The organism is Chitinophaga sp. HK235, assembly GCF_018255755.1.
Taxonomy (GTDB): Bacteria; Bacteroidota; Bacteroidia; order Chitinophagales; family Chitinophagaceae; genus Chitinophaga.
Genome location: NZ_CP073766.1, coordinates 2,422,203 through 2,537,545 on the forward strand (window position 1 = coordinate 2,422,203; position 115,343 = coordinate 2,537,545).

A 115,343-nucleotide genomic window follows, 5' to 3' on the forward strand; every position below is an offset into this window, starting at 1 on the left:
TCTTAGGCACTTTTCAATAAAGAATTATATGGTTAGTTACAACAGGCGATATGGTTATTGACGGCCTACTGTCTTATACACTGTTGCCAGGTTTCCTGCCATCCGTTCGATGGTAAAATTTTCCATTACAAATTGCTGCGCCTGCGCTGTTACCTCTTCTCCTATGCTGTTGGTACGAATATGGCGAATAATGTCTTTCAGTTTATTGCTACCATCTGCTACATCATACGGGTCAAAGAAATACTGATGATAATATTCGTGCGTGGCTTCATGATGTGGCTGCAGGCCCGAAGCACATACCGGCACTTTCATGTATTGTGCTTCTATCAGTACATTTCCCAATCCTTCGTAAATAGAAGGGAAGAAAAACAGATCAGCTATCAGCAGATATTTAGTGATATTCTGATCTACGCCGGCGAAGAATACACAGCTTTCGAGTCCTTCCAGGGCCACCTTTCGTTTCACCTGTTCAAACAGGGAGCCGTTGCCGACGAGTATCAGTTTATACTTTTCCTTTATCGGGTTCAGGGATTTAAAACAATCGATCAGATAAAGATGGTTTTTAGGTTCCCTGAAACTGCCGATATGCAGGAAGGTGCAGTTGCTGTCTGCCACAAACTGTGCCACTTCATCGCCCAGTTCCGGCGAGTTGCCTGCCAGTTTCGAAAAATCGATGCCGTTGTATATCAGCTGAAACTTATCGGAGGCGGGCCTGTTGGCCGTATAGTACTGCAGGTTTGTTTTGGAATGCCCGATGATTCTGGTGGCATAACGCAACGTTAGTTGTTTGTGCAATGCCAGCCAGGCCCTGGTGGCGGCAGACAGTATAAACGAATTTTCCCTTTTAGGTTTGGCGAAATAACGTTCGCTGTGTACTGACACGATAAATGGTATAGACAACCATTTGCAGGCCAGTGCAAAAGCTCCCGAAGTAAAACCAAACCTGCTGTGTACTACATCATACTTTCCTTTTTTCAGGATTTTGTAGAGTTGTACGGCATCGTTGAAGGGTATCCTGCTTCTTTTAAAATAAATGATTTCTGCACCGGTTTCTTTATACTGCTGTTCCAGCAGCCCACCTTTTGCATAACAGCAAACGGTGAGCCGGATGGCAGCGTTATTCAGATAGGGCAGGCATGAAAGCAATGTTTTTTCGATGCCTCCCATATCCAGTTTACTTACGATGGTCAATACTCTCATAGCCTGGTTATTTACACTGTATTGTTACGGTACCAGTCCATTGCTATGTGCAGCCCCTGCAGCACGGTGAAAGCAGGCTGATATCCGATCAGCTGGCCGGCCTTGCTGATATTGGCCAGGCTGTGTTTCACGTCGCCTTTGCGTTCTGGCTGATAGCCGGGTTTTATATCGATACCACCGATAGTACAGATATGTTGCCATAACTGGTTGAGGGTGGTGCGTTCACCAGCGGCAATGTTGACGATTTCACTTTGCCGGATATTGTCTGCCAGCAAGGCTTTCACATTAGCTTGTACGGCGTTCTCCACAAAAGTGAAGTCCCTGCTCGTTTCCCCGTCACCGTTAATTACCGGTGCTTCGTTACGGATAGCCGCTTCCATGAACAAGGGAATCACGGCAGCGTAAGGTCCGCGTGGATTCTGGCGGGGACCGAACACGTTGAAATACCGCAGCCCTACTGCATGAAAGTCGTATACTCTCGAGAATACGTTTGCATACAGCTCATTTACATATTTGGTAACGGCGTAAGGCGACAAAGGATTACCTATCAGCTCCTCTACCTTAGGCAGACCGGGATGGTCGCCATAGGTGCTGGAACTGGCCGCATATACGAAACGTTTTACCCCTGCATCCCTTGCTGCTACCAGCATGTTAAGAAAACCACTGATGTTGACTTCATTGGTGGTGATCGGGTCGTTGATGGAGCGTGGTACTGATCCCAGCGCGGCCTGATGGGAGACATAATCCATTCCTTCAACAGCCCTGCGGCAGTCATCCAGGTTACGGATATCTCCTTCTATCAGTTCAAATGCAGGATCAGTAAGGAACGGGGCGATATTTTCCCGGATGCCGGTAGCAAAATTATCCAGCACCCTTACTTTCTTCGCTTTGTATTTCATCAGGTATTCCACCAGGTTGGAGCCGATGAAACCGGCTCCCCCAGTGACGAGGAAACTGTATTGAGACAGTTCTTCCTTATGATAAGGTACTTCGTACATACAATTTTTTAGGGAGTTATTATAATCTGGCGTCTACTGCTTCTTTTGGCAGCATGCCTTTAACATCATAAATAACCCTTGTTTGCTTACATATTTTATCGAAGGTCAGGTCTTTAAACTGATGATGGGCCACCGCCAGGACTACTGCGTCATAGTTGCAATCCCCGTCGAGAGACTGTACAGAGCGCCATCCGTATTCGTGATGTACTTCTTCCGGATTAGCCCATGGATCGTATATGGTAATGTTGGTCTCATAATCCTTCAGGGTGTTGAGGATATCTACCACTTTGGTGTTGCGTACATCGGGGCAGTTTTCCTTAAAGGTGATACCCAGTACCAGTATGTTTGCATTTTTAACGTTGATCTCTTTCTTCACCATCAGCTTCACCACTTCATGGGCTACAAATTCGCCCATACCATCGTTGAGGCGGCGTCCGGCGAGGATAATCTCCGGATGGTAGCCGGCTTCCTGTGCTTTTTGTGACAGGTAGTAAGGATCTACACCGATACAGTGTCCGCCAACCAGTCCGGGGCGGAATTTCAGGAAGTTCCATTTAGTGCCGGCGGCCTGCAATACTTCATCTGTATCGATTCCCAGGCGGTTGAATATCTTAGCCAGTTCGTTGACAAAAGCGATGTTGATATCACGTTGTGCGTTTTCAATCACCTTGGCTGCTTCAGCTACCTTGATGCTGGCAGCTTTGTGCGTACCGGCGGTGATGACGGCTCTGTAGAGCTGGTCCACTTTTTCAGCCACTTCCGGTGTGGAGCCGGAAGTCACTTTCAGTATTTTGGCTACCGTATGTTCCTTATCGCCCGGGTTGATCCTTTCAGGAGAGTAGCCAGCGAAGAAGTCTTTATTGAACTTCAGACCGGAAACCTTTTCCAGTACAGGCACACATTCATCTTCCGTTACACCGGGGTATACCGTTGATTCATAAATCACAATATCTCCTTTGCTGAGCACCTTGCCTACTGTTTCACTGGCTTTGTACAGTGGTGTGAGGTCGGGCCTGTTGTGTTTGTCCACCGGCGTAGGTACCGTAACGATATAGTAATTACAATCCCTGAGTTCTTCAATGTTGTTGGTACAGTATAAGCCGGTAGCTGCCTGTGCGTCTTTTGCCAGTACGCCTTTCAGGTCATCATCGGCTACTTCCAGCGTATGGTCGTGGCCACTTCTGAGCGCGTCGATGCGCGCCTGGTTAATATCGAAACCTACAGTTCTGAACTTTCTGGCAAACTCCACTGCCAGCGGCAAGCCTACATATCCCAAGCCTATAATTGCTATTTTGGTATCCACAGCCATAGTATTATTTTGTCTTAAAATGATTTTTAGTTATTGATAAGTGATTTTAATTTTTTGATACCTTTCTTTTTTTGTGTGTTTTCATGCCCGTAACCATAACCATAGCCGTAGCCATAACCACCGTAACCCGATGACCTTGAGGCTTTTACATCATTTATGATTAGATTGATTTTGGGCATTTTACCGTATAAATATAAGTCTTTTGACACTTCCAGCTGCTGACGGAACGTATAACCCTGCCTTACCAGGTACAACGTAGCGTCTGCAAAACGGCCCAGCAGCTGGGCATCTGTCACCAGTCCTACGGGGGCGGTGTCGATGATGATATAGTCGAAATAGCGGCGCAGCTCTGTGAAGAGGTGTTCGGTAGACTCCAGCAGCATCAGTTCTGCCGGATTGGGCGGTATGGGCCCTGAAGAAATGACCTTCAGGTTTTCGTGTATGCCCGAGGGTTGTAAGATCTCGTTGATGCTGGCCCTTCCGATGGAATAACTGCTAAAACCGGTGTGGTTGCTTAATCCCAGCCCTTCTGAGATCTTCGGTTTGCGGAGGTCCATTTCCAGGAGCACCACCTTTTTACCGGAGTAGGCCAGTACAGCAGCCAGGTTCACGGCTACAAACGATTTGCCTTCACCACTCATGCTGGAAGTGAGCAGTACGACTTTATCCTGTTTGCCCGACAAGATAAATTGCAGGTTGGTCCGGAGAGCGCGGAACTGTTCGGCCACATGGGTACCGCCGTCTTTGCTCACTACCAGTGACTGCTTATCAGTGCAGTGGCCTATTTCGGCCAGTACCGGCACCGGTGTCAGTGCTTTGATATCTTCCCTGCTCTGGATACGGGTATTGAGCAAGCCACGCAGATAGATCCATAAGGCCGGGATACCGGCGCCTGCTATCAGTGCCAGCAGGTATACCATTATCCGTTTAGGCTTGAACGGTAACGCGTCGCTTTTAGCCGGATCGATGATCCTGGCAATGGCCAGGTTGGATGTTTTGGAGATAGCCGATTCTTCCCGCTTCTTCAGCAGGAACACGTACAGGTCCTGTTTGATGGCCTGCTGGCGGGAGAAGTCGAGGAACACCCTTTCTGCAGCAGGTACCTTGCGGATACGCTGGGAGAGGGAGTTGCTGTTGCGTTGCAGTTCTTCGATACTCAGCTCCACTCCTTTCCTGAAAGATTGTATGTTGCTCGCCAGGTCGCCGCGGATGCCGGACAGCTGGCGATCGAGGTTTACCACTACCGGGTTGGAAGGTGTGCTGGCCAGCAGCTGCCTTTCCCTTTCGAGCTGCAGGGTGTTGTATTTCTCTACCAGGCCTACGAAGGTAGGGTCCTGAACGATCATGGAAGAAGGGACTACTCTTTTGTTGTTTTTTTCGTCGCGGATATATTCTTCCATGGAACTGATCACATTCAGTTTTACCTGTGCGTCTGTCAGCTGTTTCAGGTTGTCGCCGGTGCCGGACACCAGTAGTTTGGATTGTTCGGTGAGATCGGCCAGCTGGTTGTCTTGTTTAAACTGCTGGATGTTTCTTTCTACGCCCAGTAGTTCAGTGCTGACAATCCGCAGTCGTTTGTCAATAAAATCGATGGTACTGTCGGCGATCCGGTTTTTATCTTCCACACTGGCGTGACGGTAAGCATCTATCAGTGTGTTGAGGATCTCCTCCCCTTTTCCCGGGATGGTGGTTGTCAGCGCCAGATCGATGGTACTCACCTGCTTATTGGGAATACTTACGTTGAGCTGTGTCATCAGATCGGCCACTGCATTGTCTATAGACACTACGTTCACATCGTATTCTGCTTCGAGGCTATCAACCGTATGGTGTCTTGTGAGCGTCATAACGCCTTCGGGTAAACGAATTGTGTCACCCCAGGCACCGCGGAGACTGAGGTCTTCCCGGTGGAGGGCAAAACTATCGCGGCCTTGGGGCCTCAAGGTATAACTCACCGCTGTGAGTGTATCTTTGAGCGACAGCCAGTGCATGGAAAAAGGCCGTTTATTAAACACTTCGGTCTTCTTCACCCTTCCTTCGGTGAAGTAGCGGACATTCAGTTCGAGGCTATTCACTACCTTTTCCGCGAGGGAACGGGACTTCAGTATTTCCACTTCATTGTCGACGTTGCTTTTATTGGAGAACAGTTCCAGCTGTTGAAAGAGTTCTTCACCGGGGATATTACCTCCTTTCTGCTGATCCTGTACCAGTATTTTCGCATTGATGAGATAGTTGGGCGTAGCATACCGGAGGTATACCCATGCCAATGCGATGGTTAAAATGCCGCATAACACAAACCAGTACCAGTTGGACAATACCTTGTCCAGGATGCTGCGCAGGTCCAGTACACGCTCATTTGACTCCTGTGGTCTACTGTGACCATTGGCAGAATGTTGTCCTTTAGAATAAATGTTCTCGTGCTGCATGCAAATGTGTTAAGATATTAGAATTTTATTCGTGTCAATAATACAATCAATACAGACAGGGCAGATGAAACGATGGTGATGTTTCTGAGTCTTGCACCATCTGTGGATGCGATCTTTGACTTATTCGGTTCAACATATACCACATCTCCCTGTTGCAGATAGTAATAGGGAGAAGTAAACAGATTGGTATTATTCAGGTTGAATCTTACAAACTCTTTCTTGTTATCCTTTTCCCTGATGAGCAGGACATTCTCTCTTTTACCGTAGATGGTAAGGTCTCCGGCCATGCCTATTGCATCGAGCAGGGTCACTTTTTCATTGGGCATCACGTAGGTAGATGGCCTTGCCACTTCTCCCAGTACGGTCACTCTGAAGTTGGCCAGTCTTACGTTTACCACCGGGTCTTTGTAGAACTCGGCGGCTTTGGCTTTTATTTCATCCCGGACCTGGCTGGTGGATTTGTCTTTCACCAGCATTTTACCGATCAGTGGAAGGGTGATATATCCTTCTTTGTCAACCAGGTATCCGCTAACGCCGCTGCTGTTGACAGTAGCACCAGTACCAGGTGTGCCGGTTACCGGCCAGCTGGCGGTGTTCTGCTGGTTGAGCAGTACGGTGGCTGCGGGGTCCAGTGTCTGGATGCTGACCTGCAGGATATCATCTACCTGGATGACAGGTGTTTTATACATCGCCTCAGCCACTTCCTTGTTGGGCAGTGAGTCTGGCACATCTTTAAAATAAGAGATGTTCTTTGGCGTTGCACAGGAGAACAGGCAAATGCTGACAATGCCTGCCATCAACCAGTCTGCCCATCCACGTTTCTTCATAAAACAGAGCATTGCTCCTTGTTCCCGGGTGAAAAACTTCATATTGACTCTCGTTTTTTTCAGGCAATAAAGGGCCGGTCCAGGCAACGGAGTGCACTGGCGGTGTAACCTTCACTGCGCAATGATTACATTTTTATTTTGTCCTTATCCAATTCTTCGTAGGCCGAATTTTTACTAATAAATTCCGGCACCAGCTTTTTCATTAGTGCTACCGTTGGCGTCAGGTAATGTTGTTGGGCAGATGCGATCAGTTGTGTAACTTTTTCATCTACCTCTGCAAAAGAATAGCTACGTACTTTTGCGATCATAATTTTTTCGTGATAGGTAGGTAAAGTATTTTCTGCATTGTTCAACAGTTCTTCGTATAACTTCTCTCCGGGCCTTAATCCTGAGTATACGATCTGGATATCCCTTCCTGGCTCTTTACCGGCCATACGGATCATTTTCTTTGCCAGATCGGCCACTTTCATGGGTTTGCCCATATCGAAAACAAATATCTCGCCACCTTGTCCCATAGCGCCGGCTTCGAGTACCAGCTGGCAGGCTTCAGGGATGGTCATGAAATAGCGGGTGATTTCCGGGTGCGTTACCGTAAGTGGTCCGCCGCTTTCCAGTTGTTTCTTGAAGCGGGGTATTACGGAGCCGTTGGAGCCCAGCACATTCCCAAAGCGGGTAGTGATAAACCGGGTGGGAGGCAAACCAAATACCGGTCCTGTTTTTTTAAAGTGCTCGTTGATTTTATTACTAAAGGATTGTGTGAAGATTTCGGCGATGCGTTTGGAGGCGCCCATCACGTTGGTAGGATTGACGGCTTTGTCTGTAGACACCATCACAAATTTCTCCACGCCAAATTCTGCCGCTAATTCCGCCATGATCTTGGTTCCCAGCACATTGTTCATCACGGCGATGGAAGGATTTTTTTCCATCATGGGCACGTGTTTATATGCGGCCGCGTGGTACACGACAGCAGGAGCATATACTTCAAACAGCTGCTGCATGCGGCTTCTGTCACATACATTACCAATGAAGGGTATGATTGGAACATTGGTCCCTGTCTCTGCCATCTCGAGTTCCAGTTCATGTAAAGGTGTTTCGGCCTTATCACAGAGGATGATTACCGCAGGTTCGTAGCGGATCACCTGTCTTACTATTTCGCTGCCAATAGAGCCGGCAGCACCGGTTACCAGGATACTCTTATGTTTGAGTTCATGGTTCAGCTGTTCATTTTTAATATCGATCACAGATCTTTCCAGCAGGTCCTCAATATTGATATCTTTCAACTGTATACTGTTTTGTGTACCATCGATCCATTGATTGACAGGGATGATTTTCTGTACTTTAATATTCAGTGCTATACATTCTTCCACCAGTTCATTCAGGTGCAGTGGGTCGAGATGTTCATCGGGGATGAGCAGCAGGGATACTTTCCCTTGTTTGACCATTTTAAACAGCTGTCCTTTGCGGGAAACGTATACAGGCGTACCTTCTATGGATTTTCCTGCATGTGCGTTGGTATCAGCCAGGAATGCAACTATTCGTATATCCGTTTCCGGATTTTCGTTGATGGCTTTACGTAACATCAGGCTGGTAAGGCTGGTATGATAGATAGCAGCCCTTACTTTATTGACAGAGCGGAAGTTTTTATAGTATTTAAATATCCACTTCACCAACAGCCGGTATGACAAGAGGAGAAAGGAAGTGATAAAGAAATTGATCAATACAACGGAGAGGGGGAAATAATTCACTTCGGGGTCGAGCACATGGCTGTATCCAATAGACAGATAGATACAACAGCTGATGATATTGAGGCAGGCGATGTTGCCAATATCAGCCAGGCTGGTATGTCTGACGATGCCGCGGTATGTACGCAACAGCAGCGACAATACCAGATGAATGCCTAATACAATAAGGGAGATCTTTTCCAGCGGATAGGGAGTGAGGGCCTCCATATCAAAGTTCAGCCTGAGCAGAAAGGCAAGATTAATGGCGAGGACGGAACACCCGAGGTCCAGCAGCAGGATAAGCCATGACGGGGTAATCCATGATGATCTATACACCATAGGTTTCAATAATAGATACGGTTAAAAAATATTGCTCGTCCAATCGGGCAGAGTCGCGCAGTATAGGTTTTCATAGAAGCGCTCTACTCTCCTGTCAGATCAGCTAAGGTTTGGTTCGCATTTATCGGTTTTCAACTTTTGCAAAGTAAATATTAAATTTTGATTTCTACTCATTATGAAAAAGTAAACAGCAAAATTTTTTTAATACTGCACACATTGCGATCCAATCGACTCAAACGACAGGATTATAAAGGCAGGTATAAAAACCTTACCTGGACTGTAATATGTATCCGGGGGCCTGTTCGCATACAGGTTTAAAAATTCGGACAGCTAACATTACAGATAACAGAAAAAAAACTACATCAGCAACAATAGTTGCTATACAGATAAGACAATCTCAATACCTTCTCAAATGATTTATTGTTCAGATGACAGTCATTTCCGTTCGTTAGGTTTTCCTGCGCTAACACGCTGAATAAATGATACATGGTCTTTAGATTTTTCCTGGTTAACTAAGTTCGCTATATGGTTAAAATAAGTTCTTTTTCTAAAGTTGCTTAGTGACGGCGGAGGGAACAAACACCATACCAAACTTTCACAAAACAATGCATTTGTGTTTGTAAACCATCAATTTATTCATAAAAGTAAATGATTTTTTGAATAATCCCTAAAGAGAAAATGAAATTAACCTACAACAAACACGACGAGGCTCTTTGCGCCGTGGGCGCCTAATACGAGGGATTGCTCTATGTCAGCGGTTTTAGAGGGGCCGGCAATGAATACACCGAAGCCGGATTGGGGGGCACCAATTTTTTCATAGGCCTCGTGCATGGTTGCCAATATCCGTTGCCGTGGTAATATAATAGCGAGGTGCTGACAGATAAAAGGTAACACTCTTATATGTATATCCTGTTCCGTTAGCCAGATGGCTCCGTTTTCAGCCACGCCCCATTGCCCGGGCACGATGGCCATGTCCACATCTTCCAGCAGATGCGGATCTTCGTTTATCCATTCCCGTGAATCAGCAGCAGCTGATATTACCCTGCTGAGATGGGGGTAATGCTGGGCCAGCAAGGCGGGAATCTCAGCAGTATCACTGATCTCAAACAAACTGCCACCCAGTCCTTCCAACACTTTGCGATAAGCATCCAGCGTTGCCGGCATAGAGCCTGACAGCCCATCCAAAGATGGCAATGCGGAAGATCCTGGTTGATTTTCTCTTACGGCTCTGAGTATCTGTTCCCTGCTGCTCATATCAATATCTTATTTGCTAATGGTTATTTTTTGTTTTTCTTGTTTTGTGCATACCATTCGGAGAATGATTGTGCCGGCGGTGCGGGCAGCTCCCGTTGTTTATACCAGGGGTTCAAACGATTGTTGACCATACCCGGGAAGGCACGCATTACCCAGCGACCCATTTTACCGGCTTTTTTGTAGTTGCCTGGTTGGGACAGCACTGCGCTCATAATCTTCATACCTGCTGATTTCATACCGGTAGTATGTCCTTCCTGTACCAACACCTGCCGCCATTTATACAACTGCTGATGAATATCAATTTTTACAGGGCATACATTGGAGCAGGAGCCACATAAGGTAGAAGCAAAAGGCAGGTCCGCATAATCCTTCATATTGAGGTTAGGTGCCAGGATAGCCCCAATAGGGCCTGCTACCGCCGTGTGGTAACTATGACCGCCACTACGCCGGTATACCGGGCAGGTATTCATACAGGCACCACAACGGATACACTTTAATGAGTTACGGAAATCCTCGCGTCCTAATTGCCGGGAGCGTCCATTATCCACCAGAACGATGTGCAGCTCCTGGCCGGGGGCCGGTTTTCTGAAATGGCTGGAATAAGTGGTGATCGGCTGACCTGTGGCACTGCGTGCCAGCAGCCGCAGAAACACGCCCAGGTGCTTACGCTGCGGGATGATCTTTTCGATACCCATACAGGCAATGTGCACATCGGCCAGATGAGCACCCATATCGGCATTACCTTCGTTGGTGCATACCACCATTTCTCCGGTTTCGGCCACAGCAAAATTAACACCGGTAATAGCGGCCTTTGATTGAAGAAACTCCTTACGCAGATGCTGGCGGGCCGCTGCTGTGAGAAACTGCGGATCAGCATTGCCGGCAGGTGTGCCCAGGTGTTCATGAAACAGCTCCCCTATCTCCTCTTTCTTTTTATGGATACAAGGCAATACAATATGACTGGGTGGTTCTTCCGCCAGCTGTACAATCCTCTCTCCCAGGTCGGTATCTATTACTTCGATACCATTGGCCATGAGATGCGGATTGAGGTGACACTCTTCGGTGAGCATGGACTTGCTCTTCACCATTCGTTTTACACCATGTTTTTGAAGGATGCTTGTCACGATGCGGTTATGCTCCGCCGCATCTGCCGCCCAGTGGACGATAGCACCATTCTGTAATGCCTGTTGTTCGAACTGTATCAGATAGTCGTGCAGGTTACCCAGCACGTTTAATTTAATCTGTGAGGCTGTTTCCCGGAGCAGCTCCCATTCAGGGATACTCCAGGCCTGGCGGTCACGCTTGGCTCTTACCCACCACAATGTTTCATCATGCCAGTTTACTCTTGGCTCGTCTTCATTAAACTTGTCCGCCAGTGTAGCGTGATCAGTTGTTGGCCTGTTCATCGGCTGTTTGATTGAGGATTTCAGCAATATGCATCACTTTCACCGGCTGATGCTGACGGCGGAGGATACCTTCCAGGTGCATGAGACAGCTCACGTCTGTACCGGTGATAACGGTAGCACCACTTTTAACGTGATCGGCTACACGATCTTTTCCCATTTTTACGGAGACTGCTTCTTCTGTTACACAGAAAGTTCCGCCGAAGCCGCAGCACTCGTCTTTTCTGCCCAGTTCCACCAGCTCCAGGCCGGCCACCATACGCAGCAGCTGTTCCGGTTTGGAGAAAGGGGCCGCCACCAGTTCACTCATCTGTGCAAGGCCTAGCCCCCGCTGTCCGTGACAGCTCTGGTGCAGCCCTACCTTACAGGGAAAACGTGCCGGCAGCGCGTTCACTTTTAATATATCCGTCAGAAATTCGGTCAGTTCATATATGCGGGACCGTATGTTGGCAGCAGCTGTTTCGCTGGCCGGATCGTGCAGATGTTCCTTTATATGCAGCACACAGCTGCCGGAAGGAGCCACGATGTAATCGTAGGCCGCAAAATTGCGGACAAACAGACTATTACATTGATGTGTCAGATGCTCATATCCCGAATTAGCCATGGGCTGACCACAACAGGTCTGCCCCTGCGGGTATTCCACCTCACAACCCAGTTTCTGCAATAGCTCCAGGGTGGCGATGCCTACCTGTGGATAAAACTGATCAATATAACACGGTATAAATAATCCTACTTTCACAGTCGCAGTGATTTTAATGGTCATTTCCTGATCTGCAAATTTAGCGGCTGCCACGGGAGTATTCCTCCCTCTTTTTTACCGGTTACTAACTTATTTTTCACTGGTAATAAATAAAAAGGCCGGGATGGAATCCCCGGCCTGTCCTATACTTTATGTATTTGCTTTATGGTTGTACCTTGATGGTCGCCTGCACCCGTTGCGCATCGATGTAGGTTATCTTCATAACCCCATTTTTGCCGGCGGCATTCCGGAAGAGTACCACCCCTTTATAGGTCATCGGGAACACCTGACCATCCTGTTTTACAGCCAGGTTATTAAGTGCTGAACCATGCGACAGGGTGTCAAATTTGGCCGGATCATACACTTCTACAGATGGTAAATTCATCACCAGCGTGGTAGTCGCATTGTCAAACGACAGCTGCTTTGCATCAGGACTGCTGAAGAACAGGCCCGCAGGATCTACACCTGCATATACCAGATCAATGGATTTACCATCCTTAGGAAGATTGGTGCGGTTGTACATTTTCCCTTCCTTGGTAGAGAAGGCCACCCCCAGCGTCTGACTGGCACCGGAATTATCAAACTCCAGATCTTTATATACTGTCAGGGAATCCTTTCCTGCAACCACCGGTTGCGGCGCGTTGTCATCATTGTTCTTATCTTTTTTGGAACAGGCGGTCAGTATGGAGGCGAGCACCACTGCGCCAAGGATCAGTTTTTTCATAGGATTGCTGGTTTTATTCTAAAGTAGCTGATATCACTGTCCGTGAACTACTAAAAAAATGACGGCTATGGGTCTATAGCCGTCACAAATATATTAAAATATTTTATATTTTATTTTGTAAGATGGAAAACCTCTGCCAGCAGCTCGTAGGAACGGAGCCTATCGGCATGGTCGCTGGTGATAGTAGCGATCACCAGTTCATCCACATCATAAGCTGCCGCCAGCTGTTCGAGGCGCGCCTTCACCTGTTGTGGTGTACCGGCGATCCTGCGGCCACTGTTAGCTCTTATCCGCAACAGTTCTTCAGGAGTATATTCAATGCCCTTTATCTCCTCATAAGTTGGAAACACATCATACTGGCCTTTTTCAAAGCTCAGCATACGATGGTCCATTACCGCTTCCATTTCTGCTGCTTTTTCTTCTGTATCAGCGCAGAAAACGAAGATGCCTACACTGGCCTGCGGGGCCTGTAAATGAGGAGAAGGGCGGAACTGACTGCGGTAATTGCTGACCGCCTCCGGCCCGCCAATAGGGTAGATAAAGTGGGCAAAAGATAATGCCATCCCGAAATGGGCCGCCAGCATACCACTTTCACCGCTGGAGGTAAGTATCCACAGGTCCGGTGAGGTAGGGATGGAAGGAATCGCTCTTATCTTTTCCTGCATACTCCCGGGCACCGCCTTGTCTGTCAGCCATGCCTGCAGGTCTACCAGCTGCTGTACAAATTCTTTGGGATCAAAGGTGTTGGACGGATTGAGGATACGCGCTGTAAGCCTGTCACCACCGGGAGCGCGGCCGATGCCCAGGTCTATGCGGCCGGGGAATAATGCTTCCAGCAGCCGGAAATTTTCGGCCACCTTGAGGGTGCTGTGATTGGGCAGCATCACCCCACCGGAGCCAATTCGTATGCGCGATGTTTCACTGGCCAGCCTGGCAATCAGTATTTCCGGCGACGCGCCTGCCAGGCTTTTTGTATTATGATGTTCTGATAACCAATAGCGAGTATATCCCAGCTTGTCTGCCAGTTTGGCCAACTGCACACTTTCCTGCAATGCTTCCATGGCATTGCTGCCATTTCTGATAGGTGATTGATCCAATACGCTTAGTTTCATCTTTCGTTGTTTTTTTAATCTTTCATAATCTGCTCTTCCTGTTGTTTTTTAAGATACCATTGCACAGCCCTGATTTCAGCGAAAGTAACGGCAGGGCCTACCCGTTCTTTGATAGGGCCTGCGGCGGTGGCGCCCAGTTCCCGGATGTGAGATACAATCAGTTTGACCGTTGACTCCGACACGAAGCGGTACAGGTCCAGCTCACCGGCCTCTACACATTGCGCCAGATGGCTTTCCACAGTGCTGACAGCCAGTTGCCGCGTCACTGCAATATCCGGGATCGTTTTTCCACCCAGATATAATTCCAGCGTACCACGACGGCTGCTACCGCGTTCCACCTTACCTTTTGCTGCAGGCTTCACCGCTTCCTTCTTTCCATCAGCAGCGGTTTCCCCTTCCCTGAGTTTCAAATAATCCTTCAGCCCTTTGGTAAAATTCAGCTCTGCATAAGATACTTCCCATATCTGCTGAAGTTTGTGCCAGAAGTCGGCTTCCAGCGACATCAGCTGCAGCAGGTACTTCTTTGACTTCTGCTTTTTCACCAGCGCAATATGTTCCTGCAAAGGCTTGATCAGCTCTTCGTATATGCTTTGCGTGAAGTAACCGATCGCTTTGGTCACCCGCTCTTCCAGCTGGTCCGTTTCTCCGGTTTGCACTGTAGTATCGAGCAACAGATGCAGCTGTACCACAAAGCGGTTGGCTACCTCCTGCTGCTGGTCTGTTTTAGCAGACAGCCGGCGGCTTAACTGAAGCGCCTCATCGATATCGGGTACTTTTTTGTCCTGAATCCATACCGCATGGCTTCTTACATTGGCCTGCATCCTGTACCAGTCGAACAGCTGCAGTAGTGAAGTAGCCTGGAACTTCTTCCTTTCCATTTCCAGCAGTACCACCAGTTCGTTTGCTGCTACTTCCTTCTCCGCGAATTCAATCACCTGCCGGTCTGTTTTGATACTACCGTAGGTAATACGGGAATGCAATACCAGCCCTTCGAGCGAAGTACAGCGGCTCAGCGCCACATACACCTGTCCGGGAGCGAATGCATAGCCGGCGTCGATGATAGCCCTTTCAAACGTAAGCCCCTGGCTTTTGTGGATGGTGATCGCCCAGGCCAGCCGTATCGGGAACTGTGTGAAACTGCCGATCTCTTCTTCTTCAATACTGTTGTCTTCCTGGTTATAGGAATAGCGGATATTGCGCCAGGTTTCCTTTTCCAGTTTCAGCTCTTCGTGATTGCCGGACAACACGAGCGTAATCTCAGTATCACTGATATCCTTTACGGTGGCTATTTTACCGTTGTAGTAACGACGGGGCTGTGCCAGGTCGTTTTTCAGGAACATCACCTGCGCTCCTATCTTGAGCTGCAGCACCAGTTCCGTAGGCAGGGCCTTGTCGCTGAAATCACCTTCTATCTTACCTTCAAAGCGATACAGTTTGCCAGGCATATCTGCCAGCCGCCGGGAGTTGATATCGTCTGCCTTGCGATTGTGCGTAGACAATACGATGTATTCCCCCTCTTCTCCCTTAAAATAAGGATCATAGCGGTCGTTCAGCATCATCAGATCTTCCTCCTCGATCTCACTGTTACGAACACGGTTCAGCACATCAATGAAGAGCTGTTCGTTTTGCCGGTATATCTTTTTCAACTCGATATACAGCGGGGGAGCCTGTTCGATTACCTTGGCATCGAAGAAAAAAGAACTTTTGTAATACTCCGACAACAGCTGCCATTCTGCATCCGGCACTACCGGCGGCAACTGATACAAGTCACCGATAAACAATACCTGTACGCCACCAAAAGGCTGCAACGGTTTGTTCCTGAAATGTCGCAGGATAGTGTCTATAGCGTCCAGCATATCACATCTCACCATACTCACCTCATCGATGATGAGTAGTTCCAGTTCCTGCAAGAGGACTTTTTTATCGTTGGTAAAACGGATGTTGCGGAATAAACTGTGTTTGTCTGTGCTGCTGATCTCATCCATACCGAAGCCACGTTTGCTACCCGGAACAAACGGGCCAAACGGCAACTGAAAAAAGGAGTGCATGGTTACCCCGCCGGCATTGATCGCTGCAACACCGGTAGGCGCCACCACCACCGTATTCTTCTTCGTTTGTTCTTTGATATGTTTGAGGAACGTAGTCTTGCCCGTACCGGCTTTACCGGTCAGGAAGACATGGCGGTTCGTCTGGTTAATGAAATCTGCCGCCAGGTGGAAGATGATATTTGTACTATCAGGTTGGGGCATGATATTTTAAAATTGAAACTGCAAATATAATCTATTTTCCCAGGGCTGAAGCCCTGGGCTAAGTTTGTTTGAGGAGGAAGATGAGGGTTTTGCCCCCGGGACTGAAGCCCTGGGCTAAGTTTGTTTGGGGAGGAAGATGAGGGTTTTGCACCCAGGGCTGAAGCCCTGGGTGAAGTTGTTTGAGGAAGAAGACGAGGGTTTAGGAATTGAGAGGGATGTTTTTTATAATGGAGAAATAAAAGCCTGATTATTCATAAAGCCTCGTCTTCTTCCTCAAACAAATTTAGCCCAGGGCTTCAGCCCTGGGAATAAAAAAACTGCCCCGGCACAAAGCCAGGGCAGTCCAACAAAACTAATATCAAAAAAAGTTATGCCAGTCTTACATTAACAGCATTCGGGCCTTTTCTACCTTCTTCCACGTCGAATACTACGCGGTCGTTTTCGCCGATGCTTTCTTTAATTCCAGATACGTGAACAAAAATTTCCTGTCCTGTACCTTCGATTTTAATGAATCCAAAACCTTTAGCTTCATTAAAAAATTTAACTACACCTGTTTGCATTTATATAATATTTAATTGTGAACTCGTTTTCGCCATTATTAAACAGGCGGCTACCTGGGCGACTAGAAGAAAAAATGTAAGAAAAAAGCTGAATGTACCCGGAGATCACTAACAGAATTGAAATACAATATTCTTAAGAAGCGGGACGAAGATAACAGTTTGTCCTGTACTGGCCAAACTTTTTTCGCTGCATGCATCACTTTTCAGGATTTCTTAACACAAAACTGACCGGATAAAAGCCCCATAAATTTATATATTTTTGGCTCCTATATGAAAAATACTGACGCCTGGCGCATAAGGGCCATCCTGACCGGTTCAGCCGGCAATCTGGTAGAATGGTACGATTGGTACATCTACACTACATTTTCGCTGTATTTTGCTCCGGTATTTTTTCCGAAGGGAAATTACACCGCACAGTTACTGAATACGGCCGCCATCTTTGCAGTAGGGTTCCTGATGCGGCCTATCGGTGGGTGGATGTTTGGCCGGATCGCCGACCAGAAAGGCCGTAAAGCCTCCATGACATTATCTGTTTTACTGATGTCCATGGGCTCCATGCTCATCGCTTTTACGCCCTCCTACAACAGCATTGGGGTAGCCGCGCCCGCTTTACTGCTGGTAGCCAGGCTCTTACAAGGCCTCAGCGTAGGCGGAGAATATGGCACATCAGCCACCTACCTCAGCGAAGTAGCCACTGCCAGCCGCCGCGGGTTTTACTCCAGTTTTCAGTATGTAACCCTGATTGGTGGCCAGCTGACAGCCCTCGGCGTACAGATGCTGCTGCAGCGGGTATTCCTCTCCCCTCCCCAATTGCAGGAATGGGGATGGCGTATTCCCTTCGTCATTGGCGCCCTGCTCGCTTTCTTCGCGCTGTATCTCCGCACTCATATGCAGGAATCCGGTTCTTTCGAAAAACATAAAACATCAACCAACAAAGGATCGGTAAAAGCCCTTTTCCAGCAATATCCCCGCGCAGCCTTTACGGTAGTAGGTCTTACGATGGGTGGCACCCTCGCCTTCTATACCTATACTACCTATATGCAGAAATTTCTGGTCAATACCGTACATCTCACCATAGAAAGAGCCACCACCATCACTTTTTATGTGATGCTGATATATGCAATACTGCAACCTTTATTCGGCTGGCTTTCAGATATATATGGCAGAAAACCCCTGCTGATAGGGTTTGGCGTGCTGGGCACCCTGTGCACGGTGCCCATTCTGAGTACCATTAGCCAGACCAGCTCCGAATGGACTGCCTTCTGGCTCATCCTGGCAGCGCTCGTCATTGTAAGTGGTTATACCTCCATTAATGCGGTGGTAAAAGCGGAGATGTTTCCGGCGGAAGTAAGGGCGCTGGGCGTGGGCTTCCCCTATGCTATCACCGTAGCCCTCTTTGGAGGTACAGCAGAACCTATTGCCCTCTATTTTAAAAAGACAGGGCACGAATCCTGGTTTTACTGGTATGTAACAGCCTGTATCTTTATTTCTCTGCTGGTATACATTACAGCGAGAGACACCAAACGCAGCTCCTACCTTGATAAGGATTTTACAGAACCATCTGCATAACCGATAATAAGCCGACTGGCGTAGTGCAGGAACAATCCGTTCTCCACTACGCCAGGGATATCATTTAGTTGCTGGTGCAATCCAGCCGGGTCTTTGATTTTTTCATAATGGCAATCCAGTATGTAGTTGCCATTGTCTGTCACGAAAGTACGGCCGTCTCTGGTACGCAGCACCGGCGCTGCATCCAGGGCTATAAGCCTTTTAAAGGTCAGCTCCCAGGCAAAAGGAATAATCTCTACCGGCAACGGAAAACGGCCCAGGTGTTTTACATACTTGGACTCGTCGGTAATCACGATCATCTGGGATGATGCGGCCGCCACGATTTTCTCCCGCAGCAATGCGCCACCACCGCCTTTGATCAGCCGGAAGTGTTCATCTACCTCATCAGCCCCATCAATGTCCAGATCTATTTTGTCTATTTCACTGAAAGAGATGATGGGGATGCCTTGTTCCTTTGCCAGCTGCTCCGACTGTTCAGAAGTGGCCACCGCACGGAGCGGCATACCATCTCTCACGAGCTTGCCTATACGCATAATCGCATAGTAGGCCGTACTACCGGTACCCAGACCAATGGTCATTCCCGGTTTGACGTATTCGGCCGCTTTTTCTCCAGCGGCCTTTTTTGCCAGGTCCTGTTGTTGCATGCAACAAATATAAGGAATCACATGGAAGACAATACTTCGTCGAGATGGGCCAGCAGGGAGTCTGTATTCTCCTTGTTAAACACCATGGGCGGCTTTATCTTGAGCACGTTATGTAAAGGACCGTCTGTGCTGAGCAGGAAACCCCGCTGTTTCATTGCTTCCACGATGACATCAATTTCAGGGACGGCGGGTTCCAGCGTAGTACGATCACGCACCAGCTCGGCCCCGATAAAGAAGCCATGACCGCGTACATCGCCGATAATAGCATGTTTTCCCTTCAGCTTGCGCAGCCCTTCCATAAAGTAGTTGCCGGTGACCCTTGCATGTTCCTGCAGGCCTTCTTCCTGAATCACCTGCAGCACTGCCAGGCCTGTGGCCATAGAAACCGGGTTGCCTCCAAACGTATTGAAATATTCCATTCCGTTGTTAAAGGCATCTGCAATGGCGCGGGTAGTCACTACTGCCGCCAGGGGATGACCGTTACCGATCGGTTTACCCAGCACGACAATATCAGGAGTTACTTCCTGCAGCTCAAATCCCCAGAAGGCATCGCCTACACGGCCAAAGCCTACCTGTACCTCATCTGCGATGCACACACCGCCGGCAGCTTTCACTGACGTATATACGGCTTTCAGGTATCCGGGAGGCAGCGGTATCTGTCCGCCTACGCCCAGCAATGTTTCGCAGATATAGGCGGCAGGGCCTTTCCCTTCTCCTTTCAGATCAGCGATGATACGGTCTACATCGGCAGCATATTTTTCTCCAGCCTGCGGATCGTCTGCACGATAAGGACCGCGGAACATATCGGGGTTGAGTGCTTTATGTGTATGGGATGGTTTTCCGAAACCACCTTTGCCGTCAAACTTATACGGACTCAGCTCCATGGCTACTGTAGAGGTACCGTGATAAGCATGGTCCAGTACGATGACATCCTTTTGCTGTGTATAGTGGCGGCTCATGCGGATGGCCAGATCGTTGGCCTCACTACCGGAGTTGGTAAAATAACATACTTCCAGAGAAGGCGGCAGTGTGGCGATCAGCCGGTTGGCATAGTCTACCAGGTGATCATGCAGATATCTTGTATTGGTGTTGAGCCGGGCCACCTGCTGCTGTATGGCTTTCACCACCACAGGATGGCAGTGACCTACGTGGCTGGGGTTATTCACACAATCGATGAATGTACGGCCTTTATCGTCGTACAGGTACTGCAGTGCGCCACGCACAATTTTCAACGGTTGTTTGTAGCTGATGCTCAGGTTGCGGCCGATATGGGCTTTCCGGTCTGCCAGCAGCGGCGTATAGTCTGAAGCGTTATCGATCACCGGCGCAAAACCACAGGCGGTACGGAAAGCCTGCTGCATGGCCAGCGGATTGATGGTGATCAGTTTAGTCAACAGTTTCCAGGCACCGTTTTCCGTGATAAAATGGAAATCGTTGTCACTGCCGGCGGCAGCTTTTTCCGCGGAAGTGGTAACGCTGATGCATAAACGTGCGGCTATCAGATAATACAGCAGGTCTGTTTCTGTTTCCGTGAGCGGATAAGCCTGATGATAAGCAGCCACCAAAGCCACTGCGGCCTCCATCGGGTCTGTAGCTTCCAGCATGGCATAAGTACAGGCGATGGCCACATTATTGGCCAGCACGGTGTATACCATATCTCCAAAATCAATCAGACCGCTGACGATGTTATCACGTACCAGTATATTATAATCGTTGGCGTCATTATGTGTATATGCTTTACGCAGGCGATGCAGGTGCGGCAACACTTCCATCTCAAACTGCAGCAGGAAATAAGCGGCCAGCCGTTTTTTCTCCGGATCTTTGATACAGTGCAGCTGGTCGCGGGCATCGAGTGCACGGGCCACGTCCCAACGGATTTCCCGGTGCATGGCCGGATGGGAGAAATGTTGCAGTGCCTTGTCCATTTTACCGAGGAGGCTGCCCCAGGAAGTATATATATCACGTGTACCCGTTACCGTGACAACCGGCTGGCCTTCCAGCCAGGTATAGAGGCGGAGATAGTGTATTTCTTCCGGGAAAATGAGGTGGGTCACCGCTTCGTTCTTCGTATTTTTCACCACCTGCGGGAAATATCCCTTCACCTCACTGGCAGCGAGATGATCAAGGATACGCACCTGAGCATCCAGAAAAGCAGGGGCATGATCATCTCCGGCTATCTTGCAAATCCAGGCATTACCCTGTTCATCCTTTACCAGAAAATTAGCTTCCTCATAACCTTCCAGTTCTTTGGCAGTAACGGTCAGACCGTAATGATCCCTGAGCAGGTTTTCCACTCCGGCTGCTGAAAAAGTATACAACATAACATTCAATATTAAAGTTTGTCTGCCAGCAGCATCAGCACATGTGCTGCTGTCCAGCTGAAATTCCCTGCATTCAGGCCTTTGCCGGTACGCGGGTGATAGTTTTCATGCAGAGGTTTGTTATCGTTCATCCCTTCTGCATGTTGCCACAGTTTTGTTGTCAGTGCCCGGGCTGCAGCTTCTTCCCGGTATTGCTTCAGGCCTGCGATGGCAAAATAAAACTGGTCTATCCATACAGGCCCACGCCAGTAACCCCGTTGCGGATCGAAAGCTTTTTCACTGGCATCCAGCACGGGCAAGGGCACTAATGTATTAAAAACAGTGGTATCCAGCAGGTATTTTGTTATATTTTTCACGTAAGGTTCTGGTGTAATGCCTGCCCATAGCGGGATCCATCCTTCCGGGCCTTTGATGCGTATGAGTTCACCACCCAGCTGGCGGTCGTAATAAAAGCCGGAAGCCTTGTCATAGAATGCACTGTTGATCTGCCTGTTCAGTACACCGGCTTTCTCCTGCCAGCCGGTAGCTTTGTCTGATTGTTGCAATACGGTGCAGATCTGAGCGAGTATTGTTTTTTCTTTAGACAGATAACTGTTGAGATCTACCGACTCCTGATCAAGTGACCAGGCCCCTGGAGTATTCTTCAGCATCTTTGCCTTATCAAAGCGGACCGCATTGTCCATACCGCTTTCCCAGGCTGCCGCGATGCGGGTGCCATCTGTAGCGCCGTATTCACATAACTCATTGTGGTCATGGTCTCTTTCGGCGTACCACCAGGCGTGGTAACGTTCGAGTGCAGGATACATTTCACGGAGGAAGGCCGTGTCCCTGGAGGCTTTATATACCTCCCATACCGCCCAGGCGGCCAATGGGGGCTTGGTATCACGGAAATTGTTTTCCGTACTGTCTGCATATATACAGTCGGGTACCATGCCGGATGCGGCCTGATAATCGAACAAAGAACGGATATTGTCTTTGGCCAGTTCGGGTGCAAAATAGCTGAGTCCTACGGCCTGTTTCCAGCTGTCCCAGGACCAGATGCCGTAAAAGCCCTGGTAGGAAATAGAAGGGAATACGCCATCATGACGAATATCGCCGGAAGCACTACGCCAGTTGGTCAGCAGCGTGATCATGCTTTTTACCGCCAGGCGGCTGCGAAAACGATCTTTAACGGTGAAGGGCATACGAAGGAACAGCTGTTTAACATAACCATTCCAGCGTTGTTCGTTTTGCTGCAGTGCTGTGCTGAATACCGGCTTCACTGGTGATGCCGCAGGTGTTTCTCCTTCCGGCATAAAAGTCTGTGTTTGCAGGTCTTCGAGCTGGCTGCCTGCCGGCAGACTGACCATTTTCTCCGCTATATAGCCCGTGCCGGAGGAACGGATATTCCAGGGCAAGGGTGACCACCATTGCAGTCGGAAACTATGCGGAGTACCGGCTACGGCGACGTTGATACCATTGTCTGTATGGCTGATCTGCGCCCGTTTTAACTTCGGTTGTCCCTGCCACTGTACCAATAAGGACATTGGCGCCTTCCCGGTATTACGAACGATGGTCTGCATCATCGCTTCCCGCTTGCCGGTGAAGATAAGCTGCATCTGCACCTTTACGTCGCCGGCAGTGTACCCCAGCTGCAACAGCCCCGGATAATAATGGGTAGTAGTGCGGTCCTGCTGTAATATCAGTTCTTTTCCTGCTGTGTACAGGTGCAGTTGTGCGATGGCCTCGGACAACCACTCCCCTTTCATGTCCATCAGCAGCGGCCCGGTAAAACCGGTGCCATTACCAGGTTGGGGCAAAGCATAAGCATGCCAGGCTCCCATGTCTGAAAAAAAAGTGCCCGCTATTTTAGTACTGTCTTTTACAGTGTAGTGCAGGTCCAGTACATCTGCAAAGTGGTTCCGTTGTGCCCGGGCAGTCTGCTGTATCAACAGCAGCGCCAGCAGCCATTTTAATTTACTCATATATCTCTTTCGCCTTTTCTGTTGGTTCATCGCCTGACTGCAAAGGTCTCAATATAAAACTATATTGATATGGTTTATATATCAGGGTGTAGGGAGCATGTGGTTTGGCGCCCCAGCTGTTGTCGCCACCCAGGCCGGCCTGCTGGTAGTCAATATTCCACCAGATGAGCGGATCGTTGTACATAGAGCCGCCATGTACATTATGACGACGGTTAAAATTCAGCCGGTCCATATCAAAGTGTAACACCCCCATGTTGAGTAAGGAGTCGCTGCGGGCCATCCAGCCGTTGCCGGCGGCCGTACGCAGCGCCATCCAATGCACGTCGGAGCGGTAACCGCTTTCCTGTGCACGGGGATAGGGATGAAACAGGGAGTCTGCAGGAAGCGTATATACGTCAACGTCAGCCGCATATTTACGGTCCTGGTAGTTATCAAAGGGGCCGCGGCCCAGCCAGGTCACTTTGTCCAGTGCAGGTGCTAGTACCATCCGCATACCCATACGGGGCATCTCCGGCAGTATACTATCTCCGGGCAGGAAACGAACATTCACTTTGATATCACCATTGGCATATATCGTATAGTCTATACCGTAACGGGCATCTGCCAGCGGCAGCCAGTGCATGGCCTGTATCTCCACCTGTTGCTGGTCCTGACGGACAATACGGGCAGACAGCAGACGGGAGCTGTCACCTGCATGTTGCCATACCGCACAACGCATCTGTTGACTGTTACCGATATCGTTGTCGGTGGCGGCGCGCCAGAAGTGAGGTCTTAATGCCTTTTGCATATATCCGGTACCGTTAACAGCAAACTGCTCCAGCCATCCTTCGCGGATGGTGGCGGTAAACAGTCCATTACCAATTTCCCAGCCGTTGGCAGCGGATTTCACCTGGAGGGCCTGGCCTTTCACCTGCCGGGCAGCCACCGGTGTATACCAGGGCAGTTCAAACTGATCGGTGGCAACGATGAAGCCTGCTGGTAACAAGCCCTCTGCATTTTTCAGGGCAGCCTTTACATGCAGGTAGTAATGTATACCCGGCTGCGGGTTGATAACGGGGAGGTCTACACGTAAAGTATCCTGCTGGCGTGGTAACAGATGGCGGTATGGTAGAACTTTGGACGCTATTACTTTTCCATCTCCCTTCAGTTCCCAGCTCAGCGTAATATTGTCCAGCAGGTTAAAGTCGTAACGATTGCGTACCTGCAACAAATTAGCCGACCATCCTACCGGCGCAAACTGTACCGGCTGATATACTTTTCTTACTTCAAAAGCCTGCGGATGCGGAGAGCGGTCGGCAGCCAGCATACCATCTGCACAAAAACTGGTATCGCTGGTAGCACCTACTGTGCCCATATCGGCGCCGTAAGCCCAGATAGCCCTTCCGAGTGAGTCGTGTTGCAAAAATGTCTGATCAGAAAAATCCCAGATAAAGCCACCCTGCAGCTGATCATGTTTTTGCATCAGCTCCCAGTCATCCCGGAGATTGCCTCCGCTGTTGCCCATCATATGGGCGTATTCGCACTGGATCATCGGGCGGTCACGGTATTCCCGCACATACTCCTGCATCCAGGCAATAGATTTATACATAGGTGCCACAATATCCGTCCAGGGCGTATTACGTGCCACTTCATATTGTACCGGACGGGTATTGTCGCGTTGTTTTGACCATTTGTAGGTATCGATAAAATTTTCGCCGAAATCACTTTCATTTCCCAGTGACCAGGTGATGACGCTGCAATGGTTCTTATCTCTTTCCACCAGACGACGGGTACGCTCTATGTAAGCCGCCTTCCATTCGGGTTTATCTGACAGGGTTTTCAGCGGATGCATGCTCATGCCATCGCATTCTATATTTGCTTCGTCTACCACATAAATACCATAGCGATCACAGAGCGCATACCACTCTTCCCTGTTGGGATAATGACTGGTACGCACCGCATTGATATTGTATTGTTTCATGGTGCGGATATCCTTCAGCATACCTTCCATATCAACCACCTTTGCAGTATGCATATCATGCTCATGGCGGTTCACCCCTTTGATGATAATTGGTTTGCCATTTACCAGGAGCAGTCCTCTTTTTATTTCAACGGTACGGAAGCCGATGGCCTGGGTTATACTCTCGACAGGCTTGCCCTGCTTGTCTTCCAGCGTAATGATCAGCTGGTAGAGGTTGGGCTGTTCAGCATTCCAGGCTTTAATACCAGGCAGTAACTGTTGCAGGTGGTACAGACTATCACTGCCAACAGGCAGTGTTTTTGAGAATATGGTATTGCCTTTGTCCTGCAGGGATATACGGATGCGTTTATCCTTGTCCGTGAGGGCCGGCAGTTTATTCAGTGCCAGGCCCAGCTGCAGGGAGCCATCTTTGTAATCATTTACCAGCAGGGGTTTAGCAAAAAAATCGTATATACATAAGGGTGAGCGGGCCACCAGGTATACACTTCTTTCTATGCCGCTGAGTTTCCACATGTCCTGACCTTCGAGGTAGGAACCATCACTGAAGCGAAACACCTGAAGAGAAACGGTGTTGTTGCCGGGCTGTACATACGCAGAGATATCAAATTCGGCCGGGGTTTTACTGTCTTTACTGAAGCCTGCATATTTACCGTTTACCCATACATATACAAAAGCGTTGGCAGCGCCGATATGCAGCCATGTCTGTTTGCCCTTCCAGGAAACAGGCAGCTGAAAGCTGCGGCGGTAGGAGCCTACAGGATTTTCTTCTTTGGGGACAAAAGGAGGATTGGGTGTGAAAGGATATTCTACATCTGTGAAGATGTAGGGGGCATAGCCCTCTGTTTGCCAGTTGGCCGGTACCCGGATCGTTTTCCAGTTACTTACATCATAGTTGGATTGTTCAAATCCTTTAGGGCGGGCGGCCGGATTGGCGGCCATGTGGAATTTCCAGATGCCGTCCAGCGAACGGGTAAAAGGAGAGCTGTCTCCCTTCAGGGCTGCTGCAGCATCCGGATAGGGAATAAAGTGAGCGTGCGGGTATAACGTGTTTTCAGACGGCTTTTGCGGGTTTTCCCAATCGTTGGACTGGGCCTGCAATACCGCTGGTAAAAACAATAAAGCTGATAATAGTTTCTTCATGGTACCGTGGTATAAACCTCCGGCAGCTTGTGAGGCCGCCGGAGGAAATTTTTAACCGTTATGATGCTGTATTGCTATTGAGCCAGTGGGTTGTTCTGTGTTTCCTTGAGTGGCAGCGGGTAATAACTTTTATCCGGTGAAAAAGTTCTTCCTGCGTCCTGCATTTTCTGCTGAAGCATACCCCAGCGGCGAAGGTCGTAGAAACGGCTGCTTTCCAGTGTGAACTCCATCGTTCTTTCATGCACCAGCTGGTTAAACACATCGGTGGCATTGGCGAGGTTCAGGGCCGGCATGGCGGAGCGGGCACGAACCTCGTTGATCTGTATCATGGCCTGGTCGGGGAAACCTATTGCATTTTGCGCTTCTGCGTACAACAGTTTCACATCAGCATAGCGGATGATGGGCATATTGATGGCAACAGGATTGCCCAGCAGGTCGAGGCTGGCCGGAATCCATTTACGGAATGCGACAGTGTTGTTTTCAAACACTTTATCGTAAGTTTTTCCGTATACACGGGGATTGGCAGCATCATTAAAATAGTCGTCCTTAAAGAAAACGGTATTATATACACGATGATCATATAAACCATCGGTAGCTACTTTTCCTTCTTTCAGCATTTCCGTCAGCAGTTTCTGGGTACCATAGATCTCTCCGTAACCACCCAGTTCTGAAGCAGCCATCCAGTCGCTCAGCTGTGACTTGTAGTAAGCGCCGTTGGCTTCGTCCATGGTCTGCTGCAGTTCGAATACAGATTCAGCAGAGTTGGTCAGTGTTCCATTAAACATCCCCAGGTAGTTGTCTATCAGGGTGTATTGTTTGGAGTCGATCACTTTTTTCAGCCAGGCTGCAGCCTCGGTGAAGTAAGCCTTTGCATTGCCGTTGTCTTCTCCGGCGCGGTAGATAAGCACTTTACCCAGGTACGCCTGTGCAGCGCCTTTGGTAACCCGTCCCAACTCGGTAGCTGGTCTTTCACCGCGCAGCGGCAGACCAGGCTCGGCGGCTTTCAGGTCGGCGATGATAGCGTCCCATACTTCATTACGGGAAGAAGGTGCTTTGGGCAGATCATTTTCGCCATTGGGCACCTTATCACGAAGGATCACCTTTTCGAAGTTGGTGAGCAGTTTAAAATTATAGTAGGCACGCAGGAAATGAGCTTCCGCCAGGATCATGCTTTTGCTGGCATCATCTATCTGGCCGTTGTTCATGATCGCTACATTTTCCAGCACCTGGTTGGTAAAGTTGATACCGCGGTAGTTATCTTTCCAGAGCAGGTCTATGGCATAGTTGCCTGAATTATAGCTGTAGTTGTATATCTCCATCCACCAGCTGTAGTTGTAAGCATCGCTGCCGGGCTCCACAAAATCTTCCCGGTAGTATTCGCGGCAGGAACGGGCTTCGATGAAGTTGTCCCATCCGGCAAAGCTCTCTATTCTGGAGTAAGCTGCCGAGAGGCCGGTGAGGGCTCTTTCGCGGGTAGTCCAGAAGTTGTCTGAGGTCAGCTTATCCGGCGAGTTCTGATTTAGCAGCTCCTTTTTACAACCAGTAGAAAATACCATGGCTGCGGATAATAATGATATATATAACAAAGACTTTTTCATAATCGTTTTTTACAGACAAAAAGACTGTTAGAATTCCAGCTGAGCGCCAGCCATCAATACTTTGTTTTGCGGATACATCATACGGTCGAGACCATTGTTCAGCACATCAGTACGGCCGATTTCAGGATCCGGGCCGGAGTATTTGGTGAAGGTGAGTATGTTCTGCGCACTTACGTACAGGCGTAAGCGTGATACCTTGGCTTGCTGCAGCAGCTTCGGAGAGAATGAATAACCCAGGGAGAGCATTTTCAGACGCAGGTAGCTGCCACTTTCGAGGAAACGGGTAGACTCACGGTTGTTATAGTTGGGATCACCCAGTACGGCACGTGGTACGTTGGTATTGGTGTTCTGCGGCGTCCAGGCGTTGAGTGTGCTCACGTCAAAGTTGCGGCCTGCATCCATACCCTGTAATTCGTATTTGTTGCCGTTGTAGAGTTTATTACCACCCACACCCTGCCAGAAGAGCTGCAGATCAAAGCCTTTCCAGGCCACACTCATATTCAGTCCGTATTCGATTTTAGGGAAAGCACTGCCCTGGTAGGTTTTATCGTTGTTGTCAATTACACCATCACCATTGGAATCTTTAAAGCGGATATCACCGGCTTTGGCATCGGGCTGCAGCAGTTCACCTTTACTGTTTTTATACGCCGCTACTTCTGCATCAGACTGGAAGATACCATCCGCCTCGTACAGGTAAAACGCGCCCATTTCGCTGCCTACCTGGGTAGTATTGGGAACAGGGCCGGTGCCGTATTTGAGGCCTACGCCGTAGAGTTTCTGTCCGTCGTTGGCGAGTTCCAGCACTTTGTTTTTCACCTGGCTAACGGTACCGGTTACACTATAGTTGAAGTCACCTTTTTTATCGGCCCAGGTGAGTTCCAGTTCCCAACCGCGGTTAGAGATACGGCCCACGTTCATAACAGGATTATTCAGACCATTGCTGGTTGCCAGTGCTTTTTGGATCAGGAGATCGATGGTGGTATTGTTAAAGTAATTGAAAGCACCGGTAAGTTTGTTATTGATACCGAAGTCGAATCCGATGTTGTGGCTAACGTTGGTTTCCCAGCGCAGATCTTTGTTGCGCAGGTCATAGGCAGCACCGCCAGGCCATGCGGTAGAACCGGCACCCTGTACATAACCACCACCCTGTACATTTTTGATGAGGATCAGCTGTTGATGGTCATAGGCAGTGAGTACATCTTCGTTACCCAGGCGACCATAGCTGGCACGGAGTTTCAGCATGGTGAGCCAGTTAAACTGTTGCATGAAGGGTTCACTCTGCAGGTTCCATCCGATAGAGGCAGAAGGGAAAGTACCATAGCGGCGGTTTTCACCGAATTTGGAAGAGCCATCACGACGAACGGAAAGCTGGAGGAGATATTTTCCATCATAGGCATAGTTTACACGGCCCAGCCAGGAGAGTCGGTTGTACTGCCAGCGAGTGCCACTAGCACTGTAAGTACCACCGTTGGCACCATCCATGGTATTGAAGGATGGGTCCAGAAATCCACCAGGTATCACATTAGATACGATCTGACCATCTACTACAGAATAAACGGTGGTTTTACCGTCTGCCACCGTTGTTAAACTGTTGGAAGTATTTTCCGCCGCCGTATAACCTGCCAGCAGGTTGAGGTTATGTTTACCGAAGCTGCGATCATAGTACAACAGATTTTCCATCAGACGCTCCCGGTAAGTGGTACGTCCGTCTTCCAATCTTGCATATGGGATCAGCGGATCATTGGCATTAGCGCGGTAAGGCGGATGATAGTTATAGGTAAAGTAATTAGAGTTGGCCAGGTTAAGATTGGTAACGAATTTCATGCCTTTCAGCAGTTCCAGTGAAAGCCGGGCATTACCGTTGAAGTACTGGATTTTATTGTTGTTATCATTGTAAAAATTCACCCCAACAGCATTCTCATATTTAGGCAGCTGATTGATCTGCATGGCATATCCATATTTCTCCTTGCTATCAAACACTGGTAACAGCGGAGACTGGAAGAATGCATCTTTTACACTATAAGGAACGTCTCTGCGCTGTGTTTCAGCATATACCAGGTTAGCTTCAACAGTGAGGCGTCCTTTTTTATACTCATTGCGGGAGCGGATGGATTTCTTTTTGAAATTGGTTCCCAGCAAAGTTCCTTTTTCGTTGGCGATGTTACCGCTGAGGCCATAGTTAAAATATTCGCTGCCACCGGTGAGGCTAAGGCTGTAGTTTTCACTGTTACCCTGACCAAGGATTTCATCCTGCCAGTTGGTGTTGGCGGTAACACCCGTTTTGAGATAAGCGGGTCTTTTGGTGCTTGCCGGAGCTGCATCGTACATCATGTTATGTACTTTCAGATAACCATCCGCATCGAGCAGGTGCAGTTTGCCAGTGGGTTTAACAACGCTGTACCAGCTATTGAATTCAATTTTCGGAGCACCTTTTTTCCCTTTTTTAGTGGTCACGAGGATTACACCGTTGGCACTTTTGGAACCATAAATAGACGCAGCAGCGCCATCTTTCAGTACTTCTATGGAAGCAATATCGTTGTTGTTGAGGTAATAGGGATCGCCAGGGCTACCATCGATGATGAAGAGTGGCTGGTGGCTGCCGAAGGTGCTGATACCACGCAGTCTGATATCGGCCATACCGCCGGGAGCACCGCCGGTATTGGTTACAGTGAGGCCTGCTACTCTACCCTGCAACGCATTAACAGGGTTGTTGCTGGCCACGTTGGAAATTTCACTGCCTTTTACAGAGGTGATGGCTGCACTCACATTTCTTTTGCTCTGTGTGCCATAACCTACTACCACTACCTGGTCCAGTACTTTGGTGGAAGCAGCAAGGGTAACAGTCAGCGGTGATTGACCGTTGACAGTTACCTCCTGTTTTTCATAACCGATGAAAGACACTTCCAGCACTGCTCCTGCAGGCAGGTCAGTGAATTTGAAGCGGCCTTGTACATCGGTGAGCATTCCATGTCCGGTACCTTTTACGCGTACACTAACACCTGGCAGTGCTTCTCCGCCGGCGGACTTCACCACGCCTTCCACCGGTTTTTCCTGTGCAGGTTGTACTGCCGCCAGAGAAGTGGCTGGTGCTGCTTTTACCAGAATGATGTCTTCAGTCATCCGGAATTGCAGAGAGGTAGCATGGCTGATCTCCTGGAGCAGACTTTCTACTGTCCGCTCTTTTTTATCGATGGTCACAGGTTTCAGTTTTTCCAGATCATCGAGATTGTACGAAAATTTCAGGCGGGTATTTTTCTCCAGATACTGCAGCACGCTGAGTACTCTTGTTTGCCTAAAACCTACGTCAATCTTATCTTTCAGGCCTTCTGCTATTTGCACCCAACTTAGCAAAAGGGTAGACAGGAGCATGGCACAGCATGCCCTTAGAAGGGATGTTTTCTTCATAACGCATTTTGGTTGTTTAGATGAACCTGTAGGACTATTTACTTATTGGTTGCACGAATAAAGTGTCATTTTTTGTGACAGATTCGAGCCCGTTGACGAAACAAACAGCCACCAGTACTTCCTGCAGTGGTTTGTTGTTGAATACGCCGTTAAAGCGGATAGGTTTGTTTTTTCGTGTGATCACTTTTATGTTGATGCCATACCAGTATTCGAGTGTGGCAGCGATATCTGCGGGAGATGCATTGTGAAAGACGAGACGACCGCTGCGCCATGCTTTTTCCCGTTCCAGGTCGAACCTGTTTTTATTAAAACGAGCGTGTTCCTTGCCGGTGGTGAGCTGTTCGCCGGGCAGCAATTCTGCTACAGCTGTTTCCTGCGCTACCCGTACCTTTCCTTCTACCAGTTTTACAGCAGCTTCTTTATCAAAATGGTATGCTCTTAATTTAAAAGCGGTGCCCAGCGCCTGTACACGGATGTTACCGGCACTCACTACAAAAGGTTTGCCTTCAGCTTTGGCCACCTCAAACAGGGCCTCTCCTTCCAGCTGCAGATTACGTTGCTGCTGATTATAGGAAGCGGGAACTTTCAGTACACTGTGTGGGTTGAGTATCACCAGACTTCCATCGGCCAGTGTTACCTGACGGCGCAGGTTATCCGTAGCCTTAAAAATGGTGTAGGCTTCCTGATCAGCCGCAGGAGCTGTCTGCCGCTGTGTTGTCAGCCACCAGGCGATAGCAGTTAATGGTAATACGATGGCAGCAGCGATCCTTGCGATCTTTTTCCAGGATATTTTTTTCACCGGTGTATCTGCTACTGAGATGGCAGCTTTCAATTTGCCAAACTCAGCATCCTTTTCTTCCGGCGTGAGACGAAGCCCCAGGTGGAACAGCCACTGTCGTGCCTTTTCCGCTTCTTCCTGTTTATGCGGATAACGTTCCAGCCAGTTTTCCCAGAACTGCACATCCGTATCATTGCTGCGCAGGCAATAACGTACGAATGAATCGTTTAAAATAAAGTCTTCCGCCTTATACTGCTGTAAGTCCATTCCAGGCATTTAATATAAAGAGGGAGGGTTGCCTGTTTTTTTACCAAAGAAATCAGGAATTTTTTTCCATATCGATCAAAAGCAGCAGCAGTGCGATAAATGTGGCATCGGTATATACTTCCCGGATGCGTACGAGGGCATTGTGGATGGTATTATAGATGGTGCGGGGGGTGGCGGCTGTTTTCATTGCTATTTCTTCTATGCTCAGGTCTTCATAGAAGCGCATGCGGATAAATTCTTTCTGACGGCTGGTGAGCAGCGCCAGCATTTTTTCCAGTTTATTCTTCACCTGGGCATCGGTTTCCTGGCGTATCAGTACTGATTCATAAGGTAGCTCTTCCGGTTCGGGAAACAGCTGATTATCAGTAAGGGTAATTCCTTTCTGGTTTTTGGTGAGTATCTTATACAACTTCCTTTTAAAGCATATAAAAAGATATGCCTGGATATTTTCCGGCATGTCCAACTGATGGCGCTTCCGCCAGATGTCTACAAAGATGTCATTGATGGCTTCTTTAACGATACCTTTTTCCAGCACAACAGAGATCCCATAGTGGTAGAAGTTATCGTAAAGGTCGTGGTAAATCTTATACAGGCCCTGTTCATTGTCCTGCTGCATTTCATACCAGAAACCTGCATAATCTTTTTCACAATACCTGCCTGTGCTGGTATCAGTAGCGTGATGAGCGTTGAGCATACAACTGAGCGTTTTGGTTGGTCCGTCCAGGGAGCAAAAGTTGGTTAAGTATATCCGGCAGCAAATTAAGGGATTAGATTGAAAGAATTGTTTTTTAAAACAGGAAGCAGGCTCTTTTTTATGTTCAGGATATGACAAACCCCTCACCTGGATTTCGTATTTTTAATTTTACTATTTTTATCAAGCATTGGAAGTTTACCCAATACGGATCTTTGTTTTATCATCAATTGTCTTATTTTGAAAGCACCGTTATTATTCAGTGTGGCCGCTTCCCTGATGCTGCAGGGAGTACAGGCCCAGGACTCATCCGCTATCAAAGCGATCAATGCCAACAGTTTTGCGAAACATATACAGGTACTGGCATCCGATGCCTTTGAAGGTCGCAAACCTTTTACCCGGGGAGAAGACAGCACTATTCAATACCTGGCCCGCCAGTTTAAAGCACTGGGATTGAAACCCGGCAATGGCAACAGTTATTTTCAGGAAGTACCGATGGTATCCATTGCCTCCAAACCGGCCGGCAGTCTGGTTATCAAAGGTGCTGGCGGCGAGGTATCCTTACAATACCTCGATGATTATGTAGCAGCCACCCGCCGCGTGCAGGACCAGGTAAACATCAGCAATTCGGAACTGGTATTTGCCGGCTATGGTATTGTAGCTCCGGAATATGGACATAATGATTACGCAGGCCTCGACGTAAAAGGAAAAACCGTAATCGTGATGATCAACGATCCCGGCTTTGCAGACAATACCCTTTTCAAAGGCCGCACCATGACCTACTACGGCCGCTGGACCTATAAATTTGAAGAAGCATCCCGGCAGGGAGCTACCGGCGTTATCATTATCCATGAGACTGCTGCTGCCAGCTATCCCTGGAAAGTAGTGCGCAGCGGATGGTCCAACTCCAAACTGCACCTGCAGACAGCAGATAACAATATGTCCAGGACCGCGCTGGAAGGCTGGATCACGCAGGATGCCGCCAAAAAAATCTTCCAGCTCGCAGGCATCTCCCCGGATATCCTGGAAAAAGCCAGACAGAAAGACTTTAAGCCGGTTGATCTTCATCTGAAAACATCACTGGTCATCAACAATACCATCAAAAAATCCACCTCCCATAATGTGCTGGCCATACTTCCCGGTAACAAAAGACCGCAGGAATGTGTAGTGTTTTCCGCCCACTGGGACCATTTCGGGATTGGCGAACCAGTGAAAGGCGATTCTATTTACAACGGTGCGGTAGACAACGCTACCGGTACTGCCGGCCTGCTGGAACTGGCCACCGCCTTCAGCAGCCTCAAAACCAAACCGGCACGGTCTGTTCTGTTTATCTCCGTTACCGGCGAAGAACAGGGCCTGCTGGGCTCCGAATACTATGCCTCTCACCCGGTGTTTGCGCCTGAAAAAACCGTTGCCGATATCAACCTCGATGTACTCAATACTTTCGGTCGCACCAAAGACATCACCGTCATAGGCATGGGCCAGTCGGAACTGGATGAATATGCCCGTCGTGCTGCGGCCCTGCAAGGCCGCGTGACCGTACCGGAAGCCAACCCCGAAGGCGGCTGGTTTTTCCGCTCAGATCATTTTAACTTTGCTAAAAAGGGCATACCCGGTTTATACCTTGGCCCAGGCAATGATATTGTGGGTAAAGCTCCAGGCTCCGGCAAGGAAAAAACTGCGGAGTATAACCGTTTACGTTACCACTCCCCTGCTGATGAGTTCAACCCTGATACCTGGGTGATGGATGGCATGGTAGAAGATGTACGCCTCATGTTTAACGTAGGTTATACCCTCAGCAATGAAAGCACTTTCCCGCAATGGAAAAAAGGTTCTGAATTCAAGGCGTACCGAAAATAATTATATATACGCTGCAACATGGTCTTATTCGGATTAATCATGATAGGGTTGATATTGTTCCTTTCCATCGTGAACATGTTCTCCCGCCATAAACTTAGAAAGACAGCCGTCCCTGACAGCTACCAGGAACTGCTGCAGTCTCATGTGCGTTATTATCAGCAACTCAACGCCGCAGATAAATTACGCTTTGAGCAACAGGTACAACGTTTTCTCAAAAGGACCCATATTGAAGGGGTAGGAATACCGGTAGAACCGCTGGACCGTGTACTGGTAGCAGCCAGTGCGATCATTCCTATCTTTGGGTTTAAAAACTGGGAGTACTTCAATCTAACCAATGTGATCCTTTATCCGGACACCTTCGACAGCAGTTACCAGTACGAAGGCCACAACCGCAATATCCTCGGTATGGTCGGCAGCGGCGCCCTCAACGGACAGATGATACTGTCCCGTGCCGCCTTGCGGGAAGGATTCTCCAATACCACTGACAAAAGCAATACCGCCATCCACGAGTTTGTACACTTGCTTGACAAAGCAGACGGCTATGTTGATGGTATGCCTACCAAACTGCTGGAACACAGCTACAGTATCCCCTGGTTAAAGCTGGTACACCAGACCATCCAGGAAATGGCTGAAGGCCGCACGGATATCAATCCTTACGGTGCTACCAATCAAGCTGAGTTCTTTGCCGTCATCTCAGAATACTTTTTCGAACGGCCCGATCTGCTGGCAGAAAAACATCCGGAGCTGTATAAAATGCTGACGCATATATTTCAGCAGGACCCTGCCAAAGGAGCTTCATAAAGCAGGGGCTGACCAACTTAGCGATTGGTCAGCCCCTTTAATTTTTTATAATTGTTATCAGTTAATTCTGATCCTGGAGATCTGGCCGTCCAAGCCATTGTTAGGGATGTGGACCACCGTCACATACTCATCCTCATAGGTTCTTTCAAAACTCTGCACCACATACTCCGGGTTCGCTCTTTTCACCATTATTATACAGAAGTCATCGGCCGTAGATCCATCCGCGGAATCGTACATTTTAATCTTACAGCCTGGTCGTACTCCATATAATTTAGCAGATCTGATGGTATCATTATGGACTGGCTTGAAGTCCTGTCCTGGCACATCTTCTACTGTCTGAACGATGTTTTGTGTAGCATTGTTGCCTTCATAAAAAACAATAATTCCCATAAAATAAAGGTTTTCAGGTGAACAAATAATAATACTAGAGAAAATGGGTTATGATCCGGTGAGAATCCTAATCTGAGACTTCAGGATTACATGGATGTTCAGTAAATGCCAGTTCGTGATAACTGGCTCTTTTAAAGATAGTAGTTTTTTCAATTAAAAAGGGTGATCACATTATTGTATTTTGACAGTCACTACCATTTAACAGTGCTGTTCAGTGATGTCCTGTCCACCGTATTTTTATCTCCCTGCGAATTAATGATAATATAAAATACTGTCCGCCAGGTATATTGTAAGATACGATAGTTTTATGCGCCAAACCCTGATCAGTATTGGGTATATTTAAATTTCACAACGTTAAACTTTACTATTGAAAACCTCAAGCCAATGAAAGAGACCATTAGACTTATCCTAGTTGGAGTTGGCCCTCATTCCAAAAGAGTGTATCTGCCTGCTGTCACCGATCTGAAAAAGAGATACCCGGTTGAGATTTCCCTCGCTATCGATGTAAAGGCTGAAGCAGCCAATGTTGAACAGCATTTTGAAAAGAACGGATATCAGATTCCCACACTTTTTATCGATCCGTTCGGAGATAAGCTGCCAACCGCATTGAAGGCCACCCTCGATGATTTTGTAACAGCAAACAAGATCAATGCCGTGATCATTGCCACAGAGCCTACTGTTCACAAGGCTTATGCAGAATGGGCACTCGGCCTCGGACTGCATATCCTCATGGATAAACCGGTGACTACCCGCAACCATGCCATTTCAGACCTAGCCCATGCCCGGGGCATCCTGGATGATTACCAGCACCTGTTGAAGATGTACAACGAACTGCAACAACGTAAATCCACCGTATTTACGGTAAATGTTCAACGCCGCTACCATCCCGGTTTCCAGCTGGTGATGGAACGTATCCGCGAAGTAGCCGTTGCTACCAACTGTCCTGTCACCAATATCCAGTCTACCCATTGTGACGGCCAGTGGCGTCTTCCCTCAGAGATCGTCACACAGGATTATCATCCTTACAACAAAGGATATGGTAAAATATCCCATAGCGGTTATCATATCTTCGACATTGTCTGCCAGTTGTTCCGGGCGCCGGGCATCGCCTCCAAACTACCCGACAGCATGGAAGTAATATCTTCCATGGTGCAGCCGCGCGGCTTCCTTAAACAACTCACAGAAGCTGACTATATCAACTACTTCGATAAGGACTATGGTAATGTCAGGAAATACAGCCATAGCGAATTACAGGAGATCTACAGGGATTATGGCGAAATGGATGCCGCCATGATCATACGCCTGCTGAAAGAAGAAGAGAACATCGCCAACATCACCATCAATCTGTTGCACAACAGCTTTGCAAGAAGGAACTGGATCATGCCGGGCAGTGACCTCTATAAAGGCAATGGGCGTGTAAAACACGAATACCACCACATTCAGCAGGGCCCATTCCAGAACATACAGATACATTCCTATCAGGCTAAAGACAAACACCATCAGAACAACACTGAAGATTATCTGGTCGGCGGGAACAATCACTTCGATATCTATATCTTCCGCAACATCGGCGTGCTGGGCGGAGAAAAGCCATTGGAGGTCATCAACATGAAAGATATCGCTCATCAACATCATCTGGATGATTCCAAACTACTCACCGAACAATCGAAAACGGCCGTTGTAAAAGAGTTCCTGGACTTCATCCTTGGCAACACTCCCAAAACGCAACTGGTGTCCAACATCGACACCCATCTCGACAGCGTAAAAATGATGTCAGCGGCGTATATGGCACATGTGCAGCGGAAGGAATATTTACGGGTTTAGCATTTTTTTGATGCAGGAATTTTTTCTAAAATTCCTGCATCAAAAAATCAAATAAAAAACAAACTACATTTTATACAGGAATATATTTAATGCGATCAGCAGCCTGTCAATCCTGCCACATTAGTGGCAACTCATAAATTAGTAAGGTAAAATATTTTTCCTCTTTAATACAAATTCATATATTTGACACCATCACTCAGTTAGCCATCCTAACCAAATAAAAAACAAACACACAGTCGCAGGACCCATAATATTTATCACCTCTCAAAATAATCATTATGCACAGGCTACATTCCGAAGAGGCAGCCAATCTACCCGATTGTGGTGCTGACCCTATTGCATCCTTAAAAAACATGTTTATTGACAGGGTTCAGCGTCCCAGAGCGCTGGATGGACAATGCCCCGTGCGGCGTCCTGTATTTACCAAGGCGCATGGCAGCGCAAAGGCCACATTTGAAGTCCATCCTTCCGTACCACCGGAAGAACGTATCGGCGTATTTGCACATCCCAAACTGGATGCCTGGATACGTTTTTCCAGCGACACCAAGCCGGGGCTGGGTGATCTGAAATCCACCATCGGCATTGGTATCAAACTGTTTGATGTACCCGGTCCCAAACTGCTGGACGGAGAAGAAGATGCGCTGACCGCGGATTTTATCCTGCAAAACCATGATGTGTTTTTTGTGGATACCGCAAAAGACATGTGTGAGTTTACTTATGCCGGTGTGGTGCTGCATGACTATGACAGCTACCTGAATGATCATGAGGAAACCGCTAAAATACTGGATGAAATGGAAAAGGAAGTATTAAGTGTGGTAGGCATAGAATACTGGAGCTGCCTGCCTTACGCCTTTGGCAACAAGTATGTAAAATACAAGCTCCGTCCGCTGGAAATTACCGTACTGCCTCCTATACCACCAAACAACCCCAATTATCTTCGGGATGAATTAAAACAACGGCTGCTGAAAGGGCCGGTACGTTATGAGTTGTGTCTGCAGTTTCAGAAAGATGAGCAGAGTATGCCCATCAATCGGGCTACTGTAAGATGGGATGAAAAGGTATCTGTACCAAGACCATTTGCCACCATCACCCTTCATCAGCAGGACATTGACGACCCGGGCCAGATGGCTTATGCAGAAAACCTCTCCTACAATCCCTGGCACACATTGGCAGTACATCGTCCGGCAGGCTCCATTAGTGAGGCCCGCAAAGTAGTATACCAGGCAGGCGCAGCACAGCGGCGTCAACGCAACGGTATTCCGAACTGCGAACCAACAGTTGCACGTTAAAATCATTATTTACTTCCTCATATACTTTCTTCTATGGCTATACCCAACATGGTATCGGTGGCAATATACCCACCTTTAGGCATTGCCCGTATCGGCAATTCAGATGAACATTACTTCTCTTCCGATCTTCCCGGCAAAGCGCCGGAGGCACAAGGCGGTTATAAAGACCAGCAAGGGCGCATCAAAAAACAGGTGGCCCGTTTCCGGATATACGCACTGGACAAAGACGGGAAACCTATCCAGGAAGTTACGGTCGATCCATACACCGCTATTGAATGGCGCGTAAATCTGGCCAACCGGAAAGCAGGATGGTATAATTTTGAAAACGCCCTCGACTTACCACCCGGACAACCTATCACACCAGTGCACAGGAATCTCAAGGCACCAGAACGGAACCAATTAAACATCGTTCCCAGTCCGCAAGTAATCACCGGCATAAAACAAGGCCCCAAAAGTTTTGATGATGGCCAGTTTTATGGAAAAAAAGTACCGCTGGGCGCGATCAAAACAGATGAAGCCGGCAGACTGCTGGTATTTGGCGCAGACGGTAACTCCGCTTCCTTCGATGGTTCAAAACCATACACCTTCGCCAACAACGATGGCTGGCATGATGATGTGGCGGATGGTACCATACATGCCACGGTAACAATCGAAGGCAAGGCTTATCCCGCCAAACCTGCCATGGTGGCCATAACACCACCCAATTATGCACAAGGGCTTTTTCCGGTAGTCAGTATGTACGATGTTGTGGAAGATCTGTTTGCCCGCAACAACTGGATCACACCTCCTTCACAGGTTGTTTTCTGGGACCATATCTATCCTATCCTGGAATACACCGTGCAAACACAATGGGTCAATCATGGCTTTTATATGCTCTTCGGGCAAAACTCACCCAGCGACTTTACAGCGGAAGCAATATTAAAACGGCTGCAGGACCCAAATCCCGACAACAAACCTCACCGGCAGCGGGTATTCCAATGGTACCGTTCTCCAGACATCACTCAGTACGAACCCGTAAAGATCCCTCCTTTTTATGGAGATGCTTTTGGAGAAGACCATTCGGTACCGCCACCCAATCTGGACCTCCCGCTTACCGCCCTGCAATATTCCAGGATGCAACAATGGGCGGAAGGTAACTTTGTGACAGGTACCCGTAACGACAAAACATTCGATCAGCTAACTCCGCTGGAACAAACCAAAGCGCTCGAAAAAGCGCCACTGGAAGAATGTTTGGGCGGCCCTTTTCATCCGGGCATAGAAATCACCTGGCCTTTCAGGAATCTTATTTTCTGGGAAAGTGCTTTCCGCATCAAACAGCTGCCAGAAAACCAGGAACCGGCTGATGACTACGGGCCGCAGCTTACGCCGGAAATCGCACTGGGACCACAAGGTCCGCTGAATGGAAGTGGCCCGGGTTCATTAACCCGCTGGCTGGGCGTTCCATGGCAAACAGATGAAGCCAGTTGCCTGGCAGGTTATGATACCTCCACCTATCTGGTCCTTCCCTCCTTCTGGGCTGCACGGGTTCCCAATGAAATACTGTCTGCTGATGCATTTTCCAGGCTAGCAGACCATACGGTAAACCTTCCACAGCGGCTTAAACACCTGGATTACCGACAGAACTGGTTGCGGGACCTCGGCTCACAATACCTGAATAAAATCAACAACATGGTACACAACTGGCATCATCTCGGCATTGCCACAGAAGTGACCCTGCAGGAAGAAAGCCGCAATCCGGCCCTCCCGGTAAGGTTGTGGGTGGAAACAGGAAGGGGTGGATTTACCTCTACAGATGCGAGTTTTGAGCAAGTCAAAATCGCCGAATTTGCTTCCGCGCCTTTGCTGCAACGCACACAGGAACAGCTGGCGGCTATTTCCGGGGTACTGGCATCCAAGGAAAAATTACGTATACGCAAACCTTTCAGAAGAGACGAAATGTAGAATGGATCATATACCTGTATTAATTGCTGGTGGCGGCCCTGCGGGAGCCGCCACTGCTTTAAGCCTCGCAGCCAGGAAAATTCCCTGCATCATCGCAGAAGCTTCTCCTTCACCACAAGACAAAGCAGGAGAAACAATTCCAGCTAATGCAGCCCCCCTGCTACGCAAACTGGGCATAATGGGTTTACTGGAAGAACCAGCACATCTTCCTTGCTATGGCAACCGCTTTATATGGGGAAGGGAACAGCCTGCCGATAAACTGTATTTCTTCCATATACACCAGCAGGGATGGCATCTTGACCGCCGTATATTCGAACAACAATTACAGGCAAAAGTAACGGCAACGGGTACACGATACCTCAATGGCTGGCGCGTTACGCATTGTAACCCTGATGATGGCCAATGGACCGTCAGCCTGAAAAACGATAACAATGACACCCGGATGATCTCCTGCGACTTTATTGCAGATGCTACCGGAAAAAGCTGCCGGATAGCCAGAATGCTGGGAAGCACCAGACATCATGCAGACAAACTGGTGGGGATCAGCACCTGTTATCAGTTGACCGGCGTGCTGCCTCAGTATACTTTTATTGAAGCTGTACAGCATGGCTGGTGGTATGCCGCTTTACTATCCGGCCAGCGGCTGATGACTACTTTTATGACTGATGCGGACCTGTTGGGGCCGGAGGTACGGCACCCGCAGGGCTACCTTGACAGCCTGCGACAAACAGGGCTTATTGCCCCGCTCCTATCTAACGTCAACGTATGTACTGAAAGCGAACCTTCTGTATTTACTGCCGCCAGTGGTTATTTAAGCGCCTGTTATGGGCAGCGCTGGCTGGCGGTTGGCGATGCTGCATTTTCCTATGATCCTATCTCATCCTATGGCATCACGTCTGCACTGGAGGGTGGCTTCTACGCCGGCCATGCTATAGCAGACACGCTGGCAGGTAACAGAGATGCTTTACCGGCATATGACTGGCTCATCACGCAGGCATTCACCCGTTATACAACCATGCATCAACATCAATACCAACAAGAGCAAAGGTGGCCGCAACAGCCATTCTGGCAAAGGAGGCATTCACTAATTCCTGCGTAAACCGATATGATAATACAACCCTATCTGAAAACCAATCCAAAGGCGGTTGTTCCGTGACTCATCCGGCGAATAACTATTGCTGATCGTATAAAGAGGCTTAAAGTATTTCACACCTTTCAGCGCAACGTCTTCCGCTTTATTCAGTGGCATCGGCATGTCCCGGTTAAAATATTCCGTCTGCAAACTGTTGAGGGAGATACCAGCCTGTAGCCTGAAGTGATCTCCTAAACGGCGTTCCGCATTTAATGACAGCTTGAGTAACTGCATTTTTATTGACTTGGGCCACCCCAAAGAATCATAGGGAAAGACCATTCCATTCATGGTGGTGCCCTGCAGATGCAGGCGCCAGTCTTCCGCCAACCTGACGGAAGTGCCCAAACCATAACGAAATCCTGAAGTAGTGAAGTTTGAGCTCCAGGAAGCGGTGACGTATAAAAAGGGCATCCCGGCCTGCAGGCCCGGATTGGCATAAAATGATTCATCCACTGTAAAACCGACATTGATAAAAGGTATCAACCCTTCTTTCACTGCTTCCCCATCCGTAGTGCGGGGAAAAGAGCGGGTATTGCGTTTGAACAGATTACTCAGAAAAGAGTCATGTGATTTGCCGGCTTTTGTTGTTTGTTTATTTCGTGTAACCGTTGATGTTGGATGATTGTTTTTGGTAGATGTTTGCTGCTTTTGCTGTTGTTGCTGTAACTCTTGCTGGTGTTGCTGTTGCAGTTGCTGTAACTGTTGCTGGTGTTGCAATTGTAGTTGCTGTTGCTGTTGTAATGAATCCAGCTCTTTATAGAGACCCGGTAATCTGATAGCGCCCAAGCTCCACTCCTTTTTATCCGCAGCAGTCATCCAGGAAGCCCGATACCGTAAACTGGTATCCCTACGGAACCTGGGCCATTCTATGGTACCCAGTCCCCATCCCCATCCGCCGTTATCTGCTGTGTGCGTTTTCAAAGACAGGTTCAACAAACCGGTGTCCTTCCGGTATTTCACGGTATCTGCTGTATGTCTTTCCAAAGACAGATTCAGCAAACCGGTGTCCTTCCGGTATTTCACGGTATCTGCTGTATGTCTTTCCAAAGACAGATTCAGTAAACCGGTGTCCTTCGGGGGCTTTACGGTATCTCTTACCACAAATACGGAGTCTATGCCCCTGGCCGGAGCGATGTTGTATATAAGTGATGGTGAAGCTACGGAGGGTGGTGATAAGGGTTTCAGGGCGGGTATAGCTTTTACAGCCGGAACAGAAGCAGGTGTTTTAGTGATTACTTCTTTTTTGGGAGGAGAAGACTCCTTTACCGGTGACGCATCTACGAAAATGATATGTCCACCCAGCAGGCGGTAACTGATACCGGTATGTTGCCGGATATCCTCCAGTAATATGGACAGGGGTTGTACTTTCTTCTGCACATGGATCAGCATGGAAGGGGAAAACTTGCGGGTATTCAGAGAAAATCGGGCACCGGTTTGTTTGCTGACCAGTTGCAACAAAGCATCCAGGCGGATTTCGCTGGTTCCCACTGTAATATTCTGCCGGATATTAACGGCAGCCTGCTGTGCACTGCCTTCCGATATTATTCCCAACAGCAGCAAAACTATCGCTGTGAACCACTGCCGGCCTTTAATTACAGCCGGCGCCGCTGACAAACACCTTGTCCTTTTCAAATCTGCAAGTAACATTCAATGTAACGGATATAACGTCAAAAACGTATTCTATAGGTTTGTTTTCAAATGAGCTGCTCATGGTACAGTTTTCCAGGGCTTTGTTTTCCAGTATCACTTTGATACCATAAGCCTTTTCCAGCTGGGCTACAATTTCTTTCAGGGTGATGTTTTCAAAGTTAAAGATCCGGGTGGCATACCCCATCTGATTTCCGTTGAACGATCCTCCTGTAAGCCCCAGTTCCTTACCGGCAATGTTGTAAATCCCTTCCTGGCCTGCTTTGACAAGTATACTGCTATCTCCTCTCGACATCCTGACAACACCACTTTTCACCATCACTGATATCTTCTCCTCCGATTGCCTTACATTAAAAGCTGTTCCCAGTACCTGCACCCGAACGTCCCCTACCGCTACAATAAACGGTTTATCGGGATGTGAAGTTACATCAAACCAGGCTTCACCAGACAAATTAACCATCCGGACGGTATCCGTAAACCCAAGAGCATAGCGGATAATAGAATGGCTGTTTAATACTACCAGCGAATTGTCCGGCAGGGTATCACGGAGTATATCCGTGACCGTTTGCCTTGATACCAGCGCGATGGCAGTCTTCTCCGGCTGTCGGCGGAGCTGCAGCATCAGGATGGCAGCCACGCCCACCAGTAATGCCAGGCCGGCAGCTATTTTAAGTACCGGAAATGATCTTTTCACAACCGGTGGATTCCATTTGTGCTTTAGCTCCCGTAAAGCGGTTTCCTTGTCGGGCAGCTGATAACGTTGCTGCAATACAGCACTATCCCACAAGGCCGCCACCTGGTCATAAACCTCCCGGTTGTCCTGGTGGGTCCGTATCCAGTCATCGACAGCGATGGCTTCTTCCGGTGTAGCTTCTCCGGAAAAATATCTACCTAACAGCTCATATGGCAGGGTTTCAGCATTGCTCATGATAAAAAAATTATGACTTTAAAAACAGCCAGGCTAACAGTATCATCATTATATCAAAAAGTTTGGCCCTCAATATCTTCAATGCCTTTCCCATCTGTACTTCCACCGTTTTAACAGACAGTCCCATATCGGCGGCTATTTCAGCATATTTCAATCCTTCAAACCTGCTTTTGCTGAAGATAAGTTTACATTGAGGAGACAGCGCTTCGATATGCTCCATAATTTTACGGTGCGTTTCCTTGCTGACCAGTTCATTACGATGTTCGTATACCGGCTGGTGATAAGCCACGTAACTGTCTTTCACCTTCTGGTGCCGCTTAATGTTAAGGCAGTAATGATATACGGCTGTATACAGATACGACTTTACCGACTGTTGTTCATCTATCTCCTTTCTTTTCTCCCATAACTTCAGAAAAACGGCCTGCACAGCATCTTTGGCATCGTCGTTGTCCTTCAGAATTGTAAAGGCATAACGATGCAGCCCTTCGAAGTAGGTTTGAAAATATTCTTCCACCAGTTTATCCTGGTCTTTAGCTTTGCCAAAATATATGTTCACTCGTTAGCTGCTTACCGTGATTATTTCAATAGCTCCCCATAACAATACACCTCACATTTAAAACACCCTTATATCGGCGCCAAAAATAATTTATTTCTTTTTCCATAAGGGAAAAATCTCTCGAGTGTGTATTAAAGCAAAACCAAGGATACCATGAACAAAAAACTTTTCATCGCCCTGATATTACTGTTCGCCGTAGCTGCCTGTAAAAAAAATGATGATGTCCACAAACCCGGGCCCGGCGAAGGGCCATCCAAACCAACGCCGACTACACCGGGTACTCCGGGTACCCCAGGAAACCCTAACCTGCCTGGTACGCTGTACGATTACGTTGGTACCCGTAACAACATGCCACCTTATATACAGGCGTTCCTGGCCTCCCGGTCGGAGCTGGATGTTACCCCTGCCGGCAACCCAATCACCAATGCCGGCGCCACTTTAGGCAGGGTATTATTTTACGACAAAGTCCTTTCTGTCAACAACACCCGTTCCTGTGGCTCTTGCCACCACCAGGACAAGGCTTTCACCGATGGCGTAGCCCAGTCCTCCGGCTTTGACAACGGCGTCACCCGCCGCAACAGCATGCCTGTTGTCAACATGCGCTTCTCTGGTACCAAAGCCATGTTCTGGGACATGCGGGCAGCCGACCTGGAAACACAAACGTTGATGCCTGTACTCGATCATATTGAAATGGGCATGCCCTCACTAACCGCGCTGGAATCAAAGCTTGGCGGTATCTCCTATTACCCTGCCCTGTTTAAGGCTGCTTTCGGCAGTGAGGCCGTTACCTCCGCCAGGATTGCCAATGCCTTATCACAGTTTATACGCAGTATCGTCTCCTTCCGCTCTAAATACGATGAAGGTATCGCCAGCAATTTCAGCAACTTCAGTGCAGCAGAGAAAAACGGTCTGCGCCTTTTACAGGTCAACTTCTGCACTGAATGCCACAGCGACTTTTCTACCGCCAATGCCGGGAAAATACCATCTTTCCTACCCGTGGATAATACCGGTATCAATACAGGCTTCGGTTCCAACAACGGCCTGGAAACCGACTACGCCGACAAAGGCATCGGGGAAATCACCCACAAGCCCACCGACCAGGGCACCTTTAAAATTCCAAGCCTGCGTAATGTGGCACTCACTGCACCGTATATGCATGACGGCCGTTTTGCCACGCTGGAAGAAGTATTGAATCATTATGCGTCGGGGATCAAACAAAATCCGAATATAGGGATACAGCTTATGGCAGCTAAACCCGGCGTTCCGTTATCTGTACAAGATAAGAGTGATATCATCGCTTTTCTGCATACACTGACAGATCAGCAGCTGATCAAAGATCCGAAATATGCGGATCCGTTTAAATGAGTTATCTGACAAAAAAGACGAGGCTATGAAGAAAACCTCATAGCCTCGTCTCTTAAAATATTAGCGCTACCAATAGCACAATTGTCACTATCACCTAAACTATCGGATTCTATCCAGATCCTTATTGTCTGCCAATTCCAGATAACAATTCTTATTGGCAAAGTACAACCTCCCATCTTCCCTGTTTAAAAAACTTATCGGGCCTTTTGCACCTGTACAAGTTGAACACAGGTTATACTTTAATACTGTTCCATCATCAAGCGTAACTAAATAACTACTTTTTCCAAGTTCCTTTATGTTCAGCGCCAGGTCGTCGTCAGGTATATACTGCTGATTGGCTTTAATGGAAACAGTGGGATACGAAACAAATTTCAGCCCTCTGTATATATTGGTTCCATTATAATTTTCCAAAGCGGCAAACATAAAAATAGTATCCTTCCCATTTGCCAGGTAAAGGTGTCTATCTCCGGATTTACGCAATACGGTACAACCTTTAAAATTAAAATTACGTTCACCGTTTCGCAATTCCATGTTTTCAAAGAAAAACGTATCTATTGTTGGCCGGTTACCAACGTAGTGATATTTTACTCTTTGGATATGAGGATACCTGACACCTTTATATATAAGAGGACCCACATGTTCCATCCAGACGTATACCGGAAGTCCATCCTCACCAACATTCTTCAATGTTGCTGAATTTGATACTCCTGCCGGTCTTTTAACAGTATCGGCACTTTTGTCCGATTTAGATTCCTGCTGCTTTAATGTATCCATACAACTTACATTCATCAGGAAGGAAGCAAACAAAGTGACTACAATTATATGGAGCATCATCGCTTTCATAGAACATTTATGGTATCTGAATTCTTTTAACATCATACTCATCCTCAATATCTTTAATATTCCCTATTCCATACAAGGTATTAAAGTTCCAGTCAACACCGCCAGCATCACCAACGGCCCGGGCAAATTTAGCACAATAGGTAGCTTTTTCGCAATAATCATATCCACCTGCGTACCCACCAAAGGGAATATATCCTTCACTTTCAGCCCCCCGTGCATAACGCAACATTGCCTGATAATCCAGCCCCCTGGCAAGTGCACCTACAATCCTCCCATATCCCTTGAATACATCGGAATTATATAATTTCTTCAGAAGAATTGTAACATTTTCATTGTCTGCTTTCTTAAAATCCCAATTGGTCAAAGCTAATTTTTTGTAGTGTTTGCTGGAGCGGACTGCACCTTCATCTTTTCCTCTGACTTTATCTCCCAGATCAGGTCTATCATACCGACCAAAATCAAAATAGCTCGTTTTACCTTCACTATTAATCAATATAACACCTGCATGTCCACCGTCCACCTTGCCATCTCCGTCACTAAAAACTCTATCAACCCATCGAAAAAATCCCTGATTAGTAGGAATATCAGGTTTGGCATCCGGGAATGCCACAAAAACAGCCATTCCATTTTTCTCGATCGCTCCTTCTGACTCCATAGACTTCTTTACAACTTCCCACCCAACTTCTTCTCCATTCTCATCTTCATAGCGACCTGTTTTCCAATTATAGGTATAGGGTGCCATTCCTTCAGGGTCCAGGAATCTTATTGGATTATCGAAACTATAACTATAGGGAGACCATCTCCGCATTTTATCTGCTTTGGGATCTACATGCCACCAACGACCAGTTTGCTGATCATACATTCTTGCACTAAAATCATAAATCTCCAATCCGCTTCCATCACTAAACTCACGCTCCTGTAGTTCCTTACCATTATACTTCATCCGGTTGGCTGGATACGACAGCCCTTTATAGGCGGATGAGGATATCCCGCTCATCGTCAGCCCAAAAGGATAGTAATGAGTTTCTTCCAGCAATGGTCCTCTCACATGTGTCACCTGAAGATTGTCAAAATACACATTGATATTCGGGGTTTCGTTACTGGTATAAATGTACAAATAGCCGTTCTTAGTAATGGGCATATCTGTTTTCAGGTGTGTTTTAAATTCACCGTCGGCACCCACCTGTTCCATGCCACTTCCATTATCTACAAGATTAAAGTGTTCATCAAACAATACCCAGGACACATAAGCCTTGGCCCTGACAGGATTATAACTTCTGTTATTCAGAAAGGACTGTATGCTGTTACCTAAAGTACCTCCTGTTTGCAAGTCTACTGAAGCCACTTTGCCACTAAGTCCACTGATACCATCACTCATTGCCACCAGCAGATTACTCAACGGATTAACAGGGGTTCCCGGTGTATTTCCGCCTGATTGCCACCAACTGCTTACCCGTAGATGGAAACGATCTCCTGCCATTACCTTTAAAGTGATAGATGGACCTATTTTATTTCCATCTCCGTTTAGCCGTGCTACATAGTCGTTAGGACTGGTATAATTATCCGCGGGATATCCTGTAGGTTTGGCTGTCCTGGTCTGGTCAATATTTGCATATAAGGCATTTTCGACTGCGGCTTTGCCTGGCTCCATAGTCGCTGCCGGATAAAGATCTGTCTGCTGCTCATCAGTAAGCACCACTCTCGTATTTCCGATATGATCTTTTACGAAGTAATCATAAGCCCAGGCACCAGTGCTTGCATTGTAACGAATACGCCCTTCCTCCTGCCCCATCGTTGACAGTACGTTGTCTTTATACTCTATTCCACCAATATAAGTGCTGGTTGAATTTTTTTCTACATTACCATTTGCCGCAGAGGCCAGTTCGTGCACTCGTTTTTCCAGCTTATTACCAAGTGCATCGTAAATAAAAGTGACATCACCTTTATTGGGGAAAGTAGTTTTGTATGGGAGATTTAAAAGATTATACCGAATGGAGCCGATTCCCTTATTGTTATCTTTAGTGAGATTACCATTAGGATCATAATCATAGTCATCATCTGTCCTGTTCCTATCTGTAAAATCTCCGAGCTTAAAGTCTTTTGTCCCTATGGAAGGGGCTTCTGTGACTGAAGAAAGCTTATTTGCCAGCTGATTGGTCTGATAACGGTATTGCATATCATCAACAATACTGCTGCCTCCTGCAGGTAACATTCCCCATTGCTGCATCGCTTTTATATTACCATTTTCGTCATAGGCGGTAGCAGGATTGAGACCATCTCCTATTTTCATACTGAAATTTACGGTACTATTCCCCCAATCGCCATTGGCAAATTGTGTAAAATCTCCTTTCAACAGCCTTCCGGAATAATCATAACCATACCCATAAGCACGTTGTTCGCCATCACCTGCACTTTTCCACCTGACACCCGCTATATTTCCATTGAGTTGATTACTACTGAAGCCCCAATCATAGCTGATATCCATACCAAAATAGTGGCCGGTGCCATTAGCACTCACATATCCTGTATTAATCCCTTTTAGCCAGCCTCTTATATTGGAAGTATAGTCGAGGGTTTCAATAGCTGTTGTAGTCAGATTTCCATTTGCGTCCTTTTTCTGGCCTAATTGTTTAAGCTTCAACTGTCCCAGGCTGTTATATTCATTTCTGGCTACCATACGTTCTGTAGCAACATCATCGTTCAACATCTTCTTCACTGTTATCAGTTTACCTGTGGCATCATATAAAAAAGACGTTTTTACCCGAACGGCCGATTGCCCGGAGGAAGGATTACGGAAGACATTGTAGGTGCATACCAGGCTACCAGAAAAATTATATCGTTGTGTTCTTATATCAATCCCACCTTTATAATTATCTGCCTGTTCCTGTATCAGTCTTCCCTTCTGGTCATAATAATCCACCCGTTCCAGCCATGCACCTGTACCAGGGTTATCAGGATCTTCCAGCACTCTTACCCTTACACCCGTTACCTGCCCGTTTACTGCATAACAAGGGTTATCCGGTAACTCATCTGCATAGTTGTTACCTCCCTTATCCAGTTTCGATTTATCCGTGGTTGTATAATTTTTATCGGATGGGGCCCAGTCGTAATTATCATAATAGGTAAATGTCAGGGCTGTGAATATTGCACCCGGTGGAACCGGGTTATTAAGCACTGTTACTGTGCTATTAACAGGACGTGGGGTAGCCGGAACTATTTCTGCAGCAAAGTCGGCATTGATCTCTGATTCAAAACCAACTTCAAATCCAATACTATTGGATGCCTGATAACCGGGCTGCCCAATCTGGCGCTCCCTTATCTGTAAGTCTGATGGAATATCAGATACACGGGCACCAGCATCACTCACTGTTCCGGATGCATTGCCACCTGTACTGGCATCTGTATATTGCTGTAAGGTCTGACGGGTACCGCTATAAGTGGTAATACCTGTAGATACTGGTCTGTTGAGATGATCATAGAGGGTCGTCTTCCACCAGTTTTTTGTACACATATTTCCTTCCTGAGTGAATACCAACCTATCCCGTTGATCATATACTAAATATATCCATTCCGCTCCCGGTACTTTTTTCCCGATCATACGTCCTCTGTTATCATATTCATAACGAAAACAAAGTTCCGCAAGGATATCTGCTGACAGTATCCAATTACCTGCAGACAACATCGTTGCTACTGCTTTGGGAGGAATCACCACTCTCAGCTGATTCAGTCTGTCATAGATATAAAGGGTTGTCAGCCAACCATTGTAGGCGCCAGACGTAGTTGCACTTACCTGTACCTTCTTTGCTACTACCCGGCTCTCTTTATCGGTAAAAGTAATAACCGCACTTCCATCTTCTGTGATCACCGTATTTTTTATCAGCGTACCCGCAGCATAATTAGCTCCTGCTACCGGAGTATTTTCCGTACCATTAACAAATTCCTGGAACCCAATGCTCCATACCGGCAGTTGGTCTGCAGCAGTATTAATATCATAGCTATTTTGCACACCATTATTATTGCCCACCCAGCTGTTACCTGGCGACATTGTCTTCACCACTCTGTTTAATGGCGACGGCTCAAATACCTGTTGTCCATAATAATATTGTTCATTTTTAAGCCCTGGCTCGTTGAGCTGAAAGTTGTTATAAAAGTTTTTTTGCGCAGAAAATGGAGCCAGCTTGAAATTGCCTCCGGTGACATCGCTTTCATAGGCAAGATGCTGGTATATCTCCCTGCTCCATGCATCGTATTCCTGTTGTTCCACCAGGTCCTTTCCATTACCGGAGGCCTGCCAGGAAACCCTTTGCAGTGGCTTACCCAGCCCATCTACATACTGTGTGACCCGCTTGGCATCTCCGGACGACGTCACACCAGTCACGGATGCTTCAGTAGCCAATGGGCGTTGTGGCGCCCATGTCCGGATATAATTTAACTCCACACCACTGGCATAGTCAGTGCCGGTATGAATGGGTGCTGTGCCGGCAGGAACAGTGGTAATAGCCGAGGGCTTGTTCTGCGCGTTTGCACCTATACTGAACAAAAAGAGTATACTTATGATAAATGTAATACGCATGTCTAAGTAGGGTTTTAAACTGTCTGCACTATCCGGGAATAACTTTACTGCACCTGTTTATATTGATATTCTGTCATGCTGACAATATTCCCATCAGCATCCTTTATCTGCTTCAGCCGGCCAAAGGCATCATACACATAATACAGCACATTATTGGCCATATCACATTTGCTTGTTATGCCCACCAGCGGATCATAACTGAAAGTGTTCATGAAAGCATCTTTCGGATACAAGCGGAGTTCATCGATCGTTGTGTTTCCTGAAACACTGACCGTAGTAGTTCCTGAAGGAATGGAGAAAACATATAGCTTCCAGCTGCCGGTAGTACGTGTGATGGCAGACATCAACGTACCTCCGCTTACTGTCGGTTGGGATTTAGCCCATACGGTCAGCCAATAATTTTTGGAGGCGTCCAGAATACCGGTGCTACTACTGATACTGCCATTGACAAGGTTATACACGCTTTTGCCAGTGATAGCAGTATTATCTGTAACAGATACGCCAGCATAGGTCCAGCCACCTTTATCCCCTTCAAACGACGTATAGGCAACATTGCCGGGTAAAACATTCCGAACTTCCGCCACCGCATAGGCCTGATTATAGCCCCATAAATAACTGTTGAGTGCACCATCTCTTTGCGTAAAACTTATAATGTTGCCTTTCGTATCATAACCATTGTACAGTATCATTCTGTCATAGGGATTATTCAACCGGGCTACCAGCACCTCCTGCGGCTTCACCTGTGTTACTCCGTTCCAGAAGTTATAGCGGGTAAAAGTGCTGGCCATCAATTGATTGTTGTTATAGGTCTTTTGTTCTATGAGCGGAGCGATAATATTTCTGTCGATCATAGCATCATAAACAGCAGTACCGGAAAAATCAAACGCATACTTGTTTTCCTGGCGCACCGTCTCATTGCTGCTGTTCGTAGTTTGGGTAACAGTAGGATAAAAATGTTTATTACTGCCATAAGTATAGCTGGTTGTTTTTGTAAGCGCATTGGTGCCTGTAGCATCATAGGTTATTTCATCCGTGCGGGTCATGAAAACAGGTACGGATACAGTATAGTATTTATCTACAATGAACTGTGCAGGATTGGTCCACCCTTCATCTACTTTGGAAAACGACAGCTGGAAATTAGCGATGAGGTTCTGATTGGGATTACAATTTGTATTACCAGCCTGATAACAACCCCAATCATAAATGGCCTGATAGTAGTTTTTTGTACAGGCAATATCCCGGAAAGTATTATTACTGCTGTTAAATGCAGATACTCTTTTTTCCAGCAACATGCCTGCATACCATTCTGAACTGGCGGAATATACCGGATCCGTCAATCCCACATCTCCAATACCTCCGGAGTATTTGTATACCGTTCGCCCATTGCTGCCATCTTCTGCAGACATTTCTGTTACCTCCGTATAACCCATTGTATTATTCAGCGCCCCGCCAGCACGGGTTTGCGCCGAGGAAGAATAAATATAGTAAGGGCAACCATTGGATGGAGGTTGATATACTTCCGCATACCCACCACTGGGTGGATAGATAATTGAGCTGCGGTTAGGATTGTTGAGGAAATTGTAATTATAAAACTTGCTGTCCGCTTGTTTCCCGGATTGATCATAACTTTTGAGCGACCTGATACGCAAACCACCATACACGATCTTAGGGCCGGTAACAGTGCGGGTAATGGGCTTAGGCCAAAACACGCGTGCATAACCGTAATCATTTATATGTGTTCTGCCAATAGAGATCCGGTAGGTATGACCAGTTATCAGCGTCAGTTGTTGTGACCCCTGGCCATTTCCCCCTCTGACACCTGTATTATCAGTTACGTCAAACAAAGTAAAAGCCAGATAGTCATCATAATTAAAGGGCTGCAACAGCCATTCCAGTGTTACAGTTCCTCCGTCAGCCACAAAATCATTCGCCAATGGCGCATTCGGATCATTAGGATCAAGTGATACTCCACCACCACCATAACCCAGTTCTGTAACAGTATAGGTTACATTGTCTATATGCGGTTCGTAAGTAAACATCGTATATCCACCGGTAGGATACTGGAGCTTTGTCAGTGTTCCGCTTTTCATATACTGAAAATCAGCAGACCGGTCCGCTCCATATGGCTTACCCTGGGAAATTGCAGGAGGTATCAGGCTTCCATTGCTTTTGCCGTTGTAATATCCCCATTCATCCTGCGAAAACGACAGGCGTTCCGGCAGGGGGTTTGTTTCATCGTAGGTAAAAACATAGGTAGGCTTACTGTCTTCCTTGGCAGTAAGCAGTTTTAATCTGCTGGTGTTGCCAGTACCAGTACCAAAATAACCATACGTGAAATTCCATCTTTTCACGATCCCTGTATTATTATAGATATCAATCCCTTCCAGATAATTCCCGGCCTGCTGCCCATTATACAGAAGGTCCTGCCGTTTGGCCACACTGTAATTAAATACCACCTGGGAAGGATTATCGTCTGCGTATATACGTTTTACCCTCAGTCCATTCACTGTAACTACGCGCTTGCACAATCTGTCCAGGGGTAATCCTCCGGAACAGGGTACTGTTTTCTGGTAGCTGGCCTCTTCCATATTCTGGTCGTAGGTATAATTATAGGATTCATAATCAAACCTGACCGTACTGCCGTTAGGGCTTACAATTTTCTCCAGAAAAGCAGTCGGCTGAAGCACTCCGGAATACTCCCTTCCACCCATTGTACCGGTAATACAGCTATAGTTATAGGATGATTGTTCCAGCGCAGTAAAATAATATTGAAAACCCTTATCGTCGGTTATCAGGAAGAGTGACTGCGCACCATTTATCCGGGTAATCCTGATTGCAGGATTGGCTGGCACCAGGCGGGCCTTATTCTGCTTATCAAAATAAAACTTGCCCGACTGTCCCATAAAATTAAAGCTGTAGATATCCCTTTCAAGATCCCTGTTATTGTTGATGGCATCCATCGCGAAATAGTAATCATCAGGGAGAGTGGAACCAAGAGATGCATAAGGATTAAAATTCACTTCATCCGCAGGATAAACAGAATTTATTCCATCCGGCAGGCCCATGACAGTCTGTGCAACCATGCCACCTGCATTGAGCGTCCATCCCAGCCCGACATTGGTCGCCAGTTCATCTACTTTTATACCACCCGCATGATAATTTAATCCAACGTCAACGGCTATATCTCCAACTGAATACTTCCATACAGGAATACTGACCTGTGGAACTCCGGTAAAAGTAGAAACCGGTATGTCTCCATACTTTCCAAGTGCCGCAGCTTCCGGCAACGCAGGTATTACTTTGGGATAATCAGCCCGTTGAGCAGTCCCCGCTAATGACAACAGGAGCATTCCGAGCAAACAGCTTATACGCATATGGCATTCAATATTTACATAGGTAAAGGCCTTTCACGGGAAAGACAGTAATCAGAATTTTGGTTGTTTGTATGCTACTCTTTGGTTAACAAAAAATCATCATAGGTAAAAGGATCTCAAAAAAGTAGTCACACAATTAACTAAAAGTAAAACAGCTTTTAAAAAAAGTACATCACATATTTGTGTGAACAGCATACTTGATAAAAAAAACGCTTTGACAATTACATTGCCAAAGCGTTTTTACATGAAAAGAAAACCTTACAGTTCCTTCACCCGGATATTCCGGAAACGTACGATAGATCCATGTCCCAGGAAACCGATATGACCAGTTTCATTTTTCAGGCCGGGATGTTGTTTATGGTCCAGCGTACCTTTCTCACGGGCTTCCGCGATATCACCGTCGAGGATCACAGTACCATTGAGTATCACTTTGATATGCGTACCGTCTACGATCGCTTCTTCATAGTTCCACTCTCCTACCGGTTTGAGATAACCTCTTTTTGCAGGGATCACACCATATACAGAGCCATGATATTGATACACGTGCAGATCTTTATAGATATCTGCTTCGTTGTCCAGGATCTGTAATTCCATGCCCTCATAGGCTGCGTCGCCGGTGAGTGGGGCACGCACACCCAGACCGTTATTGGCTCCGGGAGTAAGCTGGAATTCGAAACGGAAGGAGAAGTTGCGATACTCTTTTTTCGTATAGAGGTTACCATGACCACCATTCGTAGGATAAATCACCAGGTCTCCGTTATCAATTACATAATCTTTGGTGTTGCCGGTCCATTCGTGCATGTTGGTGCCATCGAATAATACTTTGTAACCTGCTTTTTTCTCTTCATCATTTAATACATAAGGTTTTACACGGGGCAATTCCCTGATGTACAGGTTACGGTAAGCTACATAGGTGCCATGTGCCTGCAGTTCAATCTGCTCTTCGGGGAAGATAGGCAGACCGCGGTCCCAGTAGTTTTCGAGGATGGTGTTGTCGGTTACCTGCACGCCGTTGAGATAAACGGTCACACGGTCACCTTTCATAATGATGCGGAAGTGGTTCCATTCACCGATAGCGTTATCGGCCAGTTTGAGCGGTTTGCTTTCGTGTTGCTGGTTGTTGTACAGTCCGCCGGAGCCCACCTGTGCACCTACATCGATGCGGGAAGTGTCCCAGATCTGTACCTGGGGTGATCCGCGGAGATAGATGCCGGCATCGCCATTGGCAGTGATTTTCCAGTCTACCAGCATTTCGAAGTCACCATATTTCTTTTCGGTGCAGAGGTTATCACCCTGACCGTTGAAGATCAGCAGACCGTCTTTTACAGACCAGCCTTTGCGCATGGCTTCATTGGCTTTATCCTGTGCTTTGGCGAGGGTTTTAGCGTCCATTTTGGCGCGGGCGATGGGGTTTTCCACGAGGCCTTTCCAGCCGCTGAGGTCCTTGCCGTTGAACATCGGTACGAAGCCGTCGCCGGCGGGCATTTCAGCGAGGTATTTACGGATCGACTGACGTTGATAATCTGCATCACCGCCTTTCAGCACATTGCTGGTTTTTTCGAGCAGCTGGCGAACGAGGGCTCCATTATAGGATTTATTGGCGAGGGCTATGTTCATGACGGCCATCGCAGCATTCTGTTGTACAGCAGGATTATCCAGGTATTCGCCAGCAAACAGCAGGGCCGGGAAGGTCTTGCATTGTTCCACACCAGACAGGATCTGATTCTGCAAAGAAGCAGAAGGATTCAGCTCCATAGCGTTGCGCAACATCAGCACTTTCTGGTCTGCGGAGTACCCTGATTTTTTGGTGAGGGCAATATAGCCGGCCAGTGCCTGCTCACGATAGTCGCTGTTGGCAGGATCACGGGCTATCTTCAGCAGGGCGGGTGCCGCGGCAGCGTCTTTCCAGTCTGCCAGGGCAGCTATCGCTTCTTTTTTCGTAGCTGCGTTGCCGGTAGTGAATGCATTCATCACCGGTTCCAGTGCGGAAGGCTGACCAATACCGGCCAGTACGCCCAGGTAACGGGACTGGTTGGCAGCGGAAGCCTGTTTCATCAGCGGCAGCACATCATTGCTGGTAGCACCGGCATTAATCAGGGCTGTCTGGATATGATTGATTTCCTGCTGGGAGCCAGCGTTGTTCAACAGCGTGAATAATGCAGGGAGGTTATTTTTGCTGGCCACATCTTTCAGGGCAGCCATGGCAGCAGATTTCACGTCTGCGTTAGTGCTGGTGGTGAGGGCCAGGACATCGTTTACGCGGCTGTCTGCTTTGCGGGCAGCCAGCACTTCAAGCAGCGCTGTCTGTGCAGGAGCAGGCATAACAGCCAGTACTGCGCCGGACTGCTGTACTACTTCATTGCCGGGCATCAGCCGCAGTGCATTTTTTACAGCAGTGATATCCGCAGCGGAACCTGTTTTCATGATATCCAGCAAAGCAGGCAGGGTAGCTGTTTCGCCAATCCTGGCGGCAGCTGCGATAGCAGCAAGCCTTACGGTTTCATTAGCATTTTTCGTATATCCACTTACGGTAGACAGTGCAGATTTCACCTTGTTCTCGCCCAACATGTTGATGATAGCCGCTTTGGTATCATCGGAGGATTTTTTCAGTTGTGCCTGCCAGGCCACAGAAGTGGCCGCAGCAAAGGGAGCAGCAAATTTCAGGGCGGCGTCGCGGTATTCATTGTTTTTACTGGCAACGGCCTGGCTCACCCAGGACATGCTTTTTTCACCCAGGATATCGGTCAGCAGTTTAAGCCCGGCAGTGCGGGTATGTACCTGCGCATCTGCAGTGCATTGTTTTACGAGGGCTTCTGCTATTTTCTGTGCAGCAGCTTTATTACCATTGGCAGCGAGCTGTCCTGCGTAGTACAGATAAGCAGCGGTAGCATCGGTAATATCGTAGGTATAGCCAGCTTTAGCGGCAGCATTGCCCAGCACAGTGGCAGCGGAAGGATCAGCGATCTGCCCTAACGCATACTGAGACACTTTCACCAGTTTTTTATCAGTGTTGCTCAGTTGCGCGGTGATAGCCGGTACTGCAGCAGTATAACGGGCATCCCCCAACGCTTCTGTAAGGGTGATCCGATTGGCCGTACTGGCAGCAGACAGGGTGCCTAACAGGGCCTGCTGAGCAGCAGGTGTATTGATTTTTACCAGCACACGGGCAGCAGGATCACAGAAGCGATCGGCAGCCAGCAGCGGCTGCAGGGTGCTCACCGCATCATTGTCGCCGGTGGTCTGCAGTTGGGTGATCAGGAATACTTTATTTTCCGGATCGGTGGTTTTGTTGATGGCTTTGCAGAAAGCGGCGGCAGCTTCTTTACGTTTGGTTTCCTTACCAGGTTGTGTAACGTAATAAGCATAGCCCGCCAGCGCGTACTGCAACTGGGTATTGTCGCCTTTGCCCTGTGGGGCCAGCATACCGGCGATGGTGGTCACGCCGTCCTGGCCAAGTGCGGCAATCGCTTCCATGTTGGTATTGAACTGCTCTTTATTAGGGGCAGGCATCAGTGCCAGCACATCGGCTATTTTGGTATGAAAGGCTCGCTGGTCTGAAGGGCCCTGGGCCTGGGCCAGGCTGTTCCAGCCCACCAGCAGTGCGATAAGTATGTGTAATATCTTTTTCATTGATGCTGTTTCTTACTTGTAGTATTAGATGGTCCAGGGGCCGCGCATGGGCTGGAATATCAGGGCGTTGGCACCTGCGTCGTTGATGAATTCCTGTTTCACCGGGTCAAATTGGAGGGAGCGGTTCAGGCGAAGCGCTATTTTACCCATGTTGACGAGTGTGCAGGAGCGGTGACCGTTTTCTTCGTTGAGCGCAAACTTCTTACGGTTTTTCACGGCATCTACGAAGTCGGTTTGTTGTGGTGCTGGGTCGGGGAAGGCAGCCAGCTTTTTCTCCAGATCAGGGATATCTGATTTAAAGCCGGGGTACAGTTTACCTTTGGGTCCTTCTATATAAGCCGCTTTTTCATCTTTTCCTTCACCATCGAGAATGATCTGGCAGCCATCGGCGTAAGTGTAGGTGATCCTTCTCCAGGTGCCTACTGCATCGGGATGTTGTTGCGGGGCATCAATTTCCACGCTTACAGGGCTGGTATCATCTTTACCGAGGAAATACTGAACGGGGTCGAGATAGTGTTGTCCCATATCACCGAGTCCGCCGCCGTCGTAGTCCCAGTAGCCGCGGAAGGTCTGGTGTACGCGGTGCGGGTTGTAGGGGCGGAACGGTGCGGGTCCGAGCCACATATCGTAGTCAAGTTCTTTGGGTACGGGCATGGTGTCGAGATTGGTTTTGCCCACCCAGAAGAATTTCCAGTCGAAGCCGGTATGTTTGCTGACAGTGACTTTCAGCGGCCATCCAAGCAGACCGCTCTCCACCAGTTTTTTAATGGGTTTTACCGTGGTGCCCATACCATAGAAGCGGTCTTCGAAGCGGAACCAGGTGTTGAGGCGGAAGATACGGCCATGTTGCTGTACTGCTTCCACGAGGCGTTTACCTTCACCGATGGTAGCAGTCATCGGTTTTTCGCACCATATATCCTTGCCGGCACGGGCGGCATCGGCAGCGATAATACCATGCCAGTGCGGCGGAGTAGCTACGTGTACGATATCTACTTCGGGGAGGGTGATCACTTCCCGGTAGTCCGAGAATGTTTTGACTCCTTTGTCGCCCAGCTGGTCCATGGCTAGTTTGAGGTGATTGCGGTCAACGTCGCAAATGGCTACCACGCGGGTACCGGCATAACCAAAATGGCCACGCCCCATACCGCCGGTGCCAATCACGGCTTTGGTAAGCTGATCACTGGGCGCGAGATAACCGCGTCCCAGCACATGCCTTGGAACAATAGTGAAAGCAGCTAGCGCCCCCAGGGAATTTTTAAGGAACGCCCGCCTTGAATCGCTGTTTTGTTTTGCCATATAGATGTTTGATTGAATACGTGTATAGATCTCCGTTAGATGTTCACTGTGTAATAAGCTCCGGGTCGAATGGTAGTAAGATAGAAAGTCAGTGGGGTATATGCAAGCGGAGCGGCTTGAAATAGTGATAAGCGGCAAAAGGGATATTGACCGCCAAGACAGGCGGCCGGAGTTGGATTAACGTATAAAAATGAGGACCAGTGCGGGCATAACACACTCCTCTCCTGTGTTTTTGTCAGGATTTTGGAAGATGAAAAAGCCCTGTGTTTTTTATATAATTTTTTGAGACGATTTTATGCAGAAGCCCTGTAGCAAAGCGTATTGCGTACGCTTATCCAGCCGCCCAGGACTAAAGTCCTGGGCTATTTTTGATGATGTTATTCATATCAGCTGCTGGCTGCACAGTATTGGTAATCTCCTGAGATGTCATAATAGTGTGATGTTACTAAAGTACTGGACCCAGAGCCCCGAACTTAGCCCAGGACTTTAGTCCTGGGATGATGTTATTCGTACCAGATGCTGGCTGCGCCGATGATCGCCGCTTTTTCGCCGAGGGCGGCCACCAGCAGCGGAGTGTGATAATGCGCCTTTTCCAGTTCCTGGATTACAGCCGGGAAAAACAGTTGAGAAGCCTGGGCGATATTACCGCCGATGACGATAGCTTCGGGTGATTCAGCTTTGATAAAGTCGATGAGGAAAGTGGCCAGGTTATGTGCGAATTCATCGAATACCTGTTGTACCCTGCTGTCACTGTCGATATAGGTAATTAGTTCTTTTACATCTTTTACAGCGGTACCGGACAGTTCCTGGTATCGCTTTACGAACCAGCGGGTAGACAGGTAGTCTTCCGCCATGCCGTCGAGGAAAGGAGAACACCAACGGTCAGCGTCCTGGGCCTGTCCACCGTGGTAGGTAGCAGAACCGAGGCCGGTGCCCAGGGTGAGTCCGATTACATGCTGGTAGTTGCGGGCAGCGCCGCTAAATACTTCGCCTTGAAGGAAGCAGCCTGCGTCGTTGATAAAACGTATCGTGGAGGGATCCAGCTGCAGTTTTGCAGCCAGCATGTTTTTTACGTTCAGGTTGTAGAGGGCATCATATTTATGCTGGTCTTTCATCATGCTGATGCCTGCCTGATAGTCAAACGGTCCGGGCATACCGATACCGATATGTCTGCTTTCTGGTTGGATGTCCCTGAAAGCTTCATTAATCACTGCCGCCCATGCGTCAATTATCTCCGTTGCGGTTCCTTGTGAATTGACACGCGTACGGTTCCAGGAATGGGTATCTATTGTCCTTGTCTCCAGGTTAACTAATGCTGCTGTGATATGGGACCCGCCGATATCAATTCCTAATGCCATGGAACTTTTCATAAATGAATAAAAATAATAGATTTAGGCTAAATCGTTTTAGCTTTCGACAAATATAAGATTGTTTGGTTGACAATATGTCAAATAAATCGTTTTAGCAAAGAAAAAAACAGATAATGTGCCCCAATATAACTTCTTTTTTGATAAATCAAAAGGAAAAATGACAAGAGCAGCAAAGCGAATGAACCTGGTCAAATGGGGAAAATAGACTCAGCCGCAAAGAGCGGATACTCCCTGAAAGAACGTACGCTGCTTTCTCTGCAAAAGAAACTTATCAGGAAAAAACATTTACAAAGCTGATGAACATTTCTTGTTCACGACGCAGGTGTCCTCAGGGGCATTGCCGATGTTCAGCCGCCCATACTTATTTTATACAACAGGTCTGAAGCCCTTGTCCACGGTATGCTTTACGGATATATGACTGCCCCGGATAACCTTCTTCGCCCTGTTCTCCCTGCAATATTATCCTGGTAACGCCAATCATCTCATCGCCCGCAAAAAGGCCAAAAACAGCCTTATCGGCATCTGCTACCTGCTCCTACCATTGTTCATCTGTCAAAGTAATCCCGGGAGGCTACTTACTCCGGAACATGACCGGCTCCTGCTGTAAGGCTTCCAGCCGCATGGTTTTATAAAGTGCCGATTCTGCCGGCAGCAGCTGACGTATATGATATATGCCAGATCCAAATTGTAACATACCAACATGCATTCTATTCCTTAAAAATAACATATCCGTTCGGGTTATCCATGCTGTAAACCCGCGTGCATATGCGGAAAAAAAATATTTATGACTGTTTTTTTGAAAAAATCATCAGTAAAAGCCATGCTTTGTTGATGCCGTAAAAAAAACAATGCCACTGTGTTTATCATTTGATTAATCCTCTGACACCTGCATTATCAGGCTATTTTGACGGATAAAAAATAATATGCACTTTTACATCTCAATTCACACACAATGGACCTCCATCAATCAGGTAGCAGCCTGACCAACTTTATCGCCACCAACTACAACACCTCTCCTCCAAGCTGTTAATAAACTTTCTGTGAAGTAAATGACTGTTAACGGTTTTCGTTAACAGCCTGCTGTTGCGCTGCACTTTTTCTGCTCCGCTGCTGCCTTCCTGTGCACTGCACCTATCACATACAACATACATAAACACTTAACAACTGTAACATGGGAAACTCCTCTGTTCTCACATGGGCACTGCTCATCGGCCTGCCCATCCTATGCCTGGTACTTTACAAGGTAATTCTTCGTATATTCTTCGGCGTTATAATCGTGCCGGAAGACCGTATTGGGCTTGTAACGAAAAAATTTGTACTCTTCGGCAAGCAGGAACTGCCCGAAGGACGTATCCTTGCCACCAAAGGCGAAGCCGGTTTCCAGGCACAGACACTGGCTCCCGGTGTATACTTCTGGAAATGGATCTGGCAGTACAGCGTTACCTTCCAGCCTTTTACCCTTATCCCAACCGGTAAAATAGGCCTTGTAATGGCTAAAGACGGTGCTGAACTACCTACCGGCTCCATCCTTGCCCGTAAAGTACCCTGCGACACCTTCCAGGATACTGTTGCCTTCCTGGAAAATGGCGGCTGCAAAGGCCGGCAGACAGGTATTATCACGCCCGGATCTTATCGTATCAACACCTTCCTGTTTGACGTGGAAATCACCGACATGGTCTCCATCCCGGAAAATGGCGTGGGCATTGTTACCACCCTCGAAGGACAAGCCCTTGAAACAGGCTCCATTGCCGGTAAAACCATCCCGGAACATAACAACTTCCAGGACGTGGACGCCTTCCTCGAAAAAGGTGGCTACAAAGGATTACAGGAACAAGTGATTCTGGCCGGTTCTTATTTTATCAACCCCTGGTTTGCCAAAATGGAAATCGTACGCATGACTGAAATAGCCATCGGCCATGTAGGCGTAGTCATCTCCTTCGTAGGCAACGACGGCGTAGACATCAGCGGTGCCGAATTCAAACACGGCAACATCGTAGCCAAAAGTTTCAAAGGCGTGTGGGCGGAACCGTTAGGTCCGGGTAAATACCCCATCAACCCCTACATCATGAAAGTGGAACTGGTGCCTACCACCAACCTGGTGCTCAACTGGGCTTCCGCAAGAAGTGAAGCACACCAGCTGGATAAAAACCTGTCCACTATTACAGTACGGAGTAAAGATGGTTTTACCTTCAACCTCGACGTATCTCAGATCATCCATATCCCTACAACAGAAGCTCCGAAAGTGATTGCCCGCTTTGGTAACATGAGCAACCTCGTTACCCAGGTACTTGAACCTACTATCGGCAACTATTTCCGTAACTCAGCCCAGGGATCCGATGTGATCAGCTTCCTCACCAGCCGTAAGGAAAGACAAAACGCTGCCAAAGAACATATCGGACAGGTACTGGATCAATACAATGTTTTCGGAGTGGATACCCTCATCGGTGACATCGTACCTCCTGAAAGCCTGATGAAAACACTGACCGACCGTAAAATTGCGGAAGAACAAAAAGTAACCTACGAAACACAACGCCAGGCACAGGAAACCCGTCAGTCACTCGAAAAAGAAACAGCAGTAGCTGAAATGCAGAAAGAGATCGTAAAAGCTGACCAGGGTGTACTGATCGCAGAAAGAATAGCCGACGCCTCTGTGAAGAAAGCTACGGGTGATGCCAACAGTGTACGCCTGCAGGCTAACGCAGAAAGTGATCGTATGAAACTGCTGGCCAGCGGTGAAGCAGAAAAAGTAAGGCTGCTTGCCAGAGCAGAGGCTGACCGCACAGAATGGATCGCCAAAGCGGATGCGGAAAAAATCTCCCTCACCGGTAAAGCAGAAGCGGAAAAAATCCTGGCCATCGGTCAGTCCAGCGCCGAATCCTATAAACTGGCCGTAGAAGCCATGGGTGGCAGCAACTTCACACAATTAAAAGTGATGGAAGCTATCGGTGCACAGAACATCCGCATCATGCCCGACATCCTGATCGGTGGCAACGATGGTGCCAATGGCCCCATCAGCGGACTGCTCGGGTTAAGACTGCTGGAAGAAATCGGTAACAAACAAGCCGCTCAGAGCAGCACACCGGCCCAACAACAACCCGACTTACAATAAACCTTATCATCCCTATCCTCACTTTCGCCATTCATGTTACCCTGATTTAAAAAGGGCTGGCTCAATGCCAGCCCTATCCGTTTTACAAATATTCCGTCAGATCAAATGCAGGATCATATCCGTCAGGCGGACGCTCCTGCTGCATATCCGGACCAGCCATCAGCACACGTCTATGCACTTCCGGATTAGTGGGATGCCGCATAAAGCTGAAGGGCAGCGGTCTTTCTCCCACCGGACCTTCCATCACACTATCAGCCCCGGACATATCCGCATCCCCGACAGCCCTCATGCGTTGTGGTCCGGAGAATAGGTCTACCACAACATTCCAGAGACTGTTCATAATAGCTTCCAGTACCTTTGCACTCACCTCTCCCAGTATATCCTGCAACCTGTTGGGCGCTACCATGATCTCAATAGGCGGTACTACCAGTACATGGTCCTTTATCACCAGAGAAGACTGTAGTTTTAACTCAAACCGTATAGGTTGATTTCTACCGTCTTCCACTTCTTTACGCCTGCGGCCGACCGCCAGCTCACGTTCCCGTAGCTGGCGCAACGCTACCTGATAAGACAGAATCTCTTCTTGCAGATACCGGTACACCCCTTCGTCGGTATTCAGCTGCTCATACGTAGTCTCCTGCTGATGATAATCCCGTGAAAGACCAAATGCATTCGGCAGCATGATTCCTTCGATTGCCTTACTGTCGAACTTCTGATCTTTGTTACATTTATTCAGTACCGCTATTTTAAGCGCTTCAATTTCCGCCAATACCTTCAGAATGATATCATACTCGGGGATATTGCCGGAACGCAGCGCCTCCTGAACATAGGTGCCGTTATATCCCCACTGCTGGTGCCCGAAAACAATCACGTACTCTTTGATCTTATCAATGTAATTCAGTCGGGAGATCATTAGCGTACGTTGTTGTTCACTCTCCCAGCCAACCTGTTCCAGATGAGTGGTATAAGCGTTGATCCGTTCAAAGAGGCCATTCCTGGCCATGTCGTAATCATTCTTCCATTCAGGGTCTGAGCCCTTTTTAGATCTGGCATCAAACAGCCTGGTGAGGAGGCTCATATCTGTTATTCGCTGTTGAAGGGCTACAATCTGCTCATCTTCCTTGTCTGTCGTATAGGCGATACCGTGCTTCGCCAGGTGATCCCGTTTGATATTGTCCGCCATCAGCACAAATTGCAATACGATATCGTATTCGGGGGCATTACGGGATGATAAAACCTCATTGATATTGTACCAACCATAACCCCAGCGGCCAAAGCTATACACCACAATATATTCTATGATTTTATCAAGATAGCGGAGTGCCTCCATATAGAATTTAAGCTGACCACTGGTGGCAAATCCCAGCTCATCCAACAGCCGGAGGTATTCGTCTGTCACCTTCCGGTATGCTTCCACCGCATTGTTATAGGCATAGATCCAGTCAGGATCGGAACCACGCTTGCTCTTCGCCTCAAAGAGCTGGTCGAGGATGTAAAGACTGATAAGATCATGTTGCAGCTCCTGCACCCGCTTTACTTTTTCATCTCTAGTACGCAGCTGGTCCTTCAATGCATTTCTTTCATTGGAAAGCCCGTTCCGTTTGGCATTCAGAGCAGCTTCTTTATCTGCTATTTCTTTGGTGATCTTACCTATCTTCCCGGCAATATCCAGTAGCTCGGCATCATAATCAAAGGTACTTTTCCAGGTCGCGGGGTTGTATACTTTGATATCCAGTAATGCATCGAAAGATCCGCTCCAGTTGAGTCCCTCGAACAATACGATCTCATGCCAGCCAAAGAACCATACCCAGAAGCTGATTTTAGGAATCTGGAACTGCAGTCCCACCCTAAATGAGGCGTCGGCATTCAACCAGGCAAGATCGGGCGCCATGCGGCAATTCAGACGAAACTCCGCTTCCAGCAAATGCTTTATATCGATACCTGCTGCCAGCATAAACTCCCAGTAATCAGGGCGTACATTCACTCTCACGGCAGCATACATACCCAGGAAGGTAATTTTACCATCGAGGTAAAACAGCTTCAGCTGACCTGCTGCTTTGTCTGTAAGAATATAGATCTCCGGTCCCTGCGGATGGTTATCATCCAGACTGGCCGCCGAGCTGGTAAAACGCAGTAGCCGGCCGATGCATAATGCATCAAATTCACCATGCAGCTGGAATTCATTGTTATTGTTGCTGATCAGTAACCTGACCTGTTTGTCGTTAAAATGAAGAACAGTACAAAACAGTTGTTGTTCCCGCGTAATCAGCAAGGTGGTTACAGAGCGGAAGCTGCCCAGTACCGGCAGGGTCAGTCGTGTTTCCGCATTGCTGATACTGAAAGCATCATCACTCCAGCGGCCGTCGATACTGGCTTCTGCCTCCAGTGCAATCGGCATATTCGCCGGGAACAGGCGTATCAATCCACTGAAACAACAATAGTTTTTACCATCAATATGCCGGTAATCAAATACAGCGCGGAGTATTTCGTGATGCTCAAATATCGAAGAGCGGACCAGCACTTGTCCTGAGAGTGCTACGGGGTTGTGATGATCCCGTTTATCTGCCTTTATCTCTCCTGCCAGCGTTACCTGCAACAGGTCTGAGATAGCGCCGTAGAAGCGCATGTTGATAAGGCAGCCATCAGCTCTCGCTGCAATACCAAGTCTGGCATCGAGTTCGAGCGTATCAAACAGTTGCAGTTTTCCTTTAGCCAGGAACATCATTCCATTGGCATCAGGCGGCAACGGATAAGAGAAGAAATGATCTATACTATCATCTGTCAGCTGCAGCGACTGTAGCAGTTGTTTGTTGGCGATAAATTCTCCGGGTGTAGTGAGTGCATAACCCATTCTGAACCGGAAGTCAAGCAGCCGCTGTTCCTGTGCCTGTATGCTGACGATACGGTATTCTATCGGGATAGATTCTATCAGCTTGCGCAGCGAAAAGAATTTGACCGTATTGAGCACCTTGGCGATGATCTTCGCCGCCTTTATCTTCACTAGTTCTCCTTCTTTCTTACCTACCATGGCACCACCGAGATAAGCGGGCAATAAGAGATAACTGTTTTCGAAGGTGAAGACCAGATCAAATCCCTGCGGCAACTTCTCGTCTGTTTCCGGCAGTTCAAAAGCAGGATCCGTAAAGAACCGGCGTAAATTATTCAGCACAGTGAATATCTCGGCTACATCCAGCTCCGGTTTCGGGAAACGGATATGTCCGTGCAAGTGTAGTCCTTCTAATCCATAGTGATCTATACCGATATGTTTATAGAATAACGGTAACGGCACTACGACATATCCTTGTACAATGATGATCATGTACAGTTCGCTGATGGTCAGTGTTTGCTGGAATTTGGTGGTATCCGGTAACAGTTGCCGCACGGATTCGGGCATCCAGCCTGCGACTGCTGCAGCGCCCAGCGAGATGATATCAAACTGATCGAAAGTGGCATCGAGCGAAAGATTAAAAATACTGGCTCCAAACAGGGTACCAAAAGAGAAGCTGCGCAGCTCAATACCTCCCAGGGCAGGCAGTATACCTGTCATGGTGGGATATAGAACCCTGATAGGCTCACTGCCTTCACCAACGCCAACGGATATATTCACATTACAGCCCGTACCGACTGAAATTTCAGCATAAAAACTTTCCGGAAGGGTAAACTTCATATAGTTGTTCACCAGCCTGTCCGGCAGGTATTCCACTGTCTTATTGATCGCATCTATGGCCGAACGCAGCAGGTCTTCTGTTGCTTTATCCGGTGCCAGGGCTGTCAGGAAAGGCCCTATCTGCAAATGTCTGTTTTCATCAAAGAACCTGATATCACTGATAGGAATTTTGTCGGGCAGCAGATTGGCCACCTTCTCCATCTGCAGCTTGTCTTTCAGCAGTTTTTTCAGCAGGCTCACCGGAATGGCCAGCTCCCCTTCCCGCTCCATTTTAATGGAAGCAGCGAATGCATTGCCTTTCAGTGAGAACTGCGGTAGTGTAAAACGGAATTTTCCGAAATCTCCCAGATCGAGTTTCACCCAGCCGTCTTTCATCTGAACAGCCGCCAGTGGAGAGGTCAGCAAGCGTGCATGTACGCTGCTTCCTTGTATGCCCACCTCCAGTTTGACGGTGGTTTCATCCGGCCGGGCCGGATCAAAAGCATTAAAGAATGGGGTAGACGGCTGGCCAAAGATGCGGTCCAGCTCAGCCGGGATTCTCAAACCACCGGTAACAGACAGCCCGAAAGTACGGCCTATACTGAGGTCCAGATCAGTAATCAGTATTTGTGCGGCTCCCAGCGATACTGTTTTGCCATCTTGTTCTATATCGGGAATAGGTATCGTTACCGGGCCTATCAGCCTGTCGAGGTGCAGGTGGAATGCGTTTTTCCTGAGTTGCAGTGTGGTCTTGAAGGTGACCCTGTCTTTCTCACCGAAATAACGGCAACATTGTTCCGGCAACCCTTTGATGCCGAGGTCCAATGCCGCTTCCATTCCCCAGTAGTGTTTTCCTGCTTCTGTCTCCCGGTAAAGGGAGAAGTGGTCGAAACCGAATAGCAGCGCCACTTCCACTCCGGGTACCGGCAAAGACACTTCCAGTGAGGCATTGGTGGCCTTAAAGGAAAGTCCTGAACGATGCGGGGAATTAAACAGTTGCAGCATACCACTGACATGCCCAATATATTCAAGGCTGATATCCGCTGTAGCAGCCATTTCCCAGCTGGCAACATTGTTTGCTGCTTTGGTATAAACGAATACCAGTGTGTTCAGCTGTATGGCCATCACCTCCTCAATGTTCAACAGCTGCAGCGAATGCAGGTCAGCAGTTAGCTGCAGGGAGTGATCTATATATGCCACTGAAAAATCCAGCTCATGATCATACAGCGAGATAGCTGCACTGCCCTTCACGACAGGGGTTTGCTGTTGCCCCAGTGCCATATCAAGATGGAAACTGCGGAAGCTGCAACTGTCGATAATATCAACAGACGTGGTAGCATCAAATTTCAGTGTGCCGCCAAACAGTAGCTTAGCATCTTCTGTTTTCCGTCGTCCTACCTCCAGTCGTGCGGTAGTGTGCAGTGACTGGGTGCCGTTATTAAGCTGCCAGACAGCGGCGGCATCACCGGAGAAAGAAAAGGTGCCTGCAACCGGCATCACTTCAAAGGCCAGGTTGCTGAAAGTGAGCTGGGGCATGGCTTCCGGTAATGGTGTATCACGCAGAAACAGGGCTACCAGTTTTTTCAGTTCCACTTCGCGGAGAGCGCCTGAGAGTCTGGCCTGGCTGTGGTCCTGCGGAATGCTGATATCCAGCATAATATCTGCCCGGGCATCTGTTGGTGCTGTATTGTCCATGTTGGCATGGAAGCCGGCAGTATAGGTTCCTGCTGCATCTTTCCTGAAGATGAGTTCTCCTGTCAGAGAGAAATGTTCCGGTATCTCCAGCACACCTTTGGCCCGCATATCGAATGTAAGCGGTTTTTCGGCTATGGCCCTGCCAATGGTAAAGCTGAATGCCGAACATCCAAGGGTGCCGCTTTCCTTAGCCCCCAGGAGGGGGAGATATTGTTTTCCACCTTCCTGTTCGGCTGACCAGGAAAGTAGTAGTGTATTATGATGGTATCCTGCACCCAGGCTCAGCGTGTAGCCGTACAGGTTAGCCTTCAGATTTCCTTCCACGCCCCATGTTTTATCTGCCTGGACATAAAAAGAGAGGGCCAGTTCCTGCAGATAAGCATCAGCGCCAAAGGCCACCTGTCCTTTTACAGTCGCCTTCACAGTACAGGAAAGATCTGCAGCGGCGTTACGTTCCAGGTCCAGCTGGAAGGTGGCGTGCAATGGAGCACCATTACCAGCGTAGTCCCAATCTGCTGTGCCGGCGGCTCTTATCACAAAAGCTTTAGTGCGGGTATCCAACGAAAAATATATATCCCGGCATACCACATCCGGTAGTTCCGGAGGTACTGCACCTGTCAGCGACTCCAGGATGGTAGCCAGCCGCATCTCGGGGATGGTACCTTGCAGTACCAGTCCCTGGTCCAGCGCGCCTTCCAGCGTGGCCGTCACACCGGCGAAAGTGAGTGTGCAGGCTGCAACGCCTTTAACAGCACGTGTGCTGCTGTCGAACGGTGATATCACTTCCAGGGACATGTCGATGCTATTGAGCACCAGCAGATTTTCCAATACTACCAGCGGGGATTTCATCGATATGCCAAAAGCATAGGCTGCCAGCCGGCCGGTATCGGGGTGCAGACTGATATCAAAAGTATCGATGGAAGCCTGCAGCTGCCGCAGACCTGATTCTGCAGGAAATAGTGTATCCGTTACCGTTTCAATGCCTGTTAACGTGCCCAGTTCTCCAATATTGGGCAACAGCAATGGCTGTGTAAGCCGAAGATACCAGTTATCACCAGGGGCGTAACGCCCGGCTTCAATAGCGATGGTCGTATTGAACAGCACTACTTTCCCACCTATCCTGCCACAGATGCCCCAGGACTCATTGATGGAAGTGATGTTAAAATCAAGATACAGGGATGATATTTCAAACTTACCAGGCAGCAAGGGCCAGCGGCCGGCTGCGCTGACGGATATGTCCAGCTCCTGCAGTTGTTTCTCTGCCAGGTTGAGCGATGCACGGATATGATGAATATTCATGGCGCCACTGGCTGCGATGCCCTGTGGCATGGCCTGTACCAGGTCCGGCAGATCCAGGGAGGAGAACAGTTCTCCCAGCGAAGGTAGAGGTTCGGCAGTGCTGGTTTCCAGGATGGTAGTGCCATTCAGCGGATAAGGGATGGATGCAGCAAAGTAGAATTTCCCCAGCTTTGCACGGCCACTGATCCTTCCTGTTATGGTATAGGGGAAAGCATCTTTGCTGCTGTTCCAGGCCATAGACAGTTGCAGGCGCAGGCTTTCCAGGCTAAGTCGGGAGTTGAACTGCCAGGGGCTGCTGCTTGCAATATCAATATCCAGGAGATGCATCCTGGCCGCCTGGGGATCAAAACGAAGATCCAGCGTGCGGATGAGCAGGGAAGGCATATTCCGGAGCTGTTCGGGCAGTGCGTTAACAGCATCTTCTCCTCCTATCAGGCTTACCAGGTCTGCAAGGGATGGCAATGTTGTTTTCTTGGGTACCCGTATACGCCAGATTCCGCGCCCCAGGGGGATCATCACTTCTATGGGAATGACCTTGTCCTTTATGAGGAAGGAAGCCGCCATGATGGCGGTGTAGCGGTTGCGGAGCGTATTGGGGTCAGTTGAAATAACTGCGCCCAGCTTCAGGTTTTCAATACCTAATCCTTCGATGCCTAACGGGTTCCAGCGGCCTTTGAAGGTGCCGGATATTTCCAGGAATTCCTGATTGCTGCCGGACTGGGCTTCCGCATAGAGCTGCAAGCGGGGAAACAACAACGTCTCTGCTCCCTTCAGATTTTTTTCATCAATAGAAAAAAAGATGTTCAATACCTGCAGACCGGCAGTGTTCAGGTCGGCCTCCATGATGGCAAACATTCCCTTTCCGTCTTCACCGGTAGTGATGAGCACTTCCAGGGAGAAGCCGTTAAGAATGGTTTTTCCTTTGAACTGATTAACGGGCAAGCCGTTGAGCATACCTCCGGGGATATGTTCCACCTGTTGTAATATAAGGCGATGCTGCTGCAGAAGTCCCAGAATACGGGAGAAAGCACCGTCATAAGTGAGATCAATGATCAGTTCTTCCGTAGTGTTTTCTACAGGCAGCAACACGGTATTAGTGTCTTTCATAGTTGCAGGGGTGGGGGTTTCGTTTATTCATCCTTCATGTCATCACCATCACGCTTGTTACGCTTGTCATCTCTTTCACGGGTGTCTTTACGTTTAGGACGTTTCCGGGTTGGTTCATCCTCATCGTCCGGAGTATCTCCCTGTTCGGGTTCCGGTTTCGGTTCTGGTTTTTCTTCATCTTCATCCGCCTTGCGCTTCTTTAAATTTTCCGGCGGTACAATAGAGAGTAATGAATTAGTCAACACGACAGGTGCCGGGGCCGGCTCCCCGTTAGTGGATGGCGGCTGCAGGGTTGCAGCCCATACCGACCAATACCCGTATAATTCCTGCAACATTCTGAACTGATCGGTAATTATCTGCGCGCCCTGATAGCCAAACTTCGCGAGGGCATTGATCTGATCAAGATACTTACGCGCCAGTTGTAATACCTTTATGCGCATAACAATGCGCAGGTCATTGAACTGCTGCCCGGCAGGAATATAATAAACCCGTTTGGCAGTATCGGTTGGATGTGTACTCAGGTAAAAACCATTCAGTTTAAAAAGATGAATAGTATTCCATAACTTCCCGGCCAACTCCTTACCCAGTGAGGTTACTGGTTCCAGGGCCACTGTCGCCTTGATTTCTTCCATCATCAGCATACCTTCGGCATTTACCATCCTCCATGTATCGCCGCCATTGGAAATCCGGAGCAGTGGCGCATCGCGATAAGCTGCCAGGGCTTCGTCGTCAGGCCAGAGACAGGCTGAAACCCCGGAAGGCAACACCCATTTCCGTTCATCAACGGATATTATAGCAGTCTTGTCAATATCCGTTTCCGGAGCCTGTTCTTCCGGCACATCCTGCATATGATCTTCTGTATTACCACGACTATCATCATTTTTTTTAATCACCAGATCGTGTTGTACGGCGTAGGCACAATCGTCACATATCAGAAACAGGTCTGTCCAGTGGGTATATGCGAGGGGATAGTCTTCAGCCAGTACACCTTCACTTCTGTGAAAAAGGCTTCCCATATTGCGCAGGGTTTTCTCGCAAAAGTGGCAGTATTCACCGGTTTTATCAACCAGGGCATTATAAAAACCGGAATAGGATACATTGAAAGGTGTCAGATCTCGTTTGAAGGGTCTCATGTTGCATTAATAAAATCGTTCACAAAAGTTTTATTGGTGGAGTGGTACTTATGGGGGTCATTGGGCCACGCATCTGCGCTGGCGGCCAGTCTTTGTGCCAGTTCCCGGGCGAGTTCCATGTCTCCTATCGTTTTAAAAACAGTCAGCCAGGTTGAATAAAAGCCGGTAGCACAGGCTATTTCCAGCACATTGTTCCAAATCATCTCTGGCAGCACTACACCCGGGGTATCAAAAGTTTCCAGCAGTTGTTTCCAGTTCGTGTCCCATTCCGATTCTTCAGCGCCCTCCGGAGCTTTGGGAGCATTAACCGGTTTTTTAAAATAGGTATATAATTTATCTTTTTTTTCCTGATCTTCACGGACCCGTTTCAGCAGCTCCAGCTGTTCCCATGCCATATGCCACGCTTTGGCACGGTTACCATGGCGGGAGTCCGTTAACGTGTCTTTGGCCTTATTGATACCAACAATATCCATGATACTTTTTGTACCAAAAAACTTGATAGCATCACCTGTATTAGGTTCTATCCTTTCAACATCCACCCGGAACTTCACCACACTCGTACCTCGCTGCACTTTATAGACAAACTGATTGTCTATATGTTCTTTTCCACTTTTATTTCCCGGAACGAGGACCGTTTCAGTACCCTTGTCGATGTAGGTGTATTTCAGGTACTGCAGCGGATTATACACATCCTCATCCGGCCACAGGTTCCAGGCCGATGCAGCAGCTTTCATTGTACTATAATCCACTGTTATCGGCGTATTACTCCTGAATAACCGCAACGAAGGAAAGTTAAGGTAAGCTGTCTCGCTCTTTTCCTTATCTTTTTCTTTTCCATCTTTCTTGTCTTCCTTATCCCCTTCTCCTTTTTTATTTTCAAACTTAAGCTGTAAGCTGAGACTGGCCAGTTTAAGATATGCATCATTGAGGGCCTTCAACTTATCCGCTATTTTATCATCTTCATCTTTTCCCTTCTTCTTAGCCTTCTTTTTATCAAACAGGGCTATCAGATCCGCCAGTTGGCTGTCATCTTTTCTGGTCAGATCAACCGTTATGGTCAACTCTTTTGATTTGACATCGTAGTGATGACCGGCATCAGACAAGATCGTTCTGACGTTTGCAGGTAAGAGGTAAAACCCTACCTCCTGTTGAGTATCCAAACCAGCCTCTATAATTACACCGCTTTCTGTTTCTCCATATTCTTTACATAATTTCTCTATTTCCTCCTTTTCGTCTTTAGTAATCTCCTCTCCCAGTTTTAATAGCTTATTAACCTTATCATAAACATGGTCTTCTGAGATCTCTTTCAGTTCATCACAAAAACTTTCCAGCGTTTCGTTTTCCTGTGGTACCAGGTTGGTTTCGATCCGTATGTCCAGATTTTTAGGATCGAGCAGGTTGCCATAAATAATGCGTTGTGCACCGAATACCTGTTTAGGGTTATTGCCTTTATTGGACTGATTACATGCCTTGCAGGAAACGACCAGATTATCCCAATCCACCATAACATCCGGAAAACTTGCTTTGGGTAGTTTATGTTCAATATCCATAACAATGCCATCAGTCAGGAGGTTTTCACAATATGCGCAATAAAGGCCATTCGTCATTATAAGCTCCTCTTTGGCATCCCTGTATCTTTCTTTCAGGATTTTGTAAACAGGCTTAATCAGCTTATCATTGAGTTGCTGGAAATTTGTTATAAGCGGTGGGATACCCGTTACCGCAGGCTCGGTATTATACATCGTTTTATCCAGCTGTAATTTGAGAAGCTCCTTTACTTCATTCATGGGGATTAACAATCGCAGATACTTGTTACGAGCGGCAGCCGTATGTTTCTGGACGGTCTGAATTCTTCCATGAAGCGTAAATGATGCAGTAACAGGCAACAGCTTTACACCCAGATCCCCTGTAAACCCAAGACTTCCATCAACGATGTAACTTATTTCTCCAGGATTTTTGTCATTAAATCGTTTTGCTTCAATTTTGGGAAGAACGGAATAATCGTTCAAAAAAAAATCTGTCAATCTCGTTCCATCGGCAGTGGCATCGCGTAACGTCTCTGTATAGGGATAATCCCGGATAAAGTAAAGATTCTTGTCAGTGGTCAACGAAGCAGAGTTTTGGAATTCTTTTTTATAGGCACCGGTTTTGGAATGTTTGACTAAGGGTCGCATGCAATGATAGGGTTTGTAGGGATTTATTAAAAATGCGCGCTAAAGTAGAAATTAATTACAGAGAAACAGAATTTTTTAACCAGGATTTTTTCCGGAGCGATACAATTCTACAGAGGGTACTAAACGGGGGCTAACGGGAAAGGGTATACTACATATACAATAAAGAAGACCGGCCATGCAGCTACTGATAGCATGGGCCGGCCTTCATTCATTGAATTATATTACTGCCTGTTATCCAAACTCAATGGCCCGGCACCGAAATAAGCGATCAGCAACGCACTTCCTACCAGTGCCACATTTTTCATAAAATTGGCCATCTGCATCTGGGCAGCCATCGGATCGGCAATACCCCAGAAACGATGTATCGCAAAGGTTACCGGGATCAGGAACACGATCACCAGCCAGGCACCTACCTTCGCTTTATAGCCCAGCAGTACACTCAAACCGCCTATCAAAGACAGCAGGCCAGCTACACGGACCAGGAAGTTAGCCGCCGGTACTCCGGCAGCTGCGGCGTACTCCACACCGGCACCGCCTACGTGACTGATACCCGACATTACAAAAATGAGCGCAAACAGGATACGCCCCAACAGTGGAACAATTTTCATAGTAACAGTTTTTATATTATATACAAACGTATAGCTATTACAGAAAGTTTACAATGGAGTTACCTGAATGATAGCGCTATCCCCCGGGATAGCGTACCACCATTTTCGTACCTTTATTGCCTGAAGCAAAATTTCTTTATGAGAAAAACAAACTCCACCAATGCCATCAACGAAAGGACACTCAGCCGTTTGTGCAGCACAGCTCATACCCTCTCTGTCATTGGCGGCCGATGGAAGCCTACCATTCTCTGGTGCCTGCTGGATGGCAAAATGCGGTACCATGAACTGAGAAAATCCATCAAAGGCGTATCAGAAAGAGTATTGGTATTACAACTGCGTGAACTCGAAAGCGACCAGCTGTTAAAACGTGTCGTCTATCCGGAAGTACCTCCCCGGGTAGAATATGAGCTGACCCCACTGGGTAAGTCACTGGAACCCTTATTAAATCAAATGGCCGACTGGGGCGCATTGCATAAGCAAAAAACCCAACCGGCCAAAGAACTGGAACCTGCAGCCGTCAATTAAATGCTGATACCGGCATCTTCCAGGGCTCCCATTGCCAGCGCTGTCCAGTCAGCATCTTTGGTATTCCGGGCCAGCACGGTTGTTAACCTGGAATGTACCAGATTGGCCAGCGGCATCGGCGTGTAGGACCTGCCTGCCGTTTGCAATACCAGGTTCATATCCTTCAGACCAAGTGCAGCACTGAATGCCGGGTTGCCGGTAAACTTCCGCTCTGTGATCATCCCTCCGTAACCACGGAATACTGGTGAAGCAAACAGGGTGGTAGTCAGCATCTCATAGGCCGCCTTAGGATCTACACCGTTCTTTTCCGCCAGGGCAAATGATTCTGCCATCATCTCAATGGCACCGGCTATCATAAAATTGCCGATCAGTTTCAGCACATTAGCACTGCCTGCATCTTCTCCCAAATCAAAAATATTTTTAGCGAATCCGGCCTCCAGCAATGGCCTGATTCGCTCTTTTGCTGCTGCCGGCCCGGAAATGACAGCATTACCTACCCTGGCTACAGCCGCTTCAGGCCTCGCAAATACGGGTGCCGCCACATAAGCCACACCCTGTGCCTGATGCTGCACAGACAGCATACGCGCCGTATCCGGCGAAATAGTACTCATCGATACATGTATGCCTCCATTACCCAACGCCTGCAACAGTTCGTTGCCCGCAATGCTCTCTACCGCTTTGTCATCAGACACCAGGCTCATCACGATCCCTCCTTTCACTGCGGCGGCAGCCGGACTGTCTACCAACTCAGCACCCAGCGCTTCCAAAGGCTTCGCCTTTTCACGGGTACGGTTATAGATCTTCACCTGATAGCCGGCTTTCAACAGATTGGCTGCAATAGGAGTTCCGAGATTGCCCGTTCCAATAAATCCAATGGTTTCCATGATTAATATTTTTATCAAAAGAAATCAATATTTCATTAAATTCCATAAAATCCCGCTTACCTTGAAATACATATTGCTGCTACTACTGCTATGCTGTTTTAGTGTTACCGCTGGTGCCCAGCAACTACTGACCACCAGCCCTCAACGCAGTCCACTGCATCACCTTTACAAGTTAACCGACGATGAAGCCCGTTTGTTATACCGTAAAAGTCCGCTCCGGCAAAAGGACTCCTACGAAAAACTACTGCATACCCCTGCCGGCACTTTTCCCGCTACAGCCTCCTTCCCCACCATTATGCCTCCCGGAAACTACCTGGAAGTATATGCACAACAAACCAACCTCTCTTATGTTTTCCGGCCGGTGGGAAATGTACGCTGCAAATTCATCAACAATGGCAACGACCTGGCCATACTGGTACATGATATACAAGGGAAAACCATTGCCAATGCGGATGTACAATTACAATACAAAAAAGTCCCTTTTGACGCCGCCACCCAAACTTACCGACTCCGGCACTACAAACGGACAGGCATACTCGAAGTGAGATACAACGAAGTGCTCAACTTCTTTGATCTTTCCCAACAGATAAACAAACAGCTCCGCAGAAGATCATTCCTGCAGCGGTTTTTCAGCCAAAACCAGCATCGCCGGCAACATAACTACTACTATAACTTTAACTACCGCACCCCGTCTGAAAACGATTATACCGGCTTTCTGGCACTCAACAAACCGAAGTACAAACCCGGAGACACTGTGCGCCTAAAAGCGTTTATCCGGCACCGTAAGAACGGGGTAGTGAAGACACCGTTGTTACTCAGACTATCTGACCGTAACCGGGACACAGACACGATCCTCACCACGCTGCAGCCCTACCGGCCAGGTGGTTATGAATACCAGTTTGTGCTCAGTGACAGCCTCGACATTGATCTGGACGAAAACTACCTGCTGACCATTGAAGCAGAGCCCAACAGGCACATCACCGAAGATGAAGAAGATGATGTCGCCGCCAAACGCAAAGTAATGGTGCGCCAGACTTTTGAATATGAAGAATATGAACTGAGTACTGTTACTTTTCGCGCCAGAACCGACCACTCCCGGCATACACGCGGCACACCGGTTGCTGTATATCTCAAAGCTACTGACGAAAACAACCTGCCTGTAATGGATGGGCGGGTGAAGCTCTGGGTCAGGAAATCGGTCGTGAATCGTACCTTTCAGCCCGTTGTATTTGTGCCCGATACCCTTTGGTACCACGAAGTAAATCTGGAGCCTTCTGGTGAAACCAAAGTGGCCATCCCGGACAGCATTTTCCCGGCAGCCACCCTGGATTATGAGATCAATTGTCAGTTTCTGAGCGCCAGCAATGAAGCCCAATATCATAACCTGATCCAGCATTATGAATACAAACAGGAAGAAATCCGGTTCACCCGCAAAGCCGACAGCCTGGAAATCAACAGCCTGTTTGCCGGCAAGTCCACCAGCGACAAGGGCAGTCTTTTAATCAGAAATACCACCGGCGACACGATACAGTTGACAAACATCAGCCTGCCAGCCAAAATCCCTTTGCATCCTTTTGCGAATACCTATACCGTAAAGACGGCGCAGGCTTCGGCTACCTACAATGATCTCGCAGGGAATGATGAAATCAGCTGTCAGACCAGCCGTACCCGCGATTCTGTTTTTGTGGAGATACAAAACAGGTTCCACCTTCCTTTCTGGTACAGCATTTATGCCGGTGATAAAATGGCCCACAGCGGCTATGGTCACGACCACCTGTCCTGGAAAGCCGCCACCACTACCCTGCACGACTATACGGTTTCTATTCAGTATATCTGGAACGATCAGGTGACCGAACGCAGCTTTACAGCCGTATATGCCGATAAACTCTTAAACGTTAATATCCAGAGCCCACTCACTATATTCCCCGGACAAACTACCCGTTTATCCGTGCACGTTAAAGATATGGAAGGCCGGCCAGTAAAAGATGCAGACGTAACCGCCTACGGACTCACCACTAAATTTGAAAACCTGCATCCACCTTCTATTCCCTATGCTGGCAAACTGTATCCCCGCAAAGGTCTTTACTCCAGTTATGCCAACCACCTGCGCAGTATATCTTCCGCTACCCAGCCAATGAACTGGGAACGCTGGAAAAAAGACATGGCCATCGACACCAGCACCTATTATCGTTTTTTACATCCGGATGGAGTGTTCAGTCTTTCTGAACCCGTGGACAACGGCCTTACGCAGATAGCACCGTTTATCATCGTCAATGGACAGCCACAGCGTATCCTATACTTATGGATCGATGATTCGCCGGCCTACCTGGACTGGGCTGATATCAAACCATCCTATAGTTTTCCGGTATCACGTGGTTTTCATCATCTCCATATACGTACTCCCCATAAGGTGATCACCATGGACAGCGTTTATACCGCCAACGGGCGTAAAACCTTTCTGAGTATGGATATCAACAAACCTGGTCCTCGGGTAACCATTAAACCGGCAACTCCTTTGATATCCAAAGACGAAAGTTTTTCACTGAGCCGTTATCTGGGTGTATTTACCAACAAACAACTGTCTTTTACCTATCTGGAACAATCCGACAGGGTACTCCCGTTCCCCTCCAAACAATACAACTCCTATCTCTATGCATGGCCGCTAACTAACAGCATGGCCTACTACCATGTACAAGGCAGCTACTCCCAACCCTTCACCCCTGAAACCGGTTATGCCTTTAGCATATCACAAGGACTGATCAAGGAGAAAACGTTTAATAGTAAAAATTTCCTCACCTATATCGGCAGCAACTATGCATACCAGCCACCACTGCTGGAAATGGCCATTACAGAAAAAGTGATGGACAGCCTGTGGAGAGATTATAAAGACAACTACAGAATGGGCAGTACTTTGCAAAGTACTACAACACGGCAAACAGCATTGAAAGCGGCGCTATCCCTGCAGATGGACACCAGTTTCTCCCGACATACGGTAAAGCAGCTTTTCCTGTACCGCTATGATGATCCTTCCTTCTACTGTATTCACTCTCCGGAAAATCTACATTTCTCCGAACTGACACCCGGCTGGTACCGCGTACTGATATTGCTTCGTGGCAACCGTTACCTGTTGCAGGACAGCCTGTTTGTTCAGGAAGGTGGCACTACCTGGCACCAGCTTCATAGTACACCTGTACTGCCGGCAGATATTGTCAGCCGCAGCCTGGCAGAAGAGGTATGGCAACGATCCGGTGTTTCTATCCGCTATGATAATGAAACCAACTTCCCGGGTACTTTCAACAACCAGTACATGAGAAATCAGTCCCTTCGTAAAACCGTAACCGGGCTGATTACGGATGAGGAAAACAGACCTCTTCCGGGTGTCGCCATCCAGCTTAACGGAACCAATGTAGGCACCATCAGCAATCCGGAAGGCAGGTTTATGATGAATGTCACCCCGTACGGAACACTGCGGGTAAGTTTTGTGGGCTTTATATCGCAGGATATCCAGCTCGATGAGCAGGATTTCCACCGGATAGTGCTCACGGCTTCCCAACAAGCCTTGCAGGAAATAGTGGTAACAGGCTACAGTACTATAAAGAAACAAAATATGACCGGAGCAATGGTAACCGCTCTGGAAGGCCGTGTTGCCGGTATCAGCATACGCGGTATGTCCAGCAATTCTTCCGGTAATCCACTGATCATCATAGATGGTGTACCCTATCAGGGCGATCTCGCTTCAATAGATCCCTCTCTCATCGGGAACATCAGCGTATTGAAGAGTGAGGCGGCGGTAGCCCTTTATGGCTCCAGCGCCGCCAGCGGTGCCATCATCATCGTGTCCGGCAAAGCCAACCGCGACAGCCTGACACTTCCAACCACCCGCAGCAGCCTGCGACAGCGTTTCCGGGATGATGCATTCTGGCAGCCACGGTTACGCACCAACGAAAAAGGAGAAACCTCTTTTGACGTTACCTTCCCGGATGATATCACCAACTGGCAAACCTTTGCCATCGCGGTTACAGACAACCAACAGGCCGGCACCGCCAGCACACAGATCAAAGCATTCCAGCCGCTGACCACCAACCTGGCCATCCCCGCTTTTGCAATAGCCGGAGACACGGTACATGTCATCGGAAAAATACTCAACTACACCCCTGACAGCAGTATCCTCGATCGCAGATTTTATGTCAATGACCAGTTATTGCTGCAAGGCAGCACAGGCGTAAAAGACAGCCACCTCGATACCATGGCTGTAGCAGTTCCTGCAGCTGACAGCATCTCCCTGAAATATACCATTCAGGGTCCCGACAACTTCATGGACGGCGAACGCCGCGCCATCCCTATCTTCCCGCAGGGAGTAAAAGAAGCTACAGGCAACTTCCTCGCCCTGCGCAAAGACACTTCTTTCTCCTTAACAGTGACCGATACCAGTGCCTTACGGATACACGCCACCAACGGAATGGCTTCCGTATTCCTGGATGAAATAGTACAGCTGAAAGACTACGAATACAACTGCAATGAACAGATGGCCAGCAAACTGATAGCCCTGTTGCAGGAAAAACAGCTGCGCCCTCTCCTGGGTCAGACCTTCGGGGACGAGAAAAATCTCCGTCAGCTGATACGCGCACTCACCGATAACCAGGGCCGCAATGGCCTCTGGGGCTGGTGGAACAAAAGCGAGCCTGTATACTGGATCTCCGGACATGTCATCAAAGCACTGCTGATGGCAGAAGCCAATGGCTATACCACTCACCTCAACAAACAGGCGCTTATCGACTATCAGGTGTTCCTGCTGGGATCTGAGCAAAACCGTGACAAACTCACTATCCTGGAAACGCTGCAGGAGCTGGGCTCCAAAGTGGATTACCATCGTTACCTCGATACCCTTGGTACTACCGGCTTCAACAACTATGACCTGCTCCGGTTGTTATACCTCAAAGTGCGTGCAGGCGATACCGTTAATATCAGCCAGCTGCTTCGTCAAAGCCAGCGCAGCATGATGGGCAACTTATACTGGGGCGAGGAAAACAATCAGCTGTTGAGCAACAACATCATGCATACGCTGCTCGTATATAAGATACTGCGGCAGCAAAAAGGTCAGGATACCAACCTGGAAAGTATCCGGGAATGGCTGATAGAACGGCGCTCTCCCGGCTATTGGCGCAACACCTACGAGTCGGCCTCCATCCTCGAAACCATCCTCCCCGATCTGCTGAAAAGCGGACAGCCGCTAACGGCCACGCTTACACTCAACAGCAGGACTATCACCAGTTTCCCGTATGATACTGTCGTAAAACCGGCCCGGGCACTACAGGTAAGCAAACAAGGCAATATGAACATCTATTTCAGCTCGTGGCAGGAACACTGGAACCCGGCGCCGGAAAAAGTATCCCGGCAGTTTGAAGTCAGCAGCAGCCTGCTCAGCAATGGGGTACCCCAGACGCGTTTGACTGCAGGGACCGGCGTAATACTCAGTGTAGAAGTAAATGCTACCGCAGATGCAGACTATGTGATGATAGAGATTCCTATTCCGGCAGGATGTTCCTATGCGAGTAAATCGCAGTCATGGCTGCATGATGAAGTACATCGTGAGCATTTCAAAAACAAGGTCAGCATTTTCTGTAACAGGCTTAGCAAAGGCAAACATACTTTTAAAGTAGACCTGATGCCCCGTTACAACGGCACCTATCATCTGAATCCGGCCAAAGCATCGATGATGTATTTCCCGGTATTTTTCGGCAGAACAGGTATGAAACAGGTTATAATCACAGGCAAATAAATTATATTAGTAACAAGTAAAACAGCTTCCTCCATGAAAACAATTCATCAATGGCTGGATGAATATGGCAGCAGTCATCGCAACGATACCAACAAGCTCATTCACTGGATATGTGTACCGGCTATTTTCTTTAGTATAGTTGGCTTTTTATATGCCATCAGGATACCGGTTCCAGGTACCAGTATTGTACTCACTGTAGCACAGATTGCCTTGGTACTACTGATCATTTATTATGCACGGCTGTCGGCCTCGCTGGCAGTAGGCATGACGATCATTGGTATTATCTGTCTTTGGCTGTGGCGCCTGATCGCCGCTACCGGAGCGCCCGTTTGGTTGGTATCCCTTATCATTTTTGTGCTGGCCTGGATAGGGCAATTTATCGGGCATAAAATAGAAGGCGCCAAACCCAGCTTTTTTAAAGACCTGCAGTTTCTTTTGATAGGCCCAGCCTGGTTATTGAGCTTCATTTACAGAAAAACAGGTATTAAACTGTAACAAAAGGAATCGAAATATGGAAAATTTTGCTTAAATTAAAGCAAAGCCCCATATATGACCCTCAAGAATCTGTTATTCCTGTGCTTCCTGTTATGCACGCATTATGCCATCGGCCAAAATCAACGGATTACCGGTAAAGTTACAGACGCCACCACCGGCGCACCGCTGGAAGGTATTACTGTAAGGGTAAAAGCTGCACTCAAAGGCACCCAGACCAACAAAGACGGTATCTATCAGCTGGAAGTTCCGCCGGGTAGTATACTGGAATTCAGCGCTATCGGTTTCAAAACCCAGGAAACTAACGTCAACGGACGTACGGAAGTAAACGTACAGCTGGCCACTGCCGCCACCGAACTGACGCAGATCGTACTGGTAGGTACCCGTAGCAGCGGGCGCGCCAAAACCGAAACACCGGTACCGGTGGATGTCATCAACATCAACCAGGCAGGGCTGCCCAGCGCCAAAATGGAGCTGACCTCCCTGCTCAATGCCGCAGCCCCTTCGTTTAACTACAACAAACAAAGTGGCAGCGATGGTGCTGACCAGATAGACCTCGCCACCCTCCGCGGCCTGGGCCCTGATCAGACATTGGTGCTCATCAACGGTAAACGCCGCCACCAGACAGCTTTTGTGGCCGTATTTGGTACCCGTGGCCGGGGCAACTCCGGCACCGATCTCAACGCCATCCCCGAATCGGCCATCGACCGCGTGGAAATACTCCGCGACGGCGCTTCAGCACAGTACGGCTCCGATGCCATCGCCGGTGTTATCAACATCATCCTTAAAAAAGATGTCAACCACCTCTCCATCAATACCGGCTACGCCGGCTTCTATGACCCGAAATACAATACCTATTATAAAAAATCACTCAATCAATACGAATACAGCAACGCTATTGATGGCAACACTTTCACCATCGGTGCCAACTATGGCCTGCCCATCGGCAAACACAACGGCTTTATCAATTTCTCCGCCAACTTCCTCCGTCAGGGCAAAACCTTCCGGCAGGTGCTGGACACTAACCTGAACAATACCAACGGGCTGCCTATCAACGCCGGACGCCGCGCCCATGGCGATGGTTCCGTCAACACCGGCGGCGGAATGGTCAACCTCGAAATACCCGTTGGCACCAGCAATACGACCGTTTATGCCTTCGGCGGATATAACTATAAAGCATCTGACGCCTACGCCTATACGCGAACATTCCATGGCTTCAATCCACTCGCCAGCGCCCATCCCGACCGCTTCCCGCTGGACCCCGGCGGCAACCTCCTTTTTTACCCCGACATCATGAAAAGCATCCCCACACCAGGCGGACAACCGGATACCGTATTCAACCCCCACATACAAACACATATACAGGATGTTTCTCTTTCTGCCGGCGTGAAAGGCAGCACCGCCAACGACTGGAAATGGGACCTGAGCAATACCTTCGGCAGAAATGATTTCCGCTTTTTTGGCGACAAAACCTTTAACGCATCCATGGGAAGTGCCACCCCTACTCATTTTAAAGATGGTGGTTTTTCCTTCGCACAGAATACCGCCAACCTCACCTTCTCCAAAGACATTCCGAACATAGGTGCCGGTTTTAACCTCGCCCTGGGAGCTGAATACCGCTACGAACAGTACCGCATATACGCAGGAGAAGAAACCTCCTATAACAACTACGACAAAACTAATCATCAGGCTATCGGCGCACAGGGCTTCCCCGGCTACCGCCCTACAGATGAGGTGAAAGCCAACCGCTCCAATATCGCCGGATTTGTGGACGCAGAATGGGACATCACCCGCAAATTCCTGCTGGGCGGCGCTATCAGGGTAGAGAACTACAGCGACTTCGGTTTTACCAGCAATTATAAAATGGCAGCCCGCTATAAGGCAGCTCCCGGTTTTAATATACGCGGCTCCGTTAGTACCGGCTACCGTGCCCCTTCCCTGCAACAGATCAACTACAGCTCACAATTCACCAATGTGCAGGGCGGCCGTATCTCAGAGGTGAAGATAACACCCAACAACAACCCTATCACCCAGGCCGCAGGCATCCCCGCACTGAAGCAGGAAAAGTCCTTTAACGCCAGCCTGGGCTTCTCTCTGAAACCTGTCTCCAATCTCACCATCACCCTCGATGGTTACCTCGTAAAAGTAAAAGACAGGATTGTATTGTCAGGGCAATTCAACCAGGGCGATGAGACGCTGGACAGTATATTCCGGAAAACCCTCAAAGACCTGCGCATCGACAATGCCCAGTTCTTTGCCAATGCTGTAAACACCACCAATCTCGGCCTCGACATGGTGATAGACTATAACAAAAAATGGAAGGATCAGCATTTCCGGGTGTTGTTTACCGGTAATATCCAGCATATGAATATTGATAAGATCAATGTGCCGGATAAGCTGAACGACAGCTATATCCACCGCGGAGAATTTTTCAGCGAGCGCGAACAACACTTTGTACTGGCTTCTGCGCCACCCGCCAAACTGGGGCTCAACGTGGAATACGGTATTAAAAAACTCAGTGTAGGCACTCGCGTTACCTATTTCGGAAAGATTGTGCTGCTGGGTTATGGGGTTGCCGGTGACCTGGGCGGCACTGGTATTAATCCGCAGGTAGCACTCGACAAAGACGGCACGCTTGTCCCCGAACAGTTTAATTACAGCGGCAAAGCGGTAACCGACCTGTACGCCAGCTACCGCTTCTCTTCCCATATAACCTGGTTCCTTGGTGCAGATAACCTCTTCAACGTGCATCCTGACCTGGGTTATGTACCCGGTGCCAAATTATCAGCTTACGACGGTGAAACCGGCGGCCCCTGGGATGCTGTACAGATGGGCTTCAACGGTACCCGCCTGTTTACCAAAATTGCTTTCAGCTTTTAACAGCTTAAAAAAATAAATCCCATTAAGTTCAACAAACAAACACATCCCGGGGCTTTTGCTCCGGGATTTTTGTATTTTACGCAGATGAGTGCAAAAGAGCATTTCCCGATATTCGGGATCAGAGCGTTTCAGGATAACGTGCAGAGTGACTGTAGCTTTCTGTACCATGAGCTCCGTGGAGAAAGATATATTGAGAAACCCCATAAGCACGATTTCTTCGTTTTTCTCCTGATCGAAAAAGGTAGCGGCACCCATTCCATCGACTTCATTGATTACAAGGTGGGAACTCATCAGATACATCTGCTGTTTCCCGACCAGGTGCACCGCTGGTCTTTCGGTAAAAATACGGTCGGATATCAACTGATGATCTCTCGGCCGGCTTTTGAAGCCTTCTCCCATTCCTTACGTTTCTCCGCTGTGCTTTACCAGAACCATCCGGTGATGGAGCTGGCACCGGAAGTTTTCCGGCAGCTGCTCTATGAGTTTAAAGCTATACAAAACGAACTGAACAAACGACCTGTCCACTGGGAAATCATCCATCTGAGAAATCAGCTGATTGCCCAGCTGATAAGCCGGGAGGCGGAAAGTAAATTTGAAGATATGACCGTGTACCGTACCAAGCCGGTACTGTTAAAATATCTTTCGCTGATCAACACAAACTATAAAGAGCAGAAGTCGGTAGCCTTTTACGCAGAACAGCTGAACATCTCCCCTAATTACCTGAATATCCTTTGTAAACGGCATTTTCAGGTGCCTGCCACCTTTCTGATCCAGAACCGGGTGATGCTGGAGGCCAAAAGGCTGATACTGGCTTCTGATAAAACCATCAAAGAGATCGCTTTTGAACTGGGCTTTAATGATCTGGCCTACTTTTCGAATTTCTTTAAAAGCCAGACCGGCGCTTCACCCCGCCAGTTTAAGGAACAGTTATAAATTTTACAAGTTCTGGAATAAATCCCTCATCAATACTGACTTCAGGGATTTTAACTTTGGCTTAAAACCGAAAATACCATGTCATCAATATCCCGCAAAGATTTCATTAAAAATTCCTCCATACTCCTGGCCGCTGGCAGCAGCCTGCTGACAGGTAGTGCAGCCCGGGCAGCAACAGCAACAGCAACAGCTGAAACATCAGCCACACCCGCTGTTGCCCCCGGCAAATCCTTTACCCTTAAAAACGTTCGGCTGGAAACAGGCTTCGAATACGAAGAAGGTGAAGTGACAGGTACCAAAACCGAACTGTTCACCGTCGAAATCAGCAACGGAAAGATAAAAGCCGTGCTGCCCAACCAGCCCAATGCCAAAGCCATCGATGCAAAAGGCTGGCTGATGCTGCCTTCCTTCCGGGATATGCATATCCACCTGGACAAAACCTTCTATGGTCTTCCCTGGAAAGCACATCTCAAAAAAAATAAATCAGTAAAGGACATGATCGCCTTTGAACAACAGGTGATCCCTAAACTGCTGAAAACATCCACCGCCCGCACAGAAAAACTCATCGAGCTGCTGCAGTCCAAAGGTACCGGCTACGCCAGAAGCCACGTCAATATTGAGCCTACATCTGGTTTAAACTCACTCAAAAATCTGGAGAAGGCGCTGGAAAACAAAAAGGCTTCCTTTACAGCAGAACTGGTGGCTTTTCCGCAGCATGGCCTGTATTATACTCCTTCTACCGAACTGATGAAAGAGGCCGCCAAAATGGATATCGACTATATTGGAGGTCTGGACCCATATACCATCGACGGCAGCATTGAAAAAAGCATGGACTTTGTAGTACAGCTGGCCCTCGACCATAACAAGGGCATCGATATCCATCTGCATGAAGCTGGTGACTCCGGCACAAAAACCATTGAATACCTGATCAATAAAGTCAATGAAAATCCGGTACTGAAAGGCAAGACCTATATCAGTCACAGTTTTGCGCTGGCCAAAATGGACAACAGCAAACTGCAGGAAGTGGCGGAGAAGCTGGGCAATGCCCGCATCGGCATTATGAGCACCATTCCGTTTGGCAACACGATTATGCCTATTCCTACGCTTTATAAATACGGCGTAGAGGTACAGGCAGGCAACGACTGTATCATCGACCACTGGAGCACTTTCGGCTCCGGTAGTATTCTGCAGAAAGCCAACCTGGTGGCACAGCTTTATGGATACCGTACAGAATTTGATCTTTCCAGATGCCTGAAGATAGCCACTCACAACATACTTCCGCTGGATGATAAAGGCAACCGCCAGTGGCCTAAGGCAGATGATAAAGCCGACCTGGTACTGGTAGACGCGAGTTGTTCTGCAGAAGCCGTATCCCGCATTTCACCGGTAAAATCACTGATACACCAGGGAAATCTGGTGTTTTAATCCATACTTCTCTTTTTTACCATTTGGTAAACAGGCCCGTTTGCCCGCTGTGTAGTTTTGTCAGAAATCATATTTATGACAACACATACATTAGCAGGCAAACGGGTTATTATTTTGGGCGGAACTTCCGGCATCGGTCTGGCCACCGCACAGGCAGCCGCCGCAGAAGGTGCGCAGGTGGTGATTGTGTCCAGCAACCGGCACAGGATAGAACAGGCATTACAACTATTGCCGGCAGGCTGTTCGGGCCATGCGGTGGACCTTAGCAAGGAAGAAGAAATCAGCGCTTATTTCGGTCAGACTGGTGCATTCGATCATCTGGTATATACCGCCGGTGAAAATATCCGTATCGGCAGGCTCTCCGACACAGACCTGGAGCGGGCGCGCGAATACTTCAACATCCGTTACTGGGGTGCTGTAGCGGCGGTCAAATATGGTTCGCCGCATATACGGCCAGGAGGTTCTGTGACACTTACCTGTGGTATTGCCAGTATCCGGCCCGGTGCAGGCTGGTCATTGGGTGCCAGCATCTGCGGCGCCATGGATGCATTCTGCCGCGCGATGGCTGTAGAGCTGGCACCGCTGCGGGTAAACATTGTATCTCCCGGTGTAGTAAAGACCAATCTCTGGAACAGTTTCAGCGAAGAAGAAAGGACCACATTGTACGAAAGTGTAGGCAGTGGCCTGCCTGTACAACGGGTAGGTGAAGCAGCAGACATTGCCCAATCCTATCTGTACCTGATGAAACAACAGTTTGGTACAGGTCAGACATTGGTGGTAGATGGTGGCGCGGTGCTGGTATAAACACATTTTGTTTAACTTAGTCCGCTACGATATTCATCTATGGAACATAAAATATTCCAGGTCCTCATCGACTTCCTGCAGCTCTTTGGCAAAATCAGTGCTGCCGACCAGCAGCTGATAAGCGCCCACTGCAGCTATCGCCAGGTGAAAGAAGGGACTGTATTACTGGAAGAAGGCAAGGTGGCCAGGGAATTGTTTTTTATCAGTGACGGTGTGCTTAAAATTGTGAACACCAGCGATAAGGGTAACACTGTCACCCTTTTTTTCCTGAAGCGTAATCAGTTTTGTACGATCCTGGGAAGTTTTACCGGCAGAACACCGGCTCAGGAAGGCATTATTGCCGCCTGCGACAGTGAAGTGATTGTATTCAGAAAAGAAGCGCTGGAAGTATTAAATGAAAAGCTCCCTTATTTCGGAAATCTTGTGAATGCTATCATCCAGCAGGGGCTGTTGGACAAAATACAGACCCGCAACGCACTGGCAGGTGAAGATGCTACTACCCGCTACCGTAAGTTCCTGATCCGTCAACCGGACATCGCTTTACGTGTATCCCTGAGCGATATTGCTTCTTACCTGGGTATTACCCAGCAATCCCTCAGCCGCATCCGGCGCAACTTTCACTGATCATCTTTCTAAAAAAATAAAGCCCCGATGAATATCGGGGCTTATTTACCTAAACCTACAACTGTTACACTGTTATTGCAACAATATTTTTATGTTGAAAAACAAGACCGTTAGTGCATAGCAGACGGATCGAGTTTTGCAGCTTTCTTAGCTCTTACCATCAATACAAAGGGGATACAGATGAGGAACATGAGTCCGAGGTAGAGGAACACGTCCATGTAAGACATTACGGCCGCCTGTTTGGCGATGCTGTAGTCGATAACCTTGTATCCGCTTTTAAGGGCAGTACCGGCGTCCATGCCTTTGGCAGCAAAGTTATGTGCCATGCCATTTACGCGGTTGATCACATCGGGGTTGTTGGTATCCAGTTTGGCCACCAGGTCGTTGCGGTGTACCATATTCTGACGGGCCATGAAGGTAGTGATCAGGGCTACGCCGAAGGAACCTCCCAGCTGACGCATCATACCGGTGAAGGCAGCGCCCTGGCCGATCTGCTGACCTTTCAGAGACGACAGCGCCAGTGTGGTGATCGGGATAAAGAGCAGACCCATACCTACCCCACGTACGATCAGCATCCAGAAGAATGCGTCTTTGCCGGTATCGGAAGGTGTGATGATCATATATCCCCACAAACTATAGACGAAGAACAATAACATACCCAATGCCACCAGGTATTGTTGCGGCACTCCTTTTTCCAGGAGTTTACCGATGATAGGCATCATGAAAGCGGTTGTCAGTGCGGCCGGGATCATGAGCATACCAGACTGGGTAGCGGTCCACCCCAGTGTACTTTGTGTATACAGCGGGATGATGAAGGTAGAACCATACAAACCAAAACCGAGGATAAATGATAGTATCGTACCGACTCGCAGGTTACCGTTTTTCAGTACCCGCAGTTCCACGATCGGGTTTTTGTAAGTGAGTTCTCTCCATATAAAGAAGAACAATGCCATAGCGCTGGAGACAGAGAACAGGGTGATGATGGGGTCGTTGAACCAGTCATCTTCCTGACCACGTTCCAGTACAAACTGCAGACAGCCGACAGTAATGGCGAGCAGCAGGATGCCAAGGAAGTCGATTTCATTCAGCGCTTTCTTCTCAGCATATTTCGGGCTGCGTACGAACTGCAGGGTAAGCAGTGTAGCGATCACACCGATAGGAATGTTGATATAGAAGATATATGGCCAGGAATAGTTATCCGTGATATAACCTCCGAGCGGCGGGCCCAGTGTAGGACCGATGATTACGCCGAGACCATAGATGGCCTGGGCAACACCTCTTTTTTCGGGCGGATAACTTTCTGTAATGATCGTCTGTGATGTTACCAGCAATGCACCTCCTCCGATACCTTGTATGAAGCGGAAAAGGATCAGCTCCCACATGACTGTTGCGTTACCACAGAGGAAGGATGAAACGGTGAATATGATAATAGAGGCAGCGAAGTAATTGCGGCGGCCGAACTGTGCGGAGAGCCAGCTGGTCATTGGTACGATGATTACGTTACCGATGGCGTAAGCGGTGATCACCCAACTGATCTCACTGAGTGTAGCGCCCATATTACCGCGCATGTCGTTCAATGCCACATTCACGATAGTGGTATCTACGATTTCCAGCAGTGCGCAGAAGATAGCGGTGATCGTGATGATCACCCTGCGCGAGCCGTATTCTACCAATGATTCTTGTTGCATGCAGCGATTTATTTTGAATGAATGCAGGGCGACCAGGAATTAATAATTAATGCCGGTTTCAGGGCCTGTCTGATGGATTATTGTTCTAGCTAATGGTCTCCGTTTAATATCTAAATGTCGCGGATTAACTATTAACCCCTGGTCGGGATGCATTCATGTATGAATTAGTTGAGATGCACGTCTACCAGTACGTTCATGCCCGGGCGCAAGCGTTTGATCAGCTCATTGTTCGGGTCATCGAATTCGATTTTTACAGGAAGACGTTGTACTACTTTTACGAAGTTGCCGGAAGCGTTATCCGGAGGCAGCAGGGCAAATTTAGCACCGGTGGCAGGTGAGAAGGAAGTCAGTTTGGCTTCCAGCGGAGTGCCTGGGAAAGCGTCTATATGAACGGTCACTTTCTGTCCGAGCTTCATTTTGTTGAGCTGTGTTTCCTTGAAGTTGGCCACTACCCATGGAGCGGTGTCCATTACTACACTAAAGAGTGACTGACCAGCGGAAATATATTGACCTGGCTGTACAAATATTTTTGATACTACGCCATCTTCAGGAGCGGTGATCACAGTGTAGGACTGTACCAGTTTAGCATCGTCCACATCTGTTTCCCTTTGTTTGATGGCAGCATTGGCCAGGCTGATCTGCTTGGAGGTAGCGCTGCTCTGGGAAGACACTACAGAAGTCTGGCGGTTGGCTGCAGCTTTCTGTCTCACCAGTACGTCGAGCTGACGTTCAGCGGTTTGTTTGGCAGCCAGTGCCTGTTCATACTGTTGTTGGGTGATGGAGTGATCCTTGATCAGGTTGTTGTAACGTTCGTAGTCCTGATTGGCTCTCCAGATATTTACTTTAGCAGCTTCGATCTGTGCGTCGATGGTGCCTACGTTAGCCTGCGCAGTGCTGATACCGGCTTCGGCAGCAGAGGTGGTTGCTTCTGCAGCACCCAGGTTGGCTTTAGCGGTACCCAGGGCATTTTCGGCCTGTTGTACTTTAATAGCCTGATCACGGTCATCCAGGACTACCAGGGTATCTCCTTTTTTCACGTGCTGGTTATCTTTTACTCTTACTTCCTTTACAAAACCTGATACTCTCGGAATAACAGGGCTCACATTAGCATCGATCTGGGCGTTGTCTGTTTCTTCGTGGTGCAGACCATGGATGTATTTAGAGATACCGAACGCGCCACCACCCAGTACCAGAGCGGCCAGAACGATCACGAACCCTTTGCTGCGCTTTTTAGGCGCGGAATTTTCCTGCATGGTTATATTATTAGTAGCTTTTGTTTGCGTTTCCACAGCTTTGTAGTTTATTGGTTTGTTGTTATTTGTTGTTGTCGAGTACTCCCGATGCCTGTAACAATTTGTTGTAGGCCACCAGTGCATCTGCCTTTGCAAAGGCGTAGTTCAGATGGGACTGGAGGTTGGCCACGTCCGCATCCAGCAGGTCGGTGGTAGTGGCCAGATTGTTATCATGCTTATTTTTAGTGATCCGGTAATTCTCTTCTGATTGTTCTATTGCCTTAATGTAGGTATCCATTTTCTTGCGGCTCAGCAGGTAGTTTTCGTAAGACTGCACCACATCGAGGTGGATGGCGTCTGTGAGCCTGGCCTGGTTGGCTTCCAGTTCAGCGAGCTGGGCTTTGGCGCTGGCTACCTTGCTACCTGTTTTCCAGAGGGAAGCAAGGTTATACTTCACACCTACCCCTGCAGTCACCGCATTGGTGATGGTTATCACGTTGGGGATATAAGCGGCTATATAACCACCCGTGAGGGCCAGGGAAGGATAATATTCTCCTTTGATGGCTTTCACATTGGCGTTGGCAGCTTTTTCCTTAGCGGAGAGGGAGCCGGCGTCTTTACGGTTCTGATAAGCCAGTTGTTCAAATTCTTCCACGCTTCTGGCATCCAGTCTATCATCCACTTTAAAGACGGTGGTGTCCAGCTGCAAGTCAGTTTTATCGGGCAGTCCCAGCATGATGTTCATGTTGAGGTTCGCTACTTTCAGGCTGTTCTGAGCGTCCATCAGGGACAGCTCATAATTGGACTGTTGCAGCTCTGCTTTTAAGAGGTCGTTGCGGGCCAGCAGACCATTCTTTTCCAGGTTGGAGAAGTCTTTTACACGTTGGGTAGACTGTCTCAGGTTTTCCTGCATCAGTTTTACCGCCTGGTTTGCCTTGTAAAGGTTGCTGTAGGCAGCGATGGTATTCTGGATGATATCATCTCTGTCTTTATCAGCGTCCAGTTTTGCAGCCTGAGCGAGGTATCTGGCTGCTTCCTTGCCGCTCTGGATCATCATGCCGGCGAATACTGATACAGACACATTAGCTATACCGTAGGCAGCCTGATTTACTTTGGGGGCTTCCATCGGAGCGCCGCCCGGGCTGCTGTTACCTTTTGCGAGCTTCAGATCGATGTTGGGTTGTGTCAGACGCAGGTAGGAGCCGGAGATACTGGCGTCGGGTAACTGACGTTCGTTAGCCGTTTTTACGTTGGCGTTGGCCTCCGTTATCCTGGCCTGGCTGGCTTTCAATTGTTTGCTGTTTTGTATACTCAGCGATATGGCTTCATTTAACGAAAGCGGTTTTACGCTTTGAGCGGATGCTGCCTGAAAGACCAGCATCAGCGCGATTCCGGATGCAAGCGCATATAATCGTGTGTATATGCTTCTAGAATTCATGTGTTAGGATTGCTTTAAACAATTTTTTTAAATGAGTGCTCAATCTGAGCCTTAAAAATTCTTTGAATTCCTGGTCGTCCATATGCGCGTATTCCGTATAGGTCCGCAGCAGGTACTGGGCGGGTATGGTCTGATGAATTGTTCCGAACAAGGTTGTCATCAGCATTTCCACATCCACATCCTTATAAAAGATACCGGCATCCTGGGCACTGGTAACGATCGGGCGCATCAAACCCAGCATTTCGCCCTTCAGTTGCCAGATAAGATCCCGTACCGGGCTTTGCTCCTTGTTCAGTTGTTCCCGGCTCATAATGCACTGGAAATTCTGTTCACTGAGCATTTTATTGATAAACCTGTCGATCAGGGAGTATATTTTTTCCAGGGGCGCCATGGTGTCGTTCTGCACCAGCTCATTGATGAATACACGGGAAGCATTCATCCGGAGCCTGAAAACAGCTTCCAGCAACTTATCCTTGGATCCGAAGTAATAGGATATCATGGCAATGTTTACATCTGCTTCCTGGGCTATGTCTCTGACGGAAGTGCCATGAAAACCTTTCTCTGCAAACAGCTTTTCCGCCACCGTGATGATAGATAACTGTTTTTCGTTATACTCTTCCATGTTCCCTTTTAATTTGACGAGGCAAAGTTAAACAAACGTTTAATTTAAACAATCGTTTATTTAAACGTTTATTTAAATTTTTATTTTCTTAACTTTTATCTTTCTATTAATCAATTATTTATAAAATAATTTTAAGGAGATTTTAAGGTTACTTTTTAACATTACTTTAAAAGTGGAATATTGTATCAGTGACACAAATAAGGAGACGAACAATAACAGATAATATTGCTACAGGTGGAAATGAAATTTTATATAGAAATTTTTTAATTTAAAGGAGATCATTTTTTACTCTTATGGCTACAACACGTTCTTTTCCTCCCGGCATCATCCTGCTTACCTGGATGCTGGCAGGCACCCTCGATCTGCTTAGCGCCTGTGTCCAGTTTGTACTGGTAACCGGCAAAAGTTTTGTCAACGTACTCCTGTTTGTTGCAAGCGGCGCATTTGGTAAGGAAGCCTTCAGCGGCAACCCGGCCATGCCGTGGTGGGGAGTGTTTTTTCACTATTCCTTTGCGCTCTTCTTTACCCTGCTTTTCTTTTTTCTGTATCCCCGTATACCGGAAATGCGGAAAATACCTTCCGTAACCGGGCTGATATACGGCATCTTCGCCTGGATCGTGATGAACCTGCTGGTGATTCCTGTCAGCAGTATTCCCCACGGACCTTTCCGTTTAGCCAATACCGTTATTGGCATGTGTATTATCATGGTGATGATCGGCCTTCCTATGGGGCTGATGGCAGGGAAGTATTACAAAAAGATTTAGAGATTTAGTTATTTAGGAATTTAGTTATTTGAGTTCAATCCCTAAATAACTAAATTCCTAAATAACTAAATCTCTAAATAAAAAAGGGCGGGCGCTATCAAGATATAAGCCCGCCCCAGCACATCTCAACAAATTGCAAGATGTTGTACCTGTTTATCAACCGTTAACTTAAATGATGTGAACAGAATATAATATCGTCAACCGGCGACCGGTCGCCGGAATAAGGTCTTTTATCATTAAATAAACATGAAAGCCGGGTAAAACAAGACAATTAAGCAGTGATCATGAATGCCCTGGTCCGGATTTTCACAGGTAACCTAATTAACAGAACAAGGGAACAAAATGTTCAGCAACTGTTCAAATCATGCCCTTAATATCCGTAAATTAGCCTCTGCAATGCAGGCAATCGAGTTCATAGATCAGCAATATTTCTCCGGCCAGTACCGATATATCAGCCCTTCGGCCGACCTGGCACCTCATGTGGTGTACTACTGGCTGCTGGACCTGCGCAAGCCTGTCCCCGACAATGAAGAGTTCCGGGAACTGCTCATGGCCAACATGAATTCCTCGCTGGTGTTAAATATGGGCGCCCCTTTTGAAATATGTAATGCCGAAGGACAACTACTGCACAGTTGCCGTGGCAGCGAGTTAATAGGATACCAAACAACGCCCGTATCCTACCGGCATCATCCCAACAATTTCCTGGCCGGCATTAAGTTCAAACCGGCATCTCTCAATTATCTCTTCCATGTGAAAGGTGCAGACATGCACCGCCAGACACTTTCAGCCCATGATGTCATGTCGCAGGTACCGGCACTGGAATCTGCCGTATACGATGCCACCAGCCTGGACACCATCAAGTCACTGCTGGAAAATTTCCTGCGCCGCTATGCCATCCAGGCCACAGACAACCACCGCTTTGCCTGCATACTACAGTCGCTCAACGGCCCAGCCCTGCAGCAGTCCGGCTTTCAACTGAAAAAACTGGCAGGCCTGCTATACGTATCTCCCCGCACACTCGAACGGTATTTCAGCGAAGCTTTAAACATCAGTCCCAAAAAATGCCTGTCCATCCTGCGATTCCGGCAGGCAGCAGAACAATACACCCGCCTCGGCTATAAAGCTGACTGGGAAGAACTGGGCTATCACGACTTCTCCCATTTCCGCAAGGAATGGCACAAATGGTCTGTTACCCTTTCTGAAGAAACCATTTAACCCTTCCTCAAACTGTCGCTTTTTTACACCAGTATTTACCCACCCTCCTGCTATGTTTGTGAGAACCAAACAAAGTAAGTTATGTTTTCCGCGCACCGTCAAAAGCTTTCCCGGCAACTGCCTGCCGGCGCTGCCGCTCTCCTTACCGCCAACGATATTCTACCCACTAATGCAGATGGCGTTATGCCCTACTTCCCGAATGTGAACCTGTACTATCTTACAGGCATCGCAGAAGAAGATGCCATGCTGGTGCTCTGTCCCTCCCACCCCGACCCTACCCTGCGGGAAGTACTGTTCATCAAAAGAGTAGACCAGCTCTTTATAAAATGGGTGGGCAGAAGAGTCGATAAATCCACGGCCTCTGAGATATCCGGGATCAGTACTGTTTTTTATACCGATGAGTTCTGGGTCATCATGAAAAAAATACTGCCGCTGTGCAGCAGTATCTATCTGCATACCAACGAACATGCCCGCTCGGAAAATGAAACCCAGACCCGGGAAGACCGCCTGCTGCTGACCTGCAAACAACTTTATCCGCTTCATCATTATGAAAGGCTTTACCCTATCCTGGCCCGTCAGCGCAATGCCAAAACACCCGAAGAAATTGCACTGCTCAGAAAAGCCTGCGATATCTCCGAAAAGGGTTTTCGTCGTGTATTACAGACAATCAAAGCCGGCCAGACAGGTCTGCAGGTAGCTGCTGAAATGATTCATGAATACATGCAACATAATACTACCTGGGCTTATGAACCCATCGTGGCTTTCGGGGATGATACCTGCATCCTGCACTACCGCGCCAATAAATCCAGCGGCAAAAACGGAGATCTCGTACTCATCGATGCTGCTGCCCACTATGAGTACTACAATGCTGACCTTACCAGGACCATCCCTGTCAATGGTCGTTATACCGCGCGCCAAAAAGAATATTACAATGCTGTATTACGCGTCCACAAACAATTGCGGCAACACGTACGCGCCGGCATCCTCATAAAAGATCTGTGGAAAGCCTCCAACAGCCTGCTCCTCGGAGAACTTGTCGGGCTCGGCCTCTGCACCACTGCAGACATTAAGGCCAACGGAGAAGCCTATTACCTGGGCAAATACTGCTATCACAATGTATCTCACTTCCTGGGACTGGACATACACGACACCGGCTATTATGATGAGCCCATGCCGGCAGGTGCCGTTATCACCAACGAACCTGGGATATACAACGAAGCAGAAGGTATAGGTGTGAGAATTGAAAACAATCTGCTGGTAACCGAAAACGGTTATGAAGATCTGATGGAAAATATTCCCAGGGAAGCAGAAGAGATTGAAGAACTGATGAACCGATAATCATCCTATAAAAAAACCAATGGCTCCTGATATACCGGGAGCCATTGGTTTTTTTGTTATTTCAGTGAGTTGATCCACTGTGCTATTTTCATTGCATCGGCCTGTGGCACCTGCGGGAAAGGCGGCATAGGCGTAGCATAACCCGGCCAGTTTTCCGGCTTTGGATTTTTGATCAATGCCATGATTTTAGCCACGGTATAATTTCTTTTGGCAACTTCCTTAAAGCCAGGACCTACCTGCTTTTTATCCGGATTATGACAGGAAGAGCAGGTGTGTTTGTTGAGCAGTGGCTGTATCTGCTCATAGGTAGGCACTTTGGCCGGTTCTCCTTTAGCAGCTTCCGTTTTACCGGTAGCTTTAGCAGGAGCTTTGGTTTCAGCTGCTACTGCTTTGGCACTGTTTCTGGTGCTCAGCTCCGACGCCGGCAGAGAGGCTCCTTCCGGAATATTATTCAGCGTATAATACACATCAGGATGTACCAGTGAATAAGATCCTTCCTGAGAACGGATGCCGTTCAATGCCAGTTTGTGAATATAGTAGCGGCGCATGCCGTTGATAACGAGGCGTACGGTCATACCATCAGCAGATACTTTCACCCCTTTTACCGTCAGGTTTTCTGTGTTAACAGTAGGGCTGCCGTACACCGGATGATACTTGTAGATAAAGCTCTCCACATGATAAGCTGCGAGGTCTTCTGCATATTTTTTATCCACCGGCTGGGTGAAGGTAATTTCAAAACCATCCGGGCGGGCGCTGACCGTTCTCATTTCAAAAGGCACGCGGTTGTTCCATACGAGCCGTTGCAAACCTTGGTTGGCATCACCTGCAGATCCCCAGCCACGGTTGGTTTCACCTACAAAGAGGGAACCGTCTTTAGCCCAGGTCAGCCGCAGTACGCCCGACTGAAAACCACTTCTGAAGTCCCATGCAGCACCCTGGTATTCGCCGTTTACTTTTTCCAGGAATACACGCATAATTTTACTCTGTCCCTGATCCCCTACCAGCACCTGTTTGGCAAAAGGCCCGAACACGCCTTCCGGGATAGTCACCACCTGTGAGTTGGAGACGCCCAACACACCATGCGGCAGCCATACAGCCGGCAGCTGTACTTCGGGGAAGTATTGTTTCATATCAAAGAGGGTCACGAACTTTTCGTTCTCCACGTTTTCCGGTTTGATGGCGCGACCATTGGCGTCTCTGCGGTAACGGGGATCTACTTTGCTATACAGCTGTTCAGTCGTGAGTTTTACCGGAGAGTTGGGCAGGTTGGTCCAGCGCAGGCCGGCAGGATGTCCTACGAAGCTGCCTTTTTTCACATGTACCAGTCCACCGGAGCCCATCCAGTCGCCCTGGTTTTCGGTATAAAACAATTCGCCGTCGATGATGCCCAGTCCGCAGGGAGAGCGGAATCCGGTAGCCCAGGGCTCCATCTTGCCATCTTCGCTGATATGCATCATCCATCCGCGCCAGGGTACCCGACTTTCACCACGCCACCATTCTTCGTCGCCGAAGGCCACATTGCCCGACACGAAAAAGGAGCCGTCAGGTGCTACCACAGGGCCGAAGCTGTATTCGTGATAGTGGCCGGATAACGGCCATGCATATACGGTTTCGAAACGGTCCATTTTACCATCCATATCGGTATCGGTAAGTTTGGTGAGCTCACCGCGCTGGGCGCAGTACAGGGAGCCGTCTTTCCATACAAGCCCCAGCACCTCATGCAGGCCGGAGGCCACTTTACGGAAATAAGGCTGCCGGCTGGTGGGATTTTCCACGATGAAGATATCGCCACGGCGGGTAGCGATGCCCAGGTCACCATTGGGCAGCGTACACAGGCCGCCTACTTCCAGCAGGGTACCTTCCGGTGAACTGATACGGGCGATACGGAAGAAGTCTTCCTCTTTGGGCGACTCCTGTGCCTGTATGGGTTGAATAGCAGTGGTCATCATCAACATACCAGCTGCTATCCCGGCTGTCAATCTTTTATAGTTCATTTTCATAATTCTCTTGCATATTTCTGCTTAGAAGATAATGGCGTATCCGATAGCTGTTTTTACGGGCACAATCAGTTCCATTTTTCCCTGCTGGCGGCGGATAACGGGTTGGGCGCCGGTGTTGTCCATTTTGATATACCAGGCTTTGTCCCCTATCATATAGGTCCCGTCGGGCAGTTGTGTGATACTATCGGCCACGGCTAAACGGGCGTAGAGGTTTTCAGGGGTGCCGGCCAGCTGAAGACTGCGGTGTACGCCGGTATTCTGCGGCAGTATCCGCAGGGTATCGCTGACAACGCTTCCGTATATTTCGAACCGGAATGAAGGCAGCCCCTGTGGATCGAGGGAGTAGCCTTTAGGACGATAGGCAGTGCCGATGGTATCGGCAGGCCACTGCGCCTCTGCCGATGGTAGTTGTGCCAGGGCCATGGCCGGTTGTTTGTCCAGTATACGCACCATGCCCATCGGGCGGGAAGAGCCGTCACCACGGTCATGCCACATGGGTGTGGTATTCAGGAATTCACCGCGCCATACCTGTACCGGTACGGCATGGTCCATATCGTAGGTGTAATGCAGTTTGGCCGGACTACCTACAGAAACAGCGTGTACTACGCGCTGACCACCTTTCAGGTCCATGAAGCTGCGCAGGATGGTATTTTCGGATGCTGTCACCAGGATAGGGTCAGTAGGATCGTCTGCGGGCACATTGGCATCACTGATCACCGATTCGCGGAGGGTGGCTGATTGTACAGACAGGGAAAGGGATGCTTTGGCCCAGTCTACCTGTTTGCTGTACAGCACTTCCAGCGGATAGCTGCCGGCAGCCAGTTCTACGCTGCCTTTGGCGTCTTTGTTGCGGGCTGCGTTGAATACCTGGTCATTTATTTTCAGCTGTCCGCCACCACCGGAGGTATGCAGATTAAAATCATATTTACCTGCAGCTTTCACTACCAGTATACTGTTATAACGCACCAGAAACTGGTTATCAGGCAAACCTGCCAGGTTGGGGGTGAGTTGTGCAGCCTGTCCGGAAGCCAGCGGTTTTATCGTGTTAAAGTCCGGCTGTTGCTGGAAGACGCCTTTATAGATAGCATAGCGTACGTCTTTCAGATCGGGACGTGGCGTATTAAACTGCTGTATACGGATATTACGGAAAGCAATGGTGCCGTGGTCTCCCTGGATACGCAGCGGACCTTCGGCCACTTCATTGTTTCCGATAGCGCCGCGGGTGGGGCCTGACAGGGATATGTTTTCCTGTATGGTTACGCCATTGAGTTCTATTTTGAGGATGACCGCGTTGGCTGTTTTGTTGCCGGCGGCATCGAAGCGGGGGGCCTGGAAGGAGATTTTCATATGCTGCCACAGGCCGGGTGCGAGGCTGGCGTTCTGCCTGGGAGCATGTCCATCGTATCCCTGCTGCCCTTCAGGTTTGTTGTTGTCCCAGCGTTCGTAGATGCCGCCGTTGTCGGAGGCGCGGGGGTTAGGGTTGCCCCAGCTGTCGAGGAGCTGTATTTCGTATCTGCCCTGCAGATAGATACCGGAGTTGGAGCCTGCTGACATCAGGTAGTCCAGTTCCAGGTCCATATCACCATGTTGCCAGGTGGTAAAGAGGTCCTGACCATGTTTTCCCTTGTCGGGTAGGTTAACCAGGATACCTGTACCGGTGGTGGTTACCAGGGTATTCTCCTTTTGCAGGTCTGCATTCACGTCGCCGGCTATACGCCAGCTGGGTGCCGGCTGTTTAAATGCCGACAGGTCTGTCAAGGGAATTGTGTTCTGGGCGGACAGCTGCTGATAGCAGCCGATGCCCAGCATGAAGACCAAAGCCTTGCCTGGACTTACTCCCAGCCGTTTTAACTTTGGGCAGAACTCATACCTTCTGAGCATAGATCTGTTTTTGTTTTTGGTTTTTGCTAAATGCGTTTAGCACTGCATCCAACGTAAAAAATAGTGACTATTGATTGAAATTACTCCGGACTAAAAAGGGTGGGCTACAGCTCTTCAAAGTATATTTCGTGGAATTATATACACTACGCACTCATGCCACATGCCTGTTTTTACAGACTGTAGTCATGACAACAATTCTTTTAGCATCCCTGGTCTGCCAAAATAGAAATTTATTATTACAAAATCGTTATAGCAGATTAAAAATTACATCAGCGGTAAAATAGCGATTAATATATACAAAAAGAAAAATCCCGGTCGTCTGAGACAAGCGGGATGGTCCAACTATTTTTTGTACTATTTTTAATAAGCCCTGGCGGCTGCTACTCCTCAAAAAGTCTGAATGATTCAGGGTTTCAGGCCGAACTTCTCCAATGCAGCGACTGTGGTATCGTAGCTGGTATGACATATACCGTTGATGCCTACACTGTTTGCCACATCCACAAACATGGACCGGTCTTCCAGATAGGCCACTTCTCCCGGCGACACCTGAGCGATGTCGAGCGCGATTCTGTAAATATCCGCATCCGGTTTACGATAGTGCACAAAACAGGAGGAGACAAAAAAGTCAACGAAAGAGGCAATGCCGAAATAGTGGATACGGTGGGTGTTCAGCTCACGGCCTTCATTGTTGACGATGGCGATCTTGAGTTTGTACTTTTCTTTCAGATGTTTTACCAGCGAAATCATATCGGGATACGGGGATGACTGTGCAAACATAAAATCGCGGAACTGCTGAGGCGTAAAAGGTCGGTCTTCATAAAACACCACCCTGTTCAGGTATTCATCGAGGGTGAGTTTGCCTACTTCATAGGTGTCAAATGTAAGGTGATGCCTTTCTTCGGTTTCAGCAGCATCGAGGTTAAAAGTCTGTACAGCCAGCTTGCGTGCGGCCCGGTCCCATCCGTTGGTCAGCAGTACGCCGCCAATATCCAGAAATAATGTGGTGATCGGTGATTGGTTCTCCATTTGAATAAGGTAGATTTGTTCTGCTAAATATAACGTTATCCATCGATTTAAATGTTACCCAAATGATGAATTTACGCAAGGCTACCATCAGCGATATGCCTGAGCTGCGCGACCTGTACCAGCAAACTATCCGGACCGTGAACAGCCAGGATTACAATGCTGCGCAGATAGCAGCATGGTCCGGGCGTGGAGACCGGCTTTCTTCTCTGGAAAATAAAATCAATACCCAGCATTTTTTTGTAGCAGAAACACCTGATAAAGTGATCACCGGATTTGCATCACTGGAAGACGATGGAGAACTCGATATGATGTTTGTACATAAGGATTGTCAACGGCAGGGAATAGCCACCTTGCTGGCCAACCATATTATCCAGACCGCGAGGGAGCTGGGGATACCTGTGCTGACAGCCTATGTAAGCATAACCGCCAGATTGTTTTTTGAAAAAATCAGGTTCCGGGTAGTACGGGAACAATCAGTAAACATTGATGGAGTGGAGCTGACCAACTATCAAATGGATTATTTGGTTATTTAGTTATTTGGCTATTTAGTTATTTAATGATTGTCAAATAACCAAATAGCTAAATAACCAAATGATTTTTACTTGTTGTTCTTCACTTCCTGCACGTAACCATTAAATGTGATCGGCTGCCGGTTGTTGCTGGTCACCTGTACGGTAGCATAACCAGTGCTGGTAATAAAAATCGTCATATTCTGGATATCCTGGTCTTTGGGTTTGATACTCACGTCCCATCCGTCTTTTTTGCCGGGGGTGGTGGTGGTATATTGGAAATTCTTTGATTTAAAATCCAGGGGCGATTTGGTAGCACCATAGGGAGCTGAATACGCCCGGCCAAAATAAGGCAGGTAACTGACGATAGAATCGGGCGTAACGGTGAGGTTGAAGTCGGAGGTGATCTGCCGTACACGTCCACTCATGGGAGTAGCACTCTGAGCAACGAACACATAGGTTTTATTATCTACCATTGCTTTAACAGCTTCTGCTTTGGCGGCTTTTTTCTGAGCCCTGGTATCCTGGGCATAGATGTTGGTGAAAGTAATGAGGGATAATAAAGAGCAGAACAGCATTTTAAACGCGGATAAACTTTTCATAACAAACGGTTTTACGCCTGATTCTGTACGAATATCGTACCAGATAAGGAACTTCTAAATTTTAAAGGCCATGCCTAACCCTTACGTTTCATTATTAAATACTGCCTGGAAATACGCACGCAAAGAGCGTAAAAGATTCCTGCTGATATATACTCTTTTTATTCTGGCGAATGTCTGTTTTTCACTGAACCCCATACTGTTTGGGTGGTTCATTGGTACCATACAACAGGATTCAGCCAACCTGCCCCGCAACGCCATGCTGTTTGCCGGCGGCTATATGTCGCTTCACCTGCTGGAATGGGCTTTTCATGGACCGGCGAGGGTCATGGAAAGGCAGCTGGCTTTTAAGCTGAGCCGCAACTTTCTGCAGGAACGTTATCATCAGGCCCTTCACCTACCGGTGAAGTGGCATCAGGACAATCACAGCGGTACTGTGATCAACCGCATCCGTAAAGCCTATGAAGCGCTGAAGGAATTTTTCTCCCATGGTTTTATGTACCTGCATGCTTTGTCCAAACTCATATTCTCGCTGGTGGCGATGGTGTATTTTTCACCACTGTATGGCGCTATAGGTGTAGCGATGGGCATTATATGTGTGTTTGCCATGATCCGTTTTGACAAGCCTTATATCGAAACGCTGGAAGCTGTCAACGAAGGCGAGCATGCCGTTTCAGCCAACCTGTTTGACAGCCTGTCCAATATTATGACGGTGATCACCCTGCGTTTGGAGAAAAGCATGGAAAACGGACTGTTAGGAAAAGTAGCCGCCATCTGGCCACCCTTCCGGAAAAATGCCTATATCAACGAGTGGAAGTGGTTTGTAGCAGAAATGCTCATTGCACTCATCTACTGTGTGATCGCCCTCGGTTATATATTCCAGCACTGGGTGCCGGGAGAAGTTTTTCTAGTAACCAATCTGGTAATACTGCTGGGATATGTGAACCAGTTCACCAGTGTATTCTCGGACGTAGCCTGGCAGTATACTGATATCGTGCAGTATAATACTGCCGTAGAAACGGCCAGCAATATCAGTGACTCCTACAAGGAACACCATCGTCCGGATACCGCTCCTACCCTGCCTGACAACTGGAAAACCGTTGACATACGGGAGCTGAACTTCTCTCACCGGGCCACCTACCATGAAAATCATGCACCGCAGAGCCTTCACCAGTTGCAGGTACAGATAGGGAGAGGTAAAAAAATAGCGCTCATCGGTGAGAGTGGCAGCGGCAAAAGCACCCTGCTGGCGCTTCTCAGAGGATTATATGAACCGGAGAAAGACACCATCGTGCTCGTCAACGGAGAGCCGTACCCGTTAGCCACCATCTATGAATCTGTGACCCTGTTTCCGCAGGAGCCGGAGATCTTCGAAAACACCATCGCCTACAACGTTACGCTGGGCCTGCCTTTCAGCAAGGAAGAGATCATGGACGTATGTGAAAGCGCTCACTTCTCTGAAGTGATAGGCTTACTGCCGGAAGGACTGGATTCAGACATAAGGGAAAAAGGTGTCAACTTATCGGGTGGACAGAAACAACGACTGGCCCTTGCCAGGGGTATCCTTGCTGCCAGAGACAGTGAGATCATTCTGCTGGACGAACCGACCAGTAGTGTAGATCCTAAAACGGAGGCGATGATTTACAGCAAGATGTTTAAAACCTTCTCCGACAAAGCGATCGTGTCGGCCATGCACCGCCTGCACCTGCTGCCGCAGTTTGATTATATCTATGTGTTGCAACAGGGCCGTGTGGTAGCAGCCGGCAATTTCAAACAGCTCCGGGACAATAGCCCCATATTCCAGGAGCTATGGAAACATCAGGAAAACAAATAATTTTTTTAACTAATATTTATTATCATTGCAGCCGCTTTTTCATCCTATGGGTTCTCTCCCGCTTATCTATCACCCTATGAAAACATATGCAGAAAATTTCTCTGTACGACTTAAAGCGCAAACTGAGAACAAGCCAGGACCCGGACGAAGTGCTCGCCCTGGTGAGACATCATCTGAAAGCCTTTAACCGCCGGGAACTATCAGAACTCTTATGCGAGCTGCTGGAGTACCAGGAGATTTTTTTTGAAGCGGCTGAATTACTGATTGAAGATGGAGGTGCAGACATCCGTTTTATGAAGGAAGATGTGATCCCTATCATTTTCTGTGCGGTAGGGGCCAACAAACCACAGGCCGTAGAATATGCCCTGAAGAAGGGTGCTACGCTGAGCATCGATAGTCCTGATTATCTGTATGCCATTGCCTACATCTTCCAACATCACCGGCTGACGGCCATCACCGATATGCTGCTGATCCTGATACGGCACAACATCCACTTCGATTTTGCGCTGGACAGCCTCGATACCCCCCTGTTGCTTGCCACCCGGTATAATAGCAACAGGGAGGTGGTCGAGTTTCTGCTGGCAGAAAATGTACGCAAATACCATTATGATGAGCACGGGCTCACAGCAGTACATTATGCACCCTTTGCCAAGGCTCCCAACCTCTACAAAATCATGATCACCTGTATGGCGGACATACAGGTAAAATCAAAGTTTACAACCAGCCTGGAACCGGTAGCGGAATGTGTTATCCGGGTAAGTGAACACATCACGTTCGAAGAATTCATCTATGAAGCACTGAATGCGTTTCTGGTCAACCGCCACCGCATGTACGATGATATCTTTGAGAAATATTATTACCGTCTGCATATGATCGCTGAACACATTTCCCAGATCCGCACCAAATACGGAGAAGCCGGTTGACTCCTGTTGATTAAAAGATTTACTTATTCGAAAAAAATAGTATTTTGGTATAACACCATTTCCCAAAAAACCAAAACACAACCAAAATGCTTACACTGTTGATCGTCCTCGCTGCATCGTTTTTTGTAGCCCATGTATTGCTATTGTTCTCCTCCTTTGGAAAAAAGGGTTTCCTGAAAACCAGGTATCTGTGGTCTCATATTACCTTATGGATCACTGGTCTGCTGGCCTGTATCATCACCCTTCTTTTTGCGGGCAAATCTGTGTCTGGTGTGATCGATGTATTTGACACGCCGATGAAGTCTGCGTTATTGATTGTATTGTCGCTGGCATTGTCACTGGTGGCGCATACCATTGTCAGAACGATGGTATTGCCTAAATATAACCGGGCTATCTGAGACAAGTCATTTCAAACGCAAGGGTGTATCTGTTATCAGATACACCCTTGCGTTTTTATACCCCTTATTTTCTTAGTGGTTGGCCAGGATCAAACCCTGGTTGGGCACATACTTATCGTATTCCATCTCCCGTGCAACACGCCGGGCTTCTTCTTCCCCTTTCAGTTTACCGACAAGATGCAGGGCTCCGTCAATACCGGCGGATATGCCGGCAGTAGTGATGATGCGGCCATTATCTACAAAACGTACGTTTTCCACTACTTTGGTTTGAGGCAGGCGTTCGCGCAGGTTGTTGATGCTCAGGTGAAAGGTAGTGGCGGTCTGGTGTTCGAGCAGCCCTGCATTACCCAGGATAAAGGCACCGGTACAAACGGAGAAGTAGCTGGCAGTAGCTTTATCGCGCGCTTTGATCCAGGCGATCACCTCCGGGTCTTCTGCAGCCACACCGGCATTACCACCGAATACGGCCAGGATATCAGCAGGCGGGGCATCAGCCAGGCTGTAGTCGGGTGTTATTTTCAGCACGCCCTGTGATATCAGCTGTTTTTTCTTTTTGGAAACGGTAAATATTTCAAAGCCGGCATAGGAAAATACTTCCATCGGTCCGGCGAAGTCGAGCACTTCCACGCCGTCCTGCAGGTAAAAACAAACTTTCATACGTTTCTGATTGGTGGTGTCTTTTTTCATTAGTTCCATACCACAATGCGGACATTTGCCTGGTTTATGAAATACAATAGTATCGCAGGGGCCACAGGGAGGGCAAACATATTTTAATGTCCCTGATTGACCGAAAAGCAGGCATGGTGCCAGCAACAACAATAACAGCAGCTGTTTCATGAAATAGTAATTTATGTTGCAAAGCTAGCGGAGGGGGCAGGCAAAATCGGGACAAGGAAGCTACAGATCAGGCCAGTTTAAGACTTGTGTCCTTTCTGATCAGCTGGCGTAGCTGGTTAGGATTTTTAAAACCGCATTCCCTGGCTACCCAGGCCACCTTATGTTCTGATTTAAGGAGCAGCAGGGCTTTTTCCCTGCGGAGTTTCTGGATATAGTCACCGATAGTGGTACCGGTGGCGGTTTTGAACAGCCGGGTGAGGTTGCGGGGACTTATAAACACCTGATCAGCCAGCTCGCTGATGGTGAGTTTTTGGTTCAGATGGGCAGCGATATAATCCTGTACCTGATGAATTTGATGATTAATATGCTGTCTGTTTTGCAAGAAGATGCTATCTTGCGGTGAAGAACCGTCGCGTCGCATGGGAACTACCAGCACTTTGGCCAGCAGGCTCGCGAAGGCGATACCATGTCTTTCTTCTATGAGGGAGAGCGCCATATCGATACCGGTAGCGATGCCGGCGCTGGTATAAATCCGGCCGCTTTTTACAAATAATCTGTTTTCCACTACCTTCAGGCGCGGAAATTGCTGTTGTAATAAAGTTGTCTGCGCCCAGTGTGTGGTACAGTGCTGACCATCCAGCAGGCCTGCAGCGGCCAATGCGAAAGCTGCAGTACAAACAGAGCAGACAGTGGCGCCGGTGGCAGCCGCAGCCTGCAACCAGGGTATCCACAAAGCATCATCGGCACGGTCCCATCTTCTCAGGTCCATGCCCGCTATTATCAGGATATCGTCCGGCATTACTGTCACGGAATCAAGCGGATCTACAGCGGCAAAGCCAAGCCCCGAGGATGTTCCCGGGTGATTGTAGGGAGATACATACTTCAACTCGTAAGGTTGGCCACAACAGATGGCTTCTACAAAAACGGTCACAGCCCCTGCCAGATCCAGCAGGTGTACCCCATCAAAAAGAAAAAAAATTACGCGATTGGGTATCATCTGACTAAATTAGTATATTATTGACAAAAAGTTACGAGAGGTCATATGAACAGGAAAGACGTCTGGAGATACAAATCTCTGGAGCAATTAGAAAACAAACGTTGGGAACCCGCTACAGAAAACGATTCAGTATTAGTTAAAAGATGCATCGCCCTCAGCAAAGTGCCCGTTATCAAATTAACTGCCAGCGATCTACGGGTATTGATCGGCCAATCCTTTAACCCAACCTATCTGGTGCCACTGGCCATCGAAAAACTCAAAGATGACCTGTTGGTAGAAGCTGATCTGTACCCCGGCGATCTGCTGAAAAATGTACTGGATGTTCCCGCTCCTTTCTGGGAAGAGCATCAGGAATTGCACGAAGACATGAAAAAAATGATCAGGTCTCGTGCTGTCGAAGTAGCGACAGAGATTGATTTACCCGGTTACTGGCAATAAGCCATTAGTTCAACAGGTAAAGATCATCCCTCAAAATCGAAAAGTGATAACTGTGGATTAACAGGCTTATCCGAAACAGGACCCGCTTCTCCGAAATTAGACAACGTTATACCCAACAAACGTATCTTTTTATCTTCTGGCCTGGTAGCTGCCAACAATTGTTTGGCTGTGTGGAGTATTGTGTCCATATCTCCCACCGGAAAAGGAAATGATTGATTACGGGTTATCTGCTTAAAATCGCTGTACTTGATCTTCAGGGTGACGGTACGTCCCTTCAGGCCGTAGCGTTCCAGCCTGTTGTAAACCGTTTGCGCGATTTTCTCCAGCTCAGCATGCAGGTCTTCCTCAGCCGTCAGGTCTACGGGGAAGGTATCTTCTGCGCCAAGGGATTTGGTTTCGCGGTGTGGCTGCACCGCACGGTCATCTATGCCCCGTACTATACGGTAGTAGAAAGTACCTACTTTACCAAAATACTGTTTCAGCTCCTGCTCCGATAGTCTCTTGAGATCACCGCCGGTAAACAACCCCATCTTCTTCATCTTGTCGGCCGTTACCTTGCCTACACCATGGAATTTCTCCACCGGCAGCTGCTCCATAAAACCCTCAATGGAAGAAGGGCCTATAAACGTAAACCCATCCGGCTTGTTGAGATCGGAAGCTATCTTGGCCACAAACTTATTGACAGACACCCCTGCAGAAGCTGTCAGCTGCAACTCCTCGCGGATGGCCAGTTTGATCTGCCTTGCAATCTCTATCGCAGAACCAATATTCAGTTTATCAGCTGTAACATCCAGATAGGCTTCATCCAGCGAAAGCGGTTCAATAAGATCGGTATAACGCGCAAATATCTCCCGGATACGACGGGACACTTCTTTGTAGGCATCAAAACGGGGACGTACAAAAATTAGCTGGGGACATAACTGCAAAGCGCGCCTGGACGACATCGCAGAACGGACACCAAATTTCCGCGCCTCATAACTGGCTGTAGCCACCACTCCCCTCCCTTCCGGCGAACCACCTACCGCAATGGCCTTACCTCGATACTGCGGTTGATCACGCTGCTCCACAGATGCATAAAACGCATCCATATCGATGTGAATAATCTTCCGTTGGGCACTATTTTCTGTCTGTTCCATGATGTTGTCCTGCAGCACTGTAAAGATACTACAAAACAGGCTGCTGAAATGGTTTCAGCAGCCTGTTCGTTATGGATGGTATCTTTATTACATCACCGGTTTTATCCAGTAACTGTATTCATGATTCCTAAACGGTATCCGGTATTCTTCCAGCGGCATCGCTCCCCAGCTATCGATACCCTGAAGGCCCGACTGCTGCAGGTCTATATGCATATATATTTCAGGACGCGTTACCAGCTCACCGGAGTGATATTGTTTTTTATCTGCTTCGGGATCGAGATCATCCAGGCTGTAAGGCAGTGCTGAGAAGTTAAGCAGACTGTCTGCATATTCAAAGCGTATACCTTTTCCTTTTTTGTTAGTCATGCTAACCCAACGTACATCGGCCTTATTACCGCTTTCCTGCGGACGGGCATACGGGAAATACTGCTGATCAACTGTCTGCTGATAGATGCCCACAAAAGAAGCTGTTTTTCTGTCCCAGTAATTTTCCCATGGACCGCGACCATAATACGAAATCTGGTCAAACTGTTTCTTCAGCTGCAAATCATTACCGATACGGGGAATCAGCGAATAGTTTCCTTTTACGGCAGTAAATGCATTAGACACTTTCATACTGCCGTCACCGTGAATGGTAATGGTTTGTGTGGCTACTGCATCTCCTTCCACTATTTCTTTTTTCAACAAAACTTCATAACCATCAGCGGTCTTATTCACTTTTGCTTCGAGCACTTTTCCGGCAGCATAGGCGTTGCGCCATTTGCGCAGGGAATGATTAAAACCTGCACCGATATCGTTGTCTGTAGGAGCACGCCAGAAAGCAGGCTGCAAGCTGCCTTCCAGGACCTGTTCTCCTTTCAGCTCATATTTTTCGAGCATGCCTTGCTGCATATTGAAAGTAACAGCGAAGCCCGGGCCTTTGATAGTGGCATGACCGCCATCCTGCTGAAGGCTCAGCTGAGCTGGTTTTACAGCAGCAGGTGCCAGCGCCTGACCTTTACTCCAGGCAAACTGCTCTGATGCTATTTCAAAACCTGCAGGCAGGAATGGCTCCTGCTGTTTCAACACATACCGTACGTTAAGGAAATATTCCTTACCGGCACGGATACTGCTTTTTACCGGCAAAGTGATATCAGCTGACTGCTGCGCTGCTACTGTCAGGTCTTTAACAATACCTTTTTCTATTACCTTTCCATCTTCCAGCAGTTCCCAATTGAGCTGGTCATTAGCCAGATCACGGAAGAAATAACCATTAGTGACGGTCACCACATTGTTGCCTTTGTAGCGGCTTTTGATATGCTGATATACTTTCTTTATTTCCACTGCCATAGGTGTGAGGCCGCGATGTGCTGTCACCACGCCTTTCACGCAGAAGTTGTTGTCACTGAAAGCCTGGTTAACCGGCCCGCTCAGCGGGAAGTCGCCACCATAGGCAAGGATACGTTTGCCATTTTTTACAGTGTCTATGCCCTGGTCTATCCACTCCCAGATAAAGCCACCCTGGAGGTAGGGATTGTTTTCAATTGCGGTCCAGTATTCCTGGAAGTTACCCAGACTGTTGCCCATGATGTGTGCATATTCACTCATGATCATCGGACGGTCGGGATTACTTTTGGAATATTTTACCAGCCATTCTGGATCGGGATATTGTGGAACGATCATGTCTGTATTATAGTCCCATTCAGCACGTTCGTACTGTACGGGACGGCTGTCCTGTGTTTTGAGCCAGTCGTATGCTTCGTAGAAATTGGTACCGTTGCCGGCTTCGTTGCCCAGCGACCAGGTGACTACGGCTGCATGGTTTTTGTCGCGTTCGTACATGCGCATCACTCTTTCCAGATGAGGTACCCGCCATTGTTTATCGTTGGCCAGCGTATAGGCGAGATCGTAGTAACGACCATGTGATTCGATATTAGCTTCATCTACCACATACAAACCATATTCATCGCAAAGTTCCATCCAGTAAGGATCTGGTGGATAGTGGGAATGACGCACCGCATTTACGTTGAGCTGTTTCATCATCTCCATATCTTTACGCATATCCTCCCGGGTAAGGGTGTGACCCTGTGTGGGGTTGTGTTCGTGGCGGTTCACCCCTTTGAGGAAAATTCTTTTACCATTGACCAGGAAGTTGCGGTCTTTCAGCTCTACAGAGCGGAAACCTACCCGCTGCGGTATTACTTCCAGTACTTCTCCGGATTTATTTTTCAGGGTGAAGTACAGGGTATAGAGATAAGGTGTTTCAGCCGACCAGCTTTTTACACCTGGCACCTCGCGGTGAAAGCTCACTGTTTTTTTATAGTTGCCCAATACCTGCTGCGGGTTAGTGGCTTCTTCCTGCAGCACGGTTTTGCCTGCAGCGTCCACCAGTTGCACTCCTACAGAAAAAGTATCCGGCTTGCTGTGGTTCGTTTTTTTATCGATGCGGTAGTTATCCACTTCCAGACTTACATCCAGTACACCGTTGGTATACGATTTATCCAGTGTGGCAGCTACCTTAAAATCCCTGATATCCAGTCTGGGTGTGGAATAGAGATATACCTCCCTTTCAATCCCGGAAATACGCCACATATCCTGGCATTCCAGGTAAGAACCGTCACTCCATCTGTACACCTGCAGGGCTACCAGGTTCTCTCCTGGTTTTACAAAACGGGTGATATCAAATTCAGCGGCCAGTTTGCTGTCTTCGCTGTAACCCACTTTTTCACCATTAATCCAGATAAAGAAAGCCGATTTCACTGCACCCAGATGAATAAACACCTGACGGCCGTCCCAGTCTTTCGGTAAAATAAATTTCTTCCTGTAAGAACCAACCGGGTTGTTGTCTTCCGGTATATCGTATGGAGGTTTCAGCGCACCCCCCATTTTGGAGCGGCCTGTAAACTCGTATGGATGATTCACATAGATGGGCAGGCCATAACCGTTCAGTTCCCAGTTGGCCGGCACTTTAAAGTTATCCCATGTGGCATCATTAAAATCTGTTTTGTAAAAGTCAGCCGGACGTTTGCGGGGATCCTGTACCCAGTTGAATTTCCATTGCCCGTTGAGCGAAAGGAAATTGCCGGACTTCTCTTTATCACGTTGCCGGGCCAACGTAAAATTCTCAAAGGCAAAGGCTGATGCCCGCATCGGCATCCTGTTGACAGATACCACTTCCGGCGTCTGTAACTCCGAAGGCAGCTGCTGTGCCCACCCTCCCGTTCCAATAACGGCAAAGGCCATGGTAAGTACACTTTTTTTCATTGTTCAGTTATAGATTTACGCAAGTAACGACTACAAGTATATTAATAAGCGTATAAAATACAACAATTATTTACATAATCAGGGAGGATAGGAT

75 protein-coding genes (1 of these 75 only partly in view) are annotated in these 115,343 nt (G+C 48.2%); 25 read left to right on the plus strand and 50 right to left on the minus strand.

Features of this window, described 5'->3' with window-relative positions:
* The 14 genes from KD145_RS08075 to KD145_RS08140 form a co-directional block, all read right to left on the minus strand.
* On the minus strand, positions 1–10 hold the 5' portion of the coding sequence (locus KD145_RS08075) for a flippase (RefSeq protein WP_212005391.1). 1,301 nt of this gene lie to the left of the window's left edge; the window shows 10 of its 1,311 coding nt (coding positions 1–10); its start codon is at positions 8–10; its stop codon lies off the left edge, out of view.
* A gap of 44 nt (positions 11–54) precedes the next feature.
* Positions 55–1,200, minus strand: a complete 1,146-nt coding sequence (locus KD145_RS08080; RefSeq protein ID WP_212005392.1) for a glycosyltransferase — start codon at positions 1,198–1,200, stop codon at positions 55–57.
* 11 nt (positions 1,201–1,211) lie between these two features.
* Positions 1,212–2,198, minus strand: coding sequence for an SDR family oxidoreductase (locus tag KD145_RS08085; RefSeq protein WP_212005393.1), 987 nt, complete (start codon positions 2,196–2,198; stop codon positions 1,212–1,214).
* 19 nt (positions 2,199–2,217) lie between these two features.
* Positions 2,218–3,507, minus strand: coding sequence for a nucleotide sugar dehydrogenase (locus KD145_RS08090; protein ID WP_212005394.1), 1,290 nt, complete (start codon positions 3,505–3,507; stop codon positions 2,218–2,220).
* Between the two features lie 26 nt (positions 3,508–3,533).
* A complete protein-coding gene (locus KD145_RS08095) occupies positions 3,534–5,930 on the minus strand; it encodes a polysaccharide biosynthesis tyrosine autokinase (RefSeq protein ID WP_212005395.1) in 2,397 nt (798 codons plus the stop codon).
* Between the two features lie 17 nt (positions 5,931–5,947).
* Positions 5,948–6,799, minus strand: coding sequence for a polysaccharide biosynthesis/export family protein (locus tag KD145_RS08100; protein WP_249219762.1), 852 nt, complete (start codon positions 6,797–6,799; stop codon positions 5,948–5,950).
* An 83-nt stretch (positions 6,800–6,882) separates the two neighbouring features.
* Positions 6,883–8,817 carry a nucleoside-diphosphate sugar epimerase/dehydratase gene (locus KD145_RS08105; protein WP_249219763.1) on the minus strand — a complete coding sequence of 645 codons (1,935 nt, stop codon included), beginning with the start codon at positions 8,815–8,817 and terminating at the stop codon, positions 6,883–6,885.
* Positions 8,818–9,501: 684 nt separating this feature from the next.
* On the minus strand, positions 9,502–10,071 hold the full coding sequence (locus KD145_RS08110) for an LUD domain-containing protein (RefSeq protein WP_212005396.1): 570 nt from the start codon (positions 10,069–10,071) through the stop codon (positions 9,502–9,504).
* 23 nt (positions 10,072–10,094) lie between these two features.
* Positions 10,095–11,477: a lactate utilization protein B gene (locus KD145_RS08115; protein WP_212005397.1), complete on the minus strand. Its 1,383-nt coding sequence runs from the start codon at positions 11,475–11,477 to the stop codon at positions 10,095–10,097.
* On the minus strand, positions 11,458–12,213 hold the full coding sequence (locus KD145_RS08120; protein ID WP_212005398.1) for a (Fe-S)-binding protein: 756 nt from the start codon (positions 12,211–12,213) through the stop codon (positions 11,458–11,460). The genes KD145_RS08115 and KD145_RS08120 overlap by 20 nt, the downstream gene beginning before the upstream one ends.
* A 163-nt stretch (positions 12,214–12,376) precedes the next feature.
* Positions 12,377–12,937, minus strand: coding sequence for a hypothetical protein (locus KD145_RS08125; RefSeq protein ID WP_212005399.1), 561 nt, complete (start codon positions 12,935–12,937; stop codon positions 12,377–12,379).
* A 110-nt stretch (positions 12,938–13,047) separates the two neighbouring features.
* The gene (locus KD145_RS08130; protein ID WP_212005400.1) at positions 13,048–14,049 is read right to left on the minus strand and encodes an LLM class flavin-dependent oxidoreductase; all 1,002 of its coding nucleotides are present in this window, start codon (positions 14,047–14,049) and stop codon (positions 13,048–13,050) included.
* A 14-nt stretch (positions 14,050–14,063) separates the two neighbouring features.
* Positions 14,064–16,298, minus strand: coding sequence for a helix-turn-helix domain-containing protein (locus KD145_RS08135; RefSeq protein WP_212005401.1), 2,235 nt, complete (start codon positions 16,296–16,298; stop codon positions 14,064–14,066).
* Positions 16,299–16,666: 368 nt separating this feature from the next.
* Complete coding sequence (locus KD145_RS08140) at positions 16,667–16,858, minus strand: cold-shock protein (protein ID WP_078668260.1); 192 nt, start codon at positions 16,856–16,858, stop codon at positions 16,667–16,669.
* Between the two features lie 270 nt (positions 16,859–17,128).
* Between KD145_RS08140 and KD145_RS08145 the strand changes: the two genes are divergently transcribed.
* Entirely contained in the window at positions 17,129–18,427 is a 1,299-nt protein-coding gene (locus KD145_RS08145) for an MFS transporter (RefSeq protein WP_212005402.1), read from the plus strand.
* Here the strand turns inward: KD145_RS08145 and rpiA are convergent.
* The 8 genes from rpiA to KD145_RS08185 all read right to left on the minus strand — a co-directional run bounded on the left by rpiA (position 18,391) and on the right by KD145_RS08185 (position 33,198).
* The gene (gene rpiA, locus KD145_RS08150; protein WP_212005403.1) at positions 18,391–19,071 is read right to left on the minus strand and encodes a ribose-5-phosphate isomerase RpiA; all 681 of its coding nucleotides are present in this window, start codon (positions 19,069–19,071) and stop codon (positions 18,391–18,393) included. The two genes, KD145_RS08145 and rpiA, sit on opposite strands and share 37 nt — an antisense overlap.
* Positions 19,072–19,088: 17 nt before the next feature.
* Positions 19,089–21,392 (minus strand): aminotransferase class III-fold pyridoxal phosphate-dependent enzyme, encoded by a 2,304-nt coding sequence (locus tag KD145_RS08155; protein WP_212005404.1) that lies wholly within the window; start codon positions 21,390–21,392, stop codon positions 19,089–19,091.
* 11 nt (positions 21,393–21,403) lie between these two features.
* Positions 21,404–23,356, minus strand: a complete 1,953-nt coding sequence (locus KD145_RS08160; protein ID WP_212005405.1) for a trehalase family glycosidase — start codon at positions 23,354–23,356, stop codon at positions 21,404–21,406.
* Entirely contained in the window at positions 23,349–26,456 is a 3,108-nt protein-coding gene (locus KD145_RS08165; protein WP_212005406.1) for a glycoside hydrolase family 2 TIM barrel-domain containing protein, read from the minus strand. The genes KD145_RS08160 and KD145_RS08165 overlap by 8 nt, the downstream gene beginning before the upstream one ends.
* A gap of 74 nt (positions 26,457–26,530) precedes the next feature.
* Positions 26,531–28,054 (minus strand): RagB/SusD family nutrient uptake outer membrane protein, encoded by a 1,524-nt coding sequence (locus KD145_RS08170; RefSeq protein ID WP_212005407.1) that lies wholly within the window; start codon positions 28,052–28,054, stop codon positions 26,531–26,533.
* A 27-nt stretch (positions 28,055–28,081) separates the two neighbouring features.
* Positions 28,082–31,459: a TonB-dependent receptor gene (locus KD145_RS08175; RefSeq protein ID WP_212005408.1), complete on the minus strand. Its 3,378-nt coding sequence runs from the start codon at positions 31,457–31,459 to the stop codon at positions 28,082–28,084.
* A 34-nt stretch (positions 31,460–31,493) separates the two neighbouring features.
* Entirely contained in the window at positions 31,494–32,504 is a 1,011-nt protein-coding gene (locus tag KD145_RS08180; protein WP_212005409.1) for a FecR family protein, read from the minus strand.
* A 52-nt stretch (positions 32,505–32,556) separates the two neighbouring features.
* Entirely contained in the window at positions 32,557–33,198 is a 642-nt protein-coding gene (locus KD145_RS08185) for an RNA polymerase sigma factor (protein WP_212005410.1), read from the minus strand.
* Positions 33,199–33,435: 237 nt separating this feature from the next.
* Between KD145_RS08185 and KD145_RS08190 the strand changes: the two genes are divergently transcribed.
* Both KD145_RS08190 and KD145_RS08195 read left to right on the plus strand, forming a co-directional pair.
* A complete protein-coding gene (locus tag KD145_RS08190) occupies positions 33,436–35,055 on the plus strand; it encodes a M28 family metallopeptidase (protein ID WP_249219764.1) in 1,620 nt (539 codons plus the stop codon).
* Positions 35,056–35,094: 39 nt separating this feature from the next.
* The gene (locus tag KD145_RS08195; protein WP_212005411.1) at positions 35,095–35,856 is read left to right on the plus strand and encodes a zinc-dependent peptidase; all 762 of its coding nucleotides are present in this window, start codon (positions 35,095–35,097) and stop codon (positions 35,854–35,856) included.
* 57 nt (positions 35,857–35,913) lie between these two features.
* Here KD145_RS08195 and KD145_RS08200 read toward each other — a convergent pair whose 3' ends face one another.
* Positions 35,914–36,246: a hypothetical protein gene (locus KD145_RS08200; protein WP_212005412.1), complete on the minus strand. Its 333-nt coding sequence runs from the start codon at positions 36,244–36,246 to the stop codon at positions 35,914–35,916.
* Between the two features lie 384 nt (positions 36,247–36,630).
* On the opposite strand from KD145_RS08200, the gene KD145_RS08205 reads away from it, so the two are divergent.
* The 4 genes from KD145_RS08205 (at position 36,631) to KD145_RS08220 (ending at position 42,399) form a co-directional block, all read left to right on the plus strand.
* Positions 36,631–38,070: a Gfo/Idh/MocA family protein gene (locus KD145_RS08205; RefSeq protein ID WP_212005413.1), complete on the plus strand. Its 1,440-nt coding sequence runs from the start codon at positions 36,631–36,633 to the stop codon at positions 38,068–38,070.
* A gap of 278 nt (positions 38,071–38,348) precedes the next feature.
* Complete coding sequence (locus KD145_RS08210) at positions 38,349–39,359, plus strand: hypothetical protein (protein WP_212005414.1); 1,011 nt, start codon at positions 38,349–38,351, stop codon at positions 39,357–39,359.
* A 33-nt stretch (positions 39,360–39,392) separates the two neighbouring features.
* Positions 39,393–41,300 carry a LodA/GoxA family CTQ-dependent oxidase gene (locus tag KD145_RS08215; protein WP_212005415.1) on the plus strand — a complete coding sequence of 636 codons (1,908 nt, stop codon included), beginning with the start codon at positions 39,393–39,395 and terminating at the stop codon, positions 41,298–41,300.
* A gap of 1 nt (position 41,301) precedes the next feature.
* On the plus strand, positions 41,302–42,399 hold the full coding sequence (locus tag KD145_RS08220) for a tryptophan 7-halogenase (RefSeq protein ID WP_212005416.1): 1,098 nt from the start codon (positions 41,302–41,304) through the stop codon (positions 42,397–42,399).
* On the opposite strand, the gene KD145_RS08225 is transcribed toward KD145_RS08220, so the two are convergent.
* Genes KD145_RS08225 through KD145_RS08235 form a run of 3 tightly spaced genes read right to left on the minus strand, consistent with a single transcriptional unit; the run spans position 42,385 to position 45,563 of the window.
* Positions 42,385–43,983, minus strand: a complete 1,599-nt coding sequence (locus tag KD145_RS08225) for a hypothetical protein (protein WP_212005417.1) — start codon at positions 43,981–43,983, stop codon at positions 42,385–42,387. The genes KD145_RS08220 and KD145_RS08225 overlap by 15 nt on opposite strands.
* A gap of 37 nt (positions 43,984–44,020) precedes the next feature.
* Positions 44,021–45,007 carry a FecR family protein gene (locus KD145_RS08230; protein WP_212005418.1) on the minus strand — a complete coding sequence of 329 codons (987 nt, stop codon included), beginning with the start codon at positions 45,005–45,007 and terminating at the stop codon, positions 44,021–44,023.
* A gap of 10 nt (positions 45,008–45,017) precedes the next feature.
* Positions 45,018–45,563, minus strand: a complete 546-nt coding sequence (locus KD145_RS08235; RefSeq protein WP_212005419.1) for an RNA polymerase sigma-70 factor — start codon at positions 45,561–45,563, stop codon at positions 45,018–45,020.
* A 153-nt stretch (positions 45,564–45,716) separates the two neighbouring features.
* On the opposite strand from KD145_RS08235, the gene KD145_RS08240 reads away from it, so the two are divergent.
* On the plus strand, positions 45,717–46,928 hold the full coding sequence (locus KD145_RS08240; protein ID WP_212005420.1) for a cytochrome-c peroxidase: 1,212 nt from the start codon (positions 45,717–45,719) through the stop codon (positions 46,926–46,928).
* Positions 46,929–47,027: 99 nt separating this feature from the next.
* Here the strand turns inward: KD145_RS08240 and KD145_RS08245 are convergent, their stop codons facing one another.
* From KD145_RS08245 to KD145_RS32465, 7 genes are all read right to left on the minus strand, one after another.
* A complete protein-coding gene (locus KD145_RS08245) occupies positions 47,028–47,702 on the minus strand; it encodes a hypothetical protein (RefSeq protein ID WP_212005421.1) in 675 nt (224 codons plus the stop codon).
* A gap of 76 nt (positions 47,703–47,778) precedes the next feature.
* Positions 47,779–52,344, minus strand: coding sequence for a DUF6695 family protein (locus KD145_RS08250; RefSeq protein WP_212005422.1), 4,566 nt, complete (start codon positions 52,342–52,344; stop codon positions 47,779–47,781).
* 44 nt (positions 52,345–52,388) lie between these two features.
* Positions 52,389–55,718: a hypothetical protein gene (locus KD145_RS08255; RefSeq protein WP_212005423.1), complete on the minus strand. Its 3,330-nt coding sequence runs from the start codon at positions 55,716–55,718 to the stop codon at positions 52,389–52,391.
* A gap of 258 nt (positions 55,719–55,976) precedes the next feature.
* On the minus strand, positions 55,977–59,348 hold the full coding sequence (locus tag KD145_RS08260) for a DUF1080 domain-containing protein (RefSeq protein ID WP_212005424.1): 3,372 nt from the start codon (positions 59,346–59,348) through the stop codon (positions 55,977–55,979).
* 24 nt (positions 59,349–59,372) lie between these two features.
* Entirely contained in the window at positions 59,373–60,644 is a 1,272-nt protein-coding gene (locus tag KD145_RS08265) for a Gfo/Idh/MocA family oxidoreductase (protein WP_212005425.1), read from the minus strand.
* Between the two features lie 503 nt (positions 60,645–61,147).
* Entirely contained in the window at positions 61,148–62,002 is an 855-nt protein-coding gene (locus tag KD145_RS08270; protein WP_212005426.1) for an ROK family protein, read from the minus strand.
* Positions 62,003–62,585: 583 nt separating this feature from the next.
* Entirely contained in the window at positions 62,586–62,708 is a 123-nt protein-coding gene (locus KD145_RS32465; protein WP_256441284.1) for a hypothetical protein, read from the minus strand.
* A 477-nt stretch (positions 62,709–63,185) separates the two neighbouring features.
* Between KD145_RS32465 and KD145_RS08275 the strand changes: the two genes are divergently transcribed.
* A complete protein-coding gene (locus KD145_RS08275) occupies positions 63,186–65,123 on the plus strand; it encodes an SPFH domain-containing protein (protein WP_212005427.1) in 1,938 nt (645 codons plus the stop codon).
* Between the two features lie 82 nt (positions 65,124–65,205).
* Here the strand turns inward: KD145_RS08275 and KD145_RS08280 are convergent, their stop codons facing one another.
* From KD145_RS08280 to KD145_RS08295, 4 genes are all read right to left on the minus strand, one after another.
* A complete protein-coding gene (locus KD145_RS08280) occupies positions 65,206–72,870 on the minus strand; it encodes a hypothetical protein (RefSeq protein WP_212005428.1) in 7,665 nt (2,554 codons plus the stop codon).
* A 23-nt stretch (positions 72,871–72,893) separates the two neighbouring features.
* Entirely contained in the window at positions 72,894–74,003 is a 1,110-nt protein-coding gene (locus KD145_RS08285) for a hypothetical protein (protein WP_212005429.1), read from the minus strand.
* Positions 74,000–76,177, minus strand: a complete 2,178-nt coding sequence (locus KD145_RS08290; protein ID WP_212005430.1) for an HNH endonuclease — start codon at positions 76,175–76,177, stop codon at positions 74,000–74,002. Before KD145_RS08290 ends, KD145_RS08285 begins: the two co-directional genes overlap by 4 nt.
* A gap of 221 nt (positions 76,178–76,398) precedes the next feature.
* Positions 76,399–76,785 (minus strand): DoxX family protein, encoded by a 387-nt coding sequence (locus tag KD145_RS08295; protein WP_212005431.1) that lies wholly within the window; start codon positions 76,783–76,785, stop codon positions 76,399–76,401.
* A 138-nt stretch (positions 76,786–76,923) separates the two neighbouring features.
* Here KD145_RS08295 and KD145_RS08300 point away from each other — a divergent pair, with 138 nt between their 5' ends.
* Positions 76,924–77,310, plus strand: a complete 387-nt coding sequence (locus tag KD145_RS08300) for a helix-turn-helix domain-containing protein (protein WP_212005432.1) — start codon at positions 76,924–76,926, stop codon at positions 77,308–77,310.
* Here the strand turns inward: KD145_RS08300 and KD145_RS08305 are convergent.
* Positions 77,307–78,194, minus strand: coding sequence for an NAD(P)-dependent oxidoreductase (locus KD145_RS08305; RefSeq protein ID WP_212005433.1), 888 nt, complete (start codon positions 78,192–78,194; stop codon positions 77,307–77,309). The genes KD145_RS08300 and KD145_RS08305 overlap by 4 nt on opposite strands.
* A gap of 61 nt (positions 78,195–78,255) precedes the next feature.
* On the opposite strand from KD145_RS08305, the gene KD145_RS08310 reads away from it, so the two are divergent.
* The 7 genes from KD145_RS08310 (at position 78,256) to KD145_RS08340 (ending at position 91,131) form a co-directional block, all read left to right on the plus strand.
* The gene (locus tag KD145_RS08310) at positions 78,256–83,973 is read left to right on the plus strand and encodes an alpha-2-macroglobulin family protein (protein ID WP_212005434.1); all 5,718 of its coding nucleotides are present in this window, start codon (positions 78,256–78,258) and stop codon (positions 83,971–83,973) included.
* A gap of 33 nt (positions 83,974–84,006) precedes the next feature.
* Positions 84,007–84,468 carry a DUF962 domain-containing protein gene (locus KD145_RS08315; RefSeq protein WP_212005435.1) on the plus strand — a complete coding sequence of 154 codons (462 nt, stop codon included), beginning with the start codon at positions 84,007–84,009 and terminating at the stop codon, positions 84,466–84,468.
* 54 nt (positions 84,469–84,522) lie between these two features.
* A complete protein-coding gene (locus tag KD145_RS08320; RefSeq protein ID WP_212005436.1) occupies positions 84,523–87,345 on the plus strand; it encodes a TonB-dependent receptor domain-containing protein in 2,823 nt (940 codons plus the stop codon).
* A gap of 84 nt (positions 87,346–87,429) precedes the next feature.
* Positions 87,430–88,278, plus strand: a complete 849-nt coding sequence (locus tag KD145_RS08325) for an AraC family transcriptional regulator (RefSeq protein ID WP_212005437.1) — start codon at positions 87,430–87,432, stop codon at positions 88,276–88,278.
* A 78-nt stretch (positions 88,279–88,356) separates the two neighbouring features.
* Entirely contained in the window at positions 88,357–89,703 is a 1,347-nt protein-coding gene (locus KD145_RS08330) for an amidohydrolase (protein ID WP_212005438.1), read from the plus strand.
* 75 nt (positions 89,704–89,778) lie between these two features.
* Positions 89,779–90,507: an SDR family oxidoreductase gene (locus tag KD145_RS08335; RefSeq protein WP_249219765.1), complete on the plus strand. Its 729-nt coding sequence runs from the start codon at positions 89,779–89,781 to the stop codon at positions 90,505–90,507.
* A gap of 39 nt (positions 90,508–90,546) precedes the next feature.
* Positions 90,547–91,131: a Crp/Fnr family transcriptional regulator gene (locus tag KD145_RS08340; protein WP_212005439.1), complete on the plus strand. Its 585-nt coding sequence runs from the start codon at positions 90,547–90,549 to the stop codon at positions 91,129–91,131.
* Positions 91,132–91,241: 110 nt separating this feature from the next.
* On the opposite strand, the gene KD145_RS08345 is transcribed toward KD145_RS08340, so the two are convergent.
* From KD145_RS08345 to KD145_RS32470, 4 genes are all read right to left on the minus strand, one after another.
* Entirely contained in the window at positions 91,242–92,819 is a 1,578-nt protein-coding gene (locus KD145_RS08345; RefSeq protein ID WP_212005440.1) for a DHA2 family efflux MFS transporter permease subunit, read from the minus strand.
* 164 nt (positions 92,820–92,983) lie between these two features.
* Positions 92,984–94,108, minus strand: coding sequence for an HlyD family secretion protein (locus KD145_RS08350; protein ID WP_308219046.1), 1,125 nt, complete (start codon positions 94,106–94,108; stop codon positions 92,984–92,986).
* Positions 94,109–94,133: 25 nt separating this feature from the next.
* Entirely contained in the window at positions 94,134–95,489 is a 1,356-nt protein-coding gene (locus KD145_RS08355; protein ID WP_212005441.1) for a TolC family protein, read from the minus strand.
* Positions 95,479–96,111 carry a TetR/AcrR family transcriptional regulator gene (locus KD145_RS32470; protein ID WP_212005442.1) on the minus strand — a complete coding sequence of 211 codons (633 nt, stop codon included), beginning with the start codon at positions 96,109–96,111 and terminating at the stop codon, positions 95,479–95,481. The genes KD145_RS08355 and KD145_RS32470 overlap by 11 nt, the downstream gene beginning before the upstream one ends.
* 293 nt (positions 96,112–96,404) lie before the next feature.
* Here KD145_RS32470 and KD145_RS08365 point away from each other — a divergent pair, with 293 nt between their 5' ends.
* The 3 genes from KD145_RS08365 to KD145_RS08375 all read left to right on the plus strand — a co-directional run bounded on the left by KD145_RS08365 (position 96,405) and on the right by KD145_RS08375 (position 99,428).
* Positions 96,405–96,875, plus strand: coding sequence for a hypothetical protein (locus tag KD145_RS08365; protein ID WP_212005443.1), 471 nt, complete (start codon positions 96,405–96,407; stop codon positions 96,873–96,875).
* 396 nt (positions 96,876–97,271) lie between these two features.
* A complete protein-coding gene (locus KD145_RS08370) occupies positions 97,272–98,090 on the plus strand; it encodes a helix-turn-helix domain-containing protein (RefSeq protein WP_212005444.1) in 819 nt (272 codons plus the stop codon).
* 81 nt (positions 98,091–98,171) lie between these two features.
* Complete coding sequence (locus KD145_RS08375) at positions 98,172–99,428, plus strand: aminopeptidase P family protein (RefSeq protein WP_212005445.1); 1,257 nt, start codon at positions 98,172–98,174, stop codon at positions 99,426–99,428.
* Positions 99,429–99,484: 56 nt separating this feature from the next.
* Here the strand turns inward: KD145_RS08375 and KD145_RS08380 are convergent, their stop codons facing one another.
* The 3 genes from KD145_RS08380 to KD145_RS08390 all read right to left on the minus strand — a co-directional run bounded on the left by KD145_RS08380 (position 99,485) and on the right by KD145_RS08390 (position 104,335).
* Entirely contained in the window at positions 99,485–101,428 is a 1,944-nt protein-coding gene (locus KD145_RS08380; protein ID WP_212005446.1) for a hypothetical protein, read from the minus strand.
* 21 nt (positions 101,429–101,449) lie between these two features.
* On the minus strand, positions 101,450–103,309 hold the full coding sequence (locus tag KD145_RS08385) for a family 16 glycoside hydrolase (RefSeq protein WP_249219766.1): 1,860 nt from the start codon (positions 103,307–103,309) through the stop codon (positions 101,450–101,452).
* A 405-nt stretch (positions 103,310–103,714) separates the two neighbouring features.
* The gene (locus KD145_RS08390) at positions 103,715–104,335 is read right to left on the minus strand and encodes an HAD family phosphatase (RefSeq protein ID WP_212005447.1); all 621 of its coding nucleotides are present in this window, start codon (positions 104,333–104,335) and stop codon (positions 103,715–103,717) included.
* A gap of 62 nt (positions 104,336–104,397) precedes the next feature.
* Here KD145_RS08390 and KD145_RS08395 point away from each other — a divergent pair, with 62 nt between their 5' ends.
* Entirely contained in the window at positions 104,398–104,868 is a 471-nt protein-coding gene (locus KD145_RS08395) for a GNAT family N-acetyltransferase (protein ID WP_212005448.1), read from the plus strand.
* 65 nt (positions 104,869–104,933) lie between these two features.
* Here KD145_RS08395 and KD145_RS08400 read toward each other — a convergent pair whose 3' ends face one another.
* Positions 104,934–105,446, minus strand: coding sequence for a DUF4251 domain-containing protein (locus KD145_RS08400; RefSeq protein ID WP_212005449.1), 513 nt, complete (start codon positions 105,444–105,446; stop codon positions 104,934–104,936).
* A 70-nt stretch (positions 105,447–105,516) separates the two neighbouring features.
* Between KD145_RS08400 and KD145_RS08405 the strand changes: the two genes are divergently transcribed.
* The 3 genes from KD145_RS08405 (at position 105,517) to KD145_RS08415 (ending at position 108,598) form a co-directional block, all read left to right on the plus strand.
* Positions 105,517–107,277 carry an ABC transporter ATP-binding protein gene (locus KD145_RS08405; protein ID WP_212005450.1) on the plus strand — a complete coding sequence of 587 codons (1,761 nt, stop codon included), beginning with the start codon at positions 105,517–105,519 and terminating at the stop codon, positions 107,275–107,277.
* A gap of 86 nt (positions 107,278–107,363) precedes the next feature.
* Positions 107,364–108,200 (plus strand): hypothetical protein, encoded by an 837-nt coding sequence (locus KD145_RS08410; protein WP_212005451.1) that lies wholly within the window; start codon positions 107,364–107,366, stop codon positions 108,198–108,200.
* An 86-nt stretch (positions 108,201–108,286) separates the two neighbouring features.
* Complete coding sequence (locus KD145_RS08415) at positions 108,287–108,598, plus strand: hypothetical protein (RefSeq protein ID WP_212005452.1); 312 nt, start codon at positions 108,287–108,289, stop codon at positions 108,596–108,598.
* Between the two features lie 72 nt (positions 108,599–108,670).
* On the opposite strand, the gene KD145_RS08420 is transcribed toward KD145_RS08415, so the two are convergent.
* Both KD145_RS08420 and KD145_RS08425 read right to left on the minus strand, forming a co-directional pair.
* Complete coding sequence (locus tag KD145_RS08420; RefSeq protein WP_212005453.1) at positions 108,671–109,435, minus strand: DJ-1/PfpI family protein; 765 nt, start codon at positions 109,433–109,435, stop codon at positions 108,671–108,673.
* A gap of 67 nt (positions 109,436–109,502) precedes the next feature.
* Positions 109,503–110,432, minus strand: coding sequence for a GlxA family transcriptional regulator (locus KD145_RS08425; RefSeq protein WP_212005454.1), 930 nt, complete (start codon positions 110,430–110,432; stop codon positions 109,503–109,505).
* A 45-nt stretch (positions 110,433–110,477) separates the two neighbouring features.
* Here KD145_RS08425 and KD145_RS08430 point away from each other — a divergent pair, with 45 nt between their 5' ends.
* The gene (locus KD145_RS08430) at positions 110,478–110,870 is read left to right on the plus strand and encodes a contact-dependent growth inhibition system immunity protein (RefSeq protein ID WP_212005455.1); all 393 of its coding nucleotides are present in this window, start codon (positions 110,478–110,480) and stop codon (positions 110,868–110,870) included.
* A 23-nt stretch (positions 110,871–110,893) separates the two neighbouring features.
* Here KD145_RS08430 and dinB read toward each other — a convergent pair whose 3' ends face one another.
* Both dinB and KD145_RS08440 read right to left on the minus strand, forming a co-directional pair.
* The gene (gene dinB, locus KD145_RS08435) at positions 110,894–112,006 is read right to left on the minus strand and encodes a DNA polymerase IV (RefSeq protein ID WP_212005456.1); all 1,113 of its coding nucleotides are present in this window, start codon (positions 112,004–112,006) and stop codon (positions 110,894–110,896) included.
* Positions 112,007–112,093: 87 nt separating this feature from the next.
* Entirely contained in the window at positions 112,094–115,249 is a 3,156-nt protein-coding gene (locus KD145_RS08440) for a glycoside hydrolase family 2 TIM barrel-domain containing protein (RefSeq protein WP_212005457.1), read from the minus strand.
* Between the last annotated feature and the right edge of the window lie 94 nt (positions 115,250–115,343).

What these genes read in the sequence shown, in the direction of transcription:
- KD145_RS08080 (WP_212005392.1), bottom strand. Translation starts at nt 1,200, where the DNA reads ATGAGAGTATTGACCATCGTAAGTAAACTGGATATGGGAGGCATCGAA.
- KD145_RS08085 (WP_212005393.1), bottom strand. Translation starts at nt 2,198, where the DNA reads ATGTACGAAGTACCTTATCATAAGGAAGAACTGTCTCAATACAGTTTC.
- KD145_RS08090 (WP_212005394.1), bottom strand. Translation starts at nt 3,507, where the DNA reads ATGGCTGTGGATACCAAAATAGCAATTATAGGCTTGGGATATGTAGGC.
- KD145_RS08095 (WP_212005395.1), bottom strand. Translation starts at nt 5,930, where the DNA reads ATGCAGCACGAGAACATTTATTCTAAAGGACAACATTCTGCCAATGGT.
- KD145_RS08100 (WP_249219762.1), bottom strand. Translation starts at nt 6,799, where the DNA reads ATGAAGTTTTTCACCCGGGAACAAGGAGCAATGCTCTGTTTTATGAAG.
- KD145_RS08105 (WP_249219763.1), bottom strand. Translation starts at nt 8,817, where the DNA reads ATGGTGTATAGATCATCATGGATTACCCCGTCATGGCTTATCCTGCTG.
- KD145_RS08110 (WP_212005396.1), bottom strand. Translation starts at nt 10,071, where the DNA reads ATGAGCAGCAGGGAACAGATACTCAGAGCCGTAAGAGAAAATCAACCA.
- KD145_RS08115 (WP_212005397.1), bottom strand. Translation starts at nt 11,477, where the DNA reads ATGAACAGGCCAACAACTGATCACGCTACACTGGCGGACAAGTTTAAT.
- KD145_RS08125 (WP_212005399.1), bottom strand. Translation starts at nt 12,937, where the DNA reads ATGAAAAAACTGATCCTTGGCGCAGTGGTGCTCGCCTCCATACTGACC.
- KD145_RS08130 (WP_212005400.1), bottom strand. Translation starts at nt 14,049, where the DNA reads ATGAAACTAAGCGTATTGGATCAATCACCTATCAGAAATGGCAGCAAT.
- KD145_RS08135 (WP_212005401.1), bottom strand. Translation starts at nt 16,298, where the DNA reads ATGCCCCAACCTGATAGTACAAATATCATCTTCCACCTGGCGGCAGAT.
- KD145_RS08140 (WP_078668260.1), bottom strand. Translation starts at nt 16,858, where the DNA reads ATGCAAACAGGTGTAGTTAAATTTTTTAATGAAGCTAAAGGTTTTGGA.
- KD145_RS08145 (WP_212005402.1), top strand. Translation starts at nt 17,129, where the DNA reads ATGAAAAATACTGACGCCTGGCGCATAAGGGCCATCCTGACCGGTTCA.
- rpiA (WP_212005403.1), bottom strand. Translation starts at nt 19,071, where the DNA reads ATGCAACAACAGGACCTGGCAAAAAAGGCCGCTGGAGAAAAAGCGGCC.
- KD145_RS08155 (WP_212005404.1), bottom strand. Translation starts at nt 21,392, where the DNA reads ATGTTGTATACTTTTTCAGCAGCCGGAGTGGAAAACCTGCTCAGGGAT.
- KD145_RS08160 (WP_212005405.1), bottom strand. Translation starts at nt 23,356, where the DNA reads ATGAGTAAATTAAAATGGCTGCTGGCGCTGCTGTTGATACAGCAGACT.
- KD145_RS08165 (WP_212005406.1), bottom strand. Translation starts at nt 26,456, where the DNA reads ATGAAGAAACTATTATCAGCTTTATTGTTTTTACCAGCGGTATTGCAG.
- KD145_RS08170 (WP_212005407.1), bottom strand. Translation starts at nt 28,054, where the DNA reads ATGAAAAAGTCTTTGTTATATATATCATTATTATCCGCAGCCATGGTA.
- KD145_RS08175 (WP_212005408.1), bottom strand. Translation starts at nt 31,459, where the DNA reads ATGAAGAAAACATCCCTTCTAAGGGCATGCTGTGCCATGCTCCTGTCT.
- KD145_RS08180 (WP_212005409.1), bottom strand. Translation starts at nt 32,504, where the DNA reads ATGGACTTACAGCAGTATAAGGCGGAAGACTTTATTTTAAACGATTCA.
- KD145_RS08185 (WP_212005410.1), bottom strand. Translation starts at nt 33,198, where the DNA reads ATGCTCAACGCTCATCACGCTACTGATACCAGCACAGGCAGGTATTGT.
- KD145_RS08195 (WP_212005411.1), top strand. Translation starts at nt 35,095, where the DNA reads ATGATAGGGTTGATATTGTTCCTTTCCATCGTGAACATGTTCTCCCGC.
- KD145_RS08200 (WP_212005412.1), bottom strand. Translation starts at nt 36,246, where the DNA reads ATGGGAATTATTGTTTTTTATGAAGGCAACAATGCTACACAAAACATC.
- KD145_RS08205 (WP_212005413.1), top strand. Translation starts at nt 36,631, where the DNA reads ATGAAAGAGACCATTAGACTTATCCTAGTTGGAGTTGGCCCTCATTCC.
- KD145_RS08210 (WP_212005414.1), top strand. Translation starts at nt 38,349, where the DNA reads ATGCACAGGCTACATTCCGAAGAGGCAGCCAATCTACCCGATTGTGGT.
- KD145_RS08215 (WP_212005415.1), top strand. Translation starts at nt 39,393, where the DNA reads ATGGCTATACCCAACATGGTATCGGTGGCAATATACCCACCTTTAGGC.
- KD145_RS08220 (WP_212005416.1), top strand. Translation starts at nt 41,302, where the DNA reads ATGGATCATATACCTGTATTAATTGCTGGTGGCGGCCCTGCGGGAGCC.
- KD145_RS08230 (WP_212005418.1), bottom strand. Translation starts at nt 45,007, where the DNA reads ATGAGCAATGCTGAAACCCTGCCATATGAGCTGTTAGGTAGATATTTT.
- KD145_RS08240 (WP_212005420.1), top strand. Translation starts at nt 45,717, where the DNA reads ATGAACAAAAAACTTTTCATCGCCCTGATATTACTGTTCGCCGTAGCT.
- KD145_RS08245 (WP_212005421.1), bottom strand. Translation starts at nt 47,702, where the DNA reads ATGGATACATTAAAGCAGCAGGAATCTAAATCGGACAAAAGTGCCGAT.
- KD145_RS08250 (WP_212005422.1), bottom strand. Translation starts at nt 52,344, where the DNA reads ATGCGTATTACATTTATCATAAGTATACTCTTTTTGTTCAGTATAGGT.
- KD145_RS08255 (WP_212005423.1), bottom strand. Translation starts at nt 55,718, where the DNA reads ATGCGTATAAGCTGTTTGCTCGGAATGCTCCTGTTGTCATTAGCGGGG.
- KD145_RS08260 (WP_212005424.1), bottom strand. Translation starts at nt 59,348, where the DNA reads ATGAAAAAGATATTACACATACTTATCGCACTGCTGGTGGGCTGGAAC.
- KD145_RS08265 (WP_212005425.1), bottom strand. Translation starts at nt 60,644, where the DNA reads ATGGCAAAACAAAACAGCGATTCAAGGCGGGCGTTCCTTAAAAATTCC.
- KD145_RS08270 (WP_212005426.1), bottom strand. Translation starts at nt 62,002, where the DNA reads ATGGCATTAGGAATTGATATCGGCGGGTCCCATATCACAGCAGCATTA.
- KD145_RS32465 (WP_256441284.1), bottom strand. Translation starts at nt 62,708, where the DNA reads ATGTTACAATTTGGATCTGGCATATATCATATACGTCAGCTGCTGCCG.
- KD145_RS08275 (WP_212005427.1), top strand. Translation starts at nt 63,186, where the DNA reads ATGGGAAACTCCTCTGTTCTCACATGGGCACTGCTCATCGGCCTGCCC.
- KD145_RS08280 (WP_212005428.1), bottom strand. Translation starts at nt 72,870, where the DNA reads ATGAAAGACACTAATACCGTGTTGCTGCCTGTAGAAAACACTACGGAA.
- KD145_RS08285 (WP_212005429.1), bottom strand. Translation starts at nt 74,003, where the DNA reads ATGAGACCCTTCAAACGAGATCTGACACCTTTCAATGTATCCTATTCC.
- KD145_RS08290 (WP_212005430.1), bottom strand. Translation starts at nt 76,177, where the DNA reads ATGCGACCCTTAGTCAAACATTCCAAAACCGGTGCCTATAAAAAAGAA.
- KD145_RS08295 (WP_212005431.1), bottom strand. Translation starts at nt 76,785, where the DNA reads ATGAAAATTGTTCCACTGTTGGGGCGTATCCTGTTTGCGCTCATTTTT.
- KD145_RS08300 (WP_212005432.1), top strand. Translation starts at nt 76,924, where the DNA reads ATGAGAAAAACAAACTCCACCAATGCCATCAACGAAAGGACACTCAGC.
- KD145_RS08305 (WP_212005433.1), bottom strand. Translation starts at nt 78,194, where the DNA reads ATGGAAACCATTGGATTTATTGGAACGGGCAATCTCGGAACTCCTATT.
- KD145_RS08315 (WP_212005435.1), top strand. Translation starts at nt 84,007, where the DNA reads ATGAAAACAATTCATCAATGGCTGGATGAATATGGCAGCAGTCATCGC.
- KD145_RS08320 (WP_212005436.1), top strand. Translation starts at nt 84,523, where the DNA reads ATGACCCTCAAGAATCTGTTATTCCTGTGCTTCCTGTTATGCACGCAT.
- KD145_RS08325 (WP_212005437.1), top strand. Translation starts at nt 87,430, where the DNA reads ATGAGTGCAAAAGAGCATTTCCCGATATTCGGGATCAGAGCGTTTCAG.
- KD145_RS08330 (WP_212005438.1), top strand. Translation starts at nt 88,357, where the DNA reads ATGTCATCAATATCCCGCAAAGATTTCATTAAAAATTCCTCCATACTC.
- KD145_RS08335 (WP_249219765.1), top strand. Translation starts at nt 89,779, where the DNA reads ATGACAACACATACATTAGCAGGCAAACGGGTTATTATTTTGGGCGGA.
- KD145_RS08340 (WP_212005439.1), top strand. Translation starts at nt 90,547, where the DNA reads ATGGAACATAAAATATTCCAGGTCCTCATCGACTTCCTGCAGCTCTTT.
- KD145_RS08345 (WP_212005440.1), bottom strand. Translation starts at nt 92,819, where the DNA reads ATGCAACAAGAATCATTGGTAGAATACGGCTCGCGCAGGGTGATCATC.
- KD145_RS08355 (WP_212005441.1), bottom strand. Translation starts at nt 95,489, where the DNA reads ATGAATTCTAGAAGCATATACACACGATTATATGCGCTTGCATCCGGA.
- KD145_RS32470 (WP_212005442.1), bottom strand. Translation starts at nt 96,111, where the DNA reads ATGGAAGAGTATAACGAAAAACAGTTATCTATCATCACGGTGGCGGAA.
- KD145_RS08365 (WP_212005443.1), top strand. Translation starts at nt 96,405, where the DNA reads ATGGCTACAACACGTTCTTTTCCTCCCGGCATCATCCTGCTTACCTGG.
- KD145_RS08370 (WP_212005444.1), top strand. Translation starts at nt 97,272, where the DNA reads ATGCAGGCAATCGAGTTCATAGATCAGCAATATTTCTCCGGCCAGTAC.
- KD145_RS08375 (WP_212005445.1), top strand. Translation starts at nt 98,172, where the DNA reads ATGTTTTCCGCGCACCGTCAAAAGCTTTCCCGGCAACTGCCTGCCGGC.
- KD145_RS08380 (WP_212005446.1), bottom strand. Translation starts at nt 101,428, where the DNA reads ATGAAAATGAACTATAAAAGATTGACAGCCGGGATAGCAGCTGGTATG.
- KD145_RS08385 (WP_249219766.1), bottom strand. Translation starts at nt 103,309, where the DNA reads ATGCTCAGAAGGTATGAGTTCTGCCCAAAGTTAAAACGGCTGGGAGTA.
- KD145_RS08390 (WP_212005447.1), bottom strand. Translation starts at nt 104,335, where the DNA reads ATGGAGAACCAATCACCGATCACCACATTATTTCTGGATATTGGCGGC.
- KD145_RS08395 (WP_212005448.1), top strand. Translation starts at nt 104,398, where the DNA reads ATGATGAATTTACGCAAGGCTACCATCAGCGATATGCCTGAGCTGCGC.
- KD145_RS08400 (WP_212005449.1), bottom strand. Translation starts at nt 105,446, where the DNA reads ATGAAAAGTTTATCCGCGTTTAAAATGCTGTTCTGCTCTTTATTATCC.
- KD145_RS08405 (WP_212005450.1), top strand. Translation starts at nt 105,517, where the DNA reads ATGCCTAACCCTTACGTTTCATTATTAAATACTGCCTGGAAATACGCA.
- KD145_RS08410 (WP_212005451.1), top strand. Translation starts at nt 107,364, where the DNA reads ATGCAGAAAATTTCTCTGTACGACTTAAAGCGCAAACTGAGAACAAGC.
- KD145_RS08415 (WP_212005452.1), top strand. Translation starts at nt 108,287, where the DNA reads ATGCTTACACTGTTGATCGTCCTCGCTGCATCGTTTTTTGTAGCCCAT.
- KD145_RS08420 (WP_212005453.1), bottom strand. Translation starts at nt 109,435, where the DNA reads ATGAAACAGCTGCTGTTATTGTTGTTGCTGGCACCATGCCTGCTTTTC.
- KD145_RS08425 (WP_212005454.1), bottom strand. Translation starts at nt 110,432, where the DNA reads ATGATACCCAATCGCGTAATTTTTTTTCTTTTTGATGGGGTACACCTG.
- KD145_RS08430 (WP_212005455.1), top strand. Translation starts at nt 110,478, where the DNA reads ATGAACAGGAAAGACGTCTGGAGATACAAATCTCTGGAGCAATTAGAA.
- dinB (WP_212005456.1), bottom strand. Translation starts at nt 112,006, where the DNA reads ATGGAACAGACAGAAAATAGTGCCCAACGGAAGATTATTCACATCGAT.
- KD145_RS08440 (WP_212005457.1), bottom strand. Translation starts at nt 115,249, where the DNA reads ATGAAAAAAAGTGTACTTACCATGGCCTTTGCCGTTATTGGAACGGGA.